The sequence below is a fragment of the Gordonia alkanivorans genome, from assembly GCF_004011905.1.
GTDB lineage: Bacteria > Actinomycetota > Actinomycetes > Mycobacteriales > Mycobacteriaceae > Gordonia > Gordonia alkanivorans.
Window position 1 is genome coordinate 3,099,372 of sequence record NZ_CP027114.1, and the last position, 115,343, is coordinate 3,214,714.

At 68.3% G+C, this 115,343-nt stretch carries 99 protein-coding genes, 5 tRNA genes and 1 riboswitch (2 of these 105 cut by a window edge); of the genes, 85 read left to right on the forward strand and 19 right to left on the reverse strand.

Translation table 11 applies throughout. The features are described from left to right. Positions 1-330: the 3' end of a cell division protein ZapE gene (gene zapE / locus C5O27_RS14095; RefSeq protein ID WP_006357296.1), read on the forward strand. Its footprint begins 684 nt before the window's first position; only the last 330 of its 1,014 coding nucleotides appear in the window; the start codon falls outside the window, past its left edge; it ends in the stop codon at positions 328-330. 6 nt (positions 331-336) lie between these two features. Here zapE and C5O27_RS14100 read toward each other — a convergent pair whose 3' ends face one another. The 3 genes from C5O27_RS14100 to C5O27_RS14110 are packed head-to-tail and all read right to left on the reverse strand — an operon-like array spanning position 337 to position 3,606. Continuing rightward, entirely contained in the window at positions 337-900 is a 564-nt protein-coding gene (locus C5O27_RS14100) for a GNAT family N-acetyltransferase (RefSeq protein ID WP_006357297.1), read from the reverse strand. Beyond that, positions 897-1,607: a sulfurtransferase gene (locus tag C5O27_RS14105; protein ID WP_127962967.1), complete on the reverse strand. Its 711-nt coding sequence runs from the start codon at positions 1,605-1,607 to the stop codon at positions 897-899. Before C5O27_RS14105 ends, C5O27_RS14100 begins: the two co-directional genes overlap by 4 nt. Positions 1,608-1,644: 37 nt before the next feature. Continuing rightward, complete coding sequence (locus C5O27_RS14110; RefSeq protein ID WP_035751412.1) at positions 1,645-3,606, reverse strand: flavin-containing monooxygenase; 1,962 nt, start codon at positions 3,604-3,606, stop codon at positions 1,645-1,647. Positions 3,607-3,742: 136 nt separating this feature from the next. On the opposite strand from C5O27_RS14110, the gene C5O27_RS14115 reads away from it, so the two are divergent. The 5 genes from C5O27_RS14115 to C5O27_RS14135 are packed head-to-tail and all read left to right on the forward strand — an operon-like array spanning position 3,743 to position 9,314. Beyond that, positions 3,743-4,381 carry a nitroreductase family protein gene (locus tag C5O27_RS14115; protein ID WP_127962968.1) on the forward strand — a complete coding sequence of 213 codons (639 nt, stop codon included), beginning with the start codon at positions 3,743-3,745 and terminating at the stop codon, positions 4,379-4,381. Beyond that, a complete protein-coding gene (locus tag C5O27_RS14120; RefSeq protein WP_035751413.1) occupies positions 4,378-5,985 on the forward strand; it encodes a class I adenylate-forming enzyme family protein in 1,608 nt (535 codons plus the stop codon). Before C5O27_RS14115 ends, C5O27_RS14120 begins: the two co-directional genes overlap by 4 nt. Continuing rightward, positions 5,966-6,604, forward strand: coding sequence for a TetR/AcrR family transcriptional regulator (locus C5O27_RS14125; protein ID WP_006357302.1), 639 nt, complete (start codon positions 5,966-5,968; stop codon positions 6,602-6,604). Before C5O27_RS14120 ends, C5O27_RS14125 begins: the two co-directional genes overlap by 20 nt. Beyond that, on the forward strand, positions 6,601-7,710 hold the full coding sequence (locus C5O27_RS14130) for a CaiB/BaiF CoA transferase family protein (RefSeq protein WP_006357303.1): 1,110 nt from the start codon (positions 6,601-6,603) through the stop codon (positions 7,708-7,710). Before C5O27_RS14125 ends, C5O27_RS14130 begins: the two co-directional genes overlap by 4 nt. Continuing rightward, positions 7,707-9,314 (forward strand): AMP-binding protein, encoded by a 1,608-nt coding sequence (locus C5O27_RS14135; protein WP_127962969.1) that lies wholly within the window; start codon positions 7,707-7,709, stop codon positions 9,312-9,314. Before C5O27_RS14130 ends, C5O27_RS14135 begins: the two co-directional genes overlap by 4 nt. 16 nt (positions 9,315-9,330) lie before the next feature. On the opposite strand, the gene C5O27_RS14140 is transcribed toward C5O27_RS14135, so the two are convergent. From C5O27_RS14140 to C5O27_RS14170, 7 genes are all read right to left on the reverse strand, one after another. Next, positions 9,331-10,974 (reverse strand): ABC transporter permease, encoded by a 1,644-nt coding sequence (locus tag C5O27_RS14140; protein WP_006357005.1) that lies wholly within the window; start codon positions 10,972-10,974, stop codon positions 9,331-9,333. 9 nt (positions 10,975-10,983) lie between these two features. After that, complete coding sequence (locus tag C5O27_RS14145) at positions 10,984-11,883, reverse strand: ABC transporter ATP-binding protein (protein WP_042375790.1); 900 nt, start codon at positions 11,881-11,883, stop codon at positions 10,984-10,986. Positions 11,884-11,965: 82 nt separating this feature from the next. Further along, positions 11,966-12,574, reverse strand: coding sequence for a hypothetical protein (locus C5O27_RS14150; protein ID WP_035751417.1), 609 nt, complete (start codon positions 12,572-12,574; stop codon positions 11,966-11,968). 162 nt (positions 12,575-12,736) lie between these two features. Further along, positions 12,737-12,809: transfer RNA gene (locus C5O27_RS14155), tRNA-Gly, on the reverse strand. Between the two features lie 74 nt (positions 12,810-12,883). Beyond that, positions 12,884-12,958 (reverse strand) — tRNA-Val (locus C5O27_RS14160). Positions 12,959-12,982: 24 nt separating this feature from the next. Then, positions 12,983-13,056, reverse strand: a tRNA-Cys gene (locus C5O27_RS14165). Between the two features lie 23 nt (positions 13,057-13,079). Then, positions 13,080-13,152: transfer RNA gene (locus tag C5O27_RS14170), tRNA-Gly, on the reverse strand. Positions 13,153-13,405: 253 nt separating this feature from the next. Between C5O27_RS14170 and C5O27_RS14175 the strand changes: the two genes are divergently transcribed. After that, a tRNA-Val gene (locus C5O27_RS14175) sits at positions 13,406-13,477 on the forward strand. Between the two features lie 134 nt (positions 13,478-13,611). Next, positions 13,612-14,976 (forward strand): glycosyltransferase 87 family protein, encoded by a 1,365-nt coding sequence (locus C5O27_RS14180; RefSeq protein WP_127962970.1) that lies wholly within the window; start codon positions 13,612-13,614, stop codon positions 14,974-14,976. Here the strand turns inward: C5O27_RS14180 and adhE are convergent. From adhE to otsB, 3 genes are all read right to left on the reverse strand, one after another. Then, positions 14,960-17,587, reverse strand: coding sequence for a bifunctional acetaldehyde-CoA/alcohol dehydrogenase (gene adhE / locus C5O27_RS14185; protein ID WP_127962971.1), 2,628 nt, complete (start codon positions 17,585-17,587; stop codon positions 14,960-14,962). The genes C5O27_RS14180 and adhE overlap by 17 nt on opposite strands. A 155-nt stretch (positions 17,588-17,742) precedes the next feature. Next, the gene (locus C5O27_RS14190; RefSeq protein ID WP_006356999.1) at positions 17,743-18,672 is read right to left on the reverse strand and encodes an alpha/beta fold hydrolase; all 930 of its coding nucleotides are present in this window, start codon (positions 18,670-18,672) and stop codon (positions 17,743-17,745) included. Between the two features lie 35 nt (positions 18,673-18,707). After that, entirely contained in the window at positions 18,708-22,358 is a 3,651-nt protein-coding gene (otsB, locus tag C5O27_RS14195; RefSeq protein ID WP_127962973.1) for a trehalose-phosphatase, read from the reverse strand. Positions 22,359-22,451: 93 nt separating this feature from the next. Between otsB and C5O27_RS14200 the strand changes: the two genes are divergently transcribed. From C5O27_RS14200 to C5O27_RS14310, 23 genes are all read left to right on the forward strand, one after another. Then, entirely contained in the window at positions 22,452-22,874 is a 423-nt protein-coding gene (locus C5O27_RS14200) for a TIGR02611 family protein (protein WP_127962974.1), read from the forward strand. Between the two features lie 140 nt (positions 22,875-23,014). Then, on the forward strand, positions 23,015-25,090 hold the full coding sequence (gene thrS, locus C5O27_RS14205; RefSeq protein WP_127962975.1) for a threonine--tRNA ligase: 2,076 nt from the start codon (positions 23,015-23,017) through the stop codon (positions 25,088-25,090). Then, complete coding sequence (locus C5O27_RS14210; protein WP_006356995.1) at positions 25,083-25,631, forward strand: ATP adenylyltransferase; 549 nt, start codon at positions 25,083-25,085, stop codon at positions 25,629-25,631. The genes thrS and C5O27_RS14210 overlap by 8 nt, the downstream gene beginning before the upstream one ends. Positions 25,632-25,649: 18 nt before the next feature. Then, the gene (gene pgsA / locus C5O27_RS14215) at positions 25,650-26,336 is read left to right on the forward strand and encodes a phosphatidylinositol phosphate synthase (protein ID WP_006356994.1); all 687 of its coding nucleotides are present in this window, start codon (positions 25,650-25,652) and stop codon (positions 26,334-26,336) included. Then, a complete protein-coding gene (locus C5O27_RS14220; RefSeq protein WP_127962976.1) occupies positions 26,333-27,259 on the forward strand; it encodes a phosphatidylinositol mannoside acyltransferase in 927 nt (308 codons plus the stop codon). The genes pgsA and C5O27_RS14220 overlap by 4 nt, the downstream gene beginning before the upstream one ends. Further along, positions 27,256-28,380 carry a glycosyltransferase family 4 protein gene (locus tag C5O27_RS14225; RefSeq protein WP_035751433.1) on the forward strand — a complete coding sequence of 375 codons (1,125 nt, stop codon included), beginning with the start codon at positions 27,256-27,258 and terminating at the stop codon, positions 28,378-28,380. The genes C5O27_RS14220 and C5O27_RS14225 overlap by 4 nt, the downstream gene beginning before the upstream one ends. Continuing rightward, a complete protein-coding gene (locus tag C5O27_RS14230; RefSeq protein ID WP_035751435.1) occupies positions 28,380-28,868 on the forward strand; it encodes a LemA family protein in 489 nt (162 codons plus the stop codon). The genes C5O27_RS14225 and C5O27_RS14230 overlap by 1 nt, the downstream gene beginning before the upstream one ends. Positions 28,869-28,981: 113 nt before the next feature. After that, on the forward strand, positions 28,982-29,893 hold the full coding sequence (gene pdxS / locus C5O27_RS14235) for a pyridoxal 5'-phosphate synthase lyase subunit PdxS (protein WP_006436347.1): 912 nt from the start codon (positions 28,982-28,984) through the stop codon (positions 29,891-29,893). 97 nt (positions 29,894-29,990) lie between these two features. Continuing rightward, positions 29,991-30,857 (forward strand): PP2C family protein-serine/threonine phosphatase, encoded by an 867-nt coding sequence (locus C5O27_RS14240; protein WP_127962977.1) that lies wholly within the window; start codon positions 29,991-29,993, stop codon positions 30,855-30,857. A gap of 13 nt (positions 30,858-30,870) precedes the next feature. Then, the gene (locus tag C5O27_RS14245) at positions 30,871-31,641 is read left to right on the forward strand and encodes a hypothetical protein (RefSeq protein WP_006356987.1); all 771 of its coding nucleotides are present in this window, start codon (positions 30,871-30,873) and stop codon (positions 31,639-31,641) included. A 160-nt stretch (positions 31,642-31,801) separates the two neighbouring features. Then, positions 31,802-32,281, forward strand: coding sequence for a helix-turn-helix transcriptional regulator (locus C5O27_RS14250; RefSeq protein ID WP_006356986.1), 480 nt, complete (start codon positions 31,802-31,804; stop codon positions 32,279-32,281). Between the two features lie 45 nt (positions 32,282-32,326). Continuing rightward, positions 32,327-33,181 carry an acyl-CoA thioesterase gene (locus tag C5O27_RS14255; protein WP_006356985.1) on the forward strand — a complete coding sequence of 285 codons (855 nt, stop codon included), beginning with the start codon at positions 32,327-32,329 and terminating at the stop codon, positions 33,179-33,181. Next, positions 33,178-33,798 carry a pyridoxal 5'-phosphate synthase glutaminase subunit PdxT gene (gene pdxT, locus C5O27_RS14260; protein ID WP_006356984.1) on the forward strand — a complete coding sequence of 207 codons (621 nt, stop codon included), beginning with the start codon at positions 33,178-33,180 and terminating at the stop codon, positions 33,796-33,798. The genes C5O27_RS14255 and pdxT overlap by 4 nt, the downstream gene beginning before the upstream one ends. Before the next feature lie 144 nt (positions 33,799-33,942). Next, entirely contained in the window at positions 33,943-34,698 is a 756-nt protein-coding gene (locus C5O27_RS14265) for a YebC/PmpR family DNA-binding transcriptional regulator (RefSeq protein ID WP_040003920.1), read from the forward strand. 108 nt (positions 34,699-34,806) lie between these two features. Continuing rightward, on the forward strand, positions 34,807-35,376 hold the full coding sequence (gene ruvC / locus C5O27_RS14270) for a crossover junction endodeoxyribonuclease RuvC (RefSeq protein WP_035751443.1): 570 nt from the start codon (positions 34,807-34,809) through the stop codon (positions 35,374-35,376). Further along, positions 35,373-35,966 (forward strand): Holliday junction branch migration protein RuvA, encoded by a 594-nt coding sequence (gene ruvA, locus C5O27_RS14275; protein WP_006356981.1) that lies wholly within the window; start codon positions 35,373-35,375, stop codon positions 35,964-35,966. The genes ruvC and ruvA overlap by 4 nt, the downstream gene beginning before the upstream one ends. Beyond that, positions 35,966-37,054 (forward strand): Holliday junction branch migration DNA helicase RuvB, encoded by a 1,089-nt coding sequence (ruvB, locus tag C5O27_RS14280; RefSeq protein WP_006356980.1) that lies wholly within the window; start codon positions 35,966-35,968, stop codon positions 37,052-37,054. The genes ruvA and ruvB overlap by 1 nt, the downstream gene beginning before the upstream one ends. 177 nt (positions 37,055-37,231) lie before the next feature. Then, positions 37,232-37,618, forward strand: coding sequence for a preprotein translocase subunit YajC (gene yajC, locus C5O27_RS14285; RefSeq protein ID WP_006356979.1), 387 nt, complete (start codon positions 37,232-37,234; stop codon positions 37,616-37,618). A gap of 189 nt (positions 37,619-37,807) precedes the next feature. Further along, positions 37,808-39,502, forward strand: coding sequence for a protein translocase subunit SecD (secD, locus tag C5O27_RS14290; protein ID WP_006356978.1), 1,695 nt, complete (start codon positions 37,808-37,810; stop codon positions 39,500-39,502). Further along, positions 39,499-40,704, forward strand: coding sequence for a protein translocase subunit SecF (secF, locus tag C5O27_RS14295; protein WP_006356977.1), 1,206 nt, complete (start codon positions 39,499-39,501; stop codon positions 40,702-40,704). Before secD ends, secF begins: the two co-directional genes overlap by 4 nt. A 10-nt stretch (positions 40,705-40,714) precedes the next feature. Next, on the forward strand, positions 40,715-42,430 hold the full coding sequence (locus tag C5O27_RS14300; protein WP_042375837.1) for an ABC transporter substrate-binding protein: 1,716 nt from the start codon (positions 40,715-40,717) through the stop codon (positions 42,428-42,430). A gap of 23 nt (positions 42,431-42,453) precedes the next feature. Further along, entirely contained in the window at positions 42,454-43,029 is a 576-nt protein-coding gene (locus C5O27_RS14305) for an adenine phosphoribosyltransferase (protein ID WP_035751446.1), read from the forward strand. A gap of 52 nt (positions 43,030-43,081) precedes the next feature. Further along, complete coding sequence (locus C5O27_RS14310; RefSeq protein WP_127962978.1) at positions 43,082-45,445, forward strand: RelA/SpoT family protein; 2,364 nt, start codon at positions 43,082-43,084, stop codon at positions 45,443-45,445. A 24-nt stretch (positions 45,446-45,469) separates the two neighbouring features. On the opposite strand, the gene C5O27_RS14315 is transcribed toward C5O27_RS14310, so the two are convergent. Continuing rightward, positions 45,470-46,390 (reverse strand): peptidylprolyl isomerase, encoded by a 921-nt coding sequence (locus tag C5O27_RS14315; RefSeq protein WP_042375798.1) that lies wholly within the window; start codon positions 46,388-46,390, stop codon positions 45,470-45,472. Between the two features lie 218 nt (positions 46,391-46,608). Here C5O27_RS14315 and C5O27_RS14320 point away from each other — a divergent pair, with 218 nt between their 5' ends. After that, complete coding sequence (locus C5O27_RS14320; protein WP_035751449.1) at positions 46,609-47,358, forward strand: MBL fold metallo-hydrolase; 750 nt, start codon at positions 46,609-46,611, stop codon at positions 47,356-47,358. Continuing rightward, positions 47,355-48,620: a histidine--tRNA ligase gene (hisS, locus tag C5O27_RS14325; protein ID WP_127962979.1), complete on the forward strand. Its 1,266-nt coding sequence runs from the start codon at positions 47,355-47,357 to the stop codon at positions 48,618-48,620. Before C5O27_RS14320 ends, hisS begins: the two co-directional genes overlap by 4 nt. A gap of 19 nt (positions 48,621-48,639) precedes the next feature. Here the strand turns inward: hisS and C5O27_RS14330 are convergent, their stop codons facing one another. Together C5O27_RS14330 and ypfJ are read right to left on the reverse strand one after the other, a co-directional pair. Beyond that, on the reverse strand, positions 48,640-50,322 hold the full coding sequence (locus C5O27_RS14330) for a DUF885 domain-containing protein (protein ID WP_006356970.1): 1,683 nt from the start codon (positions 50,320-50,322) through the stop codon (positions 48,640-48,642). Between the two features lie 12 nt (positions 50,323-50,334). Next, entirely contained in the window at positions 50,335-51,192 is an 858-nt protein-coding gene (ypfJ, locus tag C5O27_RS14335; protein WP_040003919.1) for a KPN_02809 family neutral zinc metallopeptidase, read from the reverse strand. 193 nt (positions 51,193-51,385) lie between these two features. On the opposite strand from ypfJ, the gene aspS reads away from it, so the two are divergent. The 14 genes from aspS (at position 51,386) to aroB (ending at position 72,538) form a co-directional block, all read left to right on the forward strand. Beyond that, positions 51,386-53,218, forward strand: a complete 1,833-nt coding sequence (gene aspS / locus C5O27_RS14340; protein ID WP_127962980.1) for an aspartate--tRNA ligase — start codon at positions 51,386-51,388, stop codon at positions 53,216-53,218. Positions 53,219-53,361: 143 nt separating this feature from the next. Beyond that, complete coding sequence (locus C5O27_RS14345) at positions 53,362-56,880, forward strand: transglutaminase family protein (protein WP_006356967.1); 3,519 nt, start codon at positions 53,362-53,364, stop codon at positions 56,878-56,880. After that, entirely contained in the window at positions 56,877-59,633 is a 2,757-nt protein-coding gene (locus C5O27_RS14350) for a circularly permuted type 2 ATP-grasp protein (protein WP_127962981.1), read from the forward strand. The genes C5O27_RS14345 and C5O27_RS14350 overlap by 4 nt, the downstream gene beginning before the upstream one ends. Next, positions 59,630-60,592, forward strand: a complete 963-nt coding sequence (locus C5O27_RS14355) for a transglutaminase family protein (protein ID WP_006356965.1) — start codon at positions 59,630-59,632, stop codon at positions 60,590-60,592. The genes C5O27_RS14350 and C5O27_RS14355 overlap by 4 nt, the downstream gene beginning before the upstream one ends. A gap of 131 nt (positions 60,593-60,723) precedes the next feature. Next, positions 60,724-61,965: a hypothetical protein gene (locus tag C5O27_RS14360; RefSeq protein WP_035751689.1), complete on the forward strand. Its 1,242-nt coding sequence runs from the start codon at positions 60,724-60,726 to the stop codon at positions 61,963-61,965. A 7-nt stretch (positions 61,966-61,972) separates the two neighbouring features. Further along, complete coding sequence (locus C5O27_RS14365) at positions 61,973-63,346, forward strand: replication-associated recombination protein A (RefSeq protein ID WP_006356963.1); 1,374 nt, start codon at positions 61,973-61,975, stop codon at positions 63,344-63,346. Between the two features lie 102 nt (positions 63,347-63,448). Further along, positions 63,449-66,124, forward strand: a complete 2,676-nt coding sequence (gene alaS, locus C5O27_RS14370) for an alanine--tRNA ligase (protein WP_040003916.1) — start codon at positions 63,449-63,451, stop codon at positions 66,122-66,124. Continuing rightward, the gene (ruvX, locus tag C5O27_RS14375) at positions 66,124-66,573 is read left to right on the forward strand and encodes a Holliday junction resolvase RuvX (protein ID WP_006356961.1); all 450 of its coding nucleotides are present in this window, start codon (positions 66,124-66,126) and stop codon (positions 66,571-66,573) included. The genes alaS and ruvX overlap by 1 nt, the downstream gene beginning before the upstream one ends. Continuing rightward, positions 66,560-68,320 (forward strand): endolytic transglycosylase MltG, encoded by a 1,761-nt coding sequence (gene mltG / locus C5O27_RS14380; RefSeq protein WP_127962982.1) that lies wholly within the window; start codon positions 66,560-66,562, stop codon positions 68,318-68,320. The genes ruvX and mltG overlap by 14 nt, the downstream gene beginning before the upstream one ends. Beyond that, positions 68,311-69,171 (forward strand): shikimate dehydrogenase, encoded by an 861-nt coding sequence (locus C5O27_RS14385; protein WP_164905320.1) that lies wholly within the window; start codon positions 68,311-68,313, stop codon positions 69,169-69,171. The genes mltG and C5O27_RS14385 overlap by 10 nt, the downstream gene beginning before the upstream one ends. A gap of 51 nt (positions 69,172-69,222) precedes the next feature. After that, positions 69,223-69,618, forward strand: coding sequence for an A24 family peptidase (locus tag C5O27_RS14390; protein WP_127962983.1), 396 nt, complete (start codon positions 69,223-69,225; stop codon positions 69,616-69,618). A gap of 42 nt (positions 69,619-69,660) precedes the next feature. Beyond that, on the forward strand, positions 69,661-70,869 hold the full coding sequence (aroC, locus tag C5O27_RS14395) for a chorismate synthase (protein WP_127962984.1): 1,209 nt from the start codon (positions 69,661-69,663) through the stop codon (positions 70,867-70,869). Beyond that, positions 70,866-71,429 carry a shikimate kinase gene (locus C5O27_RS14400; protein ID WP_127962985.1) on the forward strand — a complete coding sequence of 188 codons (564 nt, stop codon included), beginning with the start codon at positions 70,866-70,868 and terminating at the stop codon, positions 71,427-71,429. The genes aroC and C5O27_RS14400 overlap by 4 nt, the downstream gene beginning before the upstream one ends. Continuing rightward, the gene (gene aroB, locus C5O27_RS14405; RefSeq protein WP_006356955.1) at positions 71,426-72,538 is read left to right on the forward strand and encodes a 3-dehydroquinate synthase; all 1,113 of its coding nucleotides are present in this window, start codon (positions 71,426-71,428) and stop codon (positions 72,536-72,538) included. The genes C5O27_RS14400 and aroB overlap by 4 nt, the downstream gene beginning before the upstream one ends. A gap of 32 nt (positions 72,539-72,570) precedes the next feature. Here aroB and C5O27_RS14410 read toward each other — a convergent pair whose 3' ends face one another. Further along, entirely contained in the window at positions 72,571-73,062 is a 492-nt protein-coding gene (locus tag C5O27_RS14410) for a B-4DMT family transporter (RefSeq protein ID WP_006866341.1), read from the reverse strand. Between the two features lie 109 nt (positions 73,063-73,171). On the opposite strand from C5O27_RS14410, the gene C5O27_RS14415 reads away from it, so the two are divergent. The 18 genes from C5O27_RS14415 to C5O27_RS14500 all read left to right on the forward strand — a co-directional run bounded on the left by C5O27_RS14415 (position 73,172) and on the right by C5O27_RS14500 (position 93,119). Continuing rightward, on the forward strand, positions 73,172-74,287 hold the full coding sequence (locus C5O27_RS14415) for a M24 family metallopeptidase (protein WP_006357193.1): 1,116 nt from the start codon (positions 73,172-73,174) through the stop codon (positions 74,285-74,287). Between the two features lie 21 nt (positions 74,288-74,308). Continuing rightward, positions 74,309-74,872, forward strand: a complete 564-nt coding sequence (gene efp, locus C5O27_RS14420; RefSeq protein WP_006357194.1) for an elongation factor P — start codon at positions 74,309-74,311, stop codon at positions 74,870-74,872. Positions 74,873-74,875: 3 nt separating this feature from the next. Next, complete coding sequence (nusB, locus tag C5O27_RS14425) at positions 74,876-75,349, forward strand: transcription antitermination factor NusB (RefSeq protein WP_127962986.1); 474 nt, start codon at positions 74,876-74,878, stop codon at positions 75,347-75,349. Between the two features lie 162 nt (positions 75,350-75,511). Then, positions 75,512-76,096, forward strand: a complete 585-nt coding sequence (gene pyrR / locus C5O27_RS14430; RefSeq protein WP_006357196.1) for a bifunctional pyr operon transcriptional regulator/uracil phosphoribosyltransferase PyrR — start codon at positions 75,512-75,514, stop codon at positions 76,094-76,096. Further along, a complete protein-coding gene (locus C5O27_RS14435; RefSeq protein WP_006357197.1) occupies positions 76,096-77,046 on the forward strand; it encodes an aspartate carbamoyltransferase catalytic subunit in 951 nt (316 codons plus the stop codon). The genes pyrR and C5O27_RS14435 overlap by 1 nt, the downstream gene beginning before the upstream one ends. A gap of 40 nt (positions 77,047-77,086) precedes the next feature. Then, positions 77,087-78,397 carry a dihydroorotase gene (locus tag C5O27_RS14440; RefSeq protein WP_127962987.1) on the forward strand — a complete coding sequence of 437 codons (1,311 nt, stop codon included), beginning with the start codon at positions 77,087-77,089 and terminating at the stop codon, positions 78,395-78,397. Next, positions 78,394-79,014: a PH-like domain-containing protein gene (locus C5O27_RS14445; protein WP_006357199.1), complete on the forward strand. Its 621-nt coding sequence runs from the start codon at positions 78,394-78,396 to the stop codon at positions 79,012-79,014. The genes C5O27_RS14440 and C5O27_RS14445 overlap by 4 nt, the downstream gene beginning before the upstream one ends. Beyond that, complete coding sequence (gene carA, locus C5O27_RS14450) at positions 79,011-80,180, forward strand: glutamine-hydrolyzing carbamoyl-phosphate synthase small subunit (protein ID WP_035751485.1); 1,170 nt, start codon at positions 79,011-79,013, stop codon at positions 80,178-80,180. Before C5O27_RS14445 ends, carA begins: the two co-directional genes overlap by 4 nt. Beyond that, the gene (gene carB, locus C5O27_RS14455) at positions 80,180-83,515 is read left to right on the forward strand and encodes a carbamoyl-phosphate synthase large subunit (RefSeq protein ID WP_127962988.1); all 3,336 of its coding nucleotides are present in this window, start codon (positions 80,180-80,182) and stop codon (positions 83,513-83,515) included. The genes carA and carB overlap by 1 nt, the downstream gene beginning before the upstream one ends. Before the next feature lie 13 nt (positions 83,516-83,528). Next, the gene (gene pyrF / locus C5O27_RS14460; protein ID WP_035751488.1) at positions 83,529-84,359 is read left to right on the forward strand and encodes an orotidine-5'-phosphate decarboxylase; all 831 of its coding nucleotides are present in this window, start codon (positions 83,529-83,531) and stop codon (positions 84,357-84,359) included. 484 nt (positions 84,360-84,843) lie between these two features. Next, entirely contained in the window at positions 84,844-85,158 is a 315-nt protein-coding gene (mihF, locus tag C5O27_RS14465; protein ID WP_004021989.1) for an integration host factor, actinobacterial type, read from the forward strand. Positions 85,159-85,198: 40 nt separating this feature from the next. Further along, positions 85,199-85,828 carry a guanylate kinase gene (gmk, locus tag C5O27_RS14470; RefSeq protein WP_187346500.1) on the forward strand — a complete coding sequence of 210 codons (630 nt, stop codon included), beginning with the start codon at positions 85,199-85,201 and terminating at the stop codon, positions 85,826-85,828. Positions 85,829-85,869: 41 nt separating this feature from the next. Further along, entirely contained in the window at positions 85,870-86,169 is a 300-nt protein-coding gene (rpoZ, locus tag C5O27_RS14475) for a DNA-directed RNA polymerase subunit omega (RefSeq protein ID WP_006357204.1), read from the forward strand. 13 nt (positions 86,170-86,182) lie between these two features. Next, on the forward strand, positions 86,183-87,442 hold the full coding sequence (gene coaBC / locus C5O27_RS14480) for a bifunctional phosphopantothenoylcysteine decarboxylase/phosphopantothenate--cysteine ligase CoaBC (RefSeq protein WP_035751492.1): 1,260 nt from the start codon (positions 86,183-86,185) through the stop codon (positions 87,440-87,442). Between the two features lie 103 nt (positions 87,443-87,545). Continuing rightward, positions 87,546-88,754 (forward strand): methionine adenosyltransferase, encoded by a 1,209-nt coding sequence (gene metK, locus C5O27_RS14485; protein ID WP_006357206.1) that lies wholly within the window; start codon positions 87,546-87,548, stop codon positions 88,752-88,754. Positions 88,755-88,824: 70 nt separating this feature from the next. Beyond that, positions 88,825-90,783 (forward strand): primosomal protein N', encoded by a 1,959-nt coding sequence (locus C5O27_RS14490; RefSeq protein WP_482788942.1) that lies wholly within the window; start codon positions 88,825-88,827, stop codon positions 90,781-90,783. Next, complete coding sequence (fmt, locus tag C5O27_RS14495) at positions 90,784-91,743, forward strand: methionyl-tRNA formyltransferase (RefSeq protein WP_127962990.1); 960 nt, start codon at positions 90,784-90,786, stop codon at positions 91,741-91,743. It abuts the gene before it with no gap. Further along, entirely contained in the window at positions 91,740-93,119 is a 1,380-nt protein-coding gene (locus C5O27_RS14500; protein WP_127962991.1) for an RsmB/NOP family class I SAM-dependent RNA methyltransferase, read from the forward strand. The genes fmt and C5O27_RS14500 overlap by 4 nt, the downstream gene beginning before the upstream one ends. Before the next feature lie 83 nt (positions 93,120-93,202). Here C5O27_RS14500 and C5O27_RS14505 read toward each other — a convergent pair whose 3' ends face one another. Both C5O27_RS14505 and C5O27_RS14510 read right to left on the reverse strand, forming a co-directional pair. After that, positions 93,203-93,682, reverse strand: a complete 480-nt coding sequence (locus tag C5O27_RS14505) for an SRPBCC domain-containing protein (RefSeq protein ID WP_127962992.1) — start codon at positions 93,680-93,682, stop codon at positions 93,203-93,205. Further along, the gene (locus tag C5O27_RS14510) at positions 93,679-94,014 is read right to left on the reverse strand and encodes an ArsR/SmtB family transcription factor (RefSeq protein WP_006357212.1); all 336 of its coding nucleotides are present in this window, start codon (positions 94,012-94,014) and stop codon (positions 93,679-93,681) included. Before C5O27_RS14510 ends, C5O27_RS14505 begins: the two co-directional genes overlap by 4 nt. Positions 94,015-94,203: 189 nt before the next feature. Between C5O27_RS14510 and C5O27_RS14515 the strand changes: the two genes are divergently transcribed. The 20 genes from C5O27_RS14515 to ppc form a co-directional block, all read left to right on the forward strand. Then, positions 94,204-95,463, forward strand: a complete 1,260-nt coding sequence (locus C5O27_RS14515; RefSeq protein WP_208651500.1) for a 13E12 repeat family protein — start codon at positions 94,204-94,206, stop codon at positions 95,461-95,463. Between the two features lie 31 nt (positions 95,464-95,494). Further along, positions 95,495-96,088, forward strand: coding sequence for a GNAT family N-acetyltransferase (locus tag C5O27_RS14520; RefSeq protein WP_127962994.1), 594 nt, complete (start codon positions 95,495-95,497; stop codon positions 96,086-96,088). Between the two features lie 81 nt (positions 96,089-96,169). Further along, complete coding sequence (locus C5O27_RS14525; protein ID WP_006357215.1) at positions 96,170-96,475, forward strand: hypothetical protein; 306 nt, start codon at positions 96,170-96,172, stop codon at positions 96,473-96,475. A 110-nt stretch (positions 96,476-96,585) separates the two neighbouring features. After that, positions 96,586-98,994: a TPR repeat domain-containing protein gene (locus C5O27_RS14530; RefSeq protein ID WP_244216513.1), complete on the forward strand. Its 2,409-nt coding sequence runs from the start codon at positions 96,586-96,588 to the stop codon at positions 98,992-98,994. Continuing rightward, complete coding sequence (locus C5O27_RS14535) at positions 98,975-99,772, forward strand: hypothetical protein (protein WP_230461796.1); 798 nt, start codon at positions 98,975-98,977, stop codon at positions 99,770-99,772. Before C5O27_RS14530 ends, C5O27_RS14535 begins: the two co-directional genes overlap by 20 nt. Positions 99,773-99,825: 53 nt before the next feature. Continuing rightward, positions 99,826-100,530, forward strand: a complete 705-nt coding sequence (gene rpe, locus C5O27_RS14540) for a ribulose-phosphate 3-epimerase (protein ID WP_035751691.1) — start codon at positions 99,826-99,828, stop codon at positions 100,528-100,530. Between the two features lie 8 nt (positions 100,531-100,538). Next, positions 100,539-101,564: a bifunctional diaminohydroxyphosphoribosylaminopyrimidine deaminase/5-amino-6-(5-phosphoribosylamino)uracil reductase RibD gene (gene ribD, locus C5O27_RS14545; protein WP_035751513.1), complete on the forward strand. Its 1,026-nt coding sequence runs from the start codon at positions 100,539-100,541 to the stop codon at positions 101,562-101,564. A gap of 94 nt (positions 101,565-101,658) precedes the next feature. After that, positions 101,659-101,815: riboswitch (FMN riboswitch) on the forward strand. Positions 101,816-101,859: 44 nt separating this feature from the next. Next, positions 101,860-102,501 carry a riboflavin synthase gene (locus C5O27_RS14550; protein WP_035751692.1) on the forward strand — a complete coding sequence of 214 codons (642 nt, stop codon included), beginning with the start codon at positions 101,860-101,862 and terminating at the stop codon, positions 102,499-102,501. Between the two features lie 38 nt (positions 102,502-102,539). Next, positions 102,540-103,853: a bifunctional 3,4-dihydroxy-2-butanone-4-phosphate synthase/GTP cyclohydrolase II gene (locus C5O27_RS14555; protein WP_042378034.1), complete on the forward strand. Its 1,314-nt coding sequence runs from the start codon at positions 102,540-102,542 to the stop codon at positions 103,851-103,853. After that, positions 103,850-104,362, forward strand: coding sequence for a 6,7-dimethyl-8-ribityllumazine synthase (gene ribH, locus C5O27_RS14560; protein WP_006357222.1), 513 nt, complete (start codon positions 103,850-103,852; stop codon positions 104,360-104,362). Before C5O27_RS14555 ends, ribH begins: the two co-directional genes overlap by 4 nt. Continuing rightward, complete coding sequence (locus tag C5O27_RS14565; RefSeq protein WP_006357223.1) at positions 104,359-104,823, forward strand: PH domain-containing protein; 465 nt, start codon at positions 104,359-104,361, stop codon at positions 104,821-104,823. The genes ribH and C5O27_RS14565 overlap by 4 nt, the downstream gene beginning before the upstream one ends. 10 nt (positions 104,824-104,833) lie before the next feature. Next, on the forward strand, positions 104,834-106,927 hold the full coding sequence (gene uvrC, locus C5O27_RS14570; RefSeq protein WP_127962996.1) for an excinuclease ABC subunit UvrC: 2,094 nt from the start codon (positions 104,834-104,836) through the stop codon (positions 106,925-106,927). Further along, on the forward strand, positions 106,899-107,870 hold the full coding sequence (gene rapZ, locus C5O27_RS14575; RefSeq protein ID WP_198136067.1) for an RNase adapter RapZ: 972 nt from the start codon (positions 106,899-106,901) through the stop codon (positions 107,868-107,870). Before uvrC ends, rapZ begins: the two co-directional genes overlap by 29 nt. Further along, positions 107,867-108,901 carry a gluconeogenesis factor YvcK family protein gene (locus C5O27_RS14580; protein WP_006357226.1) on the forward strand — a complete coding sequence of 345 codons (1,035 nt, stop codon included), beginning with the start codon at positions 107,867-107,869 and terminating at the stop codon, positions 108,899-108,901. Before rapZ ends, C5O27_RS14580 begins: the two co-directional genes overlap by 4 nt. 71 nt (positions 108,902-108,972) lie before the next feature. Then, positions 108,973-109,950, forward strand: coding sequence for a DNA-binding protein WhiA (gene whiA, locus C5O27_RS14585; protein ID WP_006357227.1), 978 nt, complete (start codon positions 108,973-108,975; stop codon positions 109,948-109,950). A gap of 157 nt (positions 109,951-110,107) precedes the next feature. Further along, the gene (gene gap / locus C5O27_RS14590) at positions 110,108-111,127 is read left to right on the forward strand and encodes a type I glyceraldehyde-3-phosphate dehydrogenase (RefSeq protein WP_006357228.1); all 1,020 of its coding nucleotides are present in this window, start codon (positions 110,108-110,110) and stop codon (positions 111,125-111,127) included. Between the two features lie 37 nt (positions 111,128-111,164). Then, entirely contained in the window at positions 111,165-112,376 is a 1,212-nt protein-coding gene (locus C5O27_RS14595) for a phosphoglycerate kinase (protein ID WP_006357229.1), read from the forward strand. 3 nt (positions 112,377-112,379) lie between these two features. Then, positions 112,380-113,168, forward strand: coding sequence for a triose-phosphate isomerase (tpiA, locus tag C5O27_RS14600; RefSeq protein ID WP_005194872.1), 789 nt, complete (start codon positions 112,380-112,382; stop codon positions 113,166-113,168). A 110-nt stretch (positions 113,169-113,278) separates the two neighbouring features. Beyond that, complete coding sequence (secG, locus tag C5O27_RS14605; protein WP_006357231.1) at positions 113,279-113,512, forward strand: preprotein translocase subunit SecG; 234 nt, start codon at positions 113,279-113,281, stop codon at positions 113,510-113,512. 98 nt (positions 113,513-113,610) lie between these two features. Then, a protein-coding gene (gene ppc / locus C5O27_RS14610) for a phosphoenolpyruvate carboxylase (protein ID WP_127962997.1) crosses the window boundary here: on the forward strand, positions 113,611-115,343 show its 5' portion. The gene runs 1,108 nt beyond the window's last position; the window shows 1,733 of its 2,841 coding nt (coding positions 1-1,733); the start codon lies at positions 113,611-113,613; its stop codon lies off the right edge, out of view.

Consider the following 115,343-nt stretch of genomic DNA (forward strand, 5'->3'; position numbering starts at 1 on the left):
GACTCCACCGAGGGCGCGACCCTCGACGAATTCGATGCACTGTGCGATCACCTGAGCACGCTGCATCCGTCCAAGTACAAGGACCTCGTCGACGGCGTCTCGCTGGTCTGCATCAACGGTGTCCACCCTGCGAAGGACCAGTCGGTGGCCCTGCGGCTCGTGGTGCTCGCCGACCGCCTCTACGACGCGCACATCCCGGTGACGGTGTCCGGCGCCAAGCTCGACGAGATCTTCACCGACGAGATGCTCGCCGGTGGTTACCGCAAGAAGTATCTGCGCGCGACGTCGCGCCTGCTGGCCCTGTCGCGGTTCGCCGAATCTGCTGCCTGAGAGGTCTTACAGCTTCTGTGTGAACACGTAGTCGTGTTCGACGCTGCCCCCGAGGTCGAAGGTCCGCACCCCGGCGCGGGTGAAACCCGTTTTGGCGTAGAACTTCTGGGCCCGTTCGTTGAGCTGGTTCACCCCGAGCCAGACGACGACGCTCCCGCGGTCTCGGGCACGATCGAGCGCCGCTTCCATGAGCGCACGCGACGGGCTGAGACCGGGACGCGCATGATGGTCGGGGAGTACGTACATCTTCGACACCTCGCTCGCCGGCCGCTCCGGGACTATCTCGGCGACAACGGGATTCGACGGATCGCCGTGCAGCACCAGTCCATAGCCGATGACCGGGCCGTCATCGCCGTCCCGGACGACGAGCACGTCGGCGTCCGGGTCGGCGATGTAGCCGCGAAAGTTCTTCTCACCGAGATTGGTCGCGATGAACTGGGCGATGTCCTCGGCCGCGGCGTGCGGCGGGCACGCCAGGGGGAAGGTCGCGCCGGCGACCTCGGCCACCGACGCCGCCCGGTCGGGATCGGTGAGGAGTTCGACGGTCGCCGCGGGATGAGTCGGCGTCATGACCGCGAATCGGCCGACGACAGCGGACGATCCGGGTCCGCGGTCCAGGCGTTCATCGACCCGTCGTACACCGCGACATCGTCGCGACCGAGTGCCTTCAGCGCAAATGCCGCTGCGGTGGCGGCGATCCCGCCGCCGCAGTAGGTGACCGGGCGCACCGTCGGGTCGAGGGCATTGACCAGCAGCACCGACGATTCGGCGGTCGCCGTGACGACCTCGTCGGTCGACGCGATCCGCTCCGGGCGGCGGTGTGCGGTGAAAGTGGCTGCCGGATGGGTGGATTCACCGGTCTCGGTGGGGAGCCCCGCTGCCACCCAGGCGTTGTACCCGCCGTCGAGGACGACGACGTCGTCGAAGCCCTCGAGGCCGAACTGCCACCACAGTCGCGTCGCCCAGATGCCGTTGACCGTGTCGTAGACGACGACGGTCGAGTCGTTGCCGATCCCGGCCGCGCCGACCGCCGCGGCGAAGTTCTCCGACGACGCCGCTGCGAACGGGGCCTCGCCATTCGGATCGGACAACTCGGTGATCTGGTCGAGGAACACCGCACCGGGCAGGTGCCCCTGCAGGTAGGTGTCGCGGCCGGAGCGGACGTGCGCGCCGTCGGCGTCGAAGCTCAGGTGGACCGTCGCGTCGACGATGCGCAGACGTCCCTCGCCGAGGCGCTTCTGCAGTTCGTTCGGGGTGATGAGCGGTGCGGGGGTCATGCCTGACACGGTAGTCCCGCCGTGCCTGCGCCGGTTCTCAGGGATCGAGCGGTTCGGCCGTCATCGGTTCGGTGTGGAAGTCGGCGAGATCGACGTGGCGGGTCTTGGCCCAGTAGTCGACGATCCGCCACGGCAGCACCGCCACGACCCGACCGTCGGGGTTGCGGTACCAGTTGGTCATCGCGGGATGCGTCCACACCATCTGTGCGTGCGCGCGGTCGACGGCGTCGTTGTACTCGTCGGTGACGTCGCGTCGCACCTCGAGGGCACCGAGCCGGCGCTCGATCATGGCGCGGATGGCGTCGCAGACGTAGCGCACCTGGTACTCGAGGATGCTGATGAAGCTGCCCCCGTGTCCCAGTGCGGTGTTGGGGCCGGTGAGGATGAACAGGTTGGGGAAGTCCGGCGCAGTGATGCCGAGGTAGGCGTACGCGTCGTGATCGCCCCAGGCCTCGACCGTCGTCTTGCCGCTGCGACCGACGACGTCCATCGGGTACAGGTAGCGGTCGCTGTGGAAGCCGGTCGCGAACACGATGATGTCGAAGTCGTGTGCCCGGCCGGTGCTGTCGACGAGACCGGTCTCGGTGACGGAGTCCACGCCGTGCCCCACCAGCTCGACGTCGGGCTGCCGCAACATGCGAAACCAGCCGTTGTCCAACAGCATTCGTTTGCCGAAGGGCGGGTAGTCCGGCGTCGACAGCTCGACGAGATCGTCGCGGTCGCCGAGCTCGCTGCGCATGTACCGCAGGTAGAACTCGCGGTGACCGTGATTCACGGCGTTGATCGACGCGGTGGGTTCGGGCCATTCGGGGTCGACGTGCAGGGTGGAGTGGACCTTGTCGTTGAAGATCCAGGACAGCCGCGCGCGGTACCACTCCCGGTAGCCGGGCAGGTTGTTCATCAGCCAGTGCACGCTGTCGCCGACCGGCGCGAAGTAGTCGTCGTTGGGGGCGATCCACTGCGGCGACCGCTGAAAGATCGTCAGCGATCCGACCTTGTCGACGATGGCGGGGCCGATCTGCATCGCCGACGCACCGGAGCCGACGATGGCGACGCGTTTGCCGGCCAGGGCGCCGGGCTCGTCGAGTTCGGTGGGCCAGTGGGCGGAGTGGAACATCTTGCCGGTGAAGGTGTCCATGCCGGCGAGCGCGGGGAGCTTGGGCCGGTTGAGGATGCCGACCGCGCTGATCAGGATGCGTGAGGTGAGGGTGCTCTCGTTTCCGTCCCGGTCGCGGACCCGGACGACCCACTGCTGGGCGGCGGAGTCGTAGGCCGCGGAGAGGACCTCGGTGCCGAATCGGACGCGGTCGCGCACCGCGTGGCGGTCGGCGAAGGCCTGCAGATAGCCCTGGACCTCGTCGCGCTTGCCGAAGTGGGTGGACCAGTCGTGGTCGAACGACGAGATCGAGTACAGGTAGCTCGGGGTGTCGACGCCGGCGCCCGGGTACTGGTTCTCGTACCAGGAGCCGCCGACCTCGTCGTTCTTCTCCAGGACGGTGTGCTCGATGCCGGCGTCGGCGAGCTGGGTGGAGATCAGCATCCCGGCCACGCCGGCGCCGATGACCAGGGCGTTCATCGTTGAGCCGAGCTCGTCGGGCAGCGCTGGCAGGTGGGTGCCGCGCAGGTCGCCCCGCACGATCTCGCTCATCATCGGCGCGAACTCCGGTGCCACCGGTTCGCCGGCTGTGAAGGACATCAGTGCGGCGACGAGTTCCTCGTCGGCCGGCACGCGTGCCGGTGAGCCCTGCTCGTACCAGTCCTCGAGGGCGTCGACGACGGCGTCGCGGATCTCGGCCTGCACGTCCTCGGGCAGGCCGCCGGTCGAGTTGTCGTCCATGCCGCGGCTACGGGTCGGACGGTAGCGGTCGGCCAGCCAGCGGCGATCCCCGGTCATCTCCACCAGCACGGCGAGCAGCGTCGGGATGTTGCCCGCGTCGACCGCGGTCCGGATCTCCGAGGGGGCCGGACGCGTCGCCGGGCGGGTGGAAACTGAAGTCATAGCTGCAACTAACCACTGTTAGTCCCGTTTCGTCAACAGGAGGAAAGTCTCGATTTCTGATGCTTGACTGCCGCTATCTCGTATGGAACTGTGTCCCCAGTCATACTAACAACGGTTAGTGATCACGGAGGTTGACATGGAACTCAGCGAGGCAATGCGCACCACGGGCACATGCCGCTACTTCAGCGACAAGCCTGTCGAGGACGAGGTGTTCTACCGGGCGTTCGACGACGCGCGCTTCGGTCCGCAAGGCGGAAACCGCGAGCCGGTCCGCTGGGTCGTCGTCCGTGATGACGTCACCAAGAAGGCACTCGCCGACCTCTACCTGCCCTACTGGGAGCCGTACTACAACTCGATCCTCGAGGGCTCCAAGAAGGTCGGCGCCGTCCCGAAGACCATCGAGAGCGCCAACTACTTCGCCCATCACCTCGCCGAGGTGCCCGCCCTCGTCGTGGTGTGCGCCGAGGCGGAAGGGCTGCATCCCACCGACCACGAACTCGGCCGGCTCAGCGTCGTCGGCGGCGCGTCGATCTACCCGAGCGTGCAGAACCTGACCCTTGCGCTGCGGCAGCAGGGCGTCGCCACCGCACTCACCACTCTGCTGTGTGCGGCCGAGAACGAGGTCAAGGAACTGCTCGGCATCCCGGACGAGTACATCACCGCGGCACACATCGCGGTCGGCTACCCGCGCAACGGTTTCCCGCGCAAGCTCACCCGCAGCCCGGTCGAGGAGATCGCCTTCCTCGACCGGTTCGACAATCGGATGTTCGCGTGAGTGCCCCAGCCGTGACGGACGACCGCAAGCTCACCCGAACCCAGACGTCGCCGCTCGGACGCGCGACGATCGGTGATCAGCTCCGCAGGCTCTCGCGGTCGCAGGGCGACAAGCCCGCGATCATCGCCTACGACGCGGCCGGCGGCCGCACGTCGACCAGCTACGGCGACCTCGATCGCATGGCCAACCGCGTTGCCCACGTCCTCGTCGACCTCGGCGTCCGGCGCGGCGACCGAGTCGCGGTGATGAGCCGCAACCGCGTCGAGACCGTCGCGTCGTACTACGGCGCGCTGAAGGTCGGCGCGGCATACTCCGGTGTCAGCCCGATGTTCCGCGAGAAGGAGATCGCCCAGCAGCTGGGTCATCTCGAGCCCGCGGTCCTCGTCGTCGAACGTGACCTGGCACCTCTGGCCGGTCCGATCGCCGACAGCCTCGGCGTCTCGGTTCTCGTCGTCGGGGAGTCGGGATCGGATTCGTGGAACTCCTTCGACGAGCTGGTCGGGCAGGCTGACGACGCCGAACCCGACTGTGACGTCGACGAACACGATCTGGCGATGATCGTCTACACCAGCGGTACCGAGTCGACCCCCAAGGGTGTCGAGATCGCGCACCGCAACTACCTGATCTCCACCGCACCCGCGTACACCTGGGGTCTGCGTTGTCAGAACGACGACGTCTGGCTGTACGTCATGCCGTTCCACACGATCGCGGGTATCGGATCGCTGACCTCGCTGACCCTGCTCGGCGCCACGCTCGTGCTACCGGCCGCGGTCGACCCGGCGACGTCGCTGCGGATGATCCGCGACGAGAAGATCTCGGTGCTCGCCCAGACCCCGACCTTCTTCATCGCCCTCGCCAACCACGCCGACTTCGGACCCGACACCGTCGGGACGGTCCGCCGGTGTCTGACCTACGGCGGTCAGGTGTCGCCGCATGCCGTCGACGCATGGGCCACCGCCACGCCGGAATCGGTGTGGGGCACCTACTGGGGCCAGTCCGAACTCACCCAGCTGGGCTCGGTCGGGTGGTTCAAGCGGCTCGAGGACGTGCCCGGACAGGACCCGACGTGGATCGGCAAGCCGGTGGGCCATCTCGAGGTGCGCGTGGTCGACGCCGACGGCAACGAGGCCGAAGAGGGTGAACTCCTCTGTCGTACACCGTCGGTCATGCTCGGCTATCACAAGGACCCGGAGAAGACCGCGCAGGTCCTCGAAGGCGGTTGGGTGCACACCGGCGACATCGTGCGCATCGACGACGAGGGCAACATGTTCTTCCGCGACCGGCGCAAGGACATGATCAAGACCGGCGGATACAACGTCGCCTCCCAGGAGGTCGAGCGTGTGCTGCAGGCGCATCCCGACGTCGAACGGGCCGCGGTCGTCGGCCTGCCCGATCCGTACTGGTCCGAGGCCGTCACCGGTTTCGTCGTGCTGCGTGCGGGTACCTCGGTGTCCGCGGAGGACATCCGCGAGTACTGCCGCACCGACCTGGCGTCGTACAAGGTCCCCAAGGCGGTGCACATCGTCGACGAACTGCCGACCGACGCCCAGGGCAAGTTGCTCAAGCGTGAGTTGAGGAGAGCCCATGGAACCCCTCAGGGCTGACGCCGCCGAGGCCGCCGTCTCGAAAGCGGCGGTGGCGGAAGAGCGTCCGCGGACCCGCCGGGACGAGATCGTGGAGGCCGCCGCACGGTATTTCGCCGAGCACGGTTACGCGAACGCGGGGATGCGCGACATCGCCGAGGCCGTCGGCATGCGAGGTGCGAGCCTCTACAACCACTTCCACTCGAAAGAGGAGATCCTCTACGCCATCGCGTTGCGGATGACCGAGGACCCGCAGCAGGATCTGCTGGTGCTCGACGGCGAGGGCGGCCCGGTCCAGCGCCTCACCGGCCTGGTGGAGGCGCATGTCCGGAGGCTCGCGCGGTACCGGGTGGAACACCTTGTGGCGCTGCGGGAACTGTCCGCCCTGACGCCTGAACACCGCCGGGCGGTCACCGACTACCGCAAGTACTACCAGCGGCGCATCCGCGACGTGATCGAGGCGGGCGCCCGCATGGGCGTGTTCGAGGTGCGCGATGCCCATCAGTCCGCGATCGCGGTGCTCGACCTGATGAACGGCATCAGCTGGTGGCTGCGCGACGAGCACGATGTCGACCAGTTGGTCAGCGACTACGTCGATTTCACGATCCGCGGCGTCCTGCACCACCAGGCGGGTTCGTGAGCGGTCCGCTCGCCGGCGTGCGCGTGGTCGAGATGCCGGGCCTGGGTCCGACACCGCACGCCGCGATGATGCTCGCCGACCTCGGCGCCGACGTCATCCGGATCCGACGCCCCGGCCCCGAGACCCCGGGTCCCGACGGCATCGTCGACGCGGACGCCGGTCTCTACCGGTCCCGGCGCAGCGTCGAGGCCGATCTCAAGGACCCCGCCGACCTGAACCGCATCCGCGAGATGATCCGGCGCGCGGACATCCTCATCGAGGGTTTCCGGCCGGGCGTGATGGAACGCCTCGGCCTCGGACCCGAGATCTGTGACGATGCAACGCAACTCGTGTACGCCCGCATGACCGGGTGGGGTCAGGACGGCGACCGCGCGATGCTCGCCGGACACGACATCAACTACCTGGCCGTGACCGGCGTGCTCGAGGCGATGGGCCCGGCCGGATCACCACCCGTACCGCCGCTGTCCCTGGCCGGTGATTTCGGCGGGGGATCGATGCTGCTCGTGGTCGGCGTACTGGCCGCGCTGCACGACCGGTCGCGGACCGGACGCGGGCAGGTCGTCGACGCCGCGATGGTCGACGGTGCCGGTCTGCTCGCCCAACTGCAGTGGTCGTGGAAGGCCGCCGGTCGCTGGGTGTCCCGATCGGAGGGCAACCTGCTCGACGGTTCCGCCCCCTTCTATGCGACCTACGAGTGTGCGGACGGCCGCTTCGTCGCCGTCGGCGCGCTCGAGGAGAAGTTCTGGCGCAACCTGATCGGCACGCTCGGTCTGGCCGACCTGCCCGACCGCTGGGACCGCGCGCACTGGCCGGTCATCTCCGCCGCGCTCGCCGCCCGGTTCGCCGCGCGCACCCGTGATGAGTGGGCCGCTGAGTTCGCCGGCGTCGACGCGTGCCTCACCCCGGTGCTCGACTTCGACGAGGCGGCCGCCGATCCCGTTGCGCAGCAACGCGTCAGCTACGTCACGGTCGATGACGCCGTGCAGCCCGCACCCGCTCCGCGGTTCTCGCGAACCGTACTGCCCACGCCGTCAGGGAGTTCGACCGCAGACCTGACGCAGATCCTCGATCAATGGTCGACCGATTCACCTGTGGAGGTGTCGTGAGTTTCACCAGCCCGTTCCCCGACGTCGAGATCCCCGAGGTCAGCGTCCACGAATTCCTGTTCGGTTCGATCGCCGACGACGAGCTCGGGCGTACCGCTCTGGTGGACCCGAAGTCCGGTGCGGTGACGTCGTATCGAGAGCTGATCACTCAGATCGACGCGGTCGCCGGCTGGCTGGCGTCGCGGGGGATCGGGGTGGGCGACGTGGTGGGCATCCTCTCGCCCAACATCCCGGCGTTCGCGTCGGTCTTCCATGGCATCCTGCGGGCCGGGGCCACGGCGACGACGATCAACGCGCTGTTCACCGCGTCCGAGATCGCCAAGCAGCTCCGCGATTCCGGTGCCACGATGCTGGTCACGATCTCGCCGATGGCTGCTCAGGCGAAGGCCGCCGTCGCCGAGGTCGGGCTGGATGACACGAGCCTCGTCGTCCTCGACGGTGAGGGGCAGGACGCCTCGGCTCACCCGAAAGCCGCCGACATGCTCGGCGCCCGATTGCCCGCGCCTCAGGTGTCCTTCGACCCGGCCACCCATGTGGCGGTGTTGCCCTACAGTTCCGGGACCACCGGCAATCCGAAGGGTGTCGCGCTCTCACACCGGAACCTGGTCGCCAATGTCGCCCAGCTGAAGCCGTTGCAGGGCATGACCGCCGACGACGTGGTGATCGCGGTGCTGCCGTTCTTCCACATCTACGGCATGACCGTGTTGCTGAACGCGGCGCTGTTCAACCGGTCCTCGCTGGTCGTCATGCCCAAGTTCGACCTCGTGGAGTTCTTGGAGAACATCCAGGACCACAAGGTGACGATGGCCTACATCGCGCCGCCGGTCGCCGTCGCCCTGGCGAAGCATCCGATCGTGGACGACTACGACCTGTCGTCGCTGCACACGATGATGTCGGGCGCGGCTCCGCTCGACGACGAGCTGGGCCAGGCGGTCGCCAAGCGTCTGGACCTGCACATGCTGCAGGGCTACGGCATGAGCGAGTTGTCCCCGGTGTCGCACATCATCCCCTTCGACACCCAGGCCACGCTGGGACGTGAGGATCCGCCGCTGTCGTCGACGGGCTGGCCGGTGCCGAACACCGTGAACAAGGTCGTCGACCCGGCCACCGGTGAGGACATCCCCCTCCCGCAGGAAGGGCTCTCGGAGCCGGGTGAGCTGTGGGTGAAGGGGCCGAACGTCATGCTCGGCTACCTCAACAACGAGCAGGCCACCGCCGACACGATCGACGCCGACGGCTTCCTGCACACCGGTGACATGGCGCAGGTCGATCCGACGGGGTGTGTCTACATCGTCGACCGGCTCAAGGAGCTCATCAAGTACAAGGGCTACCAGGTGCCGCCGGCCGAGTTGGAGGCCCTGCTCCTGACGCACGAGAAGATCGCGGACTCGGCGGTCATCGGTGTGATCGATGCGGAGTCGGGGGAGGAGATCCCGAAGGCGTTCGTCGTCCGGCAGCCCGAGGCCGAGCTCACCGCCGACGAGGTGATGGAGTTCGTGGCGTCGAAGGTGGCCCCGCACAAGAAGGTTCGTGCGGTGGAGTTCATCGAGGCGATCCCGAAGTCGGCGTCGGGCAAGATTCTCCGTAAGGATCTGCGCAAGTAGGAGAGCGGAGCAGCGTCTATCCCAGGTCGCGCCTGCCGAAGCCGACGACTCCGAGGATCACGGCAAACAGTGCGAGCGCCGTGACCCCGAGGATGCCTCCCGCCCCCACACTGTCGAGCGGGGCCTGCGGCAGATGCTGGAACGGTGATGCGGCGCGGGTCCATTCGGGCAGGTTGAACGATTCGGCGAGGATCTCGGCGACCAGGCAGTACGCGAAGTACGTCCAGGCGATGATCGCGGCCGCTCGGGGCACGAAGCCGATGCCGGCCACGGCGACCGCGAGGATCAACCAGACCGCCGGGACGTACACCGCTGCCGCGGCGAGAAGGCGTGGGATCTGACCGGGATCGCCGATGGTGAGGCCGTAGGCCAGCCCTTCGCCCACCGCGCCGGCCGCCAGGACGGCGGCGCTGCCGACGAGTGCCATCGTGATGTGGCCGCCGAACCAGTAGAGCCGGTTGGTGTTCGCGGCGACGAGCGACTCCGCCCGGTCGGCGGTTTCCTCACGGCGTGCCCGCAAGGCGCTGTTCACCCCGTATCCGGCCGACATCAGGGCGGCGATCGTGAGCGTGAGTGCGAGGTAGGCGTCCACGGCGTCCTCGGCGCCGCCGGGCAGGAACTCCGCGATCTGAGGGTTGTTCTCCATGAAGTCGGTGATCGCGTCGCCGAACGAGCCGTAGGCGGCCGATAGGACGAACACGCCTGTCGCCCAGGCGGCGATCGACCCGCGGTGCAGACGCCACGCCAGACCCGTCGTCGTATGCAACAGCCACGACGCCTCTGCGCGCCCGGCCCGGTTGCCGAAGATCCCGGCGCCGAAATCGCGGTGCTCGGAGACCGCCACGGCGGCTGCGATGGTCAGCGTCGCTGCCACGAGTGGAAGCAGGATCGGCCACCACCTGTCGTCGACGTACGGGTACGTGCGCTGACCCCAGCCGATGGGGGAGAGCCACGACATCGCTCCGTTGCCGACATCACCGATCGCCCGCAGCACATACGCCAGCCCGAGCATCGCGGTGATCGAACCGTAGACGCTGCGGGGATTCTCGAAGATCTGCGCGGCCAGTGCCGTCAGTGTCGCGAAGGTGAGGCCCACTCCGGCCAGTGCCGCGCCGAAGAGTACGGAACCGCCGAGCGGGAGGCCGGTGGCGACGGCGGTGATCACGACGGCGACCCCGGCGGCAAGATTCGCGACGGCCGCAAGAGTCAATGCGGTCGCGACCGGCGCATCGCGGCCGACCCGCGTCGAGCGGAGGAGTTCGGCGCGACCGTTCTCCTCGTCGGTACGCGTGTGGCGACCGACGAGAAACATCGACATGAGTCCGAGAACGATGGCGGCATAGCCGAATATCTCGAACACGACCTCGCCGCCGATGGTGGCGAGCAGCTGCTCCGGGCCGCCGAGCGCGATCACCGCGGGACTTCCGCCGATGGTCTCGCGGAGGGCGGCCAGCTTGGCCGGGGTGTCGTAGAGGTTCTGGCTGGCGACGGCCTGGAATCCCACCAGGGCGGCGGTACCGCCGATCCACGCCACGAGCGCGGCTCGTTCGCGCCGAACGTAGAACTTCAGAAGTGTTCGGAGCCCGGTGGCGTCCGCAGTCCGTCCGGCGCCACGTACCGTGTTCCGCTCCGCGACCTGCACCATCTCGATCTCCGCCATCGGATCTCCTCAGGCCCCGGTCGCCCGGGTGCCGGTTCCGTAGTGCCGGAGGAAGATGTCCTCCAGCGTCGGCGGGGCGCTGGTCAGATCGCGGACACCCAGGGTCGCGAGTTCGCGCACCACGGTGTCCAGGGCGGCGGCGTCGACGGTGCAGCGGATGCGGTGTCCGTCGCGGATCAGGTCGTGCACGCCGGGGACCGCGTCGAGCGTCGAGGGATCGTGGGCGGTCTCGGCACTGATCTCGAGCCGACCGAGGTGGCGCAGCTCCGACAGTGATCCGCTGTCCACCGTCCGCCCGGCCCGGATGAGGGTGACCCGGTCGCAGAGCGCCTCGACCTGGGCCAGGATGTGACTCGACAGCAGAACGGTGCGACCGTTCCGGCGTTCCTCCTGGATGCACCGCTGGAACTCGGCCTCCTTGAGCGGATCCAGACCGGACGTCGGCTCGTCGAGCAGGAGCAGTTCGGCGTCGGAGGCCAGAGCGGCGATCAAGGCGACCTTCTGCCGGTTGCCCTTCGAATAGGTCCGGGCCTTCTTCCGCGGGTCGAGTTCGAATCGCTCGATCAATTCGTCACGACGACGCCGGTCACGGTCACCGCGGAGGTTGCACAGGAGATCGATGACCTCTCCGCCGGTCACGCCCGGCCACAGATTCACCTCTCCGGGTACATACGCGATGCGGCCGTGCAGATTCACGTTGTCGCGCCACGGATCTCGGTCCAGGACGCGGACGACGCCCGAATCCGCGCGCAGCAATCCGAGCAGAACACGGATGGTGGTGGTCTTGCCGGAGCCGTTGGGTCCCAGGAATCCGTGGACCTCGCCCTCGGTGACGGTCAGGTCGAAGGCGTCGAGGGCCCTGACATGGTCGAACGACTTGGTCAGCTCCTGGATCGCGATCGCGGGCACATTCCCAGACTAAGACCGTCGGGCGCCCCGATCGCGGGGCCGAAAGTCACCTGATTCCGGCCCCGCGAACATGGCGATGAACTCAGCTGGAACCGAAGAGACCGTCGAGCGAGCCGCCTCCGGAGCCGGCGCAACCGGTCACGGTCACGGTGTGCCACTCACGGTTCCCGATCCATTCGCCCCCGCCTTCACCGTTGTTCCCGGGCGGGCCGAGGACCATCCGGTACTTCACCGTGTGTGTCGCGGCGTCCGGATTGGGGAGCGGCGGATTGTAGGAGTCGCTCAGATTCTTCAGATCTTTGGTGTACGTGGCTGTGGACACGCTGCGGTTGCTCACCATCCACCGGTTCTGCTCGGTGTTCTCACCTTCGGTTGCGATGTCGTCCGGCCACCGCGGGGCATCGTTGACCGTCGTGTGCATCCCACCGGTCCGTCCGACCTTGAAGTCGGCATAGTCGACGTCGCGCAGCGGTTCGTCGTCGATCTGCCAGTCGATCGTGTAGCTCGTGACGTTGGTGGTGTTCTTGATGGTGAACTCCACCTTGCAGTTTCCCTGGTTCTCGGCCCAGAACTGGACAGGACCTGTCCGCTGACCGTTGTCGGCTGCCTGCGCGACACCGGGTGCGATGGAGAGCGCCAACCCCCCGGCGGCGACCGTCGCCAGTCCGGTAACGATGGTCCGTTTGATCAATTGCCTCACCCATTTCGTCTTGTCCCGACCTGTTCGGGACGCTATGGACGGGTCAAATGTCCAATGGTGAGATCTGGATCACATGGCACGAATTTGCCGTCGCTGGGCACGTGCAAGTCACAGAAAAGCCCCGGTCCGGGGACCGGGGCTTTTCTTCCTACGAGCGGATGACGGGATTCGAACCCGCGACCCTCACCTTGGCAAGGTGATGCACTACCAGCTGCGCTACATCCGCATGCTCACGAGCGATGGCACTGCCCGCGTGGCCAAGAGAAAGCCCCGGTCGGGGACCGGGGCTGACTTCTCTCGTGGTGCGCGATACAAGGATTGAACTTGTGACCTCTTCCGTGTCAGGGAAGCGCTCTCCCACTGAGCTAATCGCGCGGGACTGTGTTGAGTTGTGATGCGTGGAGGTGGCGACGGGAATCGAACCCGTGTACACGGCTTTGCAGGCCGTTGCCTCACCACTCGGCCACACCACCAGATGCGAGGTCGACTCGCGCCGAGCGGATGACGGGATTCGAACCCGCGACCCTCACCTTGGCAAGGTGATGCGCTACCAGCTGCGCTACATCCGCATGCCCACGAGCGATCTTGTGGATCTTGCTGCTCGCGGTGCGAAGAGAAACTTACGCGATCGATTCCGGACTTTACAAATCGGCAGGTCAGACGCTTGACGAACGGCGAATTCCCAGCGTGTGATTCCCGGTGGCTGCCGAATCGGACGTCTGTGACGTGGCGCACGTCCGTGATTTGGGAACTCTGCGCAAGCCGTGTAATCTTCTGGCTCGTGCGCAGGCGCCCCTGTCACAGACATCAGGCGCCCGACACGGTCCCGTGGCTCAGTGGAAGAGCGTCCCGTTCACACCGGGAAGGTCGCTGGTTCGATCCCAGCCGGGACCACAGAGAAAAGCCCCGCCGAGTCTCGGCGGGGCTTTCTGCGTGCTGGGTGCTGTTTCGACGCGAATCGGCAACGACTCGCGCACCGTCGGCGATTCTCGTGATCTGGATCACAGCTCGGGCGTAGTCTCGCCCGCGTGTCCGCACCGACCGTCCACTCCCGTTCCATCCCGACGTGGGCGATCGTGCTGGCGGGGATCGCGGCTCTCGGCGTGATCGCCTGGCACATCAGCGCTTTCCCGATCACCAATCCGTTCTACGGGCTGTTCGAGAACGCGACCGATGTCCGCGTCTACCGTGCCGGCGCCGACGCCGTGCTCGACTCGCGCCCCCTCTACGACGCCCCGGTCCTGTGGCGCCTGCACTTCACGTATCCGCCGTTCGCGGCGATCGCCTTCGTGCCGCTCGCCGTGCTGGGTGCCGGGTTCGCCGACATCATCTGGTGGGCAACCGGTTTCGCCGCACTCGTCGCGGTGGTGGCGCTGGGCACGCGCAGCCTGGGCTACCGGTTGGGTGCCCGCCTCATCGTGTTCGCCGCCCTGTTCTCGATCGCGGTCACCGCGCTCGAACCCGTGCGGACCACCATCTGGCTCGGCCAGATCAATCTCGTCGTGATGGCGCTTGTCCTCACCGACCTGGTCTTCCTGCGCGTCGATTCGCGGTGGCGGGGGATCGCGCTCGGGATCGCCGCCGGACTCAAGCTGATGCCGCTGTTCGCGGTTTTCTATCTGGTCGTCACGCGGCAGTGGCGTGCGGCGGCCACCGCGATCGCCACCTTCGGCGCCACGGTCGCGATCGGATTCCTCGTCATCGGGTCGGATGCCCGGACGTACTGGACTCGTCACCTGTTCGAGTCCGCCCGCATCGGCCGTGCCGATTCGCCTGCCAACCAGTCGGTCCGCGGCTTCGGTTCGCAGATGCTGGCACACCTCGACGTCCGGCGTTTCAGCCATCCGGGACCGGGCGGGCCGGTGTTCGAGGCGCCGTCGTGGCTGTGGGTGCCCGCGGCACTGGTGGTCGCGGTACTGGGCCTGTGGGCCGCGGTCGTCGCCCGGCGGATGTCGCAGCCGCTCCTGGCCGCGACGATCGTGGGGATGACGATGTGCGCGGTGTCGCCGTTCGCATGGGGGCACCACTGGGTGTGGTGCGTACCGCTGCTGCTGGTGACCCTCGATCTCGCCCTGCGGCATGGGTCGCGTCAGACCTGGTGGTACTGGCTCGCCCCGACCGGTGTCGTCGCGCTCACCTTCACCTGGTGGCGGCACTGGTGGGACAGCGGGACTTACCTGACTTCTGATCACGCGATCTCGCTGGGGCTGTTCATGATGCCGCGAAGTCCCGGCCTGGGCGTGGGCGGCCATGTACTGGCCGTGATCTACGCCGGTTGCTACCCGCTGCTGCTCGCCGTCACCGTGGTGGCGACTCTGGTCGGACACTCGGTCGCGCGGCGTCGTGCCGAGGCGCGGACGCCGGCACGAGATGACGTCATCGCGGTTGCGTAGCGGGATCGTCGGCGCCGAGCCCGCCCGTCTCACCGAAGTACCCGAGCCGGAGCAGGTCGGTGATCTCACTGATCAGCGGCATCCGCGGGTTGGTGCGGTTGCTCAGATCACCGAAGGCGGTCATCGCCAGCTGTGGCAGCGCGTCGAGGAACTCGGCTTCGGGCACGCCGATCTCGGCGAGTGTGCGTGGCATTCCCAACCTGCGCAACAGATCGTCCACGCCCTGGAACAGCCGGCGCCGGCTCTCGGCCGGTTCGCGGCCGCCGAAGACGACCCGACCCAGTTGCGCATACTTGTCCGGCGCGACGTACGCCGAATAGCCCGGCGCGGGCATGAACTTGGTCGGCACGGAGGCGTTGTAGCGCAGAGTGTGCGGTAGGAACACACCGTTGACCCGACCGTGCGCGATATTGAACCTGGCGCCGACGGCATGGGCGAGAGCGTGATTGGTCCCCACGAACGCGTTCGAGAAGGCCAAACCCGCGAGAGTGGCCGCGTTGGCCATGTCGGTTCGGGCCGCGAGGTCGGCCGGATCGTCGTACGCACGGGGCAGCGCGTCGAAGATCAGTCGGGCGGCCTGGACGCAGAACGCGTCGGTGTACGGGGAGGCGAAGATCGAGGCGACGGCTTCCAGCGCATGGGTGAGCGCATCGATGCCGGTGTCGACGGTCAGCGTGCGCGGCATGGAAAGGGTCAGGGTCGGGTCCACGATCGCCATGTCCGGGACGAGCGAGTAATCGACGAGAGTCTCCTTGCGGCCCGCTACGGTCAGCACCGCGGCCGGCGACACCTCGGAACCGGTGCCGGCGGTGGTGGGAATCGCGACCAGTCGCAGTGTGTGCGGGTCCTGGGGGTACTCCGCGATCCGCTTGCGGGGATCGAGGAACGGCAGCGTCAACTCCGCAAGGTCGGTCTCAGGGTGCTCGTAGAAGAGCCGGATCGCCTTGGCGGCGTCGATCACCGACCCGCCTCCGACGGCGATGAGCAGATCCGGCCGCTGACCTTGCAGCACCGCGACGCCCCGCCGGATCGTCGCTTCATCCGGTTCCGGCTCGACCTCGGCGAAGACCCTGACGTGTTGGGCGCGCAGGTGGGCACGCAGCTCGTCGACCACGCCGCGTTCTTCGCTCAGGACATCGGTGACGACCACGACATCCGTACACGGGACGTCGCGGAGATTGTCCAGTGCGCCGGCGTTGAAGAAGGTGTTCGCGGGCACGCGGAACCACTGGGACGGGGACCGTCGACGGGCCACGGTCTTGATGTTCAGTAACTGCAGGTAGTTCACGTTCTCGGTGGTGCTCGACCCGCCCCAGGTGCCGCAGCCCAGCGAGAAGGTGGGCGCGAGGTCGTTGTAGATCCCGCCCAGCGCCCCGACTGCGGTGGGTGCGTTGACGAGAATCCGCCCGGTGCGTACGGCGGCACTGAAGGCGTCGACGACCGACTCGTCGGCGGTATAGACGGCCGAGGTGTGGCCGAGGCCGCCGTGCTCGGTGACCAGGACCGCGGCGTCGATCCCGTGCTGCACGTCGCGGGCGCGGACGAGTCCGAGGACGGGCATCAGCTTCTCCTGCACCAGCGGGTGGATCGCGAGCTCGTCCAGATCCGACGGAAGTGGCGCCAGCAGCACCTTCACCGCGGGGTCGACGGTGAAACCGGCTCGGGCGGCCAACTCGGGAGCCTGCTGGCCGAGCGCGCCGAGGTTGACCTTGTCGCCGTCGCCGAACGCGAAGTCGGCGATGGCCGTCGCCTGCTCGTCGGTGAGCAGGTGAGCGCCCATCCGACGGAACTCTGCAACCGTGGCGTCGTAGATCGCGTCGTCGACGATGCAGGTCTGTTCGGCGGGGCAGATGACGGAGGCATCGAAGGTCTTGGAGATCAGGATGTCGACGACGGCGGCCTTGATGTCGGCGGTTCGGTGCAGGTAGATCGGTGCGTTGCCGGGGCCGACGCCGAGCCCTGGTTTGCCGGCTGCGTTGGCGAGTGCGACGATCTTCTGTCCACCGGTGACCCAGATGAAGTCGACGAGCCGGTGCCGGAACAGGTAGTGGGTGACCTCATGGGCGGCGTCGGGAATCACCTGCAGGGCGCCGGGGGGCATGCCGGCCGCCTCGGCTGCCTCGCGCAGGATCGCCACCGTCCGTTCGCAGGAATGCGCCGCCACCGGTGAGGGGCGAAAGATGATGGCATTGCGGGTCTTTGCCGCGATGATCGCCTTGTACAGCACCGTCGACGTGGGATTGGTGACCGGAGTGATCGCGAGGACGACGCCGATCGGCTCGGCCACGCGCGCGACATCGCGTTCGGCGTCCTCCTCGATCACGCCCACCGACTTCTTGTCCTTGAGGTGGTCGTAGAGGAACTCCGTGGCGATGTAGTTCTTGACGACCTTGTCCTCGAAGACCCCGAAGCCGGTCTCCTCGATCGCCACCGCGGCGAGTTCGGCGGCGGCCCTCACCCCGGCCCGTGCCATGGCCGCGACGATCGCGTCGACCCGTTGCTGATCCAGCGTGCGGAACTCCGTCGCGGCGGCCGCGGCCCTCTCGACCGCGGCGTCGACATCGGTCAGATCGAGTGTTGGTGCTTCGGCGTTCTCGCGGATGGTCGACATTCGATATCACCTCGAACCGGTGTGTCGTCGCGCTTTCAGAAGATACGCGGCCGTGTTCGCGCACGTTACTCGCGACCGTGGGGACACGGGCCCCTTTGGGTCTTCCCCGGCACGATCTTCGACCCGGTGTGCGCCGGCAGTCGGGTTTGCCGGCATCAGCCGTCCGGGTTCTGAGCCAGGAAGTCCGCGAGTTCCCGACGCACCCGTTCGCTCTGACCGAGCAACAGGTGTCCACCGGAGTCGAGGCTGACCAGTCGCGCGCCGGGAATCCTCGACGCCGCCTCGGCGGCCGCGGAATACGACGTCAGTGGATCATCCACGGCGTGGACGATGAGCGTCGGGACAGCGATCTCCTCGAGTGGGTACGTGTTGATCTCGGGGTCGGCGACATATGCGTCGAAGACCGCACCCCGCCTGCGTAAGCCGATGGGGAAGATCGCGTTCGACAACTCCGTCAGGACGTGGCGCTGGGCGGGGGAACGTGGGAAACCCCTGGGCACACCCAGTAGGCGGAAGAACGCCGGGCGGGCGAAGTGCTTCAGCCACCACATCGCCGGATCGTTGTAGAACGATCGAGCCCATCGTGGCGGGATGCGTGTCGTCCGGCTGCCCGGGAAGCTGCCCGAGATGACGACCAGATGCCGGACCCGTCCGGGATGTCGAAGCGCGAACCGGACCGCGGCGCTCGTGCCGGCCGAGAGCCCGACGGCGTCCACCTCGTGATACCCGAGGTGGTCGAGCAATTCCGCGAATGCATCTGCCTGGTCGTCGACCGAGGCACCGTCGGGCATCATCGATCCCAGGTAGCCGAAGCGCGACGGCGCGATGATCCGGCTGTCCGCCACCAGGTCGCGCATCGACAGCAGTCCGCCATCGCAGCCCTGAAAGATGCCGTGGCTCACCAACAGTGGGTCTCCGGCGCCGCGTCCCGCGTAATCGATCGCACCGAACCGCGACTCGACCATGTGTCGGGGGGTCGACCCGATCCGTTTGCGAGCTGCGACCAGGTCGCGGACATAGGCGACACGGACGAGTCCGGCCACCGTCGCGACGACGGCGGCGACGATCAGGCGGAGTACGCGCACTCTCACCGGGGTTCGGCGACGGAGAGATCTCGATCTCATGAGAACTCGACCGTTTGTCCGGGGGCGAGTTGCACGAACGAGTCGCGACACTGGACATCGATCGGGTCGACGTCTCGTTGCTCGGAGGTCACCTCGACGCCGCTGCCGCTGACGGTCAGCTTCAGCCGGTGTCGCCGGTAGTAGATGCGAAACGACAGTGCGCCCAGCGATCGCGGCCACCGGGGATTGAGGATCAGCCGGTCGTTGCGGAGTTCGAGGCCGGTGAAGCACCGCTGCAACAGGTCGATGCTGCCGCACATGGCCGCCAGGTGGATGCCCTCCGACGTCGTGCCGCCCTGGATGTCGGTGATGTCGGCGTCGAGCACCTGCTCGAAGAACTTCACCGCGTGCTCGCGGTCGGCTCGGGCGAGGACCCACGAATGGACCACCGAACTCAGCGTCGAACCGTGCGAGGTCCGCGCCATGTAGTAGTCGATGGTGTGCGGAATCATTTCGGCCGGTAGCCCATAACCCAAGTCCTCCAACAGTTCCCGTAGCTCCTCCGCGGACAGCAGATAGAACAGCATGAGGACGTCGGCCTGCTTGGACACCTTGTACCGGGTCACATCGTCGTTCTCGGCCTCGAGGATGCGGTCGAGGCGTTGGATGCTCCCGTACCGGGCGCGGTAGGCCTCCCAGTCCAGTTCTTCGAGCCGGTCGTAGCCTTCGAACTGGCTGATCGTCCCGTCGTGGAAGGGCACGAACATCCGGCGGGTGAGGGACCGCCACAGTTCGAGCTCGGGTTCCCGCAGCCCGAGGTCGACGAGCAGATTCACGCGGTCCCGCTGCGGGATCGTCGCGAGTGCGTCGAGGGCGCGACGGATCACCCACACCGCCATGACGTTGGTGTACGCGTTGTTGTCGATCCCGTCGTAGGGCGCGTCCGGATAGCCGGCATGGAACTCGTCGGGTCCGATGACCCCGCGGATCACGTAGCGGTCGCGGTCGGGGTCGTACTCCGCGAGGTCGGCCCAGAAGCGTGCGATCTCGACGAGCATCTCGGCGCCGGGCCCGATCAGGAAGTCGAGGTCGTGCGTGATCTGGAAGTACTGCCAGACGTTGTAGGCGATCGCCAGGCCGACGTGATGCTGGCGCGCGCTCGGGTCCGGGTTCCACCGGCCCGAACGCGGGTTGAGATGCAGCTTCTGGCTCTCCTCGCGGCCGTCGCTGCCGGATTGCCAGGGGTACATCGCGCCGCGGTGGCCGGCGTCGCGGGCGGCGATCCGGGCCTCGTCGAGCCGGCGGTAGCGGTAGCGGAGCAGCGCTTCGGCCAGGCGGGGGAGTCGGGGGGTGACGACCGGGAGGACATACATCTCGTCCCAGAAGATGTGTCCGCGGTAGGCCTCTCCGTGCAGTCCGCGTGCGGGGATCCCCACATCGGTGTCCACGGTGTTGTGCGAGACCACCTGCAACATGTGCAGCATGTGGAACCGGATCGCCCGCTGCGGGTCGGGTTGGTCCTCGAGGTCGATCCGGCACAGATCCCACAGCCGCACACAGGCACGAGCGTGGTCGGCGAGCAGGCCGTGAAACCGTCCGAGCCGCGTCAGACCGTCGGCGGCGGCCATTCCCGGCTCGGAGATGCCGCGGTCGCGGGAGGTGTAGAGCGTCACGACCTTCTCGACGACGACCTCCTCACCGGCGGTGACGTCGACGGTGAGGAGATGTCCGATCCGACCGTGGTCGGAGACGAGGTCGCGGTGCGCGGGCAACTGTTCGTTCCCGCGCCACACCGTGGTCCGGGCCGCCATCGCGATCTGGACCCGCGACTGGTTGGTCTGCACCCGCAGCAGCACGGAATCCGGTGTGGGTGCGCTGGTCTCGTGCGCGGTCAGGTGCCGGCCGGCGAGTTCGCGGTAGCGATCGACCCCCGTGTTGGCGACCTCCCCGTCGAGAACCGAGGAGAACTCCACCCGGCCCGACCAGTCCTCGGCGAGGACGCTCGTCTCCAGGGCGCACACATGGGGCCGGTCCATCGACACGAAACGACGCTGCCGGAGCTTGGTGGTGCGTCCGTGCGCATCGCGGAATCGGATGTCACGGATCAGAACCGCGCGGCGCAGGTCGAGAATCTGACGGAACGCCAGGATCTCGACCGCGTCGATGTCGAAGTTCTCGCCGTCGTCGATCCGGAAGGTCAGCGGCAGCCAGTTCGGGAGGTTGACCAGGCTCTCGTTCTCCACCATGCCGGCCGGGAGATCGTCGCTGAGCCGGTTGTAGACGCCGGCGGCGTAGGTGCCCGGATAGTGGATCGCGCCGGCCACCGACTCCGGCGCGGCGCCACGCGTCGCGAAACAGCCGTTCCCGACCGTGCACAGGGCTTCCCGGAGTTTCTCCGCGCCCGGGTCGTAGTGGTCGTAGATCAGCGACCAGGCGCTCGAGGGTTGGGCGGCCTGTGCGACCAGGTCGACGACCCGGCGCAGCAGCGCAGGGACGGCCGCGGGCGACTCGACGGCGAACTGCGCGGCCGTGCGACGGTCGCGGTTCTCGTCGGCGCACACCACCACGCCGAGCCCGTCGGTGGCCACCCGGTCGAACGCATCCTCGTCGGGCAGATCGTCGCCGAAGTAGATCGGGATCGACTCGTCGTCGGCCGCGCCGACCTGATGGAGTATCCAGTCCACCGCTCGGCCCTTGTCCCAGTCGACATCCGGACGCAGCTCGAGCACCTTGCGGCCGGGAAGCGCCCGCAATCCGTGCCGGACTCCGATCTCGCGGGCTCCCGCGACGATCTCGTCGGCCAGGTCGGGGGCCGCGTTGCGGTAGTGCACCGCGACGCTGAACTGTTTGGATTCCACCAGGACTCCGGCCGAGTCGGCGAACCGCTGCCGGAGATCGGCGGTCGCGGCGGTCACCTCCGAGGTGGACGCCCGCGCGACGTCGTTGACGCGATGCTCGCCGTCCGGGCCGACGAGCTCGAGTCCATGACACCCGGCGTACCAGAGACCGGGAATGCCGACGCGCTGCCGGATGTCGGGCAGATCGCGTCCGCTGATGATCGCCACCGGGCACAGTTCCGACAGCCGGCTCAGTGCCTCGCCCGCACCGTCGACGAGGGTCGCCGCCGCCGGGTCGTTGACGATCTCCGACAGCGTCCCGTCGAAATCGAGGAAGACCACGGGTCGGCGCGCGACCGCGATGGCGTTCAGATGCTCCAGGTAGGTGACGGCGTCCGGCATCGTGGCGATCCGCGCGCCGCCGAGACGCGTTCTGATGTCTGCGGGGTGCTCGAGGACGGCATCGGCACCGTGACGCCGGAGTTCGTCGGCCGATGCGGTGCCGTCCACGCCGATCACCAGGGCGAACGCGCCGCTTCGAGCCGCGGCCACGCCGGCCGTGGAGGACTCGACGGCAACACATCGTGCCGGTGACACCCCGAGGCTCCCGGCCACGTGCCGGAGGGCGCCGCGGTCGGGCGGGCCGACCAGGGCCGGCAGATCACCCATACCCGCGGCGTCGAGCAGGGCGGGCAGGTCGCGATGCGACGAGTGCACCCCGCACGCGATGCCGAACCCCCGCAGCCGGTGGACGAGTGCCCCGGTGGATCGGAGCAGTGCCGAGTCGGCCTCGAGATCGACCGAATCGAGACCGAAGACCACGCCGTCGTGCAGGCGTGCGTCGATAGTGACCGTTCGCATCGTCCCCATCTGCTCAGCATGAACGCGTGCCCGGGCTTACACGCCGGACTTCGGTAGCCTGGTCCCGACTTTTGACATTGACGGGTCCGACGTAGGGGGAACATGGCGGAGTCGTGGTGGAAGCGCATGCGGGTCCGAGCGCGTCATCGCCGGTACGTAGTGCGTTCCGACCCGCGCTGGCATCGCATCTATCGCATCGGCGTCGCCGTCGTCGGCACGATCGTGCTGCTCTGCGGCATCGTCGCCATCCCATACCCGGGCCCCGGCTGGCTCATCGTGTTCCTCGGCCTCGGGATTCTGGCGTCGGAGTTCGAGTGGGCCCATCGCGTGCTGAAGTTCGCGCGAGCGAGGTACGACGCCTGGATGGAGTGGATCGGCCGGCAGCACTGGTCGGTGCAATCCGTGTTCTGGATCGGCACCTTCGCCATCGTCGTGGGAACGCTCTGGCTCCTGGGAGCACTGCACACGGCGGCCGGATGGGTGAACCTCGACTACCAGTGGCTCGCCAGCCCCATCTTCTCCTGATCGCCCTTCCCGGGCCGCGCCGCGCGCCGGGAGAGGAGGGGTACGGCCGGTCGGGATGACACGCGGATACCATCGGAGTCGCAAACGTCCGCCGACTCCACGCGAACTCAGCGTGTCCGAACCCATTCGAGGAGCGTCCCGTGCCCGACGACGTCCAGGTGACCAGCCCAGCCACGATCCGTGTGCCGGCTGGAACTACCGCGGGCACCGCACTCCGTGACCACGACCTGCCCAACAAGGGCCCCGAGGCGATCGTCGTCGTCCGCGACGCCGCCGGCGACCTTCGTGACCTGTCCTGGGCGCCCGCCGAGGACGCCGAGGTCGAGCCGGTGGCGGCCAACACCGAGGCCGGACGCAGCGTCATCCGGCATTCGTGCGCGCACGTGCTCGCGCAGGCGGTCCAGGATCTGTTCCCCGACGCCAAGCTGGGCATCGGACCGCCCATCAAGGACGGCTTCTACTACGACTTCGATGTCGCCGAACCCTTCACGCCCGAGGACATCAAGGCCCTCGAGAAGAAGATGAAGCAGATCATCAAGTCCGGTCAGCGTTTCTCGCGCCGCGTCTATGAATCCAAGGACGAGGCACGCGCCGAACTGGCGAACGAGCCGTTCAAGCTCGAACTGATCGACGACAAGGGTGCCGCCGACGACGCCGAGGTCATGGAGGTCGGCGGCGGAGAGCTGTCCGTCTACGACAACCTCAATCCGCGAACCGGTGAACGCATCTGGTGCGACCTGTGCCGCGGGCCGCATGTGCCGACCACCAAGTACATCGCCGCGTTCAAGTTGACCCGGTCGTCGGCCGCTTACTGGCGCGGTGACCAGGACAACGCCGACCTCCAGCGGGTGTACGGCACCGCGTGGGAGTCCGCCGAGGCCCTCGACACCCATCTCGAGCTGCTCGCCGAGGCGGAGAAGCGCGACCACCGCAAGCTGGGTGCCGAACTCGACCTGTTCAGCTTCCCCGACGAGCTCGGCTCGGGCCTGCCGGTCTTCCATCCCAAGGGCGGCATCATTCGCAAGGAGATGGAGGACTACTCACGGGCACGGCACGTGGCCGCGGGGTATGAGTTCGTCAACACGCCGCACATCACCAAGGGACACCTCTACGAGGTCTCCGGTCACCTCGACTGGTACCGCGACGGGATGTTCCCGCCCATGCACGTCGACGCCGAGATCGACGAGAACGGCGAGGTGCGCAAGCCCGGCCAGGACTACTACCTGAAGCCGATGAACTGCCCGATGCACAATCTGATCTTCCGGGGCCGCGGACGTTCGTATCGTGAACTGCCGCTGCGCATGTTCGAGTTCGGGTCGGTCTACCGCTACGAGAAGTCCGGCGTGATCCACGGCCTCACCCGGGTGCGCGGCATGACGCAGGACGACGCGCACATCTACTGCACGCGCGAGCAGATGCGCGACGAGCTGACGTCGATCCTCAACTTCGTCCTCGGCCTCCTCAAGGACTACGGCCTGGACGACTTCTACCTCGAACTGTCGACCAAGGACCCGAAGAAGTTCGTCGGCTCCGACGAGGTGTGGGTAGAGGCGACCAACACGCTCGCCGAGGTGGCCGAGGCCTCGGGTCTCGACCTCGTGCCCGATCCGGGCGGCGCCGCGTTCTACGGACCCAAGATCTCGGTGCAGGCCAAGGATGCGCTCGGCCGCACGTGGCAGATGTCGACGATCCAGCTCGACTTCAACCTGCCGGAGCGGTTCGAACTGGAGTACACCGGCCCGGACGGCACCAAACAGCGTCCGGTGATGATCCACCGCGCCCTGTTCGGCTCCATCGAGCGGTTCTTCGGTGTGCTCACCGAGCACTACGCGGGCGCCTTCCCGGCCTGGCTCTCGCCGGTCCAGGTCATGGGCATCCCGGTCGCCGACGCGTTCGCCGGTCACCTGCAGGGCGTCGTCGACGCGCTGCGTGCCGCGGGTGTCCGCGCCGAGGTCGACCACTCCGACGACCGCATGCAGAAGAAGATCCGCAACCACACCACCGGCAAGGTGTCGTTCATGCTGCTCGCCGGCGAACGCGACGTCGAGGCGCATGCGGTGAGCTTCCGGTTCCGCGACGGGTCCCAGATCAACGGTGTCCCGGTGGGTGCCGCGATCGCGGCGATCACCGACTGGGTGGGCGCCCGGCGCAACGAGTCGCCGACCAAGGAGCTTCTGGAGGCGAAGCTCGGCACCGTGGGGGCCGTCGATGGCTGAGGCACCGGGCGAGATCCGCGACGAGGGCGTCGGCGTCGGTGCTCGTCTGGAGCGGCTGTGGAGTCCGCACCGGATGACCTACATCGCCGACCCGCAGCCGGCGGCCAAGACCGGGCACCCCTTCCTCGACATCCCGACGATGTCGGACGAGGACGGGCTGATCGTCGCACGCGGCGAGTCGGTGTATGCGGTGCTCAACCTGTACCCGTACAACCCCGGGCACACGATGGTGGTCCCGTACCGCCAGGTCGCCGACCTCGAGGATCTGACGCCCGCCGAGTCGGCCGAGCTGATGACCTTCACGCAGCGGACGATCCGCACGATCAAGGCGGTCTCCAACCCGAACGCCTTCAACGTGGGACTCAACCTGGGCTATGCCGCGGGCGGCTCGCTCTCCGAGCACCTGCACCAGCACATCGTGCCCCGCTGGATGGGCGACGCGAACTTCATCACGATCGTCGGCGAGACCAAGGTGATGCCGCAGTTGCTGCGCGACACCCGGGGACTGCTCGCCGAGGCGTGGCAGCGTCTCGATGACTGAGGGGGGAGGAGCTCGCGGATGCTGAGCATTCTGGGTCGGGCGTCGGTCTCCAAGGTGACGTTGCCGATGGGGCGGGCGCTGCTGCGTACCGGGCTCACGCCGGACATCATGACCGTGATCGGGACCGTGGCGACCGTGGCGGCCGCGCTCACGCTGTTCCCGATGGGCTACCTGTTCGCGGGCACCCTGGTGATCTGGCTGTTCGTCATGTTCGACATGCTCGACGGTGCGATGGCCCGTGCCCGCGGCGGCGGAACCCGCTTCGGGGCCGTCCTCGACGCCACGTGCGACCGCATCGCCGACGGGGCGATCTTCGCCGGCCTCGTGTGGTGGTGCACCATCACCGAACCCCACCGCCTGCTTCTGATCGCGACCCTCATCTGCCTGGTCACCTCGCAGGTGATCTCGTACGCGAAGGCCCGCGCCGAGGCCAGCGGCCTCTACGGCGACGGCGGTCTCATCGAGCGCCCCGACCGCCTGATCATCGTGCTCGTCGGTACCGGCCTCACCGGTCTCGGCCTGCCCTGGGCGGTACACGTGGCGATGTGGCTGCTCGCCGTCGGCAGCGTGATCACCGTGGGCCAGCGCATGTGGTCGATCTCCAACTCACCGGGTGCGCGGGATCTGATCCCGCTCCAGGCAGAAACCGAAGCCGCCGATCCCGACGCGGACGGCCCGACGACCCCGCCCACCGGGTCACGATGACCGACATCGCCGCACTCGCCGCCGACCTGGGGTACCGGGCCGGCTGGGCCGCGGTCCGGTACGCACCGGAAAGCGCCGCCCGCATCGTGTTCGACCGCGCCGGTGGGTTCGCGGGACGCCGCAACGGCGGTCCGGATCAGTTGCGCCGCAACCTGGCCCGCGTGATCGGGGTCGCCGACCCCGCCGACGTGCCCGACGAGCTGGTCGCGGATGCGGTGCGTTCCTACGCGCGGTACTGGTGTGAGGCCTTCCGGCTGCCCGCCCAGGACCGCGCCGCGGCGGCCTCGACCGGAACCCTGCCCGCCGCCGATCACGCCCGCCTCGACGCCGCGGTCTCGCGCGGTAAGGGTGTGGTGCTGGCCCTGCCGCACACCGGCAACTGGGACATGGCCGGCGTCTGGCTCGTCCAGCACTACGGGAAGTTCGCGACGGTCGCCGAACGGCTCGAACCGGAGTCGCTGTTCAACCGGTTCGTGGAGTACCGGGAGTCGCTCGGCTTCGAGATCTTCCCGCTCAGCGGTGGTGAACAGCCCCCGTTCGGAGTGCTCGCCGACCGCCTGCGGGCCGGCGGCATCGTCTGCCTGCTGGGGGAGCGCGACCTCGCGCGCCACGGCGTCCCGGTCACCTTCTTCGGGGAGCGCACCCGGATGCCGGCCGGATCGGCGATGCTGGCGATCGAGACCGGCGCAGCCCTGTTCCCGGCCCACCACTGGTTCGAGGAGGCGCCCTACTCGTCGATGAGCGTCGGCGAGGAGATCGATGTCTCCGGCGGCGTGGAGACGGCCACCCAGGCGCTCGCCGACGCGTTCGCCGAGAACATCGCCGCACATCCTGCCGACTGGCACATGCTGCAACCGCTCTGGGAAGCCGACTGGACCGATCGGCAGAGGGCACGGATGAACGAAACCGGGGGAGCCGCATGAGAATCGGGATGATTTGCCCTTATTCGTTCGACGTCCCCGGCGGTGTGCAGGCGCACGTCACCGAACTCGCCCACGTCTTCATCGACCGCGGTCACGAGGTGAGCGTCCTCGCCCCGGCGTCGCGCCGCACCGAACTGCCCGAGTACGTGGTGCGCGTGGGCCCGTCGTTGGCCCTCCCGTACAACGGGTCGGTGTCGCGGGTGAACTTCAGTCCCAAAGGGTATCTGCGACTGCGTCGTTGGATCGCGGAGAACGGCTTCGACGTCCTGCACGTCCACGAACCCAACTCACCGTCGATCTCCATGCTCTCGCTGATGGTGGCCTCCGGACCAATCGTCACGACCTTCCACACGGCGACATCGAAGTCGTTGTGGCTCAGCGCTTTTCAGGGCATCCTGCGCCCGTATCACGAACGCATCGCCGGCAAGATCGCCGTCTCCGAACTCGCCCGGCGCTGGCAGATGGAGTCGCTGGGCTCCGATGCGGTGGAGATCCCCAACGGCATCAACGTCGCCGGCTTCGCCAACGCCGAACCGCTCGACGGCTACCCGCATCCCGGCCGCACGATCCTGTTCCTCGGCCGCTTCGATGAACCCCGCAAGGGCATCGACATCCTGATGCGCGCGCTGCCGTCCGTGGTGGAGAAGTTCCCGGACGTGCGCGTCCTGGTCGTCGGCGGCGGCAACCAGGCCGCGCTGCGCCGGCGCGCGGGAAGCCTCGCCGATCACCTCGTCTTCCTGGGGCAGGTCGACGACGCGACCAAGGCGCGCGCCCTGGCCTCCGCCGACGTCTACTGCGCCCCCAACCTCGGCGGCGAGAGCTTCGGCATCGTCCTCGTCGAGGCGATGGCCGCCGGTGCCGCGGTGATCGCCAGCTCGCTGAACGCCTTCCGGCGCGTCCTCGACGACGGCCGGGCGGGCAAGCTCGTCGACACCGGTTCCCCGGATCAGCTCGCGGCGGGCATCATCTCGCTGCTCTCCGACGACGAGGCGCGCGAGCAGCTGGTCGCCCGGGGACGTGTCCGCGCCGACAAGTACGACTGGTCCCGCGTGGCCGACCAGATCCTCCGCGTCTACGACACCGTGACCGTCGGTGCCGGACCGGTGGTGGTGTCCGACTGATGGCGACCTGGATCGTCCTCGGGGTCGTCGCGGTCCTGCTGGCCGCCGGCTGGGCCTATCACACCGCCAACCGCCTCGACCGCCTCAACGTGCGCGTCGACCTCGCCCGGCAGTCCCTCTACGCGAGTCTCGACCGACGGGCCGTCGTCGTGCGTGCCATCGCCGCGGAACTGCCGGGATCCGAGCTGGCCGCACTGGCGGACCGGGCGGAACGAGCAGCCCCCGAGGCTCGTGAGGACGCGGAGAACGCGCTGTCGTCGGCGCTGGCCCGCGCCGACGCCTCCGGACGGTCTCCGGCGCTGGTCATCGAGCTCGCCGACGCCGAGACACGGGTGATGATGGCCCGTCGGTTCTACAACGACGCGGTGCGCGACACCCGTGCCCTCGCCGAGCGACGACTGGTCCGGTGGTTGCGTCTGGGCGGCCGCGCGTCGCCGCCGACGTACTTCGAGATCATCGAGCGCGTCTCACCGGGCCGGGGCGAGTGATCCTGACACCAGGGCGTTCACCGGGCTGACCTAGACTGGTTCCACGCTGCCGCGGGGTCCGCTGAAGGGGGATCGGCTGCGGCACGCCGAGACAGCGACATGAGGAGAAATCAGTGAGTCACAACGGCGCGACCGTTCCCGAGGTCGGACAGGGCACTGCCCGTGTCAAGCGGGGAATGGCCGAGATGCTCAAGGGCGGCGTGATCATGGACGTGGTCACCCCCGAGCAGGCGAAGATCGCCGAGGACGCCGGCGCGGTGGCCGTGATGGCTCTCGAGCGCGTGCCCGCCGACATCCGCGCCCAGGGCGGCGTCTCGCGGATGAGCGATCCGGACATGATCGACGGCATCATCTCCGCGGTGTCCATCCCCGTGATGGCCAAGGCGCGTATCGGGCACTTCGTCGAGGCGCAGATCCTGCAGAGCCTGGGCGTGGACTACGTCGACGAGTCCGAGGTGCTGACCCCGGCCGACTACTCCAACCACATCGACAAGTGGGCGTTCACCGTGCCGTTCGTCTGCGGTGCGACCAACCTGGGTGAGGCGCTGCGTCGGATCACCGAGGGTGCGGCGATGATCCGCTCCAAGGGCGAGGCCGGCACCGGTGACGTGTCCAACGCCACCACCCACATGCGCAAGATCCGCGACGAGATCCGTCGCCTGACGTCGCTGCCGAAGGATGAGTTGTACGTCGCGGCAAAGGAACTGCAGGCTCCCTACGACCTGGTGGTCGAGGTCGCCGAGGCCGGCAAGCTGCCGGTGACGCTGTTCACCGCCGGCGGTATCGCCACCCCGGCCGATGCGGCGATGATGATGCAGCTCGGCGCCGAGGGCGTCTTCGTGGGCTCGGGGATCTTCAAGTCCGGCAACCCGGCTCAGCGTGCGGCCGCGATCGTGCAGGCCACCACCTTCCACGACGACCCCGACGTGCTGGCCAAGGTCTCGCGCGGCCTGGGCGAGGCGATGGTCGGCATCAACGTCGACGACATCCCGCAGCCGCACCGCCTGGCCGAGCGCGGCTGGTGACCCCCACCGCCGGAACGCCCCCGTTCAACACGCCGGAGACCGAACAGTCGACATGCGTGGCGAGCCGGGGGTGTTCCGGCGGTAGGATCTGCTGATCATGGATGCGGCGACCATCGTTCGGGATGCCTCGGTCTCGGGCACACACATCGTGGGTGAATTGCGGCTCGAGTGGTCGGCGGCGTGCAACGTCGGCCGGGTCCGCGAGACCAACGAGGATGCCGCACTGGCACTGCCGGGCATGTACCTCATCGCCGACGGCATGGGCGGTCACGACAGCGGCGAACTCGCCAGCGAGGCCGCACTGCTCACGCTTTCCGCGGCCACCAGCGCCGGCGAACTGAACGCCACCAAACTCCAGCTCGACGATCTGCTGGTGGCGGCTCAGCGCCGCATCGGCGAGATCGACACCGAGACCGACCGCCGGGCGGGCACCACCGCCACCGGTGCCGTGCTCGTCACCTACGAACAGAGCCCGCACTGGCTGGTCCTCAACATCGGCGACTCGCGCACCTACCGGTACCAGAACGGTTCGCTGCAGCAACTGACCACAGACCACTCACAGGTCCAGGAATTCATCGACGCGGGCTTCCTGACGCCGGAGCAGGCGCGAACCGACCCGCGGCGCAACGTCATCACCCGTGCCCTCGGTGCCGGGATGGTCGATCCCGTCCCGGATTTCTTCAACACCCCGGCCTTCGCGGGCGATGTCCTGCTCCTCTGTACCGACGGGCTCACCGGTGAGCTGCCCGACGAGGAGATCGGCGACATCCTCGCCAACGCGTCGACCTCCGACGAAGCGGCCGAACGTCTCGTCGATGCGGCGCTCGCACTCGGCGCCCACGACAACGTCACCGTCATCGTGGTGACCGTGCACGAGTCGGTTCCGACCCTGACGATGCCTGCTCTCGACGGCGCCGCCGAGGGAAAGTCCACCGACGAGGCGACGGTCTCAGACCCCAACTGATGGAGGTGATCTGGTGAACACAGGTCACGATCCCTCGGTCTACGACCCCTCGGACGCCGCCGACACCGGGCTCGACGACGGTGCGACCTACGTCGAGTACTGCGGTGAACGAACCGCGCTCGACGCCGACCGGCGTTTCTTCATCGGCCGTGAGGCCGATCTGTCGATCGACGACAACCCGTATCTCCACCGCCGATTCCTGGTGGTGCACAACGAGAACGGGCTGTGGTGGCTCACCAACCTGGGCACCCACCTGTCGGCGAGCGTGTCGGCCGGTGATGTCGGCTTCTCGGCCACCCTCGGTCCGGGGGCCCGCATGCCGCTGGTGTTCGGCGAGACCACCATCGTGTTCACCGCCGGCCCCACCACCTACGAGCTGAGTGTGTTCGCCCGTGCGCCGCAGGTGAAGTCGGTGACCCGCCCGGAGTTCAGCGGCGGCCACACCACTCAGGGCGTGCCGACCCTGACCGAGAGCCAGAAGCTGCTCATCGTCGTACTGGCGGAGGAGATCCTGCGCCGCGAGGGGACCGGCGCCTCGTCGATCCCGTCCTCGGCCCAGGCCGCCCGACGCCTCGGCTGGCCGCTGACCAAGTTCAACCGCAAGCTCGACAACGTCTGCGACAAGCTCGATCAGCTCGGCGTCAGCGGGATGCGCGGCGGCGGCGGCAAACTCGCGAGCAACCGCCGCACCAAGCTCGTCGAGTACGCGGTGTCCTCGCGCATCGTGACCCGAGAGGACCTCCCGCTGATCGACGCGGAGGCCGCGCGGAACGCCGCAGGCTGACCGGGGTCCTCTGACCTGCGGTTATGGCATGGGTAGTTCTCCCCATGCGGTGGGGAGTTCTCCCCATCGACCGGGGCGCGAAACGCCTATAATCTTCAACTCATCGCCGGCGAAGACCCGGCACAGACCACCCGGTTCGATGAGTGAAGAGGAAGCACACATGACTGCGATCGCCCACCAGGCCCCCCAGCACCTGCGCCAGATCAACGCTCGACGCGACGCCGAGGCGCAGGCCCGTCGCCAGGAGGCACTGGCCCGTCTCGCGGCCCGCCGGATGCCGCTCCCCGGGCAGGTCTCCCGTCAGAACCAGCCCGGCCTCGGTCTCCGCGCCGGGCACCCGCACCTGCACCGCGTCGCCTCGCCGATGCCGGCGCCCGAAACCGCGGTGACCGTTCAGGCGTCCACCGGTCGCGCCAAGCCCAATCTCACCTCCCGCGAGGTCGAGGTGCTGCGGACCTGGATGCTCGTCGACTCCAAGCCCGCCGTCGCCCAGGAGCTCTACATCTCCCTCGGCACGGTCAACACCCACCTGACCCGCATCCGCGCCAAGTACGCCGAGATCGGTCGCCCGGCCCCCACCAAGGCCTCGCTCGTGGCCCGCGCCATCCAGGACGGGATCATGACGCTCGACGAGCTGTAGAGGCTGACATCGGGATGGGTTGCCCGGTGCGGGATACTGGTCGGCGTGGCAGCCATCGAGGACATACTCCAGGTCGAGCAGATCGAGACCGACATCTACCGGGGTGGTGCTTTCCCCAGCCACCTCCAGCGCACCTTCGGCGGCCAGGTCGCCGGTCAGGCGCTGATGTCGGCGACGCGAACGGTCGACGCCGACCATTACGTCCACTCGCTGCACGGATACTTCCTGCGACCCGGCGATCCCGACATCCCGGCGGTGTTCCTCGTCGACCGGATCCGCGACGGGCGGTCCTTCGTCACCCGGCGGGTCACCGGGATCCAGCGTGGTGAGGCGATCTTCACGATGTCGGCGTCGTTCCACGTCCGGACCGACCAGGGCTACGAGCACCAGGACCGCATGCCGCCGGTGCCGGACCCCGAGGAACTCACCGACCGCCTCGACGAGCTGGGCGAGGAAGAGCGCGCGGTGTTCAAGGAATGGCGAAACTTCGACCTCCGCATCGTGCCGCCCGAGAAGATGGTCACCTCCCCGTATCTCGCTGCGCAGCAACGGGTCTGGTTCCGGTATCGGCACCAGCTGCCCGACGACACGGTGTTCCACGTGGGGACGCTCGCCTACATGAGCGACATGACCCTGCTCGGGTCGTCGCGCGTGCCGCACCCCGAGTCCAACCCGCAGGTCGCCTCCCTCGACCACGCGATGTGGTTCATGCGCCCGTTCCGCGCCGACGACTGGCTGCTCTATGACCAGACGTCGCCGTCCGCGGACGGCGGACGTGCCCTGACGCAGGGCCGGATCTTCGACCGGCAGGGACGCATGGTCGCGGCGGTCACGCAGGAGGGGCTCGCCCGCACCGGACGCCAGATGCCCGAGGACCAGCACGCCCGGACCGATCGGTGAGCGCCGGATCGCGACCGCGGATCGGGGTTCTCGCACTCCAGGGTGACGTGCGCGAACACGTCCACGCCCTCGAGGCCAGCGGCGCCGACGCACTGCCCATCCGCAGGCGGTCCGAGCTCGACGAGATCGACGGCATCGTCATCCCCGGCGGGGAGTCGACGACGATGAGCAAGCTGCTGGGCATCTTCGATCTCTTCGACCCGCTCGCCGAGCGACTCTCGGACGGGCTGCCCGCCTACGGCTCCTGCGCGGGCATGATCATGCTCGCCTCCACGATCCTCGACACCCGTCCCGACGCGCGCCACCTCGACGCCCTCGACATCACGGTGCGGCGCAACGCCTTCGGCCGTCAGGTGGAGAGTTTCGAGACCGATCTCGACTTCGTCGGCATCACCGATCGAGCCGGTGCGCAGCCGATGCGGGCGGTCTTCATCCGGGCGCCCTGGGTCGAATCGATCTCACCCGACGTGGAGGTCCTCGCCCGGGTCCCGGAGGGGCCGGCCGAGGGTCGGATCGTCGCCGTACGTCAGGGAAATGTGCTCGCGACGTCGTTCCATCCGGAGGTCACCGGCGACCGACGCGTACATGAATACTTCGTGCAGATGGTGCGTCGGTAAGATCGTGCCGAACCAGCGACAGTGCAAGCGCCTGCGGCAGCAGTCGGCAGGCTTGAGGATCGTCGGATGCGGGGCCACGGGCCCGGCATGCGTTCCGCGGGTGACCACCCGCTGCGCACCGGCACCGGGAAAGGATGCGACGACATGAGCGGCCATTCCAAATGGGCCACCACCAAGCACAAGAAGGCGGTCATCGACGCCAAGCGCGGGAAGATGTTCGCCAAGCTCATCAAGAACATCGAGGTGGCGGCACGAACCGGCGGTGGTGACCCGGCCGGCAACCCCACCCTCTTCGACGCCATCCAGAAGGCGAAGAAGTCGTCGGTGCCCAACGACAACATCGAACGCGCCCGCAAGCGCGGCGGTGGTGAAGAGGCGGGCGGCGCCGATTGGCAGACCATCATGTACGAGGGCTACGGCCCCAACGGCGTGGCGATCCTGATCGAGTGCCTCACCGACAACCGGAACCGTGCGGCCGGCGAGGTCCGCACGGCGATGACCCGCAACGGCGGCAACATGGCCGACCCGGGTTCGGTGTCGTACCTGTTCACCCGCAAGGGCGTCGTCACCCTCGAGAAGAACGGCCAGTCCGAGGACGACGTCCTGATGGCCGTGCTCGACGCCGGTGCCGAAGAGGTCACCGACCTCGGCGACACCTTCGAGATCGTCAGCGAACCGACCGATCTGATCGCGGTGCGCAGCGCCCTGCAGGAAGCCGGCATCGACTACGACTCCGCCGAGGCCAGCTTCCGCGCATCGGTGGAGGTCGCCCTCGACGCCGACGGTGCGCGCAAGGTCTTCAAGCTGATCGACGCGCTCGAGGACTCCGACGACGTGCAGAACGTCTACAGCAACGTCGACATCAGCGACGAGGTCCTTGCCGAGCTCGAGAACGACTGAGGCTCGCCGCCCTCGCGGGGGCGTGTTGATCATCGGAGTTGTCCGCTCTCCCCGATAGGATCTCGAACAGTTGTTCGTAACATCGTTCGGATGCCTGGGAGGGTACGAGTGCGCGTCATGGGCGTCGATCCGGGTCTCACGCGGTGCGGCATAGCGCTGGTGGAGTCGGGTCGCGGAAGGTCGGTGACCGCACTCGACGTGGACGTGGTGCGCACGCCGAGCGACATGGATCTGGCCGAGCGGCTGCTCGCGATCTACACCTCGGCGTGCCACTGGCTCGACGTCCACCAGCCCGATGTGGTGGCCATCGAGCGTGTGTTCGCGCAGAACCAGGTCTCGACCGCGATGGGCACAGCCCAGGCCGGCGGCGTGATCGCGCTTGCGGCGAGTCAGCGTGACGTGCCCGTCCGGTTCCACACGCCGTCGGAGGTCAAGGCCGCCGTCACCGGCAGCGGTCGGGCGGACAAGGCCCAGGTGACCGCGATGGTGACGCGGATTCTCGGCATGCAGACCAAGCCGAAGCCGGCCGACGCCGCGGACGCTCTCGCGCTCGCGATCTGTCACTGCTGGCGCGGACCCATGATGGAGCGGATGGCAGCCGCGCAGAAACAGGCCGATGCGGCCGCCGCGAAGCATCGCCAGCGGCTCGCCCAGGCACGAGAGGGGAGTCGCGCATGATCGCGTCAGTCCGCGGTCCGGTTCTCGAGATCGCCCTCGATCACGCCGTGATCGACTGTGCGGGAGTCGGTTACCGGGTTCTGGCGACCCCGGTCACGTTGTCCCGTCTTCGCCGCGGCGACGAGGCCACGCTGTTGACCTCGATGATCGTCCGCGAGGACTCGATGACGCTGTACGGGTTCACCGAACCCGACGCCCGCGCGCTGTTCGCGCTGCTGCAGACGGTCACCGGCGTCGGTCCGCGGCTGGCGATGGCGACCCTCGCGGTCCTCGAACCCGACGCGTTGCGTCGTGCGCTGGCCGACTCCGACACCAAGGCACTGACGTCGGTGCCCGGCATCGGCAAGCGGGTCGCCGAAAGACTCTGCGTCGAACTGCGCGACAAGGTGGACCGTCCGACGGCCGACACGGCCACCGGCAGCGTTCCCGCAGTCGGAATCCGCGATCAGGTGGCCGAGGCGCTCGTCGGACTCGGCTTCACCGCTGCCCCCGCAGAGAAGGCGGTCACCGCGGTCCTCGCCGAGAACCCCGACGCCGATGCGTCGACCGTGCTCCGCCGGTCGCTGGCGATGCTGGGCAAGGCTTCGTGATGACCGGCGATCCCGACGACCTCGAGGATCGCGAGGTCAACGCGACACCGGTCCGGTCCGACGGCGATCTCGACGCAGGCCTGCGTCCGCGGTCGCTGGCCGATTTCATCGGTCAGCCGCGCGTCTGCGAGCAGCTCGAACTCGTCCTCCACGGGGCCAAGGGCCGCGGCGGGACCCCCGACCACATCCTGCTGTCCGGTCCTCCGGGACTCGGCAAGACCTCGCTCGCCATGATCATCGCGTCCGAGATGGGTGCGGCGATCCGGGTGACATCGGGTCCGGCACTCGAACGCGCCGGGGACCTCGCCGCCATGCTGTCGAACCTCGTCGAGGGCGACGTGCTGTTCATCGACGAGATCCACCGCATCGCCCGGCCCGCCGAGGAGATGCTGTATCTCGCGATGGAGGACTTCCGCGTCGACGTCGTGGTCGGCAAGGGCCCGGGTGCCACCTCGATCCCACTCGACGTCGCCCCGTTCACCCTGGTCGGCGCCACCACCCGTTCCGGCTCGCTGACCGGCCCGCTGCGCGACCGCTTCGGGTTCACCGCGCACATGGAGTTCTACGACCCCGCCGAACTCGTCCGGGTGCTCAACCGGTCCGCGGGCATCCTCGGCATGGAGCTGCGGCCCGACGCCTCCGAGGAGATCGCGCGCCGGTCACGCGGCACGCCCCGAATCGCCAACCGCCTGCTCCGACGCGTCCGCGACTACGCCGAGGTCCGCGGCGACGGCTCGATCACCGTCGACGTCGCCCGCGCCGCCCTCAAGGTCTACGACGTCGACGAACTCGGTTTCGACCGACTCGACCGCGCCGTCCTCGACGCCCTGATCCGGGCGTTCGGCGGGGGACCGGTGGGGGTGTCGACGCTGGCCGTGGCGGTCGGCGAGGAGCCCGCGACCGTCGAAGAGGTCTGCGAGCCGTTCCTGGTCCGGGCCGGGATGATCGCCCGCACCCCACGTGGCCGAGTCGCCACCGCGGCGGCGTGGCATCACCTCGGCCTGACGCCGCCCGCCGGCGCGATGAACGCCTCGTTCGGCGCCCGCCCCCGCGACGTCGGGGGCGAGTCCCTGTTCGGCGAACTCTGACCCGACCCGCGTGCGGAACCCCGGTGTGACGCGGGGCACCACCTGCAGGGATGCTCTCTCCGGTGGACGTGGCACACTGTGTGGAGCACAGCGTGACCATCTGACGCCTCTCGCCGTTCGGCGCGGGGCGGTGGTGCACGCGGTACAACCCGAAACACAAAGGACTGACTCTCACCCATGGACGCTCTGCTCTTCCCCCTCTTGCTGGCACTGCTCGCCGGCTTCATGTTCTTGTCGATGCGGAAGCAGAAGAAGCGCGCGGCCGAGATGCAGGACATGCAGAACTCGGTGTCGACGGGTACGCGCATCCAGCTGACCTCGGGCCTGTTCGGCACCGTCATCGATGCGGCGTCGTCCGACTTCGTCGACGTGGAGATCGCCACCGGTGTGGTCACCCGCTGGAACCGTCTCGCGATCATGCGCGTCATCCCCACCGACGAGGCCGCCGCGACCTACCCGGGCCACACCGCTCCGGAAGCCGACTACAGCGACTACGCCGACGACTCGGACTCGGTCAGCCTCGACAAGCCGTCGTCCGACGACGCGCGCGACACCGACAAGTAATCCCGGAGCAGCGCCGCGCCGGCGATCGGCGTGGCGCCTCCTGCCCACCTCCCGCGCATCGCCTGTCTTGCTGAGGTCTGCGTGCCCCGCTGCCATCGCGGCGCGCGCACGCAGACCTTCGGAGTCGGTGGGTCATGCGGTCAGAGTGCCCTCGGCCGGTTGACGTTCCCAAAGGAGACCTGAACAGCTGTGACAAGTCCTCGCTCGACCGCAAAGGCGGACAAGCCCGCCGGCAAGCGGTCGCGACCGAGTCGAGAGATCCCACCGTGGCGTCCGCTCGTGGCCTTCCTCGCTCTGCTCGCCGTCGTGTACGGGTTGATCTACTTCACCGGTCCCCGGACGCTCGAGCCCAAACTGGGTATCGACCTGCAGGGCGGAACCCGGGTGACGCTGACCGCGCGCACCGAGGACGGCAAGGAGCCGACCCGCCAGCAGCTCGACCAGGCCAAGCAGATCATCGAGCAGCGTGTGAACGGCCTCGGCGTGTCCGGTTCCGAGGTCGTCGTCACCGGCAACAACCTCGTGATCACGGTTCCCGGTGAGGACGGCGCGCAGGCCAAGTCGCTGAGTCAGACCGCGCGTCTGTATGTGCGGCCGGTCGTCGGCGCCACGGCGGCGACCCCGCAGCCGCCCAAGCCGGAGAACCAGGACGAGGACCAGGGCAACGCGATGCCCACCGAGGTGGCCGCGGCGGCGATCGCCGAACAGCGCAAGATCCGTCAAGCGCCCGGCGATGCCAAGCAGGAGCAGCTGGTCCCGCTGCAGGAGCAGATGGCGAAGATGGACTGTTCGCCGACCGCCAACGACCCGCTCCGCGGCAACGATCTGCCCGATCAGTACCTGGTGGCGTGTTCCACCGACGGTAAGGAGGTCTACCTCCTCGGTCCGCAGATCATCGACGGCCGCGACATCAAGGACGCGTCCGCCGGCACCGATCCGCAGACCGGCGAATGGGTCGTCACCCTCGAGTTCAAGGGCAAGGCCGCGGACTTCTGGCCCAAGTACACCGCCCAGGAAGCGCCCAACCGCACGCAGACCGCGTTCACCCTCGACTCGGCCGTCGTCTCCGCACCGGCCATCAACGAGCCGATCCCCGGCGGCCAGACCCGCATCAGCGGCAGCAGCGCCGACCCGTTCACCGAGAAATCGTCCAACGAACTCGCGAACGTGCTCAAGTACGGCTCACTGCCGCTGTCGTTCAACGCCTCCGACGCCGAAACCGTCTCCGCGACACTGGGTCTCTCGTCGCTGAAGGCGGGCCTGCTCGCCGGTGCGATCGGCCTCGTCGCGGTGTTGATCTACGCACTGGCCTACTACCGCATGCTCGGCATCCTGACGATGCTGTCGCTGGTCCTCGCCGGAGCGATGGTCTACGGCATCATCGTCCTGCTCGGCCGCTGGATCGGATTCACCCTCGACCTCGCGGGCATCGCCGGTCTGATCATCGGTATCGGTATGACCGCGGACTCGTTCGTCGTCTACTTCGAACGCATCAAGGACGAGATGCGCGAGGGTCGGAGTTTCCGCTCGGCCGTGCCACGCGGTTGGGCGAGTGCCCGCCGCACCATCTGGTCGGGCAACGCGGTCAGCTTCATCGCCGCCTCGGTGATCTACATCCTCGCGATCGGTGAGGTGCGCGGCTTCGCGTTCACCCTGGGACTCACCACGATCCTCGACGTCATGGTCGTGTTCCTGGTGACCCACCCGCTGGTGGTCTACGCGAGCCGGTCGTCGTTCCTGTCCAAGCCGAGCGTCAACGGCCTCGGCGCGGTCAGCGAGGTGGCTCGCGAGCGCAAGGTCGCGGCCCGCCGCCAGGCCGAGGCCGCCGGCGTCGAAGCTGCTCGTGTCGACGCGTCCACGAGCGAGAAGGGGACTGTGCGATGACCCGTCCGGACAACCCGAACAAGGACCCGCGGGAGACCGGCAACACTGCGGTCGTCGAACCGCCGTCACCGTCCTCCGGTACCGATGCGGACTTCGTCTCCGACAACAGCCGCGGCTTCTTCGCCCGCCTGTACACCGGTACCGGCGCCTTCGAGATCGTCGGCAAGCGCAAGATGTGGTACATCGTCACCGCGGTGATCATGCTGATCTGCCTGGCGTCCATCGCGATCCGCGGCTTCACCTTCGGCATCGACTTCGAGGGCGGCACCCAGATGTCGGTGCCGGTCGCCTCGTCGGAGATCACCGCCGACTCGGTCGAGAAGGTCGTCACCGAGGCCCTCGGCGAGGAGCCCGAATCGGTCCAGACCGCCGGCGCCGGCAACAGCGCCACCGTGCAGGTGCGCACCGAGACCCTCGACCTGGCCCAGGCCGAGGCGGTGACCCGCGCGCTGACCGAGGAGTTCGGTCCCGCCCTGACGGCCTCCGAGGTCAGCATCTCCGACGTCAGCTCCACCTGGGGCCGCGAGATCACCGAGAAGATGGTCATCGCGCTCGCGGTGTTCCTCGTCATCGTGTTCGTCTACATCGCGGTCCGGTTCGACCGGGAGATGTCGATCGCGGCGATGGCGTCGTTGGTCTTCGACATCGTCGCCACCGCGGGTGTCTACTCGCTGGTCGGCTGGGAGGTCACCCCGGCCACGGTGATCGGTCTGCTGACCATCCTCGGCTTCTCGCTCTACGACACGGTCGTCGTGTTCGACAAGGTGCAGGAGAACACCCGCTCGGTGCTGCAGACATCCCGCCGGACCTACGGGGAGCAGGCGAACCTGGCGGTCAACCAGACGCTGATGCGGTCGATCAACACGACCATCATCTCGGTCCTGCCGATCATCGCGCTGATGGTCGTGGCGGTCTGGCTCCTCGGCGTCGGCACGCTGAAGGATCTCGGCCTGATCCAGCTCGTCGGCGTCGTGGTCGGCACGTACTCCTCGATCTTCCTGGCCTCACCGCTGCTGGTGACGCTGAAGGAACGCCGCGACGACGTGTCCCGGCACACCGCCAAGGTGCTGAACCGTCGCGCCGGGATCGAGTCGGGTGTGGCACCGAGCGCCGGCGCCCGCCCGGTGCGCCGACGCCGGGGCGCGGCCGACACGGATGACGCCGACCGGGTACCGACCGGCAAACGCCGTCGCAACCGCTAGTCTCACCCACGTGATCGTCAGGCACCGGGAGTTCATCAGGGCCCTGAGCCTGCTCGTCGGGATCGTCACGGGCGCGAGCGTCCTGACGGCCTGCGGCGACGACGGGCCGCCGACCATCGACTACGTGGTCGATGCCCATGTGACCAGCTACAACGCGAACACCGTCGACGGCAACGCCGACGGTGTGCTCATGGCGACCAGCCGACTGCTGCCTGGCTTCAGCCTGCTCGGACCCCAGGGGCAGGTCATCCCGGACCGCGACGTCGGCACCGTGACCCCGATCCCGGGACGGGCGCCGGCGCTGCGCTACGAGTTCACGCCCGAGGCGGCCTTCACCGACGAGGTCGCGCTCGACTGCGACGACCTGGTGCTGGCGTGGGCAGCGATGAGCGGACGCTTCCCGGGCTTCACGCCGGCGACGACCGCCGGGTACCGCGACATCGAGAAGGTGGAGTGCTCGCCCGGCGAGAAGTCGGCGACGGTCACGTTCGCGCAGGGGCGTGAATACCGCAACTGGCTGTCGTTGTTCGGCGCGGGCACGTTGCTCCCGGCGCACATCGTGGCCCGCGACGCCGGACTCGCCAACGTCGTCGACGCCATCCGCGCGATGGACCGCGGCGCGCTGGCCCGTATCGCCACGGCCTGGAACACCGGCTTCGACCTGACCTTCGGTCCGGTCGACCACGCCCGGTTCCCGTCTTCCGGGCCATACCGCATCGACCGCTACTCGCGGTCGGGCGGACTGGTCCTGATCCCCAACGAATCATGGTGGGGGAACAAGCCCGAGACCTCGCGCATCGTGATCTGGGGCCGCGGAACCGATTCCACGCGACGGCTGCCCGACGGCAAGTTCGACGTCGTCGACGTCACCGCGGGCATCGTCGAGGGCGATCTCGCCGGGACGTCCGGACCCGACGGACCGGCCTCACCCGCCCGGGCGATCGGGGTCGAACAGATCGTGCTCGCCGGCAAGGGTGTCTTCGGGGACGTGCGGATGCGGCAGGCGTTCGCCTCGTGCGTGCCGCGCGCCGACCTCGCCCGCGACTTCTCCGGTGGCGCCGCCGTGTGGAATCTGCGTGTCCTCGCGCCCGCCGACAACCTCGCGGGACCGATGAACCCCGAGTTCGGACGCGCCTACCAGAGTCCCGACCTCGAGCGGGCACGGAACCTGCTGCGCGCCGCGACCGGTCAGGGCGCGGCGGACGGGACCACGACCACCGCGAGTCTGCAACCGCGTCGCGTCCGCATCGGCTACGTGGCGCCGACCCTGCGCTGGCAGCAGATGGTCGCGGCCATCGCGGCGTCGTGCCGGGAGGCCGGCTTCGTGGTCGAGGACGTCGCCACACCCGACGTGCAGCCGCGCTCACTCGGCAAGGACGTCGACGCGGTGATCATGGCCAGTGGCGACTCCTTCGCCGCAGCCGGTGCCGCCGACCCGAGCCGTGATGCCTACTCGTTGCGCGGCGGCGACCCGCTCAATCTCTCCGGAACCCGGGATCAGCAGGTCAGTCGCGGGATCGATCAGTTCGCGGTCACGGTGTCCGAACCCGACCGGCTCCGGCTGGCCCGCTCGATCGAGAACGCGAGCTGGTCGTCGATGCCGTCGATACCCCTGTTCGCGTCGCCGCGTATCCGGCAGTGGAAGGATCAGGTGGGTGGTGTCGCAGCGGGACTCAGTCGCGCCGGCACCGGATGGAACATGGATCGATGGACGATCCGCCAGTGACGGCAAGTGACAGGGGAGTTCTGATGGGCGGCGTGGTACCCGAACGGACCGCGGATGCGGTGACACGTGCCCAGGCGGCGATCGCCCGGCACACCCGGCTCGTCGACGACTTCCCGAGCCCCGGGATCGCCTTCAAGGACCTGACCCCGGTCCTCGCCGATCCCGAGGGGTTGTCCGCGATCGTCACCGCGCTGACCCACGGTTGCACCGAGATCGACCTCGTCGCCGGTATCGACGCCCGCGGGTTCCTCCTCGGTGGTGCGGTCGCCCGTGAACTCGAGGTCGGGGTCCTCGCGGTGCGCAAGGGCGGCAAGCTGCCGCCTCCGGTTCATGCTGTCACCTACAGCCTCGAGTACGGCTCGGCGACCCTGGAGATCCCGGCCGACGGCCTCGACCTGACCGGGCAGCGTGTGCTGCTCGTCGATGACGTCCTGGCCACCGGCGGTACGGCGGTCGCTGCGGCGGATCTGCTCAACCGCACCGGGGCGAGCGTCGTCGGTGTCGCGGTGATCATGGAGCTCGTCGGGCTCGGCGGGCGCGACACGATCGCCGGCGGCCTCGGCCCGCACGTACCGGTCCACTCGGTGGCGCTCGACTGACCGTCGGGGATCTAGACTCGGAAAGACCACGACAGACGGAGGAGGACCGGTTATGCCCGATGAATCCGGCACGGCTCAGCACTCCGTGACTCCCGCGGCCGACGCCTCGGACGACGCCGTCGGCGCACCGACCTCGACATCGGCCTCGGCCTCGACCTCCCCGTCCGCCTCGCGGCGTGTCCGCGCCCGTCTGGCCCGCCGGATGACGGCGACGCGCAGCCAGGTCCGGCCGGTGCTCGAGCCGCTGGTCACCCTGCATCGCGAGATCTACCCGAAGGCCGACGTCGCCCTGCTGCAGCGGGCCTACGACGTCGCCGAGGAGCGTCACAGCGGGCAGAAGCGCAAGTCCGGTGACCCGTACATCACCCATCCGCTGGCGGTCGCGACGATCCTCGCCGACCTCGGCATGGACACCACGACCCTGATCGCCGCGCTGCTGCACGACACGGTCGAGGACACCGGTTATTCGCTGCAGGCGCTCGAACGCGACTTCGGGCAGGAAGTGGCGCACCTCGTCGACGGCGTGACCAAACTCGACAAGGTCGCGCTGGGCAGTGCGGCCGAGGCCGAGACGATCCGCAAGATGATCATCGCGATGGCGCGTGACCCGCGCGTCCTCGTGATCAAGGTCGCCGACCGGCTGCACAACATGCGGACGATGCGTTTCCTCCCGCCGGAGAAGCAGGCGCGCAAAGCCCGCGAGACGCTGGAAGTCATTGCGCCGCTTGCTCATCGACTCGGTATGGCGACGGTCAAGTGGGAACTCGAGGACCTCTCGTTCGCCATCCTGCACCCCAAGCGCTACGAGGAGATCGTGCGCCTGGTCGCCGACCGCGCCCCGTCGCGCGACACCTACCTCGCGCGGGTGCGGGCCGACATCAACAACGCGTTGTCCGCGGCGCGAATCCAGGCAACCGTCGAAGGCCGACCCAAGCACTACTGGTCGATCTACCAGAAGATGATCGTCAAGGGCCGCGACTTCGACGACATCCACGACCTCGTCGGCATGCGCATCCTCTGCGAGGAGGACCGCGACTGCTACGCCGCCGTCGGCGTCGTCCACTCGCTGTGGCAGCCGATGGCCGGACGCTTCAAGGACTACATCGCGCAGCCGCGGTTCGGCGTCTATCAGTCGTTGCACACCACCGTGATCGGGCCCGAGGGCAAGCCGCTCGAAGTCCAGATCCGCACGCACGAGATGCACCGCACCGCCGAGTTCGGCATCGCCGCGCACTGGCGCTACAAGGAGAGCGGTTATCGGAAGTCGGGCAAGAAGTCCGACACCGCCGAGATCGACGACATGGCCTGGATGCGCCAGCTGCTCGACTGGCAGCGTGAGGCCGCCGACCCCGGCGAGTTCCTGGAGTCGCTGCGGTACGACCTCGCCGTCCGCGAGATCTTCGTCTTCACGCCGAAGGGCGACGTGGTCACGCTGCCCGCCGGGTCGACGCCGGTCGACTTCGCCTACGCCGTCCACACCGAGGTCGGGCACCGCTGCATCGGTGCCCGCGTCAACGGCCGGCTGGTCGCCCTCGAACGCAAGCTCGAGAACGGCGAGGTGGTGGAGGTGTTCACCTCCAAGGCGCCGACCGCCGGGCCGTCGAAGGACTGGCAGACGTTCGTGGTGTCGCCGCGGGCCAAGGCCAAGATCCGCCAGTGGTTCGCCAAGGAACGGCGCGAGGAGGCCCTCGAGACCGGTAAGGACGCGATCGCCAAGGAGGTCCGTCGCGGCGGACTTCCGTTGCAGCGCTTGCTGTCCGCGGAGTCGATGGCGGCGATCGCGAAGGAGCTGCGGTACAACGACGTCACCGCGCTGTATGCCGCGGTGGGCGAGAACCACGTCTCCGCACGGCATGTCGTCAACCGCCTCGTCGCATCCCTCGGTGGCATCGAGGATGCGGAGGAGGCCCTCGCGGAACGGTCCACCCCGTCGACGATGCCGACCCGCTCACGTCAGGACGGAGACGCCGGCGTGGTCGTCGACGGCGTCGACAACGTGGTGATCAAACTCGCCAAATGCTGTACGCCCGTACCGGGTGACGACATCATGGGCTTCGTCACCCGTGGCGGCGGCATCAGCGTGCACCGGACCGACTGCACCAACGCGACGTCGCTGCAGCAGCAGTCCGAACGCATCCTCGACGTCTCGTGGGCGCCGTCCCCGGAATCGGTGTTCCTCGTGGCGATCCAGGTCGAGGCACTCGACCGCCACCGACTGCTGTCCGACGTCACCAAGGTGCTCGCCGACGAACGCGTGAACATCCTGTCGGCGTCGGTGACCACCAGCCGCGACCGAGTCGCCATCAGCAAGTTCACCTTCGAGATGGGCGACCCCAAGCATCTGGGTCACGTGCTGAACGTGGTCCGCAATGTGGAGGGCGTCTACGACGTCTACCGCGTCACCTCGGCTGCCTGACCGTAACGACAGCAGCGGTTTTCGCTAGTCGATGACCGCGGTTTCGATCGTCACCGGGAGCTTCGGCTTACCGTCGCCCGGCTGGCTGCCGGCGGGGCCGGGGGTGATCCCGCCCTCGTAGACCTTGTCCAGGACCGCGAGTCCGGGCTCGTCGACCTTGCCCACGATGGAGTAGTCGGGACCCAGTTCGCTGTCGTCGATGACGATGAACAGCTGGCTCGACCCGGTGTTGGGGTTCTGGCCGCCCTGGCTGCTGTTGGCGATGGCCACGGTGCCGCGCGGGTAGACGACGGGCTGCGATCCGCTCATGGGATCGGGCTGTCCGACCTTCTTCAGGTCGGTCGGCGGCTCGTCGGGGCTGGTCCAGCCCGGACCGCTCATGCCGGTGCCGGTCGGGTCGCCGCACTGCAGGATCTTCAGCTTGTCGCTGGTGGTCATGCGGTGGCAGGTCGTGTCGTCGTAGAACTTGTTCTCGATCAGCGAGGTGACCGCGGCGACGTTGCAGGGGGCGCCGTCACGTTCCAGGGTGATCGGCAGAACACCCTGGGTGGTCGTGAAGGTGGCCTGCTCGGTACCGGACTTCAGGACCTTGTCGTCGGGCTTCGGGGACTTGCGTTCGTTCTTCGCCGCCGCCTTCAGCTCGTCGAGTTCGGCCTGGTACTGCGGCCGCTGATCGGCGGGCACGTTGTCGGGCACCTGGTCGGGAAGCTGGTCGAACCGGCTCGGGGAGTCCTCGAACGCACAACTGGTCCAGCGTGCGGCCTCGCGGTCGTCCATGATCTTCTTCACCACGACGGCGGTCACGCCGGCGACGACGGCGACCACGACGGCGGTCGAGACCGAGGCGATGACGATCTTCCGCTTCCGACGGGCGAGGCGTTCGGTTTCGAGGCGTTCCTCGAGCTTCCGCTTCGCTGCCTCGCGGCGCTCCTCATTGGTGGTCACGCGGGTGGATCCTCCTGAATCTCGGCATAGTCGTGCCGACAATCTGCGCGGATGTCACTTACTCGAGAGGCAAGTCTGCCAGTTGTACCTGAGAACAGCGTTCAGCGGGTGTTGGAGTGGGGTGTCGACGCCGGGGAATCGGTGCGTGGAGAACCGGCTGTCGGTCGCCGTGGGCAGCTAGGACACAATGGAGGGACCCGCGACCCTCGAGGAGTGCCATGCTGATCACCGGATTCCCCGCCGGCATGTTCCAGACGAACTGCTACGTCGTGGCGGCCGAACCCGGGTCGGATGCGGTGATCATCGACCCCGGCCAGGACGCCGCGCCCCGCGTGCGTGAACTGCTCACCGAGAACGATCTCACCCCGGTCGCCGTCCTGCTCACCCATGGCCACCTGGACCACACCTGGAACGCCACGCAGCTGTGCGACGAGTACTCCATCCCCGCCTACATCCATGCCGCCGACCGGCCGATGCTCACCGATCCCGGCCTGGGCATCGGACGCGCGCTGGGCGCGATGATCGGCGACGAGAAGTTTCGCGAGCCGGAGAAGGTCATCGAGTTCTCCGACGGAGAACCGGTCGAGCTCGCCGGCATCCACTTCTCGGTGGACCTCGCACCCGGCCACACCCAGGGATCGGTCCTGCTGGGCATCGAGGTGACCGTGCCGGGGGAGTCCCCGTCCGACACCCCGACGAGGGTGCAGGTCCGTTTCGCCGGCGACGTCCTCTTCGCCGGCTCCATCGGCCGCACCGACCTGCCCGGCGGCAGCCATCAGCAGCTGCTCGACTCCATCGCGGCGAAGCTGCTGCCGCTGCCGGACGACACCCTGGTTCTCCCCGGCCACGGGCCGCAGACCACCATCGCGCAGGAACGTGCCACCAACCCCTTCCTGGCCGGCCTGCGGGCTCCGGGAACCGACACCACCATCGCGACTGATCGACCGAAGGGACGACACGGACTGTGAGCGGAGCATTTCAGGCACCCCGGGGCATCCCGGACTACTTCCCGCCGAACTCGGCGGATTTCCGGAAGGTGCGGGACACGCTCACCGACGCGGCGCGTCGTGCGGGATACGGGCACATCGAGCTGCCGATCTTCGAGGACACCGCGCTGTTCGCCCGCGGCGTCGGCGAATCGACCGACGTCGTCAGCAAGGAGATGTACACCTTCAACGACCGCGGTGACCGGTCGGTGACGCTGCGCCCCGAGGGCACCGCGGGTGTGGTGCGCGCGGTCATCCAGCACGGCCTCGACCGTGGACAGCTGCCGGTCAAGGTCTGTTACGCGGGTCCGTTCTTCCGCTATGAGAAGCCGCAGACCGGTCGCTACCGCCAGCTGCAGCAGGTCGGCGTCGAGGCCATCGGCGTCGACGACCCGGCACTCGACGCCGAGGTCGTGGCCGTCGCCGACGAGGGGTACAAGCGTCTCGGACTGTCCGGCTACCGCCTCGAGATCACCTCGCTCGGCGACGACGCGAGCCGCCCTTGCTACCGGGAGGCGTTGCAGGATTTCCTCTTCAAGCTCGACCTCGACGAGGCGACCCGAAAGCGTGCCGAGATCAACCCGCTGCGCGTGCTCGACGACAAGCGCCCGGAGATCAAGGAGGCGACCGCGAACGCGCCGCTGCTGATCGACTACCTGTCCGATGAGGCGAAGGCCCACTTCGACCTCGTGCTGGCCAACCTGGACCGGCTCGGCGTGGCCTACGAGATCAACCCGCGACTCGTGCGCGGCCTGGACTACTACACCAAGACCACCTTCGAGTTCGTCCACGACGGCCTCGGTGCACAGTCGGGCATCGGTGGCGGCGGCCGGTACGACGGCCTCATGCGCCAGCTCGGCGCCAAACAGGACCTCTCGGGTATCGGCTTCGGCATCGGCGTCGACCGCACGATGCTGGCCCTCGAGGCCGAGGGAGTCGCGGGCACGCAGGCGGCGCGCTGTCAGGTCTTCGGTGTCCCGCTCGGTGCGGACGCCAAGGCCGAACTGGTCGGTGTCGCAGGCGCATTGCGCGCGGCCGGGCTCAGCGTCGACCTCGCCTACGGCGACCGCGGACTCAAGGGCGCGATGAAGGCCGCCGACCGGTCCGGTGCGCGGCTGGCGCTGGTGCTCGGCGAGAACGAGCTGGCCGAACGCCAGGTCGAGGTCAAGGACCTGAGCAACGGTGAGCAGCACCGTATCTCACTCGATGACGTCGTCGTCGAGGTCACCCGGCTGCTTGGCTGACGTCCGCGCGACGCGCTTTTCAGACGTCGTTGTCGGGGCCGGTCATCTCCTCGGCCAGGACGTCAAGTGACACCCCGCCCAAGGCCAGTGCGCGGGTGTGGAAGTCCTTGAGCGTCCACTCCGGGTGGGCGCTGAGGGCGGCGTGCCGGGTCTGTTCCCAGACTCGTTGTCCCAGTGCATAGGACGGTGCCTGGCCGGGCCAGCCGAGGTATCGGTCGAGTTCGAAACGCAGCACCGAGTGGTCCATGGCCACCGAGGCGGTCAGGAACTCCCACGCCTTGTCGGCATCCCAGATCCCGCCGCCCAGGGACTCCGGTGCGGGCAGACGGCAGTGCACGCCGATGTCGACGACCACGCGTGCCGCGCGTAGCCGCTGTGAGTCGAGCATGCCCATGCGGTCGCCCGGGTCCTCGAGCCAACCCAGTTCGTCCATCAGCCGCTCGGCGTAGAGCGCCCAGCCCTCACCGTGCCCGGAGGTGAACGACGCCAGCTTGCGCCAGGTGTTCAGGTCGGGATCGACGATGGCCGAACCGAGTTGGAGGTGATGGCCGGGGACGCCCTCGTGGTAGACGGTCGTCTTCTCCTGCCAGGTGTGGAAGACGGTCTGATCGTCGGGGACCGCCCACCACATGCGGCCCGGCCGGGACAGGTCGGCGGTCGGCTGGGTGTAGTAGATGATCCCGGTCGACGACGGCGCGAGGCGGCATTCGAGCCGGGACAGGCGGGCGGGGACGTCGAAATGCCGGCCGGCGAGTCCGGTGACGGCAGCGTCGGAGGTCTCCTGCATCCAGTCGACGAACTCGTGGCGGTCGTGGATCTGGTACTGCGGCTGGCGATCCAGCCAGGCGAGTGCCTCGTCGACGGCGCGGCCGGGGAGAAGTGACTCGGCGATCTCGTGCTGTTCGGCGACGATCTGCTCGAGGCGGGTCAGCGCCCAGGCGTAGGCGTCCTCGGGGTCGGCGTCGGCACCGAGGTACGCCGGCAGGTGGAGCAGGTAGCGATCCCGGCCCACCGCGTCGTCGTCGACGGAGGCCGGCAGGACCTCGGTCTCGAGATAGTTGGCGAACGTGCCGAACGCGGTGCGGGCCGCGTCGAGGGCGGTGCCGAGCGTGCCGGCGAGTGCCGGGTCGGCGGCGATGGACGCGGTGTTGTCGGTGATTGCGTCGGTGGCCGAATCGGCTTGTCGCACCACGGCCGCCACCTGTCGGCGCGCAACCGGGGGGCCGTGCCGCAGGCGGTGCGCCAGCCCGTCGACGGCGCGGTTCAGCGCACCCGGGATCGCGGTGAGGCGGGCGAGGAACACCTCGCGGTCGGTCCGGGTGTCGGTGGGCATCAGATCGAAGATGTCCCGCATCGCCTGCAGCGGCGAGGCGATGACATTGCACTCGCCGATGTGCTCACCGGCGTCGGCGAGGGCGAGTTCACGACGCAGCGACGCAGACATCGTCGCGACCGTCACCCGGTCGACGGCGTCGACGACGGGTGCTTTCGCAAGTGCCGTCAGGGTGTCGGCGGCGACCGCGGCCCGCTCGGCACATGCCTGCGCGGAGAAGTCGGTCAGGGCATCGTCGTGGTCGCCGTGGCCGATCTCGGTACCGAGCAGGGGATCGAGCTCACACAGTCGATCCAGGTGCGCCTCGGCGATCGCATCCACCTCGGTGCGTTCGCGCGGGCTCGTGGGGGTCGCGGCGGTGGGGGTCATCTCGAGGTCGCGTCAGAGATCGTTGGTCGCGAAGGTGTCGCACCGGTTGGGGTCACCGGACCGGTACCCGATGCCGAACCACTTCGCGCGTTGCGTGGCCGATCCGTGCGTCCAACCCTCCGGGTTGGAACCCGGGCCCTGGATGGTGTCGTCGCCGATTGCCTTGGCGGTCTGGATGACCGAGGAGATCTGCTGCTCGGAGATCGGGGCGAGCAACGCGTCGGGGCCGTTGTCGGCGTGGTACGCCCAGACACCGGCGAGGCAGTCGGCCTGCAGCTCCACGCGCACCGAACCCGACCGCGGTCCCTGCGAGCCCATCCGCTGCCCCTTGGCCAGGGCGCCGGTCAGGTTCTGGATGTGGTGTCCGTACTCGTGGGCCACCACGTACTCCTGGGCGAGCGGCCCGTCGCTGCCACCCATGCGGCGCAGCTGGGTGAAGAAGGACGGATCGAAGTACGCGGTGCTGTCCGCGGGGCAGTAGAACGGCCCGGTCGCCGCACTGGCCGCGCCGCACCCGGTGTCGACCGAGTCGGCGAAGATGACCGTCTTCGGCGGCTGGTAGCCGGGCATGAGCTCCGACCACACCTCGTCGAGGCTGACGGTGGTCGCCTTGATCCGGCAGATGGTGTTCTCGTTCGCCATCTCCCAGGTGCAGGAGTCGAGCTGCTGCTGGATCTCGGCGGCACCCGACGAGGTGCCCTGCTGAGGGGCCTGGCTGCCGAGGAGTTCACCGGGGTTCACGCCGAACAGCAGCGCCACGATCGTGATGATGAGACCCGCACCACCGCCGAGCGCGATCCGCCCGACACCGCCACCGCCGCCGCCGGAGACGTTGCCGGTGTCGATCGATCCGCTGCCTTGGAATGTCACGCGGTCATTCTGGCACGCCGCGGTGCGCGGACCGGGCATCTCCGGGTGGCCGGGTTCAGGACACCGACGCCGATGCGGCACGATGGGTACCTGGCCTGCGTTTCCACCGGGTCACGAACAAGCCGACACAAACAACGCCTCCGTCGCCGCCCGCGAGACCGGGCCGGCCGCACGACGTTGGGAAGGACTCTCAGTGCTCCGCACGCATTCCGCAGGTTCGCTGCGCCGGGCCGACGCGTCGCAGACCGTCACCGTCGCCGGTTGGGTCGCGCGCCGACGCGACCACGGCGGTGTGGTGTTCATCGACCTGCGCGACTCCACCGGCCTGGTTCAGGTGGTCTTCCGCGAGGAGTCGGTCGCCGCGGCCGCCCACCGCCTGCGCGCCGAGTACTGCGTCGCCGTCACCGGCGTGGTCGAGGTCCGTCCCGAGGGCAGCGAGAACCCCAACCTGAGCTCCGGCGAGATCGAGATCAACGCCGTCGAACTCGAGGTGCTCAACGAGTCGGCGCCGCTGCCGTTCCAGCTCGACGAGTCGCCGGGCGAAGAGGCGCGGCTGCGTCACCGCTACCTCGACCTCCGCCGCGCGGGTCCGAGCGCCGCCCTGCGCCTGCGGTCGAAGGCCAACGCCGCCGCCCGCGGTGTCCTCGCCGCCCACGACTTCGTGGAGATCGAGACCCCGACGCTGACCCGCTCGACGCCCGAGGGCGCCCGTGACTTCCTGGTGCCCGCGCGCCTGCAGCCCGGCACCTTCTACGCCCTGCCGCAGAGCCCGCAGCTGTTCAAGCAGCTGCTGATGGTCGCAGGCATGGAGCGCTACTACCAGATCGCGCGTTGCTACCGCGACGAGGATTTCCGCGCCGACCGCCAGCCCGAGTTCACCCAGCTCGACATCGAGATGAGCTTCGTCGACCAGGACGACGTCATCGCGGTCGCCGAGGAGATCCTGGTGGCGCTGTGGAAGCTGATCGGCGTCGACATCTCGACCCCGATCCCGCGCATGACCTATGCCGACGCGATGCGTCGCTACGGCTCGGACAAGCCGGATCTGCGATTCGACATCGAACTCGTCGAGTGCGCCGAGTATTTCGCGAACACCCCGTTCCGCGTCTTCCAGGCCCCGTACGTCGGTGCCGTCGTCATGCCGGGCGGGGCGTCGCAGCCGCGTCGTCAGCTCGACGCCTGGCAGGAATGGGCCAAGCAGCGCGGCGCCCGGGGTCTCGCGTACGTGCTCATCGCCGAGGACGGCACGCTGTCCGGCCCGGTCGCCAAGAACCTGTCGGAGGAGGAGCGCGCCGGTCTGGCCGCCCATGTCGGCGCGAAGCCGGGCGACTGCGTCTTCTTCGGAGCCGGCGAGGTCAAGCCGACCCGCGCCCTGCTCGGTGCGGCGCGCGGCGAGATCGCCTCGAAGCTCGGTCTCATCAAGCAGGATGACTGGGCGTTCGTGTGGGTCGTCGACGCACCGATGTTCGAACCGACCGCCGACGCCACCGCGTCCGGTGACGTCGCACTCGGACATTCGGCCTGGACCGCGGTGCACCACGCGTTCACCTCGCCCAAGCCGGAGTCGATGGAGAAGCTCGACACCGATCCGGGCGAGGCACTGGCCTACGCCTACGACATCGTCTGCAACGGCAACGAGATCGGCGGCGGCTCGATCCGTATCCATCAGCGTGACGTCCAGGAACGCGTCTTCGAGATCATGGGCATCGGGCACGATGAGGCGCAGGAGAAGTTCGGTTTCCTCCTCGACGCCTTCGCCTACGGCGCCCCGCCGCACGGCGGCATCGCCTTCGGCTGGGATCGCATCACCGCGCTGCTCGCCGGTGAGTCCTCCATCCGCGAGGTCATCGCCTTCCCGAAGTCCGGCGGCGGCGTCGACCCGCTGACCGATGCACCCGCGGCGATCACCCCGCAGCAGCGCAAGGAGTCGGGCATCGACGCCAAGCCGGCACCGCGCGGCGGAGCCGAGCGGGCCGATGGCGCCCCCGAGAAGGCGGCCGAGCAGAAGGCAGCAGCCGACAAGTAGATCCCCAGAGAACGAAAAGCGGTGGCCGAGCGTGAGTTCGGCCACCGCTGTCGTCTGTGCGCGATCGCCGACGGGCGGCCGCTGGGCATCTGTGGTGTGATCACTCCCATGTCTGCGAGCGCGTGCAATCCGGAGGTACGCCGGTGACGATCAAGGTGGCCCTCGAGCACCGGACGAGCTACTCCTTCGATCGCCCGACGAAGATCTACCCGCACGTGGTCCGGCTGCGCCCGGCACCACATTCGCGGACGCCGATCGAGGCGTACTCGCTGAAGGTCGAGCCGGGGGAGCACTTCCTCAACTGGCAGCAGGACGCGTTCAGCAACTACCTCGCGCGGCTGGTGTTCCCGGAACCCTCGACCACGCTGAGCATCACCGTCAGCCTCGTGGCCGACCTGACCGCGATCAACCCCTTCGACTTCTTCATCGAGGACCGGGCCGAGCACTACGGGTTCGAGTACCCGGAGGAGCTGCGCCGCGACCTGGAGATCTTCCTGCGCCCGGTCGGTGTCGGCGAGGGCGAATTCGCCGGTGCGCCGGTGCATCCGGAGGTCGCCGCGTTCGCCGCGAAGCACAAGCCGGTCGGCAGGACACGCGTCATCGACTTCCTGGTGGCGCTGAACAGCGCGGTACGCGAGGCGGTCGGCTACACCGTGCGTCTCGAGGCGGGTGTGCAGACACCCGAGTTCACGCTGTCGAGTGCGATCGGTTCCTGTCGTGACTCCGCCTGGCTGCTCGTGGCCCTGCTGCGCGAACTCGGTCTCGCGGCGCGGTTCGTGTCCGGCTATCTCGTGCAGCTGACCTCCGACATCAAGTCGCTCGACGGCCCGTCGGGTCCCGACGCCGACTTCACCGACCTCCACGCGTGGACCGAGGTGTACCTGCCCGGTGCCGGCTGGGTCGGATTGGACCCGACCTCCGGCCTGTTCGCGGGGGAGGGACACATCCCGCTCGCGGCGACACCGCATCCGGTGGGCGCCGCACCGATCACCGGCGCGACCGGCCCCTGCCACGCCACGCTCGATTTCTCCAACACCGTCACGCGCTTCCACGAGGATCCGCGCGTCACCCTGCCGTACACGCCCGAGCAGTGGGATCGCGTCGTCGACCTGGGTGCGCTCGTCGACGAACGCATGGAGCGCAACGACGTGCGTCTCACGATGGGTGGCGAGCCGACCTTCGTCTCCATCGACAACCAGACCGCGCCCGAGTGGAACACCGCCGCCGACGGCCCGCACAAACGGCTTCTGGCGTCCCGGCTCGCCGAGCGTCTCAAGGCGGCCTACGCGCCGCAGGGCCTCATCCAGCGGAGCCAGGGCAAGTGGTATCCCGGAGAACCGTTGCCGCGCTGGCAGATCGAGATCATGTGGCGTGCCGACGGCGAGCCGGTCTGGCGTGATCCGGACCTGCTCGCCGACCCGTGGTCGACGCCGGAACAATGCGCGTCGGCGATCGAGACCGAGACCTACGGTGCCCACCCGGACAAGACCGTCGACGCCGAGCCCGCACAGAAGCTGCTGACCGCCTTCGCGACCGACCTCGGCCTGCCCACCGACCAGGTGATGCCGGCCTACGAGGACCCGCTGGTGCGCATGCGCGAGCTGGCCGCCATGCCGCCCGGAGACCCGGGCGACGACCCGACCCTGCCCACGGCCCGGAAGTTCGCCCAGTCGGAGTTCGACGTCGACCTGGAGACCCTGCAGGACGGCGACGAGGAGGAGCTGGCGCCCGAGAAGGACTCGGTGGCGCGACGCCGTTCACTGCTGGCCCGGCTCGACGCCGCGGTCGACGACCCCAGCGCCTACGTCCTGCCGCTGAACCGGTCGGAGGACCGGACCGCCTGGCAGAGCGCGGTGTGGTCCCTGCGACGCGGCCGCATCGTCCTCACCCCGGGCACCTCGCCGGCGGGTCTCCGTCTGCCGCTGAACTCGTTGTCGTGGGGGCCGGCGCCGACCATGTTCGAGGCCGACCCGACGGCGCGACGCGAAGCACTTCCGGCCGACCCGGCAGAAGCACTCGGCCACTCCGTACGCGCGGTGGACCCGTCCGAGTTCCTGCCGCGCACGGCGGTGGTCGCCGAGGTCCGCGACGGCGTGACCTATGTGTTCATGCCGCCCACCTCGACCGGCGAGGAGTTCCTCGCCCTCATCGAACTCGTCGAGGGCGCCGCCGCGGCGACGTCGACCCCGGTTGTCATCGAAGGCTATGGGCCGCCGTCGGATCCGCGTCTCACGTCACTGTCGGTGACCCCCGACCCCGGCGTCATCGAGGTCAACATCCAGCCGACGGCGAGCTTCGCCGAACAGTCCGAACTGCTCGAGTCCCTCTACGACCACGCCCGCCAGGTCCGGCTCGGCACCGAGAGCTTCGACCTCGACGGCAGTCACGGCGGCACCGGCGGCGGTAACCACATCACGCTCGGCGGGACGACGCCGGCCGACTCGCCGATGCTGCGCCGCCCCGACCTGCTGGCGTCGATGCTGACCTACTGGCAGCGACACCCGTCGCTGTCGTATCTGTTCTCCGGCCGCTTCATCGGCACCACCTCGCAGGCGCCGCGCGTCGACGAGGGCCGGGAATCGGCGCTCTACGAACTCGAGATCGCCCTCGCCGAGATCGACCGGCTCGCCGCCACGGTCGCGGACCCGCGTGGGACCGGCCCCAAGGGCGCCCACAGCGCCGACGAGCCCGATACGAACGCACCCAATCCGTGGGTCACCGACCGTGCGCTGCGGCATCTGCTCACCGACATCACCGGCAACACCCACCGCGCCGAGTTCTGCATCGACAAGCTGTACAGTCCTGACTCGGTCCGCGGCCGTCTCGGCCTGCTGGAACTGCGCGCCTTCGAGATGCCGCCGCATCACCGGATGGCGATGGTCCAGTCGCTGCTCGTACGCAGTCTGGTGTCGTGGTTCTGGGAGAAGCCCTACCGCGCCCGGCTCATCCGCCACGGCGGCGACCTGCACGGCAAACATCTGTTGCCGCACTACGTCATCGAGGACATCGCGCTCGTCGCCGAGGAGCTCCGTGAGGCGGGCTACCCGTTCGAGACCGCCTGGCTCGACCCGTTCACCGAGTTCCGTTTCCCGCGTCTGGGAACCGTGCAGATCCGTGATCAGGAAGTGGAACTCCGCGGTGCCATCGAACCCTGGAACACGCTGGGGGAGGAGTCGACCGGAACCGGCACCGCCCGGTACGTCGATTCCTCCGTCGAGCGGGTCCAGGTGCGTGTCCTCGGCGGCGAGGACGACCGGTACCTGTTGACCTGCAACGGTTTCCCCATCCCGCTTCGGTCCACCGGCCGCACCGGCGAACGGGTCGCCGGCATCCGGTTCCGGGCCTGGCAGCCCCCGAGCGCTCTGCACCCGTCGATCAGCATCGACACCCCGCTGACCTTCGACCTCGTCGACACCGTCAACGGCCGGTCGGTGGGCGGTGCGACCTACCACGTCGTCCACCCGGGTGGTCGCGCCTACGACCGCCCGCCGGTGAACGCCGTCGAGGCCGAATCGCGTCGCAACGGGCGCTTCGAGGCGTCGGGTCACACCACCGGCACCGTCGACGTCGGATTGCTCCGGGAACGACAGGCCCGGCAGGCCATCGACTTCGGGGTCCCCGGGATCCTCGATCTACGGCGGGCACGTACAGTTCTCCGGTGACCTCTCCACCGGGCAACGCTTCCGCGGTGTTCGATGCATCCACGGTTTTCGACCGTTACCGTGACGAGGGTTACACGCTCTTCGACGTCGCCGGAACCGGCGATCCCGACCTCGTTTCCGGGGCCCACTACGACGAGCTCCTCGACTCCGCCGGCATGGTCCGTCCCGCGTGGGAAGACCTTGTGCGGCTGTATCAGCGGCGCGGTGACAGCCGCCTGCGCGAGTCCGCGGACCGGCTCGCCGCGGCCGTCCGGGACGACGGCGTGGTCTACAACGAGTTCGACGGTCAGACCACCCACACCCGCGACTGGGACATCGATGCGGTGCCGCTCCTCGTCGACGGCGTCGAGTGGGCCGAGCTGGAGAAGGCGATCACGCAGCGCTCGATGCTGCTCGATCTGCTGCTGCGCGATCTCTACCGCGATCAGAAGACCATCACCTCCGGTCTCGTGGCGCCGGAGATGGTCTTCGGGCACCCCGGTTACATCCGCAAGGCGGCGCGCCTCGAGGTCGCCGGACCCCATGCCCTGTTCCTGCACGCGGTCGACATCTCGCGGTCCGCCGACGGTCGGTTCGTGGTCTACCGCGACCGCACCCAGGCCCCGTCGGGCATCGGTTTCTCGATCGTCGGCCGGCGCCTGCTGACCAAGGCCCTCCCGCAGCTCTTCCAGGCGTGCGCGCCGCGCCCGGTGACCGGTTTCGCCGGGACGATGCGCCTCGCGCTCGCCGAGTACGCCCCACCCGGTGTCGACGATCCGACGGTCGCCGTGCTCAGCCCCGGCAGCATGTCCGAGACCGCCTTCGACCAGGCGTATCTCGCGTCGGCGCTCGGCTACCCGCTGGTCGAGGGTGCGGACCTCACCGTGCGCGACGGCGCGGTCTACATGCGCTCTCTCGGCAGGTACAAGCGGGTCGACGTCCTGCTGCGCCGGGTCGACGCCGCCTATGCCGACCCGCTCGATCTGCGGACCGACTCCCGGCTCGGCGTCGCCGGTCTCGTCGAGGCGATCTCGCGCGGCAACGTCACGGTGCTGAACACGCTCGGTTCCGGTGTTCTCGAGAACCCCGCCCTGCACACGGTGCTCGAACGACTCGCACCCGTCCTGCTCGACGAGGAGCTCGCGCTCGGCTCGGTCAGCACCTACTGGGCCGGAGATGACCTGGAGCGCAGCAAGATCCAGAGCCGCGTCGGATCGCTTGTGCTCACCAACACCCGGACTGGCGAGGAGTTCGTCGGCCCGCTGCTCGACGCGCGGACCCGGGCCGAGGTCGTCGCGCGGATCGACGCGCAGACCTGGCGATGGGTCGGACACGAACTCGACGCCTACTCGGTGGCGCCGACCGTCACCACCGGGACACGACCCGGACGCCACACCACCGCGCTGCGCGCCGCACCCGTGTCGATTCGCGCGTTCAGCGTCGCCCAGGGTCCCACCTACGCCGTGATGCCCGGCGGCCTCGGCGCCGTCCTGGCCGACGGCGTCGAAGGGGCCGCCCACCACGTCGTGTCGGCCAAGGACGTCTGGGTCACCAGTACCGAGGTCGGCGGACATGTGTCGCGTCGTTCGGAGACCCGCGTCGAACCGGCCGGTGAGGTCATCCCGGAGGCGGGGCGTCCCGTCTCGCTCGAGTACTCCGAGGTCGCGGCCGCCGCGAGTCCGCGTGTGCTCGCCGACCTGTTCTGGCTCGGCCGCTACGCCGAACGCACCGAGCAGGTCACCCGCCTCGCGAAGGTCTCCCGCCAGCGCTATCAGGACTTCCAGTACCGGCCGTGGATGTCGGGTACCCCGGCGGTGCCCCTGCTGCTCCATGTGGTCACGACGATCACGGGGACCGACGGCTACCTCGACACCGCGGATCTGGTGCTGTCGGGCACCGACCGGCAGCCCTCGCCGGAACAGGTCAACGAGGCCATCGAGAAGATCGCCGACCTGACCGTGGCCCGGTCGATCCCGGGTTCGGTTGCCTACTCGGTCGACCGCCTCGTCGGCGCCGCGCGCGCCGTTCGCGACCAGATGTCGACCAGCACGTGGATGGTCCTGGCGCCCGTCGAGCGGGTCGTCGCGAGTACCGCGCGTCTGGTCTCCCGGTCGCGGGCGGATTCCGCCGACGCGGGCACCGAGGGTCTGGGCGACGCCGCCCTCGACCTCGGTCCGGACCTCGCGCGGGCGCACGAGGAGATCCTGCACGGTGTTCTCGCCCTGACCGGACTCCAGGAGGAGTCGATGGTCCACGACCCGGGCTGGATGTTCATGGACCTCGGTCGACGCATCGAGCGCGCGATCACCCTCGCCGACCTCACCCGGGCGATGTTCACGCAGGCCCACGACACCGACACCGAACAGGCGCTGCTTGAGTCGTACCTCGCCGCCAACGAGTCCTCGGTGATCTACCGGCGCCGCAACCGCGGTCTGTACCGCTTCTCGAGTGTCGCCGAGCTGCTGCTGTTCGACCCGACCAACCCGCGTTCGATGATCTTCCAGCTCGAGAAGATGAACCACGACCTGACCTCGGTCCCCGAACCGCTGCGCTCGGCCGGGGCCGAGCGAGGGGTGCAGGACATGATCGCCGAACTGCGCCGGAGCGGTCCGGCCGACCTCGCCGGCGTCGACTCGCAGGGTCGGCGGACCGACCTCGCCGACCTGATGACCACACTGCGAACCGGTTCCCGTGAACTGTCCGACCTGCTCAGCAGGACCCGCTTCGCCGTGCCGCGCCAGGCGCAGCCGATCTGGGGCGGGGGTGAGATGTGAGCACCCGCGTCTACCGGGTCATGCACCGGACCCGGTACACCTACAACGACGACGTGTCCTCGTCGTACGGCCGTTGCTACCTGACCCCGCGCGACCTGCCGGGACAGCGGGTGCTCTCGGCCACCGTCGACATCGAACCAGAGCCCGACGACCGGTCGACGGGCATCGACGTCTACGGCAACAACGACAGCTACTTCCACGTCCGCACTTCCCATCGGGAACTGACGGTGACCGCGCGCTCGGTCGTCGAGGTCGACGGCGTCGACCAGGGCATGATCATCGGTCCCGCGGCGCGCGCACCCTGGGAGTCGGCGCGCCCGGCGGTGGCCGGTAGTCGCGAGGCCGCGCTCGCCGCCGAGTTCGTCATCGATCTCGATCCGCCGGAGATCACCGCGTCGGTACGCGACTATGCGTCCCGGGTGTTCACCCCGGGACGACCGCTGATCGAGGCCGTCACCGACCTCACCACCCGGATCTTCGACGACTTCACCTACCGCTCGGGATCGACGGCGATCTCGACGAGGGTCGACACGGTGATGCAGCGGCGCGAGGGTGTCTGCCAGGACTTCGCCCGGGTCGCGATCGCGTGTCTGCGCTCGGTCGGACTCGCCGCCCGCTACGAGTCCGGGTATCTGGCGACCGATCCGCCACCGGGCAAGGAGAAGATCTTCGGCGCCGACGCGAGCCATGCGTGGGCGGCGGTGTGGATGCCCGACGGCCGCTGGCTGCCGTTCGACCCGACCAACGACAAACTGGTCGACGAACGCCACGTCACCCTCGCCTGGGGCCGCGACTACGACGACGTCCCGCCGCTGCGCGGGGTCATCTACACCGACTCGACCAAGAGCCACATCGACGTCTCGGTCGACGTCAGTCCGGTCGAGGACGAATCACCCGACCCGGCCGGCGCGACCCCTCCGGTTGTGTCCACCGAGGGCGCAACCCGGCACGAATTGTGAGCCGGTCCGCTAAACCCCTGGGAGGCACCGGAATCGGCGCGTCTGAATCGTCATTCACCAATCCCGAGGTCGTACAGAAGGATGAACACCGGTGTTGCAACACAGTTGCAACGGGTACCTTGGGATACGACATGACGGTCATTACTGAAAGCCGCATCACCAGCGTGGTGCGGGCGGCAGAGGCGCTGCTGTCACACCGCGCCGGTTCCTCCGTAGTCCTCGACGACCCGGAGGACCTCGGTGGTAGCGGCCGTACGACGGTGGTTCGGGTGAGGGTGGCGCAGAACCCCCTCAGCCTGGACCGTTCGCTGGTGATCAAGGCGCTGCCCGAGCACGAGGACCCGCAGGCGTTCCACCGGGAGATCGCCTCGTACAAGTACGCCACCGCGCTCCCGAACGAGTCGCGGCCGGGTCCGCAGCTCATCGCCTCTGACCCCGACCTGCGCCTGATGGTGCTCTCCGACCTCGGGCACGGCCGCTCGATGCTGGAGTACCTCGACGGCGTCGACCCGGTGGAGACCTCCCGCGCGGTGAGTGCCTGGGGCCAGGCCCTGGGCCGCATGCACGCCGCCACCGTCGGCGGCGAGATCGACTTCGACGCCCTGGTCCGCCGCGGCAGGTCGGGCACCGAGGGACGTGACATCCTCCGGGACGAGGCCCGACGCTCCGTCGAGGCACTGGCCGGACACGCCGCCGCGCTCGGCGTGCAGGTGCCGGACCGCGTCATCGAGGCCCTCGAGACCGCGGCCGCCCTGTTCGACGATGGTGAGCACCGCGCATTCAGTCCGTCGGACGTGGGCCCCGAGAACATCATGATCAACGACGACGGCGTGCAGTTCATGGACTACGAGTGGGGCGGTTTCCGCGACGCCACCCTCGACATCGCGTACGCCGTGGTGACCATGACCGCCCAGCTGCCCGCGCGCGCCGCGGCACGTGCCACCGACCTCGAGGTGTCGATGGTCGACGCCTGGCGGTCGGAGGTGAACCCGATCTGGCCGGCCCTCGCGCACGAACGCGAGATGCAGCGCAAGGTGCTCGTCGCCCGGCTGCTGTGGGTGTGGCTGTCGACCGCGTGGATGCTGCCCGCCGACACCGACCTCATCGCCACGGAGAACGCGGTCGGTGCGGATTCCGACGCGAGCCTCGAGATGACCCCGTTCGACCCCGAACTGCAGGGCTCCGCCGCTGGCACCCCGACCGAGAGCACCGGCGGATTCACCCACGACTGGGCACTGCACACGAACGATCCGCGTGTACTCGTGTCCCGCTGGACCGACCTCGCGGCCGCCGCCGGTCGCGCCGGTGAGGACGCGATCGCCGACTTCGCGACTGCAACGGGTCTCGCGTTGCAGCGCATCTGGATGGCCTGATCGGCTCGTGGACGGATTGTTCGACCCGCCCGTGGATCCCCGGGCCGGAGCCGGTGGGCCGACGCCCGGTGCAGACGGCTTGACCGCGGCACCGAAACCGACGGCACCGCTCGCGGTCCGCATGCGTCCGCAGACCCTCGACGAGATCGTCGGCCAACAGCACCTGCTCGGCGACGGCTCGCCGCTGCGTCGCCTGATCAGCGGCGTGGGCGCGGCGTCGGTGCTGCTCTACGGCCCGCCCGGCACCGGCAAGACGACGATGGCGTCGCTGATCGCCCGCGCCACCGGCGGCCGGTTCGAGGCGTTGTCCGCCCTGTCGGCGGGAGTCAAAGAGGTGCGCGCCGTCATCGACGTCGCCCGGCGCCGGCTCATCGACGGTCAGCAGACCGTCCTGTTCATCGACGAGGTCCACCGCTTCTCCAAGACCCAGCAGGACGCTCTGCTCGACGCGGTCGAGAACCGGATCGTGCTGCTCGTGGCGGCGACCACCGAGAACCCGTCGTTCTCCGTCGTCGCACCCCTGCTGTCACGGTCCCTCGTGTTGCAGTTGCGGTCGCTGACCGACGACGACATCCGTGAGGTCCTCACCCGGGCCGTCGCCGACCCGCGGGGCCTCGACGGGCAGGTCGAGGTGACCGAGGCCGCCTACGACCACCTGGTCGCGGTCGCCGGCGGCGATGCCCGGCGGGCCCTCACCGCGCTCGAGGCCAGCGCCGACTCGGCCACCCACGTCGACCTCGCCGACGTCGAGACCGCGATCGACCGCGCGGCGGTGCGCTACGACCGCGACGGCGACCAGCACTACGATGTGACCAGCGCGTTCATCAAATCGATCCGCGGCTCCGACGTCGACGCCGCCGTGCACTACCTGGCGCGCATGATCGCGGCGGGGGAGGACCCGCGCTTCATCGCCCGGCGCCTGATGATCCACGCGAGCGAGGACATCGGCATGGCCGATCCCACCGCGCTGCAGACCGCGGTCGCCGCCGCCCAGGTGGTCAACCTCGTCGGCATGCCGGAGGCCAAACTGGCCCTGACCCAGGCGACCATCCACCTGGCGACCGCACCGAAGTCGGCCGGCGTGGTCTCGGCGATCGGCGCCGCACTCGCCGACGTCGAGGCGGGCAAGGCCCGGGCGGTGCCCGCCCACCTGCGCGACAGCCATTACGCCGGTGCCAAGAAACTAGGCAACGCTGTCGCCTACCGGTACCCGCACGACCATCCCGACGGCGTGGTGCCCCAGCAGTACCCGCCCGACGAACTCGTCGGCGTCGACTACTACGAGCCCACCGATCACGGGCTCGAACGTGAGATCGGGCCGCGCGTGGCACGCCTGAGATCCATCGTCCGGGGTGCCGTCACACGTCGCCGATCCCGCTGATCACGTCGGATGTGCCGGGGTATGACGCCCGGGACCGGTTCCGCGACGCGCCGACGGTACTCTGGGATGTCGCGACAACCAACGGCGAGGACGAGACCAACAGTGCAGACGCATGACATCCGGAAGCGTTTTCTGGACCACTTCATCAAGGCCGGCCACACCGAGGTGCCCAGTGCCTCGCTGCTGCTCGACGACCCCAACCTGCTGTTCGTCAACGCCGGCATGGTTCCGTTCAAGCCGTACTTCCTGGGCGAGCAGACCCCGCCGTACGACCGCGCGACCAGCGTCCAGAAGTGTGTCCGCACCCTCGACATCGACGAGGTCGGCATCACCACCCGCCACAACACCTTCTTCCAGATGGCGGGCAACTTCTCCTTCGGCGACTACTTCAAGCGCGAGGCCATCAACTTCGCCTGGACCCTGCTGACCAACAGCGTCTCCGACGGCGGCTACGGCATCGACCCGCAGAAGCTGTGGCCCACCGTCTATCTCGACGACGACGAGGCCGAGGCCATCTGGCGCGACGAGATCGGCGTGCCCGCCGAGCGCATCCAGCGTCGCGGCCTGAAGGACAACTACTGGTCGATGGGCGTCCCCGGCCCCTGCGGTCCGTGCTCGGAGATCTTCTACGACCGCGGCCCCGACTACGGCGTCGAGGGCGGCCCGGAGGCCGACGAGGACCGCTACATCGAGATCTGGAATCTCGTGTTCATGCAGAACGTCCGCGGTCCGGGCGGCGGCAAGGACAACTACGAGATCCTCGGGCCCCTGCCGAAGAAGAACATCGACACCGGCATGGGTGTCGAGCGCGTCGCCTGCATCCTGCAGGGCGTCGACAACGTCTACGAGACCGACCTGCTCAAGCCGATCATCGACCTGGCCGCCGAGCTCACCGGCCGCGCCTACGGCGCCGGTTCGCATGCCGACGACGTGCGCTTCCGCGTGATCGCCGACCACGCCCGCACCTCGGCGATGCTGATCGGCGACGGCGTGCTGCCCGGCAACGACGGCCGCGGCTACGTGCTGCGTCGCCTCCTGCGCCGCGTCGTGCGGTCGATGCGGCTGTTGGGAGCGGGGGACAACCAGGCGACCATGGGCACGATCATCGGCAAGGTCATCGACCTGATGGCCCCGTCGTACCCGGAGCTCGAGACCAGGCGTGCCGACATCGTGAAGGTCGCGGTGGGCGAGGAGACCTCCTTCGCCAAGACCCTCGCCGCGGGCTCCAAGCTCTTCGCCGACGCCGCGACCGCCACCAAGAAGTCCGCGAGCACCACCATCACCGGGGCCGACGCGTTCACCCTGCACGACACCTACGGCTTCCCGATCGACCTCACGCTCGAGATGGCGGCCGAGGCCGGGCTGGAGGTCGACCAGGAGGGCTTCACCGCCCTGATGGCCGAGCAGAAGCAGCGCGCCAAGGCCGACGCGACCGCCCGCAAGACCGGGCACGCCGACCTGAGCGTGTACCGCGACTTCCTCGACCGCGGACCCACCGAGTTCACCGGCTTCGACGAACTCGTCTCCGAGGCACGCGTTCTCGGTCTCGTCGCCGACGGCGCCCGGGTGCCCGTGGCGACGGCCGGGCAGGAACTCACCGTGGTGCTCAACCGCACGCCGCTCTACGCCGAGTCGGGCGGCCAGATGGCCGACGTCGGCACCATCACCACCGGTTCCGGTGTGCGCCTGTCCGTCACCGATGTGCAGAAGGTCGGGAAGTCGGTGTGGCTGCACAAGGTCCGCGTGGACGAGGGCGAGATCGAGGAGGGCGACGAGGTGCTCGCCGCCGTCGACACCGCCTGGCGTCACGGCGCCACGCAGGGCCATTCGGGCACCCACATGGTGCACGCCGCGCTGCGCGAGGTCCTCGGACCCGGTGCGACACAGGCGGGTTCGCTCAACCGCCCGGGTTACCTGCGCTTCGACTTCAACGCCAGCGGCCCGGTGACCGAGTCGCAGCGTCGGGAGATCGAGGAGATCTCCAACGCCGCGGTCGAAGCCAACTATCAGGTCAACACCTTCGAGACCGGACTCGACGAGGCCAAGGCGATGGGTGCGATGGCACTCTTCGGTGAGAACTACGGCGACGTCGTACGTGTCGTCGAGATCGGTGGCCCGTTCTCGATGGAACTGTGCGGTGGCACGCATGTCGTGTCGTCGTCGCAGATCGGTCCGATCACCCTCATCGGCGAGTCCTCCGTCGGTTCCGGTGTGCGTCGCGTCGAGGCCTACGTCGGTATGGATTCGTTCCGCTTCCTGTCCAAGGAGCGTGCTCTGCTCGCCGGTCTGGCGTCGTCGCTGAAGGTGCCGTCCGAGGAAGTGCCCGGCCGCGTCGAGCAGCTCGTCACCAAGCTGCGCGATGCCGAGAAGGAACTCGCCCGGGTGCGTGCCGAGCAGGCGCAGGCGGCCGTGTCGGGTCTCCTCGACACCGCGACCACCGTGGGTTCCACGCTCGTGGTCGAGGGGCGTGTCCCAGGACTCGACGCCAACGGACTGCGTTCGGTCGTCACCGATCTGCGGGGCCGGGTCGCCGACCGCCAGGCCGTGATAGCCCTGTTCTCGCCGAGCGGCGACGGACCGGATGCCAAGGTGCCGTTCGTGATCGCCACGACCGCCGCGGCCCGCGACGCCGGGATCAAGGCCGGTGATCTGGTCAAGGAGGTGGCGCCGCTCGTCGGTGGCCGCGGTGGTGGCAAGCCCGACCTCGCCCAGGGCTCGGGAACCGAACCCGGCGGGATCGACGCCGCCCTGTCGCGTATCCGCGAGTTCGTCGGCTGATGCCCATCGACCAGGATCCGCGCCTGCAACGAGGCCGCCGCCTCGGTATCGACGTCGGGAGCGTCCGGATCGGTGTCGCGGTCTGCGACCCCGACGGGATTCTCGCCACACCGGTGGAGACTGTCCGTCGAACACCCTCTGCCACAACCGATCTCGATCGGATCGTGGAACTGGTCGCCGAATACGGGGCGATCGGCGTCGTCATCGGGCTGCCGAAGACGCTGAAGAACACCACCGGGGTCGCGGCGGAGACCGCACGCGCCTTCGGTGATCGACTCGCCGAGCGGATCGCGCCGGCCGAGGTGCATTGGCAGGACGAACGATTCACCACCGTGACCGCGCAGCAGGCGCTGCACGCGAGCGGCCGGACGGTGAAGTCATCACGAGGAGTCATCGACCAAGCCGCGGCGGTCGCTATCCTTCAGGGATGGCTGGATGCGCGACGGTGAGTCCGATGATCCCTCGACAGAGTCGGGAGGGGAGCCGGCGGTGACCGAAGAACGGCGTCGCACGCGACACCGGGACAGCCAGGGACGCCGTGCCGACGCGCACCAAAGCGGTGCCGAGGGTATGGATCCGGAGCGTCTGCGGTACTTCACGCAGCCCGGCGAGGGTGCGTCACACACCCGGCATCGTCGCCGGCGTGCAGCCCCGCCCGCGCAGCCCGGCGAGCCCACGCCCCCGGCCCAGAGTGGCCGGCCGGGTGGGTTTCCGGGACGTGCGCAGCCCGTCCGGATTCCGCCGGGCGGTCAACCCCCGCAGCCGCCGCGTGCACAGCAGGCACCTCCGCCGCCGGCCCCCCCGCGCCGGCCCGAACCGGAATACGTCGAACCCCGGTACGACGACCATGAGTTCAGTGACGTCGACGCCCAGCCCGCGTACGACGAGCCCACCTACGACGAGCCTGCGTACGGCGAGCCCGCACACCCCGAGCCCGTGGCGACGACGCCGCGTGGACCGCGTGCGCGCGACGAGGACGACTGGTGGCCGGGTGCCGACGACGCGGAGCCGGCCGCGGCGCCACGACGCCCGCGCCGACGCAACCGGGAGAACCAGAAGAAGCGTCGCGTGGTGCTGGCACTCGCCATCGTGTTCATGCTCGCCCTCGTCGGCGGCGTCGGCTACTACGGTCTGCGTTCCATGGGAGTCCTGGAGTCGCGCAAGGACTACACCAACACCGCCGGTGCCAGCGACGTGATCGTCGACATCCCGGAGAACTCGACCCTGTCCGACTTCGGCCGGATCCTGGTCGACGCCGATGTCGTGGGCAGCGTGCGCGCCTTCATCGACGCCGCGGACGGTCAGCCCATGTCCGGCGGCCTCTACAAGATGCGGACCCAGATCCCGGCATCGACCGCAGTGGAGATGCTCACCGACGACAGCGCCCAGCACCGCGTCGGACGGGTGGTGATCCCGCCGGGTCTGCAGCTCGACTCCAAGACCGGCATCGACGGCAAGATCACGCCGGGCATCTTCCAGCTGATCCAGGACGCGACGGCGACCGAGGTCAACGGTCAGCCCGAGGGTGTCACCGTGGCCCAGCTCGAAGAGGCGGCCGCCACCTCGACCCCCGAGGCCCTCGGGGTGCCGGACTGGGCGAAGGAGAACGTGGCGTCGATGACCGGCGACCACCGCCGCGTCGAGGGCCTGATCGCGCCCGCCACCTGGGAACGCGTCGAACCCGATCACACCGCGGTGCAGATCCTCAACGAGATGATCTCCAAGAGCGCGGTGATGTTCGATCAGTGGGGTCTGGTGGACAACAACAAGTCCGGACTGTCGCCCTACGAGACGCTGATCGCCGCGTCGATCGTCGAACGCGAGGTCCGGCACGTCGAAGATGCGCCGAAGGTCGCCCGCGTCATCCGCAACCGGCTCGACGAGGATCAGCGGCTCGAGATGGACTCGACGCAGAACTACACCGCCGCCGTCACCAACATCGATGTGCACGGTGAGGCCTACAAGGCGGACAACGAGTGGAACACCTACCGCTACAAGGGTCTTCCGCCGACCCCGATCGCGGCCGTCGGTGTCCCGGCACTCGAGGCGATGCTCGACCCGGCTCCGGGTTCGTGGTTGTACTTCGTCACCGTCGACACCGCGGGCACCACGCTGTTCGCGAACACCTTCGAGGAACACAAGCGCAACCGCACTGTCGCCTGCAAGAACAAGCTCGTGTCGACGGGATGCCAGTGAGCCGTTCGCCGTACGGTGACCGTCGCCGGGCGGCGGTCCTCGGTTCGCCGATCGCGCATTCCAAGTCGCCTGCCGTCCACCTGGCCGCCTACCGGGCGCTCGGTCTCGACGGCTGGACCTACGACCGGATCGAGTGCACGGCCGATCGGCTGCCCGAGATCGTCTCCGGCGCGGCACCGGAGTTCATCGGGTTCTCGGTGACCATGCCGAACAAGCTGGCCGCCCTGGACTTCGCGACCGAACGGACCGAGCGGGCCGAACTCGTCGGATCGGCGAACACGCTCGTCCGCGTCGACGACGGCTGGCGGGCCGACTGCACCGACATCGACGGCATGACGGGAGCGCTGGCCGAACTCGGCGTCGACACCGACATCGCCGCGGGGGCCGCACCCGACGCGGTCGTGGTCGGCGCGGGCGGCACGGCGCTGCCGACCGTCATGGCGCTCGCCGAGGTCGGCGTCTCGACGATCTCGGTCGTCGCGCGCGACGCCGGCCGGGCCGCGTCCGTCCTGGAGTTGTGCGAGCGCCTCGGCATCACCGGTGAGGTCGTCCCCTTCGACGCCGGGACTGTGCTCGAAAACCGTTGCCGCGCTGCGTCTGTGGTGGTGTCGACGGTGCCCGCACCGGCCGCCGGGACGCTCGCGCCCGCAATCGCCCACGCGGGCAAGGTCGTCGACGTGATCTACGACCCCTGGCCGACGCCGCTGGCGGCCACCGTCGAGGCGTCCGGTGGAGTGGTCATCGGGGGACTGGTCATGCTGCTGAACCAGGCCTTCCGTCAGGTCGAGCTGTTCACCGGGCTCCCGGCACCCCGCGAGGCGATGACGCAGGTGCTCATACCCAACGCCTGAGGCTGTGGAGACCGTCCGCGATCCTGCCCGGATGCGCGCGATGCTCGGCACATGGCCGAACCCGCGATCCTGCTCTGGTTGCTCACGATCGCCGTCACCGACGCACGCACCCGGCGCATCCCCAATGCGATGGTCTGGCCAGGACTCTGCGCGGTGGCTGTCGTCGCCGTCGCCCAGCCCGCCGTGGGGCTCGCCGCAGCGGCTGCCGCGACGCCGTACCTGCTGACGTTCACGGCCGGGTGGTGCGGCGGCGGTGACGTGAAGCTCGCCTTCGCCTGCGGCGGTCTCGCGCTGCGCTGGGACACCGCGATGATCATGGTGGCGTGCGCCTCCCTCGTGGCGCTGATGATCTCCGTGGTGAGCATCGGGCGTCGCGGATCGACGGGGGGACACGCACATGCCCCGGCGCTCGTCGGCGCGCTGATCGTCGTGTCCGATCTGGCCTGACGGCGCCCGCCCCACGACCGCTGTCGGGGAGTTGTGGGGCACATGGAACAATTGATCACTGTGCTGCGCTGGATAACTGCCGGAGAATCCCACGGGCCCGCCTTGGTCGCCCTCGTCGAGGGCATGGTCGCCGGGGTCGAGGTGACCTCGTCGGACATCGCCGAACAGCTCGCCCGCCGTCGCCTCGGCTACGGCCGCGGCGCGCGGATGAAGTTCGAGGCCGACAAGGTCACCGTGATCGGTGGCGTACGCCACGGTCGCACGATGGGTGGTCCGGTGGCGATCGAGATCGGCAACACCGAATGGCCCAAGTGGGAGACCGTCATGTCGGCCGACCCGGTCGATCCCGCCGAACTCGAGGGCAGCGCACGCAACGCGCCGCTGACCCGTCCGCGTCCCGGCCACGCCGACTACTCGGGCATGCTCAAGTACGGCTTCGACGACGCCCGTCCGGTCCTCGAACGCGCCAGCGCCCGCGAGACCGCGGCACGCGTCGCCGCCGGCACCGTCGCCCGCAACTTCCTGCGTCAGGTCTTCGGCATCGAGGTCGTCTCGCACGTCATCTCGATCGGCGCCAGTGATCCCTACGTCGGCCCGCCGCCCCGCTACAGCGACCTCGAGGCCATCGACGCCAGCCCGGTCCGCGCTTTCGACGCCGCCGCCGAGAAGTCGATGATCGACGAGATCGAAGCCGCCAAGAAGGACGGCGACACCCTCGGCGGCGTCGTGGAGATCGTCGCCACCGGAGTGCCCGTCGGCCTCGGCTCGCATGTCAGCGGTGAGACCCGCCTCGACGCACGTCTGGCCGCCGCCCTCATGGGCATCCAGGCCATCAAGGGCGTCGAGGTCGGCGACGGCTTCACCACCGCCCGCCGCCGCGGCAGCGAGGCCCACGACGAGATGGTCCCCGGACCCGACGGCGTGCTGCGCTCCACCAACCGTGCAGGCGGCCTCGAAGGCGGCATGACCAACGGCGAGGACCTGCGCGTCCGCATCGCCATGAAGCCGATCTCGACGGTGCCGCGCGCCCTGTCGACGGTCGACATGGAGACGGGGGAGACCGCCAGCGCGATCCACCAGCGCTCCGACGTGTGCGCCGTGCCCGCGGCCGGTGTGGTCGCCGAGGCCATGGTGGCGCTCGTCGTCGCCCAGGCGGCACTGGACAAGTTCGGCGGCGACTCGGTCGCCGAGACCGCCACCAACCTCGGCGCCTACCTGACTGCCGTCCACGCGCGCCCGCCGCGCCCATGACCCAGACGCCGACCCCCACACGGGCGACCACAGGGCGCCGACCCAGCGCCGTGCTGATCGGCTTCATGGGCGCCGGCAAGTCGACCGTCGGGCGACTGCTCGCCGACCGGCTCGGGGTCGACTTCGTCGACACCGACATCGAACTGGTCCGGCGTACGGGGCGCTCCATCCCGGAGATCTTCGAATCCGACGGGGTCGACGGCTTCCGCACGATCGAGGAGAACGTCGTCTGCGACGTCCTCGACAATCACGGCGGGGTGGTCTCGCTCGGCGGGGGCGCGGTCACCACGGCGGGTGTCCGCGACGCATTGGCCGACCAGCGGGTGGTCTACCTGCGCGTCAGCCCCGAACGCGGCTATGAGCGGGTGTCCGGCACCGACCGCCCGCTGCTCGCCACCGAGGACCCGGCCGCCCGCTACGCGGAACTGCTCGCCGAGCGCACCGACATCTACTCGTCGGTGTGCACCTTCGAGGTCGACGCCGACGCCGCCCCGGACGCCGTCGCCGACGCCATCGTCGCCGAACTCGCCCGCGAACTCGACGTGAGGACACCAGAATGACCGACATCGAACCCGTTGCGATCCGCGTCAACGCGGGTGCGCCCTATGACGTCACGATCGGCCGCGGGCTGCTCGGCGAGGTCGCCGAGGCCGCCGCCGGCGCCGACCGCATCGCGATCCTGTATCAGCCGCCGCTGAACAAGACCGCCGAGCAGATCCGGGAGTTCTTGGCGGACAAGGGCTTCGACGCCCACCGCATCGAGATCCCGGACGCCGAGGCGGGCAAGGACCTCTCGGTCGCCGCCTTCTGCTGGGAGGTCTTCGGCCGGATCGGTCTCAAGCGCAACGACAAGGTCATCAGCCTCGGCGGCGGTGCCGCGACCGACGTCTCCGGATTCGTCGCGGCCACCTGGATGCGCGGCATCGGCGTCATCCACGTCCCGACCACGCTGCTGGCGATGGTCGACGCCGCGGTGGGCGGCAAGACCGGCATCAACACCGAGGCGGGCAAGAACCTCGTCGGCTCGTTCCACGAACCCGACGCGGTCCTGATCGACATCGGCACCCTCGAGACCGTGCCGCGCAACGAGATCGTCGCCGGGCTCGCCGAGGTCATCAAGACCGGTTTCATCGCGGATCCGACCATCCTCGACATCATCGAGGCCGACCCGGAGGCCGCGCTCGACCCCACCAGCCCGGTCCTCCCGGATCTGATCCGCCGGTCGGTGCAGGTGAAGGCAGACGTCGTGTCAGCGGATCTCAAGGAGTCCTCACTGCGCGAGATCCTCAACTACGGCCACACCCTGGGCCACGCGATCGAACGCCGGGAGCGCTACCGCTGGCGTCACGGCGCCGCGGTGTCGGTGGGCCTGGTGTTCGCAGCCGAGCTTGCGCGCCTGGCCGGGCGTCTCGACGACGCGACCGCCGACCGTCACAAGTCGGTGCTCGAACTCGTCGGCCTGCCGACGACCTACGATCCCGATGCCTTCGCCGACCTGCTCGAGGGGATGGCGGGGGACAAGAAGAACCGTTCCGGTGTGCTGCGGTTCGTCGTGCTCGACGGGCTGGCCAAGCCGGGCCGTCTCGAGGGACCTGATCCGGGCCTCCTCGCCGCCGCCTACTCGGCCGTCGCCGGCGGGGCGGGCAAGAGCACGTCGGTCCTGCTCTAGCCGCTACTCGGCCAGAAACGAGCGAACCGGCTCTACTGCGCGGTCGCGTCGGCGTGACGGTCCTCGTGGACCGACCAGTCGTCCTCGGGGGCGCCCTTGTTCTGGTCGCGGCGGATCAGCCAGCGGCCGATGGCCGCACCGACGAACGCCGGGACGAACACCAGCAGCGCGGTGAACGAGGCGCCGGCGATCAGCTCGACGAACAGGCCGGCCTGGCCGATGCCGGCGAGGACCGTGTTGCCGAGGATCCAGGAGATCAGTCCGGCGATCACACCGGCCATGACACCCGCCTTCAGCCAGCGGACGGTGAGGTCCTCGTAGTCGTCCGGATCGGGGTTGGCGCGGGCATCACGGATGCCGTCGAAACCGCCCCAGACCAAGGCGATGAGGACGACCGCCGCGATGGTGACGGTGCGCCACACGGTGGAGTTCAGCGGGGCCTCGACCACCGCGACACCGAGCAGGATCCGGGCGAGGACGTGAACGGCGGTCATCGTCAGACCGCGTACCAACCACGAAGACATGCGCGTCATACTACGCATCTGTGCCGTGATCGCCGACACACCCGGTCGATCCGGCCGGTCCAGCGTGCCGGGTTCGCACTGTGCGTCGTCCCGCCGTAGCGTTGCCCGGGTGCCGATCATCCACGACACAGCAGCCCGGCGAGACCGGCTGCGGAGCCAGTTACGTGAGCGTCCCGACGCCGAGCAGGTGTCGGCGTTCGTGGTCTCCGACCTCGTCAACGTCCGCTATCTGACCGGCTTCACGGGGTCCAACGCGGCGGTTCTCATCGACGTGTCCGATCCCGCGGGGGACCGGATCGCCACCGACGGCCGCTACCTCACCCAGGTCGCCGCGCAGGTGCCGGACGTCGAGTCCGTCATCGAACGGGCCTGCGTGCCGGCGCTGGTCGTCCACGCGCGAACCGCGGGTGCGTCGCGGATCGGCTTCGAGGCCGACGCCGAGACCGTCGCAGGCCACCGTGCCCTGACCGCATCGACCGAGGACTCCGGTGTCGAACTGGTCGGCCTCACCGGCGTCGTGCAGGCGCTGCGTTCGGTCAAGGACGCGGGGGAGATCGCGCTGCTGCGTGCCGCCTGCGCGATCGGAGACGCCGCACTCGCCCAGATCATCGCCGACGGCGTCCTGCGTGCCGGCACCACCGAACGTCAGGCCGCCCGTGCGCTGGAGTTCGAGATGTACCGCCTCGGCGCCGACGGCATCGCGTTCGAGACCATCGTGGCCGCCGGTGCGCATTCGGCGATCCCGCATCACCGGCCCACGCACACCGCACTGGCCGACGGCGATCTCGTGAAGATCGACTTCGGTGCAGTCGTCGGCGGGTACCACTCCGACATGACCCGCACCTTCGTGTTGCGTCGCGCTGCGGACTGGCAACGCGACATCTACGACCTCGTCGCCGCCGCGCAGGCCGCCGGACGGGCGGCTCTGCGCCCGGGTGCGGATCTACGGCAGGTGGACGCCGCCGCGCGCGACGTCATCGACGAGGCGGGGCACGGCGACCACTACGTGCACGGCCTCGGCCACGGCGTGGGCCTCGAGATCCACGAAGCGCCGGGAATCGGCAAACTCGCTGCGGGTACACTGCCATGCGGTGCTGCGGTCACCGTGGAGCCCGGTGTGTACCTACCCGGATGGGGTGGGGTCAGGATCGAGGACACCCTGGTCGTCACACAAGGCGACCCGGAACTGTTGACCACCACCGACAAGACATTCACCGTCATCTGACTGCAAGGGAAGAAACACCACATGGCGACCACCGCCGATTTCAAGAACGGCCTCGTGCTGCGCATGGACGACCAGCTCTGGCAGATCCAGGAGTTCCAGCACGTCAAGCCGGGCAAGGGCCCCGCGTTCGTGCGCACCAAGATCAAGAACGTGCTGAGCGGCAAGACCGTCGACAAGACCTTCAACGCCGGCGTCAAGGTCGAGACCGCCACCGTCGACCGTCGGGACATGACCTTCCTGTACAACGACGGCACCGACTACGTCTTCATGGACGCACAGGACTACGAGCAGTTCTCGCTGCCGCCGGCCGTCGTCGGCGACGGCGCACGCTTCCTGCTCGAGAACATGACCGTCCAGGTCTCGCTCAACGAGGGCAACCCGCTGTTCGTCGAACTCCCGGTCACCGTCGAGCTCGTCGTCGCCCAGACCGACCCGGGTCTGCAGGGTGACCGCTCCACCGGCGGCACCAAGCCCGCCACGCTGGAGACCGGTGCCGAGATCCAGGTGCCCCTGTTCATCAACACCGGTGACAAGCTCAAGGTCGACTCGCGTGACGGCAGCTACCTCGGCCGCGTCAACTCCTGACCTGTGAAACAACCCGGAACCCGACACAAGGCGCGGCGGCGCGCGGTCGACCTTCTCTTCGAGGCCGAGGCCAAGAAGGTCAGCCCCGCGCAGCTCGTCGCCGAACGCCGTGAGTACGTCCGCAGCGACGAGAGCGTCGGCTCGATCCACGACTACACCGCCACGGTGATCAACGGTCTCGCCGACGATCAGGACCAGATCGACGCGGTCATCTCCTCCCATCTGCGGGAGTGGACGCTGGAGCGTCTGCCCGCCGTCGACCGCGCCATCATGCGCCTGGCGACCTGGGAGCTGTTCAACTCGCTCGACGTCGACACCATCGTGGTGGTCGACGAGGCGGTGGAGCTCGCCAAGGAGCTGTCCACCGACGACTCGCCGGCCTTCGTCAACGGAGTGCTCGCCAAGATCGCCGAGCTCGCGCCGCAGGTCCGAGCCGCCGCGTCCGCCGAGCCGCGGCCGTCGGGTGACCCCGAGTAGTACCGAAGATCTCATGCCATCGGTCCCGGTCGCGTTCGCGACCGGGACCGATTGCTGTGGCGCAGGTCGCGGGAATTCGTCTGTCTCGCGACGCGGTGTAAAGTGTCGCAAGACAGACATCCTTTAACGATCCGTCCTGCGAGGCGGAGAAGGAGGTCGGCTTTGGCCAGCCCCGCCCCCAGGGTGCTGCTCGATGCCGCTGACGTGTCGCGCACGATTGCCCGTGTCGCACACCAGGTGATCGAGAAGACAGCTCTGGACTCGCCTGACGCCCCGCGCGTCGTTCTCATCGGAATCCCCACTCGCGGAACATCTCTCGCGACCCGATTGGGTTCCAAGATCGGCGAGTTCGCCAATGTCGAGGTGCCGGTCGGCTACCTCGACATCACCCTCTACCGCGACGATCTGCGCGGCAAGCCCCATCGCCCACTCGAACGGACAATGGTCCCGGCCGGTGGCGTCGACGGCGCGATCGTGATCCTCGTCGACGACGTGCTCTACTCCGGACGCACGGTCCGCGCCGCGCTCGACGCGCTGCGTGATCTCGGTCGCCCCGCCGCGGTTCAGCTCGCGGTGCTGGTGGATCGCGGCCACCGCGAATTGCCGCTGCGCGCCGACTATGTCGGCAAGAACATCCCCACCGCTCGAGACGAGCAGGTGTCGGTGCACCTCACCGAACACGACGGGATCGACCAGGTCGTCCTGAGTTCCGGCGCCGATGTCGTTGCCGCCGAGGGTGATTCGTGATGCGGCATCTGCTCTCCACGCAGGATCTCAGCCGCGACGAGGCCACCGCGCTCCTCGATGACGCCGAGCGCTTCGAGCAGGCACTGACGGGCCGCGAGGTCCGCAAGCTCCCGACGCTGCGCGGCCGGACCGTCATGACGGTGTTCTACGAGAACTCGACCCGCACCCGCGTCTCCTTCGAGGTCGCCGGCAAGTGGATGAGCGCCGACGTCATCAACGTCAGCGCGTCGAGTTCCTCGGTGGGCAAAGGCGAATCGCTGCGGGACACGGTCAAGACCCTGCACGCCGCCGGCGCCGACGCGCTGATCGTCCGCCACCCCGCCTCGGGTGCGCCCGCCCAGATCGCCGACTGGACCACCGATTCCGACGGTGAGGGCCCGGCGATCATCAATGCCGGTGATGGCACGCACGAACATCCGACGCAGGCCCTGCTCGACGCGCTCACCCTGCGCCAGCGGCTCGGGTCGCTGGACGGGCGTCGCATCGCGATCGTCGGCGACGTCGTGCACTCGCGCGTCGCGCGGTCCAACGCGCACCTGCTGTCGACCCTCGGTGCCGAGGTCGTCCTCGTCGCCCCGCCGACCCTGCTCCCGGCGGGAGTGGGCGAGTGGCCGGTCACCGTCTCGGGCAACCTCGACGCCGAACTGCCCGCCGTCGACGCGGTGATGATGCTGCGCGTGCAGGCCGAGCGGATGAACGGCGGGTTCTTCCCGAGCCCCCGCGAGTACGCGGTTCGCTTCGGTCTCAACGACCGCCGCCTGGCGATGCTCTCCGACGACGCGGTGGTCCTGCACCCCGGCCCGATGCTGCGCGGCATGGAGATCGGCTGGTCGGTCGCCGACTCGCCGAAGGCCACCGTCCTCGACCAGGTCCGCAACGGCGTGCACGTCCGCATGGCGGTGCTCTTCCGCCTCCTCGTCGGCTCCGATTCGGCGGGAGCCCAGCTGTGACACCGAGTACGCCCACCCCCAGCACGTCAGGAGTTCGCAAGTGACCGCCCCGGCAACCGGAACCGTCCTGCTCGGTGATGTTCGCCCCTACGGCGAAGGTGAGCCGGTCGACGTTCTCGTCGTCGACGGCGTGATCACCGAGATCGGCCCCGAACTGTCCGCACCCGCGGGCGCCGAGCGCATCGAGGGCAAGGGCGGGGTGCTGCTGCCCGGTTTCGTCGACCTCCACACGCATCTGCGCGAACCCGGCCGCGAGGACACCGAGACCATCCGGTCCGGCTCCGAGGCCGCCGCCCTGGGCGGGTACACCGCGGTCTTCGCGATGGCCAACACCAGCCCGGTCGCCGACAACTCGACCGTCACCGACAACGTATGGCGCTCCGGCCGCGAGGTCGGCCTCGTCGACGTCTACCCGGTGGGTGCGGTCACCGTCGGACTCGAGGGCCGCCAGCTCGCCGAGATGGGCATGATGAACGCCGGCGCCGCGGGCGTCCGGATGTTCAGCGACGACGGCAAATGCGTCGACGACCCGCTGCTCATGCGCCGCGCCCTGGAGTACGCGACCGGACTCGGTGTGCTCATCGCGCAGCACGCCGAGGAGCCGCGCCTGACCGTCGGTGCCGTCGCCAACGAGGGCCCCACCGCATCCCGCCTGGGCCTCGCCGGCTGGCCACGCGCCGCCGAGGAGTCGATCGTCATCCGCGACGCGCTGCTCGCCCGCGACGCCGGCGCCCGCATCCACATCTGCCACGCCTCGACCGAGGGCACCGTCGAGCTGCTGCGCTGGGCCAAGGACCAGGGGATCGCGATCACCGCCGAGGTGACCCCGCATCACCTGCTCCTCGACGACTCGAGACTCGAAACCTACGACCCGGTCAACAAGGTCAATCCGCCGCTGCGCGAGGTTCGCGACACCGAAGCCCTGCGTCGGGCGTTGGCCGATGGGATCGTCGACTGTGTGGCCACCGACCATGCGCCGCACGCCGCGCAGGAGAAGTGCTGCGAGTTCGCCCAGGCCAAGCCGGGCATGCTCGGGCTGCAGACCGCCCTGCCGATCGTCGTCGAGACCCTGGTCAAGCCGGGACTCCTCGACTGGCGCGGCGTCGCACGGGTGATGAGCGAACGGCCCGCGCAGATCGTCGAGTTGACCGATCAGGGCCTCCCGATCGAGGTCGGTGAGCCGGCCAACCTCACCGTCGTCGACCCGGACTCCTCGTGGGTGGTCCGCGGCGACGAACTGGCCAGCCTGTCGCGCAACACCCCGTTCGAGGAGATGACGATGCCGGCGAGCATCACCGCCACCGTCCTGCGCGGCGTGGTCACCACCCGCGAGGGCCGGGTGACCCGATGAACCTCCGGGCCCGACGCGGCCTCATCCCCGGCATCCTCGTGCTCGTCGTGGTCGCCTCGGTGATCGGCACCGTGCTCGGCTACGGCAGGTTCGTGTTCAACGCGTGGTTCATCGGCGTGTGCGTGCTCATCGTGCTCGGCCTGCTGTCGATGTTCTACCTGCTGATCACCGGCAACAAGAAGAAGCAGGCGGCGCAGGCCGAGCTGATCGGCGAACTTCCGCCCACCCCGGCCGATCTCGGGGCGGAGCAGCGCGGCCCCGACACCGGCCTCTACCTCGGTTCCACGATGGCACCGAGTTGGCAGAACCGCGTCGCCGTCGGGGACATCTCCGATCGCGCGTCGGCGACGATCGCCGAGTTCGCCGCGGGCATCCTGATCACCCGTCAGGGTGCAAGCGACATCTGGATTCCGCGTGAGGCGATCACGGCGGTCCGCACCGAGCGCGGCATCGCGGGCAAGGTCATGAGCGCCGACGGTGTCCTGGTGATCCGGTGGGTCCTGCCCAGCGGCACCGAGATCGACTCGGGAATCCGCGCAGACGACAAATCGATCTATCCCGGTTGGGTGAATGCCTTTGCCGGGCAGCATGACAGTGGACAGGGGACACAGGAATGAACACAGCGGTCTTGGTGCTGGAGAACGGCCAGGTGTTCACCGGCCGGAGCTTCGGCGCAGTGGGCGAGACCCTCGGTGAAGCGGTGTTCTGCACCGCGATGACCGGCTACCAGGAGACCCTGACCGACCCGAGTTACCACCGGCAGATCGTCGTGGCCACCGCGCCGCAGATCGGCAACACCGGCTGGAACACCGAGGACGGCGAGAGCACCGGCAGCGCGGGCAGCACCGGGGTCGACGGCGACTCCGGCAAGATCTGGGTGGCCGGATACGCGGTGCGCAATCCCACGCGTCGCGTCTCGAACTGGCGCGCCACCACCTCCCTCGAGGACGAACTCGTCAAACAGGGGATCGTCGGCATCGGCGGGATCGACACCCGCACCGTGGTCCGCATCCTCCGCGACCACGGCTCGATGAAGGCCGGCATCTTCTCCGGACCGGCACTGGCCGACACCGACGAACTCGTCGGCCGGGTGCGCAACCAGCCGGACATGAAGGGCGCCAAGCTCGCCGACGAGGTCACCACCACCGACGGCTACATCGTCGAGCCGGTCGGCCAGCACCGGTTCACCGTCGCGGCCATCGACCTCGGGATCAAGACCAACACCCCGCGCATGTTCGCCGAGCGCGGCGTCCGCACCCATGTGCTGCCGGCGAACGTCGCCCTCGACGCGATCGCCGACCTCAAGCCAGACGGTGTCTTCCTGTCGAACGGGCCCGGTGACCCGGCGACCGCCGACGACGTCGTCGAGCTCACCCGCGGCGTTCTCGGCCGGGATCTGCCGCTGTTCGGCATCTGCTTCGGCAACCAGATCCTGGGCCGGGCCCTCGGCCGGTCCACCTACAAGATGAAGTTCGGGCACCGGGGCATCAACATCCCGGTTGTCGACCACGCCACCGGCAAGGTCTCGATCACCTCGCAGAACCACGGCTTCGCACTCGAGGGTGAGGCGGGGGAGGAGTTCGACTCCGACTTCGGCCGCGCGCGGGTCAGCCACGTCTGCGCCAACGACGGCACCGTGGAGGGTCTCGAGCTGCTCTCCGGCCGCGCCTTCTCCGTGCAGTACCACCCGGAGGCGGCCGCCGGGCCCCACGACGCCGCGTATCTGTTCGACAAGTTCGTCACCCTGCTCGAGGGTGACCGTGCGCAAGGAGCGAGTGCCTGATGCCGCGCCGCGAAGACATCAACCACGTCCTGGTCATCGGCTCCGGCCCGATCGTCATCGGCCAGGCCTGTGAATTCGACTACTCGGGCACCCAGGCCTGTCGCGTGCTCAAGGCCGAGGGCCTGCGCGTCAGCCTGGTGAACTCCAACCCGGCGACGATCATGACCGACCCGGAGTTCGCCGACGCCACCTACATCGAGCCCATCACCGCCGAGTTCGTCGAGAAGGTGATCGAGGCCGAGCGCGACGCCGGTCATCCCATCGACGCGGTGCTCGCCACCCTCGGCGGGCAGACCGCGCTGAACACCGCGGTCGCACTGCACGATCGCGGCTCGCTGGAGAAGTACGGCATCGAGCTGATCGGCGCCGACTTCGACGCCATCCAGCGCGGCGAGGACCGCCAGATGTTCAAGGACATCGTGGAGAAGGTCGGCGGCGAGAGCGCCCGTTCCCGTGTCTGCCACACCATGGACGAGGTCCGCGAGACCGTCGCCGAGCTCGGCTTCCCGGTCGTCGTGCGCCCGTCGTTCACCATGGGCGGCCTCGGTTCGGGCATGGCCTACAACGACGAGGACCTCGACCGCATCGCCGGTGGCGGACTCGCCGCCTCGCCGACCGCCAACGTCCTCATCGAGGAGTCGATCCTCGGCTGGAAGGAATACGAACTCGAGCTGATGCGCGACAACCGCGACAACGTCGTGGTCGTCTGCTCCATCGAGAACCTCGACCCGGTCGGCGTGCACACCGGCGACTCGGTGACCGTCGCCCCGGCGATGACCCTCACCGACCGCGAGTACCAGATCATGCGCGACCTCTCGATCGACATCCTGCGCGAGGTCGGCGTCGACACCGGCGGCTGCAACATCCAGTTCGCCCAGGACCCGCGCGACGGCCGCCTCGTCGTGATCGAGATGAACCCGCGTGTGTCGCGGTCGTCGGCCCTGGCGTCGAAGGCGACCGGCTTCCCGATCGCCAAGATCGCCGCGAAGCTGGCCATCGGCTACAGCCTCGACGAGATCGTCAACGACATCACCAAGGAGACCCCGGCCTGTTTCGAGCCCACGCTCGACTACGTCGTGGTCAAGGCGCCGCGGTTCGCGTTCGAGAAGTTCCCGGGCGCCGACGACACGCTGACCACCACGATGAAGTCGGTGGGCGAGGCCATGAGTCTCGGCCGCAGTTTCGCCGAGGCGCTCGGCAAGGTCATGCGTTCGCTGGAGACCAAGGCCGGTGGCTTCTGGGTGGAGGCCGACCGGCCCGACCCCAAGACCGTCGATCTGCCCGCGCTGCTCGAGGAGATCAGGACGCCGAAGGACGGGCGTCTGTACAAGCTGATGCTGGCCTTCGACGCCGGCGCCACGATCGAGGAGCTCTACGAGGCCACCGCGATCGACCCGTGGTTCCTGGCCGAGATCGGCGGCATCGCCGCGCTCGGAGCGGAGATCCGCGACGCCGACACCCTCGACGAGGCGCTGTTGCGCGAGGCGAAGTCGAACGGCTTCTCCGACCGTCAGATCGCTGCCCTCCGTCCGGAGTTCGAGGACGAGGCCGCCGTGCGCGCGCATCGTCTGTCGCTCGGTGTGCGCCCGGTCTTCAAGACCGTCGACACCTGTGCGGCCGAGTTCGAGGCGAAGACGCCGTACCACTACTCGACCTATGAGCTCGATCCCGCGGCGACCAGCGAGATCGCACCGCAGCCGGATCGGCCGAAGGTGCTCATCCTCGGTTCGGGCCCCAACCGCATCGGTCAGGGCATCGAGTTCGACTACTCGTGTGTCCACGCCGCGCTCACCCTGAGCGAGGCCGGGTACGAGACCGTGATGGTCAACTGCAACCCGGAGACCGTCTCGACCGACTACGACACCGCGGATCGTCTGTACTTCGAGCCGCTGACCTTCGAGGACGTGCTCGAGGTCTACTACGCCGAATCCCAGTCGGGCACCGTGGCCGGCGTCATCGTGCAGCTCGGCGGCCAGACCCCGCTGGGTCTCGCACGCCGCCTCGAGGAGGCGGGTGTCCCGATCGTCGGCACCAGCCCGGCCGCCATCGACCTCGCCGAGGATCGTGGCGAGTTCGGCAAGGTGCTCACCGGGGCCGGCCTGCCGGCCCCGGCATTCGGTACCGCGACCAGCTTCGCCGAAGCCCGCGACACCGCCGCCCGCATCGGCTACCCGGTGCTGGTGCGTCCGTCGTACGTCCTGGGCGGCCGCGGCATGGAGATCGTGTACGACGAGAAGTCCCTGGAGGACTACATCTCTCGTGCCACCGAACTGACCCCCGACCACCCGGTGCTGGTCGACCGCTTCCTCGAGGACGCGGTGGAGATCGACGTCGACGCCATGTGTGACGGCGACGAGGTCTACATCGGCGGCGTGATGGAGCACATCGAGGAGGCCGGTATCCACTCCGGCGACTCCGCGTGTGCGCTGCCGCCGGTCACCCTCGGCCGCGCCGACCTGGAGATGGTCCGCACCTCCACCGAGGCGCTCGCCAAGGGCATCGGCGTGAAGGGTCTGCTCAATGTGCAGTACGCGCTCAAGGACGACGTCCTCTATGTGCTGGAGGCGAATCCGCGCGCGAGCCGGACGGTCCCGTTCGTCTCCAAGGCGACCGCGGTGCCGCTGGCCAAGGCCTGTGCCCGCGTGATGCTCGGCTCGTCGATCGCCGAACTGCGCGAGCAGGGCATCCTGCCGAAGACCGGAGACGGCGGCGAGGCTCCCGCGACCGCGCCGATCTCGGTGAAGGAAGCGGTCCTGCCGTTCAACCGGTTCCGTCGCCACGACGGCAGCGGTGTCGACAACCTGCTCAGCCCCGAGATGAAGTCGACCGGTGAGGTCATGGGCATCGACGCCGACTTCGGTCGCGCGTTCGCGAAGTCGCAGACCGCCGCGTACGGTTCGCTGCCGACCAGCGGCAAGATCTTCGTCTCGGTTGCCAACAAGGACAAGCGCGCGCTGATCTTCCCGGTCAAGCATCTCGCCGACCTCGGCTTCGAGATCCTGGCGACCGAGGGCACCGCGGATGTGCTGCGCCGCAACGGCATCAAGTGTGAGACCGTGCTCAAGCACTTCGAGGCCGCCGAGGGACAGCGCACGGTTGTGGACATCATCCGCGCCGGTGAGGTCACCATGGTGATCAACACCCCGTACGGCAACTCCGGCCCGCGCGTCGACGGGTACGAGATCCGCAGTGCGGCAGTCTCGGTCAACATCCCGTGCATCACCACGGTGCAGGGTGCCAGCGCCGCGGTCCAGGGCATCGAGGCCGCGATCAACGGCGACGTCGCGGTGCGCTCGATCCAGCGACGCCACGCGGACATGGCCGGCCGGTCATGACGGTGGTGTCGGCATGATGGGGGCGTCCGGTTTCGGCGCCCGCTACCGGCAGGTGACGGCCGAACGCGGACGCCTGTGCGCGGGCATCGACCCGCACGCGGCGCTGCTGACCGACTGGGGTCTGGACGTGTCCGTCGACGGGTTGTCGCGCTTCGCCGACATCTGCGTCGAGGCGCTGGCCCCGTCGGCGGCGGTGATCAAGCCGCAGGTGGCCTTCTTCGAGCCGTTCGGCGCCGCGGGTTTCGCGGTGCTCGAACGGGTCGTCGCGGGTTGCCGCGAGGCGGGTGCCCTGGTGATCGCCGACGCCAAGCGCGGTGACATCGGCTCGACCATGTCCGCCTACGCGCAGGCCTGGTTGGCCGACGCCTCGCCGCTCTGCGCCGACTCGGTGACCGCCTCGCCCTACCTCGGGTACGAATCACTGCGTCCAGCACTGGATCTGGCTCGTGCGGGGCAGCGCGGCGTGTTCGTCCTGGCACGAACCTCGAACCCGGAGGGCGGCGACGTGCAGAAGGCGATGGCAGGGGAGCGGACGGTCGCCCAGTCCATCGTCGACGCCGCTGCGGCCGAGAACGCCGACGGCACGGCCACCGTGGGTCTCGTCGTGGGCGCGACCCGCGAACACGGACTCGACCTCGCCGGCCTGAACGGCCCCATCCTGGCACCCGGCCTGGGTGCTCAGGGCGCCACCGCCGAGGACCTGAAGGTGGTCTTCGACGATGCCGACCCGGCCTGGGTGTTGCCGGCGAGCTCGCGTGGCGTGCTGCGGGCAGGTCCCGACGTCGCCGCTCTACGGGACGCGTTCATGCAGGCGCGCGACGAGGTCGAGGCCGCGCTGGGCTGAGACGACGCGGGCCCGGCGCTACGCCGGGGAAGCGCGCGACACGCTCGAAACGCGATCGAATTCCGGACGAATCTGGTCACATCACTCCAGTCACATCCGTCTCAGCAAGTGAATCACGCGATCGCGTGTCTTTCGCATTGCTACCGACCTGCGCGGATGGCGTCATCGCCGTGACCTGCAGGTTCCTGGTAAAACCCGTAGTCAGAGCGCTGCAACACTGAGTGAAGGGTTGAAGGGCCGGAGCGGACTGCTGCAGTGCACTACAACATGAGAAAACACCGCGAAAACGGGGGGTCGCGCTCGCAAATGCCTGCTCACGTCGGTACGGTCGCATTCGCCGCCAACAATCGGTGGTGCCGGACGGGTACCCCACCCGACCGCATCGTTGCGAAGACGACGCAGCGCCGCCAGTGTGGCAACAGCCGTCGGACGCCTCAGGGCGGACGATGACAGTCCCAATCAAGAACGAAAGACGGAGGAACCCGTGGCCCTTCCCCAGTTGACTGACGAGCAGCGCGCCGCTGCGTTGGAGAAGGCAGCTGCCGCTCGTCGCGTCCGCGCGGAGCTCAAGGAGCGCCTGAAGCGCGGTGGCACCGATCTCCAGCAGGTGCTCAAGGATGCCGAGAACGACGAGATCCTGGGCAAGATGAAGGTCTCGGCACTGCTCGAGGCCCTTCCCAAGGTCGGCAAGGTCAAGGCTCAGGAGATCATGACCGAGCTGGAGATCGCCCCGACCCGCCGCCTGCGCGGTCTCGGCGACCGTCAGCGCAAGGCTCTGCTCGAGAAGTTCAGCTCCTGAGCGTGAGCATCGCAACCGAACACGGCAGCGTGATGAGCTCGTGGGACCGGCGGTGACCAACCGGCCGGATACCGCGGGAGCCGCACGCACGAGGGGTCGACTGATTGTCTTGGTCGGCCCCTCGGCCGTCGGCAAGTCCACCGTGGTCGCCAAGGTGCGCGCCGCGTTGCCCGACCTGTACTTCAGCGTCTCGGCGACCACCCGCGCACCGCGCCCCGGTGAGGTCGACGGCCGCGACTACCACTTCGTGTCCGCCGAGGACTTCGACAAGATGATCGCCGGTGACGAGCTCCTGGAGTGGGCTGAGATCCACGGTGGCCTGCAGCGATCGGGTACACCGCTCGCGCCCGTCCTCGCGGCTCTGGAGGCCGGCAAGCCCGTTCTGGTGGAGGTCGACCTCGTCGGTGCGCGCAACGTCGTCACCCGACTGCCCGAGGCGACCACCGTCTTCCTCGCGCCGCCGAGCTGGGACGAACTGGTCGCCCGGCTGACCGGCCGCGGCACCGAGAGTCCCGAGGCGATCGAGCGCCGGCTGGCCACCGCGAAGGTCGAGATGGCCGCCAAAGACGAGTTCGACCACGTCATCGTGAACAGCGAAGTCGACCGAGCGGCCTCCGACTTGGTATCCTTGCTGGTCGGACCTGAGCAGGCCACCGCGCCCGCGACCTGACCAGCCTCTCTGACATCCCAGACCTCGACGCAGGAGTTTGTGTGACCACCCCGACCAATTTCGACATCACCGAGATCGCCGACGCACCGGCATACGACACGCCGCTGGGTATCACCAATCCGCCGATCGACGATCTCCTCGAGCGCGCCTCGTCGAAGTACGCCCTCGTCATCTACGCGGCCAAGCGTGCCCGCCAGATCAACGACTACTACAACCAGCTCGGCGACGGCATCCTCGAGTACGTCGGCCCGCTGGTCGAGCCGGGCCTCCAGGAGAAGCCGCTGTCGATCGCGATGCGCGAGATCCACTCCGACCTGCTCGAGCACACCGAGGGCGAATAGTCTCGACGTCGGGATGACCACACCGACCAAGCCGCGACGCCGAATCCTCATCGGCGTCGGTGGAGGTATCGCCGCATACAAGGTGTGCTCGGTGATCCGCCACTTCACCGAGTCCGGGCACGAGGTCCGCGTCGTGCCGACCCCCGCCGCACTCAAGTTCGTCGGCAAGGCGACCTTCGAGGCACTCAGCGGTAACCCGGTCAGCACCACCGTCTTCGACGACGTCGACGAGGTCGCGCACGTGCGTCTGGGCCAGGGCGCCGACCTCGTGATCATCGCCCCGGCGACCGCGGACCTCATGGCCCGCGCCGCCCAGGGCCGCGCCGACGATCTGCTCACCGCATCGCTGCTCACCGTGCGGTGCCCGGTGCTGTTCGTGCCGGCCATGCACACCGAGATGTGGGAGCACCCGGCCACTCAGGCCAACATCGCGACGCTGCGCGAGCAGGGCTCGACGGTCATGACCCCGGCGTCGGGTCGGCTCACCGGCACCGACTCCGGCCGCGGCCGTCTACCGGACCCGCAGGAGATCGCGCTCACCGGCGAGCTTCTCCTCGATCGCGCCGACGCCCTGCCCTACGATCTCGCCGGTGTCCGCGTGCTCATCAGCGCCGGCGGCACCCGCGAACCTCTCGATCCCGTGCGTTACCTGGGCAATCACAGCTCCGGCAAGCAGGGATTCGCGCTGGCCCGTGCGGCCGCGCAGCGCGGTGCGAGCGTCACCGTCGTCGCCGGTTCGACCGCTGATCCGGGCGATCCCGCCGGCGTGCAGATCGTGCGGATATCGACGGCTCAGGAACTCTCCGAGGAGATGACCAAGCGCGCGGCCGACGCCGACGTCGTCATCATGGCCGCCGCCGTCGCCGACTTCCGGCCGATCGCGGTGGCCGACGCGAAGATCAAGAAGGGCGATCAGGGTCCGGCCCCGATCGAGCTCACCACCAACCCCGACATCCTCCGCGGCCTGGTCGATGCGCGGGACGACGGTCGGATTCCGTCCGAGACCGTCATCGTCGGCTTCGCGGCCGAGACCGGGGACGAGACCGGCGGGGTCCTCGACCACGGTCGCGCCAAGCTCGCCCGCAAGGGTTGCGACCTGCTCGTGGTGAACGCCGTCGGTGACGGCAAGGCGTTCGGCACCGAGGACAACACCGGGTGGCTGCTTTCCGCCAAAGGTGACGAGACCGCTCTGCCCTTCGGATCGAAAACACTCATGTCGAGTCGGATACTTGACGAAGTGCGACAACTGGTGCCTGATGGTCGGGGGGCCTGAGCGGCACCGTAGTTTTGAAAGTGACTCCACCGGCCACACCGACCGGCCGACACCTGCCAAACGGCGCCGGACACATCCGCGCGCGAGATCTCGAGAGGATCTGATGACCACCTCGTCACGCCTGTTCACGAGCGAATCCGTCACCGAGGGACATCCCGACAAGATCTGTGACGCGATCAGCGACTCGATCCTCGACGCCATCCTCACCGACGACCCGAACGCGCGGGTCGCGGTCGAGACGCTGGTGACCACCGGCCAGGTCCACGTCGCGGGTGAGGTCACCACCACCGCCTACGCCGACATCCCCAAGATCGTCCGGGACAAGGTCCTCGAGATCGGTTACGACTCCTCGACCAAGGGCTTCGACGGCGCGTCGTGCGGCGTCAACGTCGCCATCGGTGCGCAGTCCCCGGACATCGCCGGTGGCGTCTTCGACTCGCACGAGAGCCGCAGTGGCATCTCCGAGGACGAGATCGACAAGCAGGGTGCGGGCGACCAGGGCCTGATGTTCGGTTACGCCACCAACGAGACCCCGGAGCTCATGCCGGTGCCGATCGCCCTCGCGCACCGGCTGTCGCGACGACTCACCGAGGTCCGCAAGAACGGCACGCTGCCGTACCTGCGTCCCGACGGCAAGACGCAGGTCACCATCGAGTACGACGGCGACACCCCGGTCCGGCTCGACACCGTGGTGCTCTCGACCCAGCACGCCGCCGACATCGACCTCGACAACCTCCTCGCCCCCGACATCAAGAAGCACGTCGTCGACGCGGTGCTCGCCGAGATCGGCCTGCCGTCCCTCGACACCTCCGATTACCGTCTGCTGGTCAACCCGACGGGCAAGTTCGTCCTCGGCGGCCCGATGGGCGATGCCGGACTGACCGGCCGCAAGATCATCGTCGACACCTACGGCGGCATGGCCCGCCACGGCGGCGGCGCCTTCTCCGGCAAGGACCCGTCGAAGGTCGACCGCAGCGCCGCGTATGCGATGCGCTGGGTCGCCAAGAATGCGGTGGCGGCAGGCCTGGCCGACCGCATCGAGGTCCAGGTGGCCTACGCGATCGGCAAGGCCGCACCGGTCGGCCTGTTCGTCGAGACCTTCGGCACCGAGCACGTCGACCCGGCGGTCATCGAGCGCGTCATCAAGGAGAACTTCGACCTGCGTCCGCTCGCGATCATCCGCGACCTGGACCTGCTGCGTCCGATCTACGGTCCGACCGCCGCGTACGGCCACTTCGGCCGCACCGACGTCGATCTCCCGTGGGAGCGGACCGACCGCGCGGACAAGCTGCGCGCGGCCGCCGGTCTCTGACCGGCGAAGGGCGCAGTCCCTGCCCCCGAAAGGCGCACGGGTCCCGGCTGATTCGCTGCCGGTGGCACGTGTGCTGCCCATTCTCGGACTCGCACACCTCGACCGACCGTTCGACTACCTGATCGACTCCGATCAGGATGCGACGGCGGTCCCGGGGGTGCGGGTCCGCGTTCGGTTCGCCGGTCGGCTGATCGACGGGTTCCTGCTCGACCGCATCGAGAAGAGCGATCACCCCGGCAAGCTGGGTTGGCTCGATCGTGTCGTCTCGGCCGAGCCTGTCCTGTCGTCGGAACTGGCATCGCTGTGCCGCGCCGTCGCCGATCGCTACGCCGGCACCATGGGAGATGTTGTCCGGCTGGCAATTCCGCCGCGCCATGCGCGGACCGAGAAAGAGACGACACCCGAACCGACGACCGTCGTCGAGGCGCCGGACCTCGAGGCGTGGCGACGCTATCCGCTGGCCGGGTCGTTCTTCGAGGCGATCGCCGGGGACGGTCACCCGCGAGCGGCGTGGCAGGCCCTGCCGGGCGAGGACTGGCCCCGACGACTCGCCGAACTGGCTGCGGCGACCCTGGCGGCCGGGCGCGGCTGCATCATCGTCGTGCCCGACCAGCGCGACCTCGACCGGGTGTGGGCGGAATGCGAACCACTCATCGGCGATCAGGGAGTCGCGCTGGCGGCCGGACTCGGACCCACCGCCCGGTACCGGCGCTGGCTCGCCGCACGACGCGGGGCGGCGAAACTCGTGATCGGCACGCGCAGTGCGGTGTTCGCGCCCGTCACCGACCTCGGTCTGGTCGTCGTCTGGGATGACGGCGACGACAGCATGGCCGATCCCCGTGCGCCGTACCCGCACCCGCGTGAGGTCGCGGTGCTGCGGTCGCACCAGGAACGCTGCGCATTGGTCCTCGGCGGCTTCGCCCGAACCGCGGAGGCTCAGGCGCTCGTCGCATCGGGGTGGGCACACGACCTCGTCGCCGATCGTCCGCTCGTTCGTCACCGCAGCCCGCGCGTGCAGGCCATCTCCGACGACGACCGGCAGATCGCCCGCGATCCGATGGCGAGGTCCGCGCGAATCCCCGAGGTCGCCTTCGACGCAGCCCGTTCGGCGTTCGCCGCCGGCCGGCCGGTGGTGTTCAGCGTGCCGCGTCGCGGCTACGTGCCGTCGCTGGCGTGTACCCGGTGTCGCGAGCATGCTCGGTGTCGCGGCTGCAACGGACCGCTGCAGATGGACGGAAACCAGCGTCTGAGTTGCCGGTGGTGTGGTCGCCCGGAGCCGACCTTCCGCTGTCCCGAGTGTGGCAACACGAAAGTGCGGGCCACGGTCACCGGCGCTCGACGCACCGCCGAGGAACTGGGGCGCGCCTTCGCCGGTGTGCCGGTCCACACCAGCGGTGGCGACTCCATCATCGACGAGATCGAACCGGGCGCACGGCTCGTCGTCGCCACACCGGGTGCCGAACCGGTCGCACCCGACGGCTATGGCGCAGCGATCGTCGTCGACACCTGGGCACAACTCGACCGCGCCGACCTGCGCGCGGAGGAACACGCCGTCCGACGCTGGATGGCCCTGGCCGGCATGGTCCGGCCCCACGGCGAGGGCGGCCGCGTGGTGATCGTCGCCGACTCGACTCTCGCGCCGGTTCAGGCGCTGATCCGTTGGGACCCCGTCGGATTCGCCTCCATTCAGTTGAGTGAACGCGTGGAACTGGGTTTCCCGCCGGCGGTCACGATGGCCTCGGTCGACGGTCCCACGCAGGTCATCACCGACTTCGTCGAACACCTCGAGCTGCCCGAGGGCTCGGACGTTCTCGGACCGGTGCCGCTTCCGCCGGGGGTGCGGCCGCCCGCCGGTAGCGCCGAATGGGAGGCCGCTGCGGACGACGAGATGGACCGCATCCTGGTGCGGTTGCCGCGCAAGCACGGACGACTCCTCGCCCAGGCTCTCGCCGCCGGGCAGGCGCGGCGCAACACGCACCGGCAGACCGGGCCGATCCGGGTCCAGGTGGACCCGCCTACGATCGGATGAATGCGCATCGTTTTCGCCGGCACCCCAGAGGTGGCCGTGCCGTCGTTGCAGGCCCTGCTCGACTCGCCGTCGCATGAGGTCGTCGGCGTCATCACCCGGCCCGACGCGGTGTCGGGGCGCGGCCGCAAGGTCGTGCGGTCACCGATCGGCGTCCTCGCCGACGAGCACGGCCTCGAGGTGATCACCCCGCGCCGCATGTCCGAACCCGACGTCGCCGAGACGTTGCGACGCTGGGCGCCGGACTGTGCGGCCGTGGTCGCCTACGGAGGCCTCGTGCCCGAGGATCTGCTGGCGCTCCCGACCCATGGCTGGATCAACCTGCACTTCTCGGTGTTGCCCGCGTGGCGTGGGGCGGCGCCGGTGCAGGCCGCGATCGCCGCGGGGGACGAGGTGACCGGTGCCAGCACCTTCCGGCTGGAGAAGGGTCTCGACACCGGTCCGGTGTTCGGCATCCTGGCCGAGACCATCCGGCCCACCGACACCAGCGGCGACCTGCTCGCACGTCTCGCCGACGCCGGGTCCGGCCTGCTCGTCAACACGCTCGACGGCATCGAGGCCGGGGAACTCACCCCCGAACCGCAACCCTCGACCGGCGTCAGCCACGCGCCGAAGGTCGAGGTCGAGGATGCGCGCATCCGCTGGGATCTGCCCGCGCACATCATCGATCGCCTCATCCGCGCCTACACGCCGGCGCCGGGTTCGTGGACGAGTCTCGACGACGCACGGATCAAGGTGGGCCCGGTGCGGCCCGTCGCCGAGGACGACGCGTCATTGCCGGACTCGGTTCGGGCCGAACCGCTGGCCCCGGGTGCGATCGCGGTGACCAAGAAAGCGGTGCTCGTCGGGACCGGTTCCACGCCGGTGAAACTCGGCACGGTACAACCGCCGGGGAAGAAGCCGATGCCTGCCGCGGACTGGGCCCGTGGCGCACGACTGACCGATGGGACGGTACTGGGATGAGTGGGGATCGAAAGTTACGGCAGAAGGACCTCGACCCGGCGCGCGTCGCGGCGCGGGACACGCTGCGCGCGGTTCGTGAGCGGGACGCCTACGCGAACCTGGTTCTCCCGAAGATGCTGCGGGACCGAAAGATCGAGGGTCGCGATGCGGCTTTCGCCACCGAGCTCGCCTACGGCACCGCCCGTGCCCAGGGCCTTCTCGATGCCGTCATCGCCGCGGCGGCCAAGCGGCCCGTCGACGAGATCGACGGCCCGGTGCTCGATGTGCTGCGATTGGGTGCCTACCAGTTGCTGCGCACCCGCGTGGGTTCCCATGCTGCGGTGTCGACGTCGGTGGACCTGGTCCGTTCCGAGAACGGGATGGGCCCCTCGGGTTTCGCGAATGCCGTGCTGCGCAAGGTCTCGCAGAAGGACGAGGAGATGTGGGTCGACGAGCTCGCACCGTCGCCCGCCGAGGATCTCGTCGGCTATCTGGCCTTCCAGTACGCGCACCCTCGCTGGATCGCCGAGGTCTTCCGGGACGCGCTGGGCGGTTCGGCCGGTCAGTTGCAGGCGGCGCTCGCCGCCGACGACGAACGGCCGCCTGTCCACCTGGTTGCCCGGCCCGGTTACATCACCGCCGAGGAACTGGCGCTGACCAGCGGGGGAGAGGAAGGCAACTTCTCTCCCTATTGCGTGTACCTGCCCAGCGGTGATCCCGGCGACGTGGAGGCGATCCGCGAGGGCTACGCGGGTGTGCAGGACGAGGGCAGCCAGCTGATCGCGCGGGCGGTCACGGTCGCCGAGGTCGCCGACGACTCCGGCCGCTGGCTCGACATGTGTGCCGGGCCCGGCGGAAAGGCCGCGCTGATCGGTGCGCTCGCCGAGATCGATGCTGCCTGCCTCGACGCGGTCGAGGTGTCGAAGCATCGCGCGGAGCTGATCCGGAAGGTCGTGAACGATCTGCCGGTGACCATCCACGTCGCCGATGCACGATCGAGTGGCCTCGAACCGGGATACGACCGCATCCTGCTCGACGCTCCGTGTTCCGGTCTGGGCTCGCTGCGCCGTCGCCCCGAATCCCGTTGGCGCCGAACCGCTGCAGACGTCGAGGAGCTCGTCGTGCTGCAGAAGGAGTTGCTGACCGAGGCGTTGAGGTTGGTCAAACCCGGTGGCGTGGTGGCGTATTCGACGTGCTCGCCGCATCCCGCCGAGACCACCGCGGTGGTCGCCGACGTGCTGGCATCGGTGGACGGGGCCCGTCAGCTCGATGCCCGCCCACTGGTGACCGTCGGCAAGCTCGGGCCGGAGCTGCTCGGCGACGGCCCACACGTGCAGCTGTGGCCGCACATCCACGGCACGGACGCGATGTTTCTGGCGGCGCTCACTCGGGACTGAACGGTTCAGTTCCCGTCTGAGCCCGGGACCGCCGCGACACCTTCGTAGTCGGTGACCGTGGCTTGGCCGACCGATGGTGATCCTTATTGCCGGGCCCCGTTCTCCACCAGTTCGGCGAGTGCGGCGGTCACCGAGCCCCAGCCGTCGTAGAAGCCGAGGTTGTCGTGACGGTTGCGGTCGGACGGATTGCCATGGCGCACAACGACGTTGTATTCGGTCCCGTCCGCGTGGTCGGTGAGGGTGATCTCCGCGGTCATGGGGACGGGTGCGGGCGCGGACGGTCGCCAGGAGCTGTCGATGGCGTTGGTGAACACAAGGCGCTCGTTGGGTTCGGCGACGAGGAAGGCGGCGTCCATGTGCGGGACGAAGGTCGTGCCGTCGTCGCTCATCTGGGTGACCAACGCGCCGCCGGGGCGCGGTTCGAGCCGGTCGACGCGGGTGATCGTCGGGGATGGCGTCCACCACTTCGCGAACTGTTCGGGTTGCGTCCAGGCATCCCAGATCCGTTGGCGCGGTGCGCGGATGATGCGGTGCAGGGTGAGATCCAGTTCGGGGTCGATCATGATGTCTCCTCGGGTTCGGTGACGAAGGCTTCGAGTCGGTCGGTGCGTTCGGTCCAGACGGTGCGCTGGTGTTCGAGCCAGGTCTGCAGTCGTCGCAGGCGTCGGCGGTCGAGCGTGCACATGCGGGTGCGCCCGGTCTTCTTGGTCATGACCAGTCCGCTGTCCTCGAGGACCTTCAGATGCTTCATGAACGACGGAAGGGTCATGGGGAAGGGGTCGGCGAGTTCGCCGACGCTCGCGGGTCCCCGCCCGAGACGTTCGACGACGGCGCGGCGGGTCGGGTCCGACAATGCGCCGAAGATCTCGTCGAGAGTCGCCGTATGGTTTGCCATGTGACTAAGTGTCGCACGGCTCGTCACTTAACTCAATGGTTAAGTGAAGGATCGTCTTCGGGTTGTGGAAAACTTCGGCGGAGCTGGCGATATCGGCGTACTATCGAATGTATGTACGAATCACCCTCGGGCGGAACATCGGGTCTGTCGACGGACGGTCTACGTGCCCTCCAAGGCCTCCTCGCCGGGATGCCTGCAGGCGTCGACGAGGCCGAGTCGGTGCGGCGGCTGACGCTGCTCGAGGAGATCAAGTCGGCCTGCACTGCGGTCCAGGTGCGTGAGACCGCGAATCTCGACCGGCTACGTGCCGACGATGAGGCTGCACGGAATGTTCCGCAGAAGCGGCGGGGCCGGGGACTCGCCGCCGAAGTCGGGCTGGCACGGAAGGTCTCACCGAAGAAGGGGAGTCAGTACCTCGGGTTCGCTCGTGCTCTGGCACACGAGATGCCGCATACGATGGCAGCACTCACAGACGGTGTACTGACCGAATGGCGTGCCACCATTCTCGTTCGCGAAACCGCTTTTCTGACTCGCGAATCGCGCGAGGAGATCGATCGGCGGGTGTGCGGTGACCGTGCGGAACTGGTGGGTGTGTCCGACCGCGAGATCGAATCGACGGCGAAGCGTCACGCCTACGAACTCGAGCCGGCGGCAGTGGTCGCGCGAAAGGCCAAGGCCGAGAAGGATCGGCGGGTTAGCGTGCGGCCGGCGCCGGATCTGATGACCCAACTCTCGGCGTTGTTGCCGATGACACAGGGAATCTCCGTATATGCCTCGCTCAAGAAGCACGCCGACTCCATACTCGGTGCCGACGATCGCACGCATGCGCAGATCATGGCCGACACGCTGGTCGAACGTGTCACCGGCCGATCCGCAGCGGAACCGGTTCCGGTGTCGGTAGACATGATCATGTCCGACGAGTGCCTGTTCGGGCTCAACGATTCGGCGGCCGAAGTGAAGGGGTACGGACCGATTCCGGCAGCAGTGGCACGGGAACTCGTCGCCGCGTCGGTGTCGCCCGATGGTGAGACCGCCTCGACGATGCGTCGTATCTATGCACGTCCGTCGGATGGCGCACTGGTGGCGATGGAGTCGAAATCGCGAACCTTCCCGGCCGCGCTCGCACACTTCGTCCGACTCCGAGACCAACGCTGCCGAACTCCGTACTGCGGTGCGCCCATCGCGGAGATCGACCACGCGAAACCACATCGCCACGATGGCCCGACCAGCGAGGCCAACGCCGACGGCATCTGCGTCATCCACAATCGGGCCAAAGAGGCCGACGGCTGGGACTACTCGGTCCGCATGGCCGGTGACATCCGGGTCATCGACGTCATCACCCCGACCGGTGCCCGTCATCGGAGCACCGCACCACCGGCGATCGGGCACCAAAGTCCTGACCGCAGCGTCGTCGAGACGAAGCTGCTGCAGCTGCTCGCGGTCGCCTGAGCGGTGCCGGCGCCGGGTAACGTCCAACGGCGTGACGATCCGCCCTTTGATTCGGCCGGCGACTCCGGCTGACGTCGACGCTGCCGCAGATACTCTCGGCCAGGCCTTCGCCGACTACCCGTTCACCCGGCACACAGTCGACTCGCATGATCATGGCGACCGAGTGCGGTCGTTGCAGCGGCTGTTCCTCGCCGAGATCGGCATGCGGTGCGGACGTGTTTGGGTATCGGACGACCTTGCCGCCGTGGCGGTGTGGATCACACCGTCCTCGAGTGGCCTTGACGAGGCGTTCGGCGACATCGCATCTCGAGTCGTAGACCTCTACGGCGACAGAGCGGAGATCGCAGCGCGGGCCGACGAGGCAACTGCCGGTCTTCGGCCGGCCGAACCTGTCTGGCATCTGGCCACGGTGGGGGTCGCGCCGCATTCACAGGGGCGAGGGCTCGGTGCAGCTGTGCTCGAGCCGGGGCTAGCGGCCGCGCAGTTGGAAGGGCACGTCGCCTACCTGGAGACCTCGTCCCCGGCGAACGTCTCGTTCTATGAACGACTCGGGTTCGAGGTGGCCGGGAAGGTGTCTTTGCCCGACGACGGCCCGGAGGTGTGGGCGATGACTTGTGGAAGGTGAATCCCGCATCTCCTTGTCTCCTACTAAGTTGTCCGAGGGGAGTGGTGTCAGGACGCTGGCGCCGGGAACGGGGGACTCACAGTGACTTATCGCCTGGAAGCCGAGAAGTGTGTGATCGAGGGCGTCGGCAAGACGTTGGCCGGGTGTTCGGACGCCACGCGGGCGCTCTGGTCGGGCAGCGCGGGATTCGCTGACGCAGCTGCCGCGATGCCTGGATCAGCGTTCAGCGCCGCTTGTGCCGGCAAGGACGATGTCATTCGTACCCTTCTTGGACGCGCGGCCGCTCGCATGGACGCGGTGTCGCAGACGTGCTATCAGGTTGCCACCGAGTTCGCCGATACCGATGGAGAGTTGGCGAGCGGTTTCCGAGCCATTTCCGTGTTCTGATGAGCCGACCGACTCGATCGACGGTCAACAGCTGGGATGTGATGGTCCTGCTCCAGTCCGCGAGCTCGCTGGAGACAACAGCTGAGAACCTACGAACCCAGACCAAGACGATGGCCGACGCACCGATGAACGTGACGGGCTGGTCGGGCGAATCCAGGCGCGCGTGCGAAGACCGTACGACGTCTGACCGAGACGAGATCAACAAGCTCGGCACCGAACTCAGCGCGGCCGCAAGGGTGCTGCACGACACCGCCGCCGCGATCAGCCCCAATCGCAGCACTGCGCTGACGAAAGCGCTCGGCCTTGAACTCGACAAGTTCAGCGTCTCGGACGACTGGACCGTGCGCGACGCTCGTGACTACGCGTCAGAGTTGGGCGGAGTGGAGGCCGGAAGCGCGGCCGAACAGTCGATCCTGAATGATCAGGCCACACGTGCAGAAGAGGCGAAGACAGCGACGCTGTCGCTACAGTCGCTCGCGGACGAGATCGGGGAAGACGACCGGAACGGTGCACGCGCGCTGAATGTGGTCTTCGGCAATGCAGAGATCAATGCTCCGCTCAGCTCGAGCTTTTCCGCAGGACAAGCAAGCCGCGATGTCCAGGCGATCCTGAGCGGGACTGCGACACCGGAGCAGAAGGAACGCTTCTACCGTGCGACCAGTCTGACGCCCGAGCAGCGAGCGGAACTGGCACGCGGCGAAGAAGCGGTCATCTCGAAAGAACAGTTCGATTACCTGAAGGCCATATACACGCCCAATTGGGGTCAGAGCGCGGAGGGTTCCGCGCCCTACTCCCTCGACGCGTTGAAGCGTTTCGGCGACGAATACAGTGGTGCGGAAGGCCTGAAGCTCAAGAACGCGCTCGGTGACGGTATCTACATGCTCGGCAATCCGAGCCTGCGGACCGCCCAGCAGATCGAGCCGGCGTTCCTTGCTGGGCCGCTGCAGCAGATGGGATTGGCGCCGGGGCCGAAGTTCGTAGGCGGCGGGATACATCAGCTATCCACGCCTGTCCGTGAGGTGTTGACCAGTCCTGCATCGAGCAAAGGTCAACTTAGCCTGCCCGATGCCTCCGCGCATTCAGGCGGCGACAAGCTGATCAATGATCTGAAGACTTACAAGGATCTCAAGTCCTTGATGGACATCATTGAAAATAGGTCCGACGACGGCGAAGGCACCTACGGTTCGAAGTCGGTGCAACTGGGCAGCGATGTCGATCGAGCGCTGATAGCTCGCGCTGGTGAGATCGCCAGTGGTACACAGGAAATGTACGTCACCGACCTCAGGACTATGGGGCACAGCAACATTTCGAAGCATGAGGTCGAAGATCTCCTCATACGAATGCTGGACGTTAGCGGGTCTGACCATATTGCGGTGCATGATGCGGTAATGGCTTCCACTGGGAAGGCTGCTGGCGGACCAGCATTGCTCGCGTACGACATCGATGGCAATCAGGGTTCTCTGAAAGATGCGGAAACGCTGAAGAATCTCATGACCTTCGATTGGACAGACGGCGCTGGTCATAAGGACGCGGGCGTCAATCGGCTGTTCAACTGGATGCCCGGCGCTGCTTATGGCGACGAGGCATCGTCTGTGGAGCAGTTGATGGATAACGAGCGTGCTGGAAAGATTGCTACAGAGCTAACCAAGTACTTTGGTGCGAACAAGGATTCGTTGATCGATATCAGTGCTGATGACAAGCGGGCATTGGGTGAACTGAACCCAGAGCTTGCACGGACACTCGCTGCCGCTATCGGTCCGCACACGGCGGTGATGGGCGGTGCGGACGCGGGTCTCTTTGGATCGTCGGGTGTATCGGAGGTAACCGGAGCAGAACTGAAGGCAATGTTCCAGATTCTAAATTCAGACGCTGAGGCTGGAAAAATAGTGAATTCGCTGACCGCGCTTCAGATCGACATCCTTCAGGAGGAGTTTGGTAGAGACCACAATGACTACGGTCTTGGTGAGATCGCCGGCCGCATAGAGGGGGCGATGATCGGTGGGCTGGATTCACACATCCAAGAGACATTCGAAGATAAACGCTATGAAGCAGCTAAGGATGCTGCTCGGGCGGGAGCGCTCTTCGAGAGCGCTACGGCCCTCCTGAAGGTGACCGGCTTGAATCCGGTGGTCAGCGCACTGATCGACGGGACCGCGGCGGAAGTCAAGTTGGAACTCTTCGGACTACCCAAAGATCCCGACACGATAATCACCGACGAAGATACTGCAAAACTACGCCATGATGTCTATAACTCGGAGATTCAGCCCAACGCCAAGTATGTGCAGGTCCTTGAAGGGTATTTCAGGACCCACACGGATCTGGTCGATCAACCTGAATTTCGGAAATTGTTTGTCGGGCAGGAGGTCGATTTCGAAGAGATGAGACGAACCGGAGAAATGCCACCAGTGTCTCACGATAGCGCCGCAGCTACGTACATCCAGCAGTTACTTGAGTCTGACATGAGTTCCTTCGTGAACCGTCATAATGAGAATCACCACCATGCATACGGTCAGAAGTAGTCTGGTGCTTAAAGGCCACGGTTTTCTGACTGGGGTGTTGTGTACTCTGCTCACGCTTTGTGTCGCGTGCGGACCATCTCCGAACACCGGTGGTGATTCGACAAGTTCGTCGCAGCCGTCGGTGGCGGATCGGTTGCCTCCGAGGCTGCAGACCTCGTATCGATGGTTCGAAACTGATGTCCTTGACCTGGCGAGTTCGGAAGGAACGTTTGTACGCGCTTACACGGAGTCGTTCGAGTTGTCTTTTGAGGGCCAGTCTCCGCAATGGGGCTATCCCGGATTTGTCGAGGCCTCGCCGTCAGACATCGACGAGAAGGTCACATTCGTGCCCAGTGAGAGTTCGCACAATGATGTGGTGAGCACTTTGTTCTTCCGTCCACTGCGCCGAGTGGACGATGGTCCGAATGTGCGCATTGTGTTGTGCCGTAGTGAGATCTTCTCGATCGCTCCCAGTGCCCGGGGCGGCGGTTCGCAGGAGTGGCGAAACGTGCACGCGCAATGGGGATTTCCTGTCACGATCGATCTCACGAAGTCCGGTGACGTTCTGCCACCCGCAGACCAAGCGGGCCCGGCGCCGGCGCCGTACCGTTCGGTGTTCGGCAGTTGGAAGGTGACGGATTTCGAGAGGCTCGGAGTCCGGCCGGAGAACTCTGCAGACATTGTCGCGTGCGACGCGTTGCCTGACAATCCTGACATTCCACGGATCGACATGTACTCCGGTCCAGACCCGGTGCCGACGCTTCCGTCTTACCCCGGGTGGCCGGCCAACGGAGTCTGAGACACCCGGACGCTTTCGTCGGCACCGACCCTCTCGCCCTACACTTGTCCACCATGTGCACCGCTGGTAACGCGCCGATGATCGCCCCGTCCATCTTGTCCGCGGACTTCGCGAATCTCGCCGACGAGGCGGCTGCTGTTGCCAAGCCCGGTGCCACCCGCGCCGACTGGCTGCACGTCGACGTCATGGACAACCACTTCGTGCCGAACCTGACGCTGGGTCTGCCGATTGTGGAGAGCCTGCTGAAGGCGACCGACATCCCGCTCGACTGTCACCTGATGATCGACAACCCCGACCGCTGGGCGCCGCCGTACGCCGAGGCCGGCGCCCACAACGTCACGTTCCATGCGGAGGCCACCGACAATCCGATCGCCGTGGCCCGCGACATCCGTGCTGCCGGCGCGAAGGCCGGTCTGTCGATCAAGCCGGGCACCGCGCTCGAGCCCTACCTGGAGATCCTCCGCGACTTCGACACCCTGCTGATCATGAGCGTCGAGCCGGGCTTCGGTGGCCAGAAGTTCATGCCCGAGGTCCTCGAGAAGGCCCGCGCCATCCGGAAGTTCATCGACGCCGAGGACCTGACGCTGCTCGTCGAGATCGACGGTGGCATCAACGCCGACACGATCGAAGAGGCCGCCGAGGCGGGAATCGACTGCTTCGTCGCCGGATCGGCCGTCTACGGTGCCGCCGACCCCGGCCAGGCCGTCGCCGCCCTGCGGGAGTCCGCCGCGACCGCACGCGCCCACAGCGACATCTGACCCGCCACATGGACATCGTCGCCGCCATGGACCGCGCCGTCGAGGCGTCGTTTGCGGCCATGGGTGTCAGCTCGCCCAATCCGCCTGTCGGAGCGGTGATCCTGACCGCCGACGGCACCGTCGCCGGTGTCGGCGCGACCCAACCGCCGGGCGGCCCGCACGCCGAGGTCATGGCCTTGCGCGCAGCGGGTGAAGCCGCGCGGGGCGGTACCGCGATCGTCACGCTCGAACCCTGCAACCACACCGGACGCACCGGGCCGTGCTCGCAGGCGCTCATCGAGGCCGGCGTCGTCGAGGTCCACTACGCGGTCAGCGATCCCAACCCCGTCGCCGCGGGTGGCGCCGACACTCTTCGGGCCGCCGGCATCCGGGTGACCGGGGGAGTCGCGGTCGACGCCGTGGAGAACGGTCCGCTGCGTCCGTGGCTCACCCGTCAGCGGCTCGGGCGGCCGATGGTCACCGCCAAGATCGCGGCGGGCATCGACGGCCGGATCGTCGCACCCGACGGCACCAGCCAGTGGATCACCGGGCCGGCGGCCCGCGACCACGCCCACCAGCAGCGCTCACGCCTCGACGCCATCGTCATCGGCACCGGCACGGCCCTCGCCGACAACCCGACCCTCACCGCCCGCACCGCCGATGGCGGGCTGTACCCGCACCAGCCGGCACGTGTGGTGCTCGGGCACCGCGACCTGCCTGCCGATGCCAACGTCCGCGGCGACACCGGAGGACCGCTGGTCTGCGTCGACTCCCACCACCCGGCCGACGTCCTCTCCGCCCTGCCCGACGCGCTCTGGGTCCTGGTGGAGGGCGGCCCGCACATCCTCGGCGCCTTCTTCGCCGCCGACCTCGTCGACGAGGTCCACGCCTACGTCGCGCCGATGGTCCTGGGCGCCGGACGCAGTTCCGTCGAGATCCCGGGAGTCACCACTCTGGACGACGCCAGACGGTTCGAAACCCGCGAGGTCACGACGCTCGGAAGTGACATCTTGATCGCACTCGACCGCTCATCGCGGGCATCGGCGCAGGACTGAGCGGGGCGAGATGCACGACACACCGGCGGCGATCTGTTTCGCTCAGCGAAATTCCAATGCGACTCCGTTCTCGCGTCGTGCTAGCGTCGATACCACCAGTTCTCGGGGCGGGGTGAGATTCCCCACCGGCGGTGATGAGGGTGCTACGGACATGCACCTTCCAGCCCGCGAGCGCCTGTCGGAAGACAGGGACAGCAGATTCGGTGAGAATCCGAAGCCGACGGTCATAGTCCGGATGCGAGAGAACAGGCGACACAGTGCCGCCCTGTCTGCTCCGAGCGAGCAGGAGGAGTGCGTGTTCACCGGAATCGTGGAGGAACTCGGCGTCATCGCCGACCGCGAGGATCTCTCTGATGCAGCCCGCTTCACCGTGCGGGGACCCATCGTCACCGCCGATGCCGGCCACGGCGACTCCATCGCGGTCAACGGCGTGTGTCTGACCGTCGTCGACCTCCGACCGGGCGAGTTCACCGTCGACGTGATGGGCGAGACGCTTCGTCGCAGCTCCCTGTCCGACCTCGCCGCGGGCAGCACCGTCAATCTCGAACGCGCCATGCCCGCGAACGGGCGTTTCGGCGGCCACATCGTGCAGGGCCACGTCGACGGGACCGGTCGCGTCCTGTCCGTGAGCCCCTCGGAGAACTGGACCGTCGTGCGCATCGGCGTGCCGGCGAAGCTCACCCGGTACCTCGTCGAGAAGGGTTCGATCACCGTCGACGGTGTGTCGCTGACCGTCTCGTCCGTCGGCGGATCGGGTGACGACTCGTGGTTCGAGATCTCCCTGATCCCCACCACCCTCAACGAGACCAACCTCGGTGCCACCAAGCCCGGCACCGTGGTCAACCTCGAGGTCGACGTGATCGCGAAGTACGTCGAACGTCTGCACCTCGGAAACACCCAACATGTCCCTGCGCTTGATGTCACCGGGACGAAATGAGGACAGCGGGCGAAATGAGCACAACGAGTGAGGTTCTGATGAGCGAATCGCCGCGTGATGGTGACGACGCGACCACCGACGAACGAGTCCGGCTCGACTCGATCGAACGGGCCATCGCCGACATCGCCGCCGGCAAGGCGGTCGTCGTGGTCGACGACGAGGACCGGGAGAACGAGGGCGACCTGATCTTCGCGGCCGAGAAGGCCACCCCGGAGCTCGTCGCCTTCATGGTCCGCTACACCTCGGGCTACCTGTGCGTCCCGCTCGACGGCGACGCCTGCGACCGCCTCGGTCTGCCCCCGATGTACTCGATGAACCAGGACAAGCACGGCACCGCCTACACCGTGACCGTCGACGCCCGTGAGGGCATCGGCACCGGTATCAGCGCCTCGGACCGCGCCACCACCATGCGTCTGCTCGCCGACCCGGAGGCCACCGCCGGTGACTTCACGCGTCCCGGCCACGTCGTCCCGTTGCGCGCCAAGGAGGGCGGCGTGCTGCGTCGTCCCGGCCACACCGAGGCCGCCGTCGACCTGGCCCGGCTCGCCGATCTCGCGCCGGCCGGCGTCATCTGCGAGATCGTCAGCCAGAAGGACGTGGGCTCGATGGCCCGCTCCGACGAGCTGCGCGTCTTCGCCGACGAGCACGACCTCGCCATGATCTCGATCGCCGACCTCATCGCGTGGCGTCGTCGCCACGAGAAGCATGTCGTTCGCGTCGCCGATGCCCGGATTCCGACCCGTCACGGCGACTTCCGCGCAGTCGGCTACTCCAGCGTCTACGACGACGTCGAGCACGTCGCCCTGGTGAAGGGCGACGTCTCCAGCGACGACGGACACGACGTCCTCGTCCGCGTGCACTCGGAGTGCCTGACCGGCGACGTCTTCGGCTCGCTGCGCTGCGACTGCGGTCCGCAGCTCGACGCCGCGATGGAGATGGTGGCCGAAGAAGGCCGCGGCATCATCCTGTACATGCGCGGCCATGAGGGTCGCGGCATCGGCCTGCTGCACAAGCTGCAGGCCTATCAGCTGCAGGACGCCGGCGCCGACACCGTCGACGCAAACCTGGAACTGGGTCTGCCCGCCGACTCCCGCGACTACGGTCTCGGCGCCCAGATCCTCGTCGATCTCGGGGTGTCGTCGATGCGTCTGCTGACCAACAACCCGGCCAAGCGCGTCGGTCTCGACGGTTACGGCCTGCACATCGTCGACCGGGTGCCGATGCCGGTGCGCGCCAACGCCGAGAACCTGCGCTACCTTCGCACCAAGCGCGACCGGATGGGACACGACCTCGTGGGTCTCGACGATCACGCACATACCGGCGACGACGCATCTGAAGGAGCCCCTGCATGAGTGGTCACGGAGAACCGACCCTCGAACTCGCCGATGCCGGCAAGCTCCGGCTGGCGATCGTGTCGTCGCAGTGGCACGAGAAGATCTGTGGCGCACTGCTCGACGGCGCGGTCCGCGCGGCCCACGAGAACGGTGTCACCGAGCCGACCATCGTGCAGGTCGCGGGCGCCATCGAGTTGCCGGTCATCGTGCAGGCGCTGGCCCGCACCCACGACGCCGTCGTCGCGCTCGGCGTCGTGATCAAGGGTGAGACACCGCATTTCGATTACGTGTGCGACGCGGTGACCGCGGGTCTGACCCGCGTCTCGCTCGACGAGTCGACCCCGGTCGGCAACGGTGTGCTGACCACGCTCACCGAGGAGCAGGCCATCGCCCGCGCGGGCTTACCCGGTTCGACCGAGGACAAGGGCGCGCAGGCGACCGTCGCCGCACTGGCGTCGGCCCTGACCCTACGCGCGCTGGCACGCGGTGAGGCCCTGCCGAGCACGGTCGGAGGAGCATCGGCGTGACCTCCCCTCGATGGGACCTGGTCTATCGGCCGCGCAAGCTGCCCCGCTGGGCGATCGTCGCGGCCGTGATCGTGATGGCCATCCACATCACCTTCGGGCTGCTGCTGACGATCGAGGACGTCGGGGTCCGCAACCTCGGCAGCTCCGACCAGGTCGCGATCATCCTCATCGGTGTTCTCTTCACCGGCGCCATCCTGCTGCTGACCCGTCCGCGGCTGCGGGTGGGCGCCGAGGGTGTCGAGGTGCGCAACCTGGTGCCCACTCGACTCTTCACCTGGGACCAGGTACTCGGACTGACCTACCCGGAAAAAGGCTTCGGCGCCTGGCTGCTGTTCCCGTCCGACGAACACATCACCGTGCTGGCTGTGCAGGCGAACGACGGTCCGCAGGCCGTCGAGGCGATGGCCCGGTTCCGCGAGCTCGAAGAGCGCTATCGCGGGACCGTCCGACCCGCCAACTAGCCTGGAACACGTGGCCGACCCGACTACCTACCGTCCTGCTCCCGGAACCATCCCGACCGATCCCGGGGTGTACAAGTTCCGTGACGAGCACGGTCGTGTCATCTACGTGGGCAAGGCCAAGAACCTCCGGTCGCGTCTGACGTCGTACTTCGCCGACATCGCCTCGCTGCACCCGCGCACCCGTCAGATGGTGACGACGGCGGCGTCGGTGGAGTGGACCGTCGTGGGCACCGAGGTCGAGGCACTTCAGCTCGAATACAACTGGATCAAGGAATTCGATCCGCGGTTCAACGTCCGCTATCGCGACGACAAGAGCTACCCGATGCTCGCCGTGACCCTCAACGAGGCGTACCCGCGGCTGTTCGTCTACCGCGGACCCCGCCGCCGTGGCGTGCGCTACTTCGGGCCGTACGCGCATGCGTGGGCGATCCGCGAGACCGTCGACCTGCTGACGCGGGTGTTCCCGGCGCGCACCTGCTCGGCGGGCGTGTTCAAGCGGCACCGCCAGATCGACCGGCCGTGTCTGCTCGGCTACATCGACAAGTGCTCCGCGCCCTGTATCGGCCGGGTCGACGCCGAGGAACACCGCGAGATCGTCGAGGACTTCTGCGACTTCCTCGCCGGCCGCACCGACCTGCTGATCCGCAAGCTCGAACGTGACATGTCCGCTGCGGCCGAGGATCTCGATTTCGAACGCGCGGCCCGCCTGCGCGACGACATCGGCGCCCTCCGACGCGCCATGGAGAAGCAGGCCGTGGTTCTCGGCGACGGCACCACCGCCGACGTCGTCGCGATCGCCGGAGACGACCTCGAGGTGTCGGTACAGGTCTTCCACGTGCGCGACGGGCGCGTCCGCGGTCAGCGCGGGTGGGTCGTCGAACGCAGTGACAACGGGACCGACGGCGACGTCATCGGCGAGTTCATCACCCAGTTCTACGGTGCGCAGGTCGATTTCGACGCCACCGTCGACGTCGGTGCGGACCGCGCACACGGCGAGTCCGTTCCGCGCGAGGTCCTGGTCCCCGAATTGCCGGCCGACACAGCCGAACTCGAGGAGTGGCTGAGCGGGCTGCGGGGGAGCAGGGTCACCTTGCGGGTGCCCCAGCGCGGCGACAAGAAGGCGCTGTTCGAGACCGTCGCCCGGAACGCGGGGGAGGCGCTCACCCAGCACAAGCTCCGACGCGCCGGTGACCTCACCACCCGGTCGGCCGCCCTCACCGAACTGCAGGAGAACCTGATGCTCGACCAGGCGCCGCTGCGCATCGAGTGCGTCGACATATCGCATGTGCAGGGCACCGACGTCGTGGCTTCTCTCGTCGTCTTCGAGGACGGTCTGCCGCGCAAGTCCGACTACCGCCACTACGCGATCCGCCATGCCGCCGGCGACGGCCACTCCGACGACGTCGCATCGATCGCCGAGGTCACCCGCCGCCGCTTCCTCCGGCATCGCGCCGACCGTGACGCACCGCCGCCCGAGTCGGGGGAGGTCGACGCCGAACCGCAGACCTCTGCGCAGCCACGAAAGTTCGCGTACCCGCCCAATCTGTTCGTCGTCGACGGCGGTGCGCCTCAGGTGCATGCCGCGGCGGCGGTTCTCGACGAGCTCGGTGTCACCGACGTCTCGGTGATCGGACTCGCCAAACGCCTCGAGGAGGTGTGGGTGCCCGGTGAGGACGACCCGATGATCCTGCCGCGAAGCAGCCAGGCGCTGTTCCTGCTGCAGCGTGTGCGCGACGAGGCACACCGGTTCGCCATCACCTTCCACCGCAGCAAGCGCAGCAAGAGGATGACCGCCTCGGCGCTCGACGGCATCCCGGGTCTGGGGAAGACACGACGCACCGCGCTGGTGACCCACTTCGGGTCGGTTGCGCGCCTGCGTGAGGCATCCTTGGAGGAGATCGCCCAGGTGCCGGGGATCGGACTGACCACGGCGCGTGCGGTGCAGGACGCGCTCGGCGGTGACACCGTTGTCGAGACGGTGCCCGAGTCCGAGGTGGAGCCGGAGTCCGAAGTGGTGCCGGTGGAGACGGTGGTGTCCGAGACGGTGAACGAAGCAGAGATGACGGTGGTGACCGGTGACGCGGGACGGGGTGTCGATGAATGAGCGGGCCGAGGCCGGACACGACGAGCAGCTGACCGGAGGCGTCCGGAACGGTGAGGTGCCGAACGAACTCACCGTCCTGTTCGTCACCGGCATGTCCGGTGCGGGCCGGTCCACAGCGGCCAACGTGCTGGAGGACGACGGCTGGTACGTCGCGGACAACGTTCCGCCGTCGCTGATCTCGACGATGGTCGGGATGGTGCGGGAGAGCGACCCGACGATCACCCGTCTCGCGATGGTGTTGCGCGCATCCGGCCCCGACCTCGCCCACGAACTCGAACAGCTGCGGGACAACCTCGAGGAGTCGGGGATTCGTACCCGGCTGCTGTACCTCGACGCGAGCGAGGAGGCGCTGGTCCGTCGCTTCGAGCAGGTGCGTCGCCGACACCCGTTGCAGGGCAAGGAAACTCTCATCGAGGGCATCGCCCGGGAACGCGCGATCCTGGCGCCGATCAAGAACGTCGCCGACCTCGTCGTGGAGACCTCGGCGCTGACCGCGGCCAAGCTCCGCTCCGTGGTGGAGGGTGTGTCGCCGGGAGACACCGAACCGCGGCTGAGCATCGCGGTGCAGTCCTTCGGCTTCAAGTACGGACTGCCCATCGACTCCGATCTCGTCGCCGACGTGCGGTTCCTGCCCAACCCCCACTGGATCGACGAGCTGCGCGACCACAACGGGCAGGAGGCGCCGGTCCGCGACTACGTCCTCGGCCAGCCCGACGCCGGTGACTTCCTCGACCTGTACACCGACCTGGTGTCCATCGTCGGTCGTGGCTACCTGCGAGAAGGTAAGCGCTACATGACGATCAGCGTCGGCTGCACCGGCGGTAAACATCGAAGTGTCGCCATCTCCGAGGAGCTCGCACGGCGTCTCCGCAAGGCCGTCGACGACTCCGGCGTGGCCACCTACGACGTGCGCGTGATGCACCGCGATCTGGGGCGCGAATGACCCAGGAGATCGTCGACCCCAAGATCGTCGCGCTGGGTGGCGGCCACGGCCTGTACGCGACGCTGACCGCGATGCGTTACCTGAGTACCGACATCACCGCGGTGGTGACGGTCGCCGACGACGGGGGATCGTCGGGCCGCCTGCGTGCCGAACTCGGCCTCATCCCGCCGGGAGACCTGCGAATGGCCCTGGCCGCGTTGATGTCCGCGCCCAAGGCGCTCGAGGACTTCCAGACCGCGGGTGACCCCGACACCCGTCGACGCCACGAACTGTGGGCCGAGGTGCTGCAGCACCGCTTCGGCGGTCGCGGCGCGCTCGCCGGACACCCCATCGGCAATCTGATGCTCGCGGGGCTCACCGAGGTCCTCGGTGACGCGGTGGCCGCGCTGCAGGAACTCCGGTCGATGTTCGGGATCGTCGGGCAGGTGCTGCCCATGTCGACCGTCCCGCTCGACATCGAGGCCGACGTGTCAGGACTCGAGGCGGACCCGCGCATCAGCCGGGAGATCCGCGGACAGGTCGCGGTGGCGACGACGCCCGGCAAGGTGCGTCGCGTGCGGCTGATCCCCGAGGAACCGCCCGCCTGCGAGAGTGCCGTCGGGGCAATCGAATCCGCCGATCTGGTGATGCTCGGACCCGGCTCCTGGTTCTCCAGCGTGATCCCGCACGTGCTGGTGCCCGAGCAACTCAAGGCGTTGCAGCGCACCGCCGCCCGCAAGGTGCTGGTGGTCAACCTCGCACCCGAACCGGGGGAGACCCCGGGGTTCTCGGTGGAGCGGCATCTGCACGTCCTGCACGCCCACGCCGACACCTTCCGCGTCGACAACGTCCTGGTCGACGCGTCGTCGGTGCCCGCCGGACGCGAACGCGAGCATCTCGTGCGCGCGGCCGGACTCTTCGGCGCCGAACTGAACGTCGGCGATGTCGCGGTACCCGGCCGCCAGGTCCATGACCCGGCGAAAGTCGCCGCCGTGGTGAACGAACTGTGCGAAGGTGAATCGAACCGTTACGCTGACCGGGCCGACGCCTGACCCAGGCGATGATTCGGCGTTTTCTTTCAGGGACGTGTGGGCAGTTGACAGGAGGACAGGGACCGGTGGCGATGACGGCAGCGGTGAAAGACGAGCTGAGTCGCCTGACGGTGACCCAGGTGAGTTGCCGGAGAGCCGAGGTGTCGGCCCTGCTGCGTTTCGCCGGCGGCCTGCACATCGTGGCGGGCCGCGTCGTCGTGGAGGCCGAGGTCGACATGGGCAATGTCGCGCGGCGCCTACGACGCGAGATCCACGACCTGTTCGGCTACGGCTCCGACGTCCACGTCCTGCGAAGCGGCGGCCTGCGCAAGTCGGCCCGCTACATCGTGCGCATCACCAAGGACGGCGAAGGACTCGCCCGGCAGACCGGCTTGCTCGATCTGCGTGGCCGGCCGGTGCGCGGCCTCCCGGCCCAGGTGGTCGGCGGTAGCGTCGCCGACGCCGAAGCCGCTTGGCGCGGTGCGTTTCTCGCCCACGGTTCGTTGACCGAACCAGGACGCTCGTCGGCGCTCGAGGTCAGCTGCCCCGGACCCGAGGCCGCGTTGGCGCTCGTCGGCGCCGCCCGTCGCCTCGGTGTGACCGCGAAGGCGCGCGAGGTCCGCGGCGCCGACCGCGTCGTCATCCGCGACGGCGAGGCCATCGGCGCGCTGCTCACCCGGATGGGCGCCCACGACACCCGCCTGGTCTGGGAGGAACGCCGCATGCGCCGCGAGGTGCGCGCGACCGCGAACCGCCTCGCCAACTTCGACGACGCCAACCTCCGGCGCTCGGCCCGCGCGGCAGTGGCTGCGGCCGCCCGCGTCGAACGCGCCCTGGAGATCCTCGGTGACGAGGTCCCCGACCATCTCATCGCGGCCGGACAGCTGCGCATCACCCATCGGCAGGCCTCTCTGGAGGAGCTCGGCCAGCTCGCCGACCCGCCGATGACCAAGGACGCCGTCGCCGGACGCATCCGCCGGCTGTTGTCGATGGCTGACAAGAAAGCTCGCCAGGACGGCATCCCGGACACCGAATCGGCGGTCACCTCAGAGCTGCTCGACGAGGCCTAGGGACCTGCGGTGTGCCGGACCGAACCCGGCCTACTAGGCTGAAGTCGACGTGTGCGGACCGGGGGTCACCCCTGTGTGCCATCGGTGACCGCTCACGGCGCGGCCAGCAGGGCTTGACCCACAGGCCTGACCATGAATACCGCTAAGGAGCACAACTGTGACTGTTCGGGTAGGCGTCAACGGATTCGGCCGGATCGGCCGCAACTTCTTCCGTGCCGTCGAAGCGCAAAAGGCTTTGGGCACCACTGACATCGAGATCGTCGCGGTCAACGACCTCACCGACAACGCGACTCTCGCGCACCTGCTGAAGTTCGACTCGATCCTCGGCCGTCTGCCCGAAGACGTCAGCCTCGAAGGCGACGACACCATCGTGGTGGGCGACAAGAAGATCAAGGCGCTCGAGGTCAAGGAAGGCCCCGCAGCCATCCCGTGGGGCGACCTGGGCGTGGACGTCGTCGTCGAGTCGACCGGCATCTTCACCGCACGCGCCAAGGCCCAGGGCCACCTGGACGCCGGCGCCAAGAAGGTCATCATCTCGGCCCCCGCCTCGGATGAGGACATCACCATCGTCATGGGCGTCAACGACGACAAGTACGACGGCAGCCAGAACATCATCTCCAACGCCTCGTGCACCACGAACTGCCTCGGCCCGCTGGCCAAGGTCCTCAACGACGAGTTCGGCATCGTCAAGGGCCTCATGACCACGATCCACGCCTACACCCAGGATCAGAACCTGCAGGACGGCCCGCACAAGGACCTGCGCCGCGCACGTGGTGCCGCGATCAACATCGTGCCGACCTCGACCGGTGCCGCCAAGGCCATCGGCCTGGTCCTCCCGGAGCTGAAGGGCAAGCTCGACGGTTACGCCCTGCGCGTGCCGATCCCCACCGGCTCGGTCACCGACCTCACCGCGCAGCTGGCCAAGCAGGCCACCGCCGAGGAGATCAACGCCGCGCTCAAGGCCGCCGCCGAGGGTCCGCTCAAGGGCATCCTCAAGTACTACGACGCCCCGATCGTCTCCTCCGACATCGTCACCGACCCGCACAGCTCGCTGTTCGACGCCGGCCTGACCAAGGTCATCGACGATCAGGCCAAGGTCGTGTCCTGGTACGACAACGAGTGGGGCTACTCGAACCGCCTCGTCGACCTCATCGGACTCGTCAGCAAGTCTCTCTAGTCCACTCGTCGTACAACGAAAGAGGAGTCAACGCCTCATGGGTGTTCCCACTCTGAAGAACCTTCTGGAAGAGGGTGTTTCGGGTCGCGGAGTGCTGGTCCGTTCGGATTTCAACGTCCCGCTCGACGGGTCGACGATCACCGATCCGGGTCGCATCCTCGCCTCGCTGCCCACCCTCAACGCGCTGATCGACGCCGGCGCCAAGGTGATCATCACCGCCCACCTGGGTCGGCCGAAGGGCGAGCCGGATCCGAAGTTCTCGCTCGCGCCCGTCGCGGCGCGGCTCGGCGAAGAACTCGGTCGCAACGTGCAGCTCGCCGGTGACGTCGTCGGCACCGACGCGCTCGCCCGCGCCGAGGGTCTCACCGACGGTGACGTCCTGCTCCTGGAGAACATCCGCTTCGATCCGCGGGAGACCTCCAAGGACGACGCCGAGCGCGAGAAGCTGGCCAAGGCCCTCGTCGAACTCGTCGGCGAGGACGGCGCGTTCGTCTCGGACGGCTTCGGAGTGGTCCACCGCAAGCAGGCATCGGTCTACGACGTCGCCAAGCTGCTCCCGCACTACGCGGGAGAGCTGGTGGCGGCCGAGGTCGACGTCCTGTCGAAGCTCACCGAAGAGGTGACCCGTCCCTACGCGGTCGTCCTCGGTGGCTCGAAGGTCTCCGACAAGCTCGGGGTCATCGAGGCGTTGGCTCCCAAGGTCGACACGCTCGTCATCGGTGGCGGCATGGCCTTCACCTTCCTGGCCGCACAGGGCCATTCGGTGGGCACCTCGCTGCTGCAGGAAGACCAGATCGACGTCTGCAAGAGCCTGCTCGAGCGCTTCGGCGACGTCATCCACCTGCCGGTCGACGTCGTGGTGGCCGACAAGTTCGCCGCCGACGCGGAGGCGAAGACCGTCGCCGCCGACGCCATCCCGGACGGCTGGATGGGTCTCGACATCGGACCGGAGTCGGTGAAGCGATTCACCGCGGTCCTCTCGGGCGCCCAGACGATCTTCTGGAACGGTCCGTCCGGCGTCTTCGAGTTCGAGAAATTCTCGGCCGGCACCCGCGGTGTCGCCGAGGCCATCGCCGGTGCGACCGACAACGGTGCGTTCACCGTGGTCGGTGGCGGCGACTCGGCTGCCGCGGTGCGGACCCTGGGTCTGCCCGACTCGGACTTCTCGCACATCTCCACCGGAGGTGGCGCATCGCTGGAGTACCTCGAAGGCAAGGAACTCCCCGGACTGAAGGTGCTGGAGAGCTGAGCCATGGCAACTCGTAAACCGCTCATCGCGGGCAACTGGAAGATGAACCTGAACCACCTCGAGGCCATCGCGCTGGTTCAGAAGATCGCCTTCGCCCTGCCGGCGAAGTACTTCGACAAGGTCGACGTGACGGTGATCCCGCCGTTCACCGACATCCGCAGCGTGCAGACCGTCGTCGACGGCGACAAGCTGCTGCTCACCTACGGTGCGCAGGATCTGTCGCAGCACGACTCGGGTGCCTACACCGGGGAGATCAGCGGCGCCTTCCTCGCGAAGCTCGGCTGTACCTTCGTCGTCGTCGGCCACTCGGAGCGACGCACCCTGCACGGTGAGACCGACGAGATCGTGCTGGCCAAGACCAAGGCCGCGCTCAAGCACGAACTCACCCCGATCGTCTGCATCGGCGAGGGTCTCGAGATCCGCGAGGCCGGCGAGCACGTCGCGTACAACGTGGCGCAGCTCAAGGGTTCGCTGGCGGGCCTGTCGGCCGCCGAGATCGCCAAGACCGTCATCGCCTACGAGCCGGTCTGGGCCATCGGCACCGGTCGCGTGGCCAGTGCCGCCGACGCCCAGGAGGTCTGCAAGGCCATCCGCGAGACCCTCGCGGAGATCGCCGACGCGGAGACCGCGGCCTCGGTCCGCATCCTCTACGGCGGTTCGGTGAACGCCAAGAACGTCGGCGACATCGTCGGCCAGACCGACGTCGACGGAGCTCTCGTCGGCGGCGCGTCGTTGAAGTCCGACGAGTTCGCGACGCTGTCGGCGATCGCCGCGGGTGGCCCCTTGCCCTGACGGGTCACACCCACGCGTACACTGTGGCAGGTTGGTGTCGATTTGCGTCGGCACCACCTGCCACAGCTGTTTCTCCAGGTGTTTACGGAAGGGCGTTTCGACTCGTGACTGTGCAAGGTGCACTCGACATCGGATTGATCGTGACCAGCGTTCTGCTGATCGTGCTCGTCCTGCTGCACCGCGGCAAGGGTGGCGGTCTGTCGTCCCTGTTCGGCGGCGGTGTCCAGTCCAGCCTGTCGGGTTCGAGCGTCGTCGAACGCAACCTCGACCGGTTGACCATCTTCGTCGGCCTCATCTGGGTGATCTTCATCGTCGGCGTGGGCGTCGACATCAAACTTTCCTGAGTTGGTTTCTGCTCTGGACCTCGGGCGACGCGTGATACGCGTCGCCCGTCGCTTTCCCCGGGATGCCGGACTCCCCTGATCTCGGGATACTTGACGGCATGAGTGAAACCGCCCCCGCCAAGGGAGCCCCGGCCTCGCGTCCGTCCATCTCGATCGTCGACCACATCGTCGTCGACGACGAGGGCCGTGCACTCACCGAACCATTACGCGAGGACATCCGTCTGCTCGGCGGCATCCTCGGCGAGGTCGTCGCCGAGCATTCCGGCACGGATGTCTTCGATCTCGTCGAGTCCGCCCGGGTCGCCGCTTTCGGCGTGCGCCGCAACGAGATCGACCGCAACGAGCTCGCCGACATGTTCGTCGACCTCGACGTCGCCACCGCGGTACCCGTCATCCGCGCCTTCAGCCATTTCGCGCTGCTGGCCAATCTGGCCGAGGACATCCACCGCGAACGCCGCCGCGCCATCCACGTGCGGGCCGGTGACCCGCCGCAGAAGTCCAGCCTGGCCGCCACCTACCGTCAGCTCGCCGACGCCGGACTCGGCGACGAGGAGGTCGGCAAGGCACTCGCCGACGCCAACGTCGTCCCGGTCATCACCGCCCACCCGACCGAGACGCGGCGTCGCACGGTGTTCGAGGCGCAGAACCGCATCACCGAGCTCATGCGCTTCCGCGGTCGCACCGAACTGACCCCCGACGAGGACGCCGAGGTCACCGAGGCGATCCGGCGCCAGATCCTCACGCTGTGGCAGACCGCTCTCATCCGTCTCGAGCGGCTGACCATCCAGGACGAGATCCGTTCGGGCCTGCGCTACTACGACGCCTCGTTCTTCGAGGTGGTGCCGGCGATCAACACCTCGGTGCGAGCCGCGCTGCGGTCGGCGTACCCGGACGCGGGTCTCGCCGACGAGCCGATGATCCGCATGGGGTCCTGGATCGGCGGCGACCGGGACGGCAACCCGTTCGTCACCGCCGAGGTCGTCACCCTGGCCACCACGCTGGCCGCCGCGACCGCAGTCGGGCACCACCTCGCCGAACTCGAGAACCTCGCGCAGGAACTGAGTATGTCGGCGCGACTGATCACCGGCACCGAGCCGCTGCTGGCACTCGCCGGCGCCGATGCCGACGACCCCGGTGTCGACGAGCCGTTCCGGCTCGCGCTGCGGCACATCAGGTCCCGTCTGGCGGCGACGGCGAGGGGCATGTTCGACGACGACTTCCTCTCATCGAGCGACCTCTTCCTCGTCGACGGCAAGTCGCCGTATCACGACGCATCGGAACTCCTCGCCGACCTGGACGTCATCGACGCCGCGCTGCGGGTCAACAACGACGCCACTATCGCCGACGACCGCCTCTTGTCGCTCCGGGAGTCGGTGCGTACCTTCGGTTTCCATCTGTCCGGACTCGACCTGCGGCAGAACTCCGACATGCACGAGGAGGTCGTCGCCGAACTCCTGGCGTGGGCCGGCGTGCACGCCGACTACGCCTCGCTGGGGGAGGAGGAGCGCGTCGAGATCCTGTCCGCCGAGCTGCAACGCCGTCGTCCGCTGACCAGTCCCGACGCGGAACTGAGCGAACTGGCGACCAAGGAACTCGGGATCGTGCGGGCTGCTGCGAAGGCGGTCGCGACGTTCGGACCGGAAGCGGTGCCGAACTACATCATCAGCATGTGCACCTCGGTGAGTGACATGCTCGAGGCCCTGATCCTGCTGAAGGAGGCCGGTCTCTACGATCCTGGTGCGGCGGGGGAGAACGCGCCGCGCTCGACCGTCCGCGTCGTACCGCTGTTCGAGACGATCGAGGATCTGCAGCAGGGCGCCACAACGCTGCT

Bases quoted from the DNA above. Each gene is read 5' to 3' on its own strand.
- C5O27_RS14305 (WP_035751446.1), top strand. From the start codon at position 42,454: ATGGGCGGCGTGGTACCCGAACGGACCGCGGATGCGGTGACACGTGCC.
- mltG (WP_127962982.1), top strand. From the start codon at position 66,560: ATGCGCGACGGTGAGTCCGATGATCCCTCGACAGAGTCGGGAGGGGAG.
- C5O27_RS14310 (WP_127962978.1), top strand. From the start codon at position 43,082: ATGCCCGATGAATCCGGCACGGCTCAGCACTCCGTGACTCCCGCGGCC.
- carA (WP_035751485.1), top strand. From the start codon at position 79,011: ATGAACACAGCGGTCTTGGTGCTGGAGAACGGCCAGGTGTTCACCGGC.
- C5O27_RS14320 (WP_035751449.1), top strand. From the start codon at position 46,609: ATGCTGATCACCGGATTCCCCGCCGGCATGTTCCAGACGAACTGCTAC.
- C5O27_RS14515 (WP_208651500.1), top strand. From the start codon at position 94,204: ATGCCTGCAGGCGTCGACGAGGCCGAGTCGGTGCGGCGGCTGACGCTG.
- C5O27_RS14400 (WP_127962985.1), top strand. From the start codon at position 70,866: ATGACCCAGACGCCGACCCCCACACGGGCGACCACAGGGCGCCGACCC.
- fmt (WP_127962990.1), top strand. From the start codon at position 90,784: ATGCGCATCGTTTTCGCCGGCACCCCAGAGGTGGCCGTGCCGTCGTTG.
- C5O27_RS14230 (WP_035751435.1), top strand. From the start codon at position 28,380: ATGGCGACCTGGATCGTCCTCGGGGTCGTCGCGGTCCTGCTGGCCGCC.
- ribH (WP_006357222.1), top strand. From the start codon at position 103,850: ATGAGTGGTCACGGAGAACCGACCCTCGAACTCGCCGATGCCGGCAAG.
- pgsA (WP_006356994.1), top strand. From the start codon at position 25,650: ATGCTGAGCATTCTGGGTCGGGCGTCGGTCTCCAAGGTGACGTTGCCG.
- C5O27_RS14240 (WP_127962977.1), top strand. From the start codon at position 29,991: ATGGATGCGGCGACCATCGTTCGGGATGCCTCGGTCTCGGGCACACAC.
- aroC (WP_127962984.1), top strand. From the start codon at position 69,661: ATGGAACAATTGATCACTGTGCTGCGCTGGATAACTGCCGGAGAATCC.
- C5O27_RS14510 (WP_006357212.1), bottom strand. From the start codon at position 94,014: ATGGCAAACCATACGGCGACTCTCGACGAGATCTTCGGCGCATTGTCG.
- C5O27_RS14105 (WP_127962967.1), bottom strand. From the start codon at position 1,607: ATGACCCCCGCACCGCTCATCACCCCGAACGAACTGCAGAAGCGCCTC.
- C5O27_RS14385 (WP_164905320.1), top strand. From the start codon at position 68,311: ATGCCAGTGAGCCGTTCGCCGTACGGTGACCGTCGCCGGGCGGCGGTC.
- C5O27_RS14225 (WP_035751433.1), top strand. From the start codon at position 27,256: ATGAGAATCGGGATGATTTGCCCTTATTCGTTCGACGTCCCCGGCGGT.
- C5O27_RS14210 (WP_006356995.1), top strand. From the start codon at position 25,083: ATGGCTGAGGCACCGGGCGAGATCCGCGACGAGGGCGTCGGCGTCGGT.
- C5O27_RS14115 (WP_127962968.1), top strand. From the start codon at position 3,743: ATGGAACTCAGCGAGGCAATGCGCACCACGGGCACATGCCGCTACTTC.
- C5O27_RS14330 (WP_006356970.1), bottom strand. From the start codon at position 50,322: ATGACCCCCACCGCCGCGACCCCCACGAGCCCGCGCGAACGCACCGAG.
- C5O27_RS14125 (WP_006357302.1), top strand. From the start codon at position 5,966: ATGGAACCCCTCAGGGCTGACGCCGCCGAGGCCGCCGTCTCGAAAGCG.
- C5O27_RS14555 (WP_042378034.1), top strand. From the start codon at position 102,540: ATGAGCGAATCGCCGCGTGATGGTGACGACGCGACCACCGACGAACGA.
- secF (WP_006356977.1), top strand. From the start codon at position 39,499: ATGACCCGTCCGGACAACCCGAACAAGGACCCGCGGGAGACCGGCAAC.
- C5O27_RS14500 (WP_127962991.1), top strand. From the start codon at position 91,740: ATGAGTGGGGATCGAAAGTTACGGCAGAAGGACCTCGACCCGGCGCGC.
- rpe (WP_035751691.1), top strand. From the start codon at position 99,826: ATGTGCACCGCTGGTAACGCGCCGATGATCGCCCCGTCCATCTTGTCC.
- coaBC (WP_035751492.1), top strand. From the start codon at position 86,183: ATGACCACACCGACCAAGCCGCGACGCCGAATCCTCATCGGCGTCGGT.
- C5O27_RS14360 (WP_035751689.1), top strand. From the start codon at position 60,724: ATGACGGTCATTACTGAAAGCCGCATCACCAGCGTGGTGCGGGCGGCA.
- ruvB (WP_006356980.1), top strand. From the start codon at position 35,966: ATGACCGGCGATCCCGACGACCTCGAGGATCGCGAGGTCAACGCGACA.
- ruvX (WP_006356961.1), top strand. From the start codon at position 66,124: ATGCCCATCGACCAGGATCCGCGCCTGCAACGAGGCCGCCGCCTCGGT.
- C5O27_RS14390 (WP_127962983.1), top strand. From the start codon at position 69,223: ATGGCCGAACCCGCGATCCTGCTCTGGTTGCTCACGATCGCCGTCACC.
- C5O27_RS14250 (WP_006356986.1), top strand. From the start codon at position 31,802: ATGACTGCGATCGCCCACCAGGCCCCCCAGCACCTGCGCCAGATCAAC.
- C5O27_RS14110 (WP_035751412.1), bottom strand. From the start codon at position 3,606: ATGACTTCAGTTTCCACCCGCCCGGCGACGCGTCCGGCCCCCTCGGAG.
- ribD (WP_035751513.1), top strand. From the start codon at position 100,539: ATGGACATCGTCGCCGCCATGGACCGCGCCGTCGAGGCGTCGTTTGCG.
- C5O27_RS14100 (WP_006357297.1), bottom strand. From the start codon at position 900: ATGACGCCGACTCATCCCGCGGCGACCGTCGAACTCCTCACCGATCCC.
- C5O27_RS14200 (WP_127962974.1), top strand. From the start codon at position 22,452: ATGGCGGAGTCGTGGTGGAAGCGCATGCGGGTCCGAGCGCGTCATCGC.
- carB (WP_127962988.1), top strand. From the start codon at position 80,180: ATGCCGCGCCGCGAAGACATCAACCACGTCCTGGTCATCGGCTCCGGC.
- ruvA (WP_006356981.1), top strand. From the start codon at position 35,373: ATGATCGCGTCAGTCCGCGGTCCGGTTCTCGAGATCGCCCTCGATCAC.
- aroB (WP_006356955.1), top strand. From the start codon at position 71,426: ATGACCGACATCGAACCCGTTGCGATCCGCGTCAACGCGGGTGCGCCC.
- C5O27_RS14140 (WP_006357005.1), bottom strand. From the start codon at position 10,974: ATGGCGGAGATCGAGATGGTGCAGGTCGCGGAGCGGAACACGGTACGT.
- C5O27_RS14410 (WP_006866341.1), bottom strand. From the start codon at position 73,062: ATGTCTTCGTGGTTGGTACGCGGTCTGACGATGACCGCCGTTCACGTC.
- C5O27_RS14580 (WP_006357226.1), top strand. From the start codon at position 107,867: ATGACCCAGGAGATCGTCGACCCCAAGATCGTCGCGCTGGGTGGCGGC.
- C5O27_RS14530 (WP_244216513.1), top strand. From the start codon at position 96,586: ATGGCCGACGCACCGATGAACGTGACGGGCTGGTCGGGCGAATCCAGG.
- C5O27_RS14505 (WP_127962992.1), bottom strand. From the start codon at position 93,682: ATGATCGACCCCGAACTGGATCTCACCCTGCACCGCATCATCCGCGCA.
- pyrF (WP_035751488.1), top strand. From the start codon at position 83,529: ATGATGGGGGCGTCCGGTTTCGGCGCCCGCTACCGGCAGGTGACGGCC.
- C5O27_RS14265 (WP_040003920.1), top strand. From the start codon at position 33,943: ATGAGCGGCCATTCCAAATGGGCCACCACCAAGCACAAGAAGGCGGTC.
- C5O27_RS14535 (WP_230461796.1), top strand. From the start codon at position 98,975: ATGCATACGGTCAGAAGTAGTCTGGTGCTTAAAGGCCACGGTTTTCTG.
- whiA (WP_006357227.1), top strand. From the start codon at position 108,973: ATGACGGCAGCGGTGAAAGACGAGCTGAGTCGCCTGACGGTGACCCAG.
- yajC (WP_006356979.1), top strand. From the start codon at position 37,232: ATGGACGCTCTGCTCTTCCCCCTCTTGCTGGCACTGCTCGCCGGCTTC.
- C5O27_RS14595 (WP_006357229.1), top strand. From the start codon at position 111,165: ATGGGTGTTCCCACTCTGAAGAACCTTCTGGAAGAGGGTGTTTCGGGT.
- C5O27_RS14435 (WP_006357197.1), top strand. From the start codon at position 76,096: ATGCGGCATCTGCTCTCCACGCAGGATCTCAGCCGCGACGAGGCCACC.
- otsB (WP_127962973.1), bottom strand. From the start codon at position 22,358: ATGGGGACGATGCGAACGGTCACTATCGACGCACGCCTGCACGACGGC.
- tpiA (WP_005194872.1), top strand. From the start codon at position 112,380: ATGGCAACTCGTAAACCGCTCATCGCGGGCAACTGGAAGATGAACCTG.
- adhE (WP_127962971.1), bottom strand. From the start codon at position 17,587: ATGTCGACCATCCGCGAGAACGCCGAAGCACCAACACTCGATCTGACC.
- C5O27_RS14445 (WP_006357199.1), top strand. From the start codon at position 78,394: ATGAACCTCCGGGCCCGACGCGGCCTCATCCCCGGCATCCTCGTGCTC.
- C5O27_RS14220 (WP_127962976.1), top strand. From the start codon at position 26,333: ATGACCGACATCGCCGCACTCGCCGCCGACCTGGGGTACCGGGCCGGC.
- metK (WP_006357206.1), top strand. From the start codon at position 87,546: ATGACCACCTCGTCACGCCTGTTCACGAGCGAATCCGTCACCGAGGGA.
- efp (WP_006357194.1), top strand. From the start codon at position 74,309: ATGGCGACCACCGCCGATTTCAAGAACGGCCTCGTGCTGCGCATGGAC.